At 65.6% G+C, this 82,120-nt stretch carries 56 protein-coding genes and 2 pseudogenes; 28 read left to right on the top strand and 30 right to left on the bottom strand.

Annotated elements, in window-relative coordinates:
- The 4 genes from GOOTI_RS07290 to GOOTI_RS07275 form a co-directional block, all read left to right on the top strand.
- Window positions 1–11,580 (top strand): non-ribosomal peptide synthetase (locus GOOTI_RS07290; RefSeq protein ID WP_138985204.1); only part of this gene is annotated, 11,580 nt, incomplete at its 5' end.
- Window positions 11,573–17,281 (top strand): non-ribosomal peptide synthetase, encoded by a 5,709-nt coding sequence (locus GOOTI_RS07285; protein WP_007237922.1) that lies wholly within the window; start codon window positions 11,573–11,575, stop codon window positions 17,279–17,281. The genes GOOTI_RS07290 and GOOTI_RS07285, both read left to right, overlap by 8 nt.
- Before the next feature lie 125 nt (window positions 17,282–17,406).
- The gene (locus GOOTI_RS07280; protein WP_007237921.1) at window positions 17,407–17,664 is read left to right on the top strand and encodes an MbtH family protein; all 258 of its coding nucleotides are present in this window, start codon (window positions 17,407–17,409) and stop codon (window positions 17,662–17,664) included.
- 286 nt (window positions 17,665–17,950) lie between these two features.
- A complete protein-coding gene (locus GOOTI_RS07275) occupies window positions 17,951–18,256 on the top strand; it encodes a hypothetical protein (RefSeq protein ID WP_007237920.1) in 306 nt (101 codons plus the stop codon).
- A gap of 46 nt (window positions 18,257–18,302) precedes the next feature.
- Here GOOTI_RS07275 and GOOTI_RS07270 read toward each other — a convergent pair whose 3' ends face one another.
- Together GOOTI_RS07270 and GOOTI_RS07265 are read right to left on the bottom strand one after the other, a co-directional pair.
- Window positions 18,303–18,887 carry a DUF4190 domain-containing protein gene (locus GOOTI_RS07270; protein ID WP_007237919.1) on the bottom strand — a complete coding sequence of 195 codons (585 nt, stop codon included), beginning with the start codon at window positions 18,885–18,887 and terminating at the stop codon, window positions 18,303–18,305.
- Window positions 18,888–19,069: 182 nt separating this feature from the next.
- Entirely contained in the window at window positions 19,070–19,576 is a 507-nt protein-coding gene (locus GOOTI_RS07265) for an MTB12 C-terminal domain-containing protein (RefSeq protein ID WP_007237918.1), read from the bottom strand.
- Window positions 19,577–19,767: 191 nt separating this feature from the next.
- Here GOOTI_RS07265 and GOOTI_RS07260 point away from each other — a divergent pair, with 191 nt between their 5' ends.
- Both GOOTI_RS07260 and GOOTI_RS07255 read left to right on the top strand, forming a co-directional pair.
- Window positions 19,768–20,883 (top strand): LLM class flavin-dependent oxidoreductase, encoded by a 1,116-nt coding sequence (locus tag GOOTI_RS07260; RefSeq protein WP_007237917.1) that lies wholly within the window; start codon window positions 19,768–19,770, stop codon window positions 20,881–20,883.
- Window positions 20,880–21,545, top strand: a complete 666-nt coding sequence (locus tag GOOTI_RS07255; RefSeq protein ID WP_007237916.1) for a CE1759 family FMN reductase — start codon at window positions 20,880–20,882, stop codon at window positions 21,543–21,545. The genes GOOTI_RS07260 and GOOTI_RS07255 overlap by 4 nt, the downstream gene beginning before the upstream one ends.
- Window positions 21,546–21,619: 74 nt before the next feature.
- Here the strand turns inward: GOOTI_RS07255 and GOOTI_RS07250 are convergent, their stop codons facing one another.
- Window positions 21,620–22,633: a pirin family protein gene (locus GOOTI_RS07250; RefSeq protein ID WP_007237915.1), complete on the bottom strand. Its 1,014-nt coding sequence runs from the start codon at window positions 22,631–22,633 to the stop codon at window positions 21,620–21,622.
- 77 nt (window positions 22,634–22,710) lie between these two features.
- Window positions 22,711–23,457, bottom strand: coding sequence for an acetoacetate decarboxylase family protein (locus GOOTI_RS07245; protein ID WP_007237914.1), 747 nt, complete (start codon window positions 23,455–23,457; stop codon window positions 22,711–22,713).
- 291 nt (window positions 23,458–23,748) lie between these two features.
- Between GOOTI_RS07245 and GOOTI_RS25035 the strand changes: the two are divergent.
- Window positions 23,749–24,085 (top strand): annotated as a pseudogene (locus GOOTI_RS25035) (helix-turn-helix transcriptional regulator).
- 51 nt (window positions 24,086–24,136) lie between these two features.
- Here the strand turns inward: GOOTI_RS25035 and GOOTI_RS07235 are convergent.
- The 7 genes and pseudogenes from GOOTI_RS07235 to GOOTI_RS07205 all read right to left on the bottom strand — a co-directional run bounded on the left by GOOTI_RS07235 (window position 24,137) and on the right by GOOTI_RS07205 (window position 42,627).
- Window positions 24,137–25,130: pseudogene (locus GOOTI_RS07235) on the bottom strand (alpha/beta hydrolase-fold protein).
- A 96-nt stretch (window positions 25,131–25,226) separates the two neighbouring features.
- Window positions 25,227–26,063 carry an anti-sigma factor gene (locus GOOTI_RS07230; protein ID WP_039993712.1) on the bottom strand — a complete coding sequence of 279 codons (837 nt, stop codon included), beginning with the start codon at window positions 26,061–26,063 and terminating at the stop codon, window positions 25,227–25,229.
- Window positions 26,056–26,718 carry a sigma-70 family RNA polymerase sigma factor gene (locus GOOTI_RS07225; RefSeq protein ID WP_007237910.1) on the bottom strand — a complete coding sequence of 221 codons (663 nt, stop codon included), beginning with the start codon at window positions 26,716–26,718 and terminating at the stop codon, window positions 26,056–26,058. The genes GOOTI_RS07230 and GOOTI_RS07225 overlap by 8 nt, the downstream gene beginning before the upstream one ends.
- A 47-nt stretch (window positions 26,719–26,765) precedes the next feature.
- Window positions 26,766–27,548: an ABC transporter permease gene (locus GOOTI_RS07220; protein ID WP_007237909.1), complete on the bottom strand. Its 783-nt coding sequence runs from the start codon at window positions 27,546–27,548 to the stop codon at window positions 26,766–26,768.
- Complete coding sequence (locus GOOTI_RS07215) at window positions 27,538–28,587, bottom strand: ABC transporter ATP-binding protein (RefSeq protein ID WP_007237908.1); 1,050 nt, start codon at window positions 28,585–28,587, stop codon at window positions 27,538–27,540. Before GOOTI_RS07215 ends, GOOTI_RS07220 begins: the two co-directional genes overlap by 11 nt.
- The gene (locus GOOTI_RS07210) at window positions 28,580–28,822 is read right to left on the bottom strand and encodes an MbtH family protein (protein WP_007237907.1); all 243 of its coding nucleotides are present in this window, start codon (window positions 28,820–28,822) and stop codon (window positions 28,580–28,582) included. Before GOOTI_RS07210 ends, GOOTI_RS07215 begins: the two co-directional genes overlap by 8 nt.
- Window positions 28,819–42,627 carry a non-ribosomal peptide synthetase gene (locus tag GOOTI_RS07205; protein ID WP_007237906.1) on the bottom strand — a complete coding sequence of 4,603 codons (13,809 nt, stop codon included), beginning with the start codon at window positions 42,625–42,627 and terminating at the stop codon, window positions 28,819–28,821. The genes GOOTI_RS07210 and GOOTI_RS07205 overlap by 4 nt, the downstream gene beginning before the upstream one ends.
- A 461-nt stretch (window positions 42,628–43,088) precedes the next feature.
- Between GOOTI_RS07205 and rplN the strand changes: the two genes are divergently transcribed.
- The 5 genes from rplN (at window position 43,089) to GOOTI_RS07175 (ending at window position 46,562) form a co-directional block, all read left to right on the top strand.
- Window positions 43,089–43,457: a 50S ribosomal protein L14 gene (rplN, locus tag GOOTI_RS07195; RefSeq protein WP_007237905.1), complete on the top strand. Its 369-nt coding sequence runs from the start codon at window positions 43,089–43,091 to the stop codon at window positions 43,455–43,457.
- 1 nt (window position 43,458) lies between these two features.
- Window positions 43,459–43,776 (top strand): 50S ribosomal protein L24, encoded by a 318-nt coding sequence (gene rplX, locus GOOTI_RS07190; RefSeq protein ID WP_005170381.1) that lies wholly within the window; start codon window positions 43,459–43,461, stop codon window positions 43,774–43,776.
- Window position 43,777: 1 nt separating this feature from the next.
- Window positions 43,778–44,380: a 50S ribosomal protein L5 gene (rplE, locus tag GOOTI_RS07185; RefSeq protein WP_007237904.1), complete on the top strand. Its 603-nt coding sequence runs from the start codon at window positions 43,778–43,780 to the stop codon at window positions 44,378–44,380.
- Entirely contained in the window at window positions 44,380–44,565 is a 186-nt protein-coding gene (locus tag GOOTI_RS07180) for a type Z 30S ribosomal protein S14 (protein ID WP_007237903.1), read from the top strand. The genes rplE and GOOTI_RS07180 overlap by 1 nt, the downstream gene beginning before the upstream one ends.
- A 314-nt stretch (window positions 44,566–44,879) precedes the next feature.
- Complete coding sequence (locus tag GOOTI_RS07175) at window positions 44,880–46,562, top strand: alpha-keto acid decarboxylase family protein (RefSeq protein ID WP_007237902.1); 1,683 nt, start codon at window positions 44,880–44,882, stop codon at window positions 46,560–46,562.
- A 100-nt stretch (window positions 46,563–46,662) separates the two neighbouring features.
- Here the strand turns inward: GOOTI_RS07175 and GOOTI_RS07170 are convergent, their stop codons facing one another.
- The 5 genes from GOOTI_RS07170 to GOOTI_RS07150 all read right to left on the bottom strand — a co-directional run bounded on the left by GOOTI_RS07170 (window position 46,663) and on the right by GOOTI_RS07150 (window position 54,891).
- Window positions 46,663–47,754, bottom strand: coding sequence for an esterase/lipase family protein (locus GOOTI_RS07170; protein ID WP_007237901.1), 1,092 nt, complete (start codon window positions 47,752–47,754; stop codon window positions 46,663–46,665).
- Window positions 47,755–47,964: 210 nt separating this feature from the next.
- Window positions 47,965–48,714, bottom strand: coding sequence for a respiratory nitrate reductase subunit gamma (gene narI, locus GOOTI_RS07165; RefSeq protein WP_039993710.1), 750 nt, complete (start codon window positions 48,712–48,714; stop codon window positions 47,965–47,967).
- A gap of 5 nt (window positions 48,715–48,719) precedes the next feature.
- Complete coding sequence (gene narJ / locus GOOTI_RS07160) at window positions 48,720–49,430, bottom strand: nitrate reductase molybdenum cofactor assembly chaperone (protein WP_007237899.1); 711 nt, start codon at window positions 49,428–49,430, stop codon at window positions 48,720–48,722.
- Window positions 49,427–51,166, bottom strand: coding sequence for a nitrate reductase subunit beta (gene narH, locus GOOTI_RS07155; protein ID WP_007237898.1), 1,740 nt, complete (start codon window positions 51,164–51,166; stop codon window positions 49,427–49,429). The genes narJ and narH overlap by 4 nt, the downstream gene beginning before the upstream one ends.
- Window positions 51,166–54,891, bottom strand: a complete 3,726-nt coding sequence (locus tag GOOTI_RS07150; protein ID WP_007237897.1) for a nitrate reductase subunit alpha — start codon at window positions 54,889–54,891, stop codon at window positions 51,166–51,168. The genes narH and GOOTI_RS07150 overlap by 1 nt, the downstream gene beginning before the upstream one ends.
- A 190-nt stretch (window positions 54,892–55,081) precedes the next feature.
- Between GOOTI_RS07150 and GOOTI_RS07145 the strand changes: the two genes are divergently transcribed.
- Window positions 55,082–56,218: a tellurite resistance/C4-dicarboxylate transporter family protein gene (locus GOOTI_RS07145; protein WP_233425441.1), complete on the top strand. Its 1,137-nt coding sequence runs from the start codon at window positions 55,082–55,084 to the stop codon at window positions 56,216–56,218.
- On the opposite strand, the gene GOOTI_RS07140 is transcribed toward GOOTI_RS07145, so the two are convergent.
- Complete coding sequence (locus GOOTI_RS07140) at window positions 56,199–56,528, bottom strand: cupin domain-containing protein (RefSeq protein WP_007237895.1); 330 nt, start codon at window positions 56,526–56,528, stop codon at window positions 56,199–56,201. The genes GOOTI_RS07145 and GOOTI_RS07140 overlap by 20 nt on opposite strands.
- A gap of 128 nt (window positions 56,529–56,656) precedes the next feature.
- Window positions 56,657–57,406, bottom strand: coding sequence for a DUF2127 domain-containing protein (locus tag GOOTI_RS07135; protein WP_007237894.1), 750 nt, complete (start codon window positions 57,404–57,406; stop codon window positions 56,657–56,659).
- A 169-nt stretch (window positions 57,407–57,575) separates the two neighbouring features.
- On the opposite strand from GOOTI_RS07135, the gene GOOTI_RS07130 reads away from it, so the two are divergent.
- The 14 genes from GOOTI_RS07130 to GOOTI_RS07065 all read left to right on the top strand — a co-directional run bounded on the left by GOOTI_RS07130 (window position 57,576) and on the right by GOOTI_RS07065 (window position 68,705).
- On the top strand, window positions 57,576–58,352 hold the full coding sequence (locus tag GOOTI_RS07130; RefSeq protein ID WP_007237893.1) for an MFS transporter: 777 nt from the start codon (window positions 57,576–57,578) through the stop codon (window positions 58,350–58,352).
- A gap of 226 nt (window positions 58,353–58,578) precedes the next feature.
- Window positions 58,579–58,977: a 30S ribosomal protein S8 gene (rpsH, locus tag GOOTI_RS07125; protein WP_007237892.1), complete on the top strand. Its 399-nt coding sequence runs from the start codon at window positions 58,579–58,581 to the stop codon at window positions 58,975–58,977.
- A gap of 15 nt (window positions 58,978–58,992) precedes the next feature.
- A complete protein-coding gene (gene rplF / locus GOOTI_RS07120; protein ID WP_005170413.1) occupies window positions 58,993–59,529 on the top strand; it encodes a 50S ribosomal protein L6 in 537 nt (178 codons plus the stop codon).
- A gap of 3 nt (window positions 59,530–59,532) precedes the next feature.
- Entirely contained in the window at window positions 59,533–59,937 is a 405-nt protein-coding gene (rplR, locus tag GOOTI_RS07115; RefSeq protein ID WP_005170415.1) for a 50S ribosomal protein L18, read from the top strand.
- A 49-nt stretch (window positions 59,938–59,986) separates the two neighbouring features.
- Complete coding sequence (rpsE, locus tag GOOTI_RS07110; RefSeq protein ID WP_007237891.1) at window positions 59,987–60,628, top strand: 30S ribosomal protein S5; 642 nt, start codon at window positions 59,987–59,989, stop codon at window positions 60,626–60,628.
- Between the two features lie 5 nt (window positions 60,629–60,633).
- The gene (gene rpmD, locus GOOTI_RS07105) at window positions 60,634–60,813 is read left to right on the top strand and encodes a 50S ribosomal protein L30 (protein ID WP_007237890.1); all 180 of its coding nucleotides are present in this window, start codon (window positions 60,634–60,636) and stop codon (window positions 60,811–60,813) included.
- A gap of 5 nt (window positions 60,814–60,818) precedes the next feature.
- Window positions 60,819–61,259, top strand: coding sequence for a 50S ribosomal protein L15 (gene rplO, locus GOOTI_RS07100; protein ID WP_007237889.1), 441 nt, complete (start codon window positions 60,819–60,821; stop codon window positions 61,257–61,259).
- A 316-nt stretch (window positions 61,260–61,575) separates the two neighbouring features.
- The gene (secY, locus tag GOOTI_RS07095; protein ID WP_007237888.1) at window positions 61,576–62,895 is read left to right on the top strand and encodes a preprotein translocase subunit SecY; all 1,320 of its coding nucleotides are present in this window, start codon (window positions 61,576–61,578) and stop codon (window positions 62,893–62,895) included.
- On the top strand, window positions 62,892–63,446 hold the full coding sequence (locus GOOTI_RS07090; protein ID WP_007237887.1) for an adenylate kinase: 555 nt from the start codon (window positions 62,892–62,894) through the stop codon (window positions 63,444–63,446). Before secY ends, GOOTI_RS07090 begins: the two co-directional genes overlap by 4 nt.
- A gap of 13 nt (window positions 63,447–63,459) precedes the next feature.
- Entirely contained in the window at window positions 63,460–64,254 is a 795-nt protein-coding gene (map, locus tag GOOTI_RS07085; RefSeq protein WP_007237886.1) for a type I methionyl aminopeptidase, read from the top strand.
- A gap of 121 nt (window positions 64,255–64,375) precedes the next feature.
- Window positions 64,376–65,290, top strand: coding sequence for a carbohydrate ABC transporter permease (locus GOOTI_RS07080; RefSeq protein WP_174299121.1), 915 nt, complete (start codon window positions 64,376–64,378; stop codon window positions 65,288–65,290).
- Window positions 65,287–66,207 carry a carbohydrate ABC transporter permease gene (locus GOOTI_RS07075; RefSeq protein WP_007237884.1) on the top strand — a complete coding sequence of 307 codons (921 nt, stop codon included), beginning with the start codon at window positions 65,287–65,289 and terminating at the stop codon, window positions 66,205–66,207. Before GOOTI_RS07080 ends, GOOTI_RS07075 begins: the two co-directional genes overlap by 4 nt.
- Before the next feature lie 79 nt (window positions 66,208–66,286).
- Window positions 66,287–67,600 (top strand): ABC transporter substrate-binding protein, encoded by a 1,314-nt coding sequence (locus GOOTI_RS07070; protein ID WP_007237883.1) that lies wholly within the window; start codon window positions 66,287–66,289, stop codon window positions 67,598–67,600.
- A gap of 37 nt (window positions 67,601–67,637) precedes the next feature.
- Window positions 67,638–68,705 carry an ABC transporter ATP-binding protein gene (locus tag GOOTI_RS07065; protein WP_007237882.1) on the top strand — a complete coding sequence of 356 codons (1,068 nt, stop codon included), beginning with the start codon at window positions 67,638–67,640 and terminating at the stop codon, window positions 68,703–68,705.
- Here the strand turns inward: GOOTI_RS07065 and GOOTI_RS07060 are convergent.
- The 6 genes from GOOTI_RS07060 to dtd form a co-directional block, all read right to left on the bottom strand.
- A complete protein-coding gene (locus GOOTI_RS07060) occupies window positions 68,623–70,101 on the bottom strand; it encodes an MFS transporter (RefSeq protein WP_007237881.1) in 1,479 nt (492 codons plus the stop codon). The genes GOOTI_RS07065 and GOOTI_RS07060 overlap by 83 nt on opposite strands.
- Window positions 70,098–70,667, bottom strand: a complete 570-nt coding sequence (locus GOOTI_RS07055; RefSeq protein WP_007237880.1) for a TetR/AcrR family transcriptional regulator — start codon at window positions 70,665–70,667, stop codon at window positions 70,098–70,100. The genes GOOTI_RS07060 and GOOTI_RS07055 overlap by 4 nt, the downstream gene beginning before the upstream one ends.
- Before the next feature lie 78 nt (window positions 70,668–70,745).
- Window positions 70,746–71,900: an EAL domain-containing protein gene (locus tag GOOTI_RS07050; RefSeq protein WP_007237879.1), complete on the bottom strand. Its 1,155-nt coding sequence runs from the start codon at window positions 71,898–71,900 to the stop codon at window positions 70,746–70,748.
- Window positions 71,897–72,076, bottom strand: a complete 180-nt coding sequence (locus GOOTI_RS07045; RefSeq protein ID WP_007237878.1) for a DUF1059 domain-containing protein — start codon at window positions 72,074–72,076, stop codon at window positions 71,897–71,899. The genes GOOTI_RS07050 and GOOTI_RS07045 overlap by 4 nt, the downstream gene beginning before the upstream one ends.
- The gene (gene fdhD / locus GOOTI_RS07040) at window positions 72,073–72,963 is read right to left on the bottom strand and encodes a formate dehydrogenase accessory sulfurtransferase FdhD (RefSeq protein ID WP_007237877.1); all 891 of its coding nucleotides are present in this window, start codon (window positions 72,961–72,963) and stop codon (window positions 72,073–72,075) included. The genes GOOTI_RS07045 and fdhD overlap by 4 nt, the downstream gene beginning before the upstream one ends.
- Window positions 72,964–73,014: 51 nt before the next feature.
- On the bottom strand, window positions 73,015–73,464 hold the full coding sequence (dtd, locus tag GOOTI_RS07035; protein ID WP_007237876.1) for a D-aminoacyl-tRNA deacylase: 450 nt from the start codon (window positions 73,462–73,464) through the stop codon (window positions 73,015–73,017).
- A 139-nt stretch (window positions 73,465–73,603) separates the two neighbouring features.
- Between dtd and GOOTI_RS07030 the strand changes: the two genes are divergently transcribed.
- Window positions 73,604–74,476, top strand: coding sequence for an LLM class F420-dependent oxidoreductase (locus tag GOOTI_RS07030; RefSeq protein WP_039993697.1), 873 nt, complete (start codon window positions 73,604–73,606; stop codon window positions 74,474–74,476).
- 15 nt (window positions 74,477–74,491) lie between these two features.
- Here the strand turns inward: GOOTI_RS07030 and GOOTI_RS07025 are convergent, their stop codons facing one another.
- From GOOTI_RS07025 to GOOTI_RS07000, 6 genes are all read right to left on the bottom strand, one after another.
- On the bottom strand, window positions 74,492–74,887 hold the full coding sequence (locus tag GOOTI_RS07025; protein WP_007237874.1) for a phage holin family protein: 396 nt from the start codon (window positions 74,885–74,887) through the stop codon (window positions 74,492–74,494).
- 88 nt (window positions 74,888–74,975) lie between these two features.
- Complete coding sequence (locus tag GOOTI_RS07020) at window positions 74,976–76,751, bottom strand: GMC family oxidoreductase N-terminal domain-containing protein (RefSeq protein WP_007237873.1); 1,776 nt, start codon at window positions 76,749–76,751, stop codon at window positions 74,976–74,978.
- The gene (locus tag GOOTI_RS07015) at window positions 76,752–77,621 is read right to left on the bottom strand and encodes a twin-arginine translocation signal domain-containing protein (protein ID WP_007237872.1); all 870 of its coding nucleotides are present in this window, start codon (window positions 77,619–77,621) and stop codon (window positions 76,752–76,754) included. It abuts the gene before it with no gap.
- A gap of 97 nt (window positions 77,622–77,718) precedes the next feature.
- Complete coding sequence (locus GOOTI_RS07010; protein WP_007237871.1) at window positions 77,719–78,360, bottom strand: TetR/AcrR family transcriptional regulator; 642 nt, start codon at window positions 78,358–78,360, stop codon at window positions 77,719–77,721.
- Entirely contained in the window at window positions 78,357–80,147 is a 1,791-nt protein-coding gene (locus tag GOOTI_RS07005) for an AMP-binding protein (protein WP_007237870.1), read from the bottom strand. The genes GOOTI_RS07010 and GOOTI_RS07005 overlap by 4 nt, the downstream gene beginning before the upstream one ends.
- A 42-nt stretch (window positions 80,148–80,189) precedes the next feature.
- Window positions 80,190–82,120 (bottom strand): carboxyl transferase domain-containing protein (locus GOOTI_RS07000; RefSeq protein ID WP_007237869.1); only part of this gene is annotated, 1,931 nt, incomplete at its 5' end.

Here is an 82,120-nt window from a genome sequence, read left to right as displayed (position 1 = left end):
CTGCTCCGCCGCGTGCGCGCTACCGACCTCGACGCCATGGCCCACTCCGACGTGCCGTTCGAATCTGTCGTGGACGCGGTGAGCCCGGTTCGGACCGAGTCCTTTGCCCCGCTTGCGCAGGTGATGCTCTCCGTCGACCCGGCAGGCTCTGTCGAACGATTGGAACTGCCCGCGACGGACCTCTCGTTCGAGCCGTTCACCGCAGACGAGCTTCCGGTCCAGGTCGACCTGACGTTCGTTGTCGTCCCACGGCCAACGGATTCCATCTCGGGGCAACAGGACGGGAGTGGCGGATGGGACGGAGCCGTCCGCTATGCGACGGCGCTGTTCGATCGTGAACTCGTCGCGCAGATGTGCCAGCGGTTCCTCGCCGTACTCGACGCCGTGGTGCGCGAACCCGGTATGGCGGTGGGGCTTGCGCGTGTGCTGACCGATGACGAGACACGCACCATCGATCGGTTCGCACACGGTCCGGCGAAGGAGATCGACTCGCAGGCCGTTCTTCCGAAATTGCTCACCGCCGCGGCAGCCTGCCGGACATCGTCGCCCGCGCTGGTCCATGGCGGGCATTCGCTCGACCATGGCGAGTTCTCGGCTCGGGTGCACCTGTTGGCCCGCGAACTCATCCGGCAGGGGATCGGCCCCGAGATCGGTGTGGCAGTCGTGATGGAGAGGTCGCCGGAGATGCTGATCGCCATTCACGCGATCGTCACCGCGGGCGGCCACTACGTACCTGTCGATCCGTCTGCGCCGCCCGAGCGGATCGAGTACATGCTGACGACCGCAGGAGTGCGTCTCGCGCTGGTACGTGCAGGTAGTACTCCCGACGCCTTGACATCTGTGCTGCCCGACGGAGTACTCGGAATCGACGCATCAGGCGAGATCGCCGCCGACGTAGCACCGGTTTCGGATGCCGACCGCCTGGCGCCCCTGCGCGGCGACCACCCCGCATACACCCTGTTCACCTCGGGTTCGACGGGACAACCCAAGGGGGTGACGGTCAGTCACCGCGCAATCGTCAATCGTCTGCTGTGGATGGCCGACGAGTACGCGATCGGTGCCGACGACCGCACCCTGCAGAAGACACCGATCACCTTCGACGTCTCCGTATGGGAACTGTTCCTGCCGTTCGTCACTGGCGGTGCGTTGGTTCTCGCGCGGCCAGACGGCCACCGGGACCCGGCTTATCTCGCCGATCTCATTGTCTCCGAACAGATCACAACGGTGCACTTCGTTCCGTCGATGTTGTCGGTATTCGGCGACGTGGTGGCCGATCGCCTGGCGGATCTCGCGACCGTGCGCCTGCTGTTCACCTCGGGCGAAGCCCTCCAGTCCTCGACCGCTCATGCCGTCCTCGGGTCGCTACCCGATGTCCGCATGCACAACCTCTATGGTCCGACGGAGGCGGCCGTCGACGTCACCGCCCATCACGTCGTGCCCGAGGAAGCCAGCATCCCCATCGGTGCTCCGGTGTGGAACACCTCGACATGGGTGCTCGACGGCCGGTTGACGCCGGTGCCGGTCGGCGTGGTCGGCGAGCTCTACCTGGGTGGTGTCCAACTCGCGCGCGGTTATGCCTCTCGCCCAGGACTGAGCGCCGAACGGTTCGTCGCCAATCCGTTCGACGGGCCGGGCTCCCGGCTGTATCGCACCGGTGACCTGGTCAGGTGGAACACCGACGGCGAGCTGGAATACCTGGGACGCACGGACTTTCAGGTGAAGCTTCACGGTCAGCGGCTGGAGCTCGGGGAGATCGAAGAGGTCGTCGCGGCAGTACCCGGTGTGGTCCATGTCGCCGCAGCGGTGGCTTCTGCGCCGAGTGGTCTCGATCATCTTGTCGGCTACGTCTCACCGTCGTCGGTCGATCTGGACCTCGTGGAGGAAGCGGTTGCCCAGCGCCTGCCGGAGTACATGCGGCCCTCGCTGTGGGTAACGGTTGACGATCTGAAGCTCAACTCCGCAGGCAAGATCGATCGCAGGGCACTGCCGTCGCCCTCGTTCCACGATGTCGATGAGACCTACGTCGCGCCTGCGTCTCCGGCCGAAGAATCGGTTGCCGGAATCGCCGCAACACTACTCGGACTCGAGCGGATCGGCGTCACCGAGTCGTTTTTCGCCGCAGGAGGCAACTCACTGCTCGCCATGCGGTTGATCGCACAGGTGGGCGTGACTCTCGACGTCGAGGTGTCGGTACGCGACGTCTTCGACAATCCGTCCGTCCGTGCCCTGTGCGCCGCACTCGACGGTCGCTCGCAGCGAGCAGGTTCACTTGTCGCGGCGCCGCGACCCGCGCGTATTCCCCTGTCCTCCGCGCAGGAGCGGATGTGGTTCATCAACCAGTTCGATACCTCGTCGGGCGCATACAACATCCCGATGGCGGTACGCCTGCGTGGGGACCTCGACGTCGACGTTTTGCGTCGGAGCTTCGACGACGTAGTCGAGCGTCACGAGGTATTGCGCACCGTCTATCCGGTCGAAGGTGCCGGTCCGGTACAGCGGATACTGGACCCCTCGGATGCCGACTCTCGACTCGATTGGGCGGTCGTGGAGTCGGACGACGAGATGTTCTCATCGGCCACAACGGGATTCGACCTCACCAAGACATTGCCCAGCAGAATTAGAGTGCGGCGTGTCGACAGCGCGACCGTCGACGTCGTCGTCACTGTCCATCACATCGCGTTCGACGGTGAATCCACCACGATCTTCCTGCGCGATCTGCTTGCTGCGTATGCGTACCGCAGCGGGTACTCAGACGCCACCCTGCCCGGGCTCGCAGTCCAGTACGCCGATTTCGCCATCTGGCAGCGTGAGCGGGTTGCGCGCGGGGCCGGTGCCGAAGGGGTCGGTGCTCAACGCGCGTACTGGCGCGCGCAGCTGGCGGATCTGCCGCAGGTCACCGACCTACCGATGGACCGGCCGCGCCCCGCGGTGATGGTCACCGACGCAGCCGTGCTGCGCGCCGATATCGATGACCGCCTCGCCTCAGGCGTCGAGACCTTTGCCCGTGACCGAGGACTCACCATGTTCATGGTGACGCATGCGGCGCTTGCGATCACGATCGCGCGCCTCGCCGCAACAGACGACGTTGTCGTCAGTTCGGCGATTGCCGGTCGGACCGACCCGGCCACCGATGACCTCGTCGGGATGTTCGTCAATACCCTGCTGTTGCGCACCCGGTTATCGGGTGGCGAGACCATCGCGAACTTCCTATCCGAGGTCCGCGCGACCGACGTCGACGCGTTTGCCAACTCAGACGTCCAGTTCGACGATCTCGTCGACGAGTTGGCTCCTGACAGGGCAACGGCGTACGCACCGCTCGCGCAGATCGGATTCACACATGTCGATGCGGCGCGCAGGGCCCCGGACGCGCAGGTGGCCGTGGGCGGTATCACCGTGCAACCACTGGCGGTCCATGAGGACGCGGCGAAGCTCGATCTGTTGATGGCGGTCGCCGACCGTACCGCAGACAGCCCGATGGCTGTCGAGATCACCTATGCCACAGCGCTGTTCGACGAGCGATCGATAGACGGCTTCGTGTCGGTGTGGCAGTCGGTGCTGTGGGCAATGGTCGAAGATTCACAGATCGCGGTCGGCGACATCGATGTGGTTGGTGAATCGGCAGCGTCGATTACCTCGGTAGGACGCAACTCCACTGGGGCGGTCGATCCCGCCGAGGACGGCGGGGTGAGCGGTCCGGCCACACTGGTCGACCTGCTCTCCCGACGTACGATCGACCCGGTACGTACGGCGCTCGTGAGTGCAGGAGAAGAGCTCTCCTACAACGACTTCGAGCGGTGGACCAATGCGATCGCGCGAGCGTTGATCGGCGAGGGCATCGGTGTCGAGGACGTTGTCGCAATCGGCATCGAACGGTCGATGCGTTCGGTGGCGGCTGCGTTCGGGGTGTTGAAGGCCGGAGCGGCCTTCGTGCCGATCGACCCGCGATACCCATCCGAGCGCATCGAGTACATGATCAGCGACTCGGGTGTGCGCATCGGATTGACCGACACAAGGTACCGCGACGACCTCGGCTCGACGTGCAGGTGGCTCGAACTCGAATCCCTCGTCGAAGGGATCGATGACGGCCCGATCGCGCCGACGGAACTACGTGGGGTTCCACGGATAGACAATCTGGCGTATCTCATTTACACGTCTGGCACGACCGGTCGTCCGAAAGCAGTCGCGGTGAGCCAGCGGGGAATTGCCAACCTGCTGGCAGCAGACGGGGAAATCGCAGACGGGGAAATCGCAGACGGGGAAATCGCAGACGGGGAAATCGCAGGTGGCGGCCAGCCGGCTGCGGACAGATCCGCGGGGCAGCGGCAGACGATCTCGCGTTCCCTGCATGTCGCATCACCGAGTTTCGACGCAGCGTTCTTCGAGATGCTCTACGCGTTGGGTCGCGGTCATACGCTGGTGATTGCACCCGCCTCGGACTATGCAGGCGACGCCCTCGGCCACGTTCTGGAGAGTGACCGGGTCACCGACATGGTCATCACCCCGACGGTACTGGCGACCGTCGACCCCGCACGGGCCCCGTTCGTCCGAAACCTCATGACGGTCGGTGAGGCGTGTCCGCCCGAACTCGTCGAACGGTGGGCGACTGACGGTCGTGAGGTGTTCAACCTGTATGGACCGTCTGAGGCGACGATCTGGTCGACCACGGCGCTGTCGTTGCCGGGCCGGCCGGTCACCATCGGACGCCCGATCCGAGGTGTCGCGGTCTACGTCCTCGACCAACGCCTCCATCCTGTGCCGACTGGCGTGGTCGGCGAATTGTATCTCGGTGCCCACGATTCGCTGGCGCGCGGCTACTTCCAACGGCCGGGGCTCACCGCGACTGCGTTTGTCGCGGACCCGTTCAGCGCCAACGCCGGTGATCGCATGTACGCAACGGGCGATCTTGCCCGAATCGACGTCAACGGCGACCTCGTTTTCGCCGGTCGAGCCGACGATCAGGTCAAGATCAACGGTCAGCGAGTCGAACTGGGCGAGATCGAGTCGGTCCTCGCAGCATCCCCCACAGTGGCAACCGCAGTGGTCGTCGGACGCAGCGATGCGTCGGAACGAACTCGCCTAGTGGCCTACGTCGTCCCGATACCAGGTGCCGCGATCGACGTCGACCACTTGACCGCGGACGCGGCGGCACGGCTGGCCGGACACATGGTTCCGCACCGGATCGTGGTGCTCGACGGACTGCCGCTGACACCCGGCGGAAAGTTGGACGTGCGCGCACTGCCACAACCGGATCCGGCCGCACTTGACGACTACGTCGGCCCTGAATCGGCGACAGAGGAAGTGTTGGCGGGGATCGTCTGCGGGCTTCTGGGGATCGAGCGCGTGAGCGTGAGGGAGTCGTTCTTCGCACTCGGTGGCGATTCCATCATGTCCATCCAGTTGGCTTCCGCTGCCCGCTCTGCGGGAATCGTGCTCACTCCGCGCGACATCTTCGAGCATCGCACCGTGCGGGCAATGGTCCGTGCCGCCGCAGCCGACCACCATCGCGCACCGCTGTTGACCGACGACGTCATTGACGACTCGTCGTCGATGTTGCCCATCGTTTCCTGGATGATCGAACATTCAACAGAACCAGGTGATTTCGCCGACTTCAACCAGGCAGCCGTCCTGTTTGCGTCTGATCGGATCACTGAGGAGGCGCTGGGTACGGTTCTCGGCGATCTCGTCGAGAACCATCCCTCTCTGAGTAGCCGGTTGAGTCGGGAGAGCGGGACGTGGACGCTTGATCGCGTCGGGTTTGATCCCACGAGCTCGGTGTCGACATTCGTCACCGAGGTGTCTGCGGACTCGTCCGATTTCGCCGACGTCCTGCGTACGGCACACGCCGAGGCTGCCGCTGACCTCGATCCGACCCGCGGTCGGCTCCTGCGTGCGGTACTGGTGTTCGGGCCCAAGGGGGTGTCACGACTTGTACTGGTTGTCCACCACCTCGCGGTGGACGCGGTCTCGTGGCCGGTCCTCATCGAGGACCTGGCGACGGCGTGGGCGCAGCGTGCCGGGGGCATCGACGTATCGCTGCGGCGAGAGGTGACCACCTCCCGTGCATGGGCTCATGCCTTGGCTGCGCAGGCGCCAGGACGCCAGGACGAAGTACCCTATTGGACGCGCAGGCTACCGGCTCCGGATGATGTACGCCTACTTCTGGACAGGAATGTCGACCGGATGTCCGGGGTGGCGTCGTCGACTCATACGGTGGCACCGGACGTGACCGAGGTACTTCTCACCCGTGTCCCGGAGGCGTTCGGAGGCAACGTCAACGATGTTCTGCTGGGTGCGCTGGCACGTGCGCTTTCCGGTTGGATGCGCAGTCGTGATGACCGTGAACAGCTGCCATTGCCGATCCAGGTGGAAGGCCACGGACGTTACGAAGCGGTCACCGAACGCGGCTCCCGGCCACGTCGATCCGACCTCTCGAGAACAGTTGGATGGTTCACCACCATCGCACCGTTGCTGATCGACCCGGGTCCCGACATCGTGCACGCGATCAAGTCGGCGAAGGAAGAGCGCGTCGCGCTGCCGGATAACGGTATCGGATTCGGTCTGCTCCGGCAGCCGGATTCGGCGCTTGCCGACCGTGCCCTCCCGGCCGTCGGGTTCAACTACCTCGGTGCGCGGGCTTCGTCGGAGAATGGCTTCAGCCCAACCGATCTCATGCCCGATCCCGCCGCACCCGCTCTGCCCGCGACGGTTTCCGGTTCGATGCTCGCGCAGAATGCCATCGCCATCAACGTCGGCGTGGTGCCAGGGACGGACGGCCGACACATGACGATCGATGTCGGATATGTGTCCCGTCTGGTCACCGAAAGCGATGTACGAGAGATCGTGCGCAGGTGGACTGCCGAGCTCGAGACCATCGTTGATCATGTGGCCGAACGTCGACACGTCGGTCTGTCACCCTCCGACGTGCCCGGGGTGGAACTGACTCAGACAGAACTCGACGAACTCGCCGAACGCTATCCCGGAGCAGATATCTGGCCGCTCACACCCCTTCAGTCGGGACTCTACTTCGAGGCCGATCGGGTGTCGTCCACGCAGGGTGACGTCGACGTGTATTCGACGCAGACAGTGCTTCATCTGCGGAGTGGGGTCGATCTCGATCGGTTACGTGAGGCCACCGAACGTGTTGTGGCGCATCATGCCGCGCTGCGTTCGTCGTTCGTCAGGACGCGCGGCGGTGCCATCGTCGCGGTGGTCGTCGACGAGGTCGATGTCCCGTGGCGTGAGATCGGAATCGATGCCTCCGCCGGCTCGACCGCCGAGGAAGTGTCGGCTATCGCAGCACGAGAGACGGCAATTCCCTTCGATTTCACTCGGCCACCGCTGATGCGAGTGGTTGCGGTGCATCACGCGTCTGGCATCAGCGTCGTGATCACCAACCACCACATCCTGTTCGACGGATGGTCGGGGCCCCTGGTATTGGCGGATCTGCTTTCGCTGTATGCGACGGGGGCCACGTACACGGCACAACTCGGCGATCGCGGCGACGGATTCGGCCGGTACACAAAGCGTCTGGCCCTGTCCGACCACGACGCGGGAATCAAGGCGTGGGGAGAGGTTCTCGCAGCGGTCACGGAGCCGACGCTCGTGGTGCCCGATGCCGTCGGTGGAGCAACCCGAACCCCTCGCGACCATCGGTTCGCGTTGGGTGCGGAATGCAGCCGCGAACTCGACGCGCTCGCACGAGAGCGCGGTGTCACCATGGCGACGGTACTCCAATTCGCCTGGGCCGTACTGCTGTCGCGACTGACCGGTAACCGGGTCGTCACGTTCGGTGAGACCGTGTCGGGTCGACCGGCCGATCTTGACGGAGTCGAGACGATGGTCGGGCTGTTCATCAACACTGTGCCGACGGTCGTCGACGTGAACCCGGCCGCGAGCATCGCAGACGTATTGTCGTCCATACAGGCCGACAAGGTCCGGGTCCTTGATCACCAGCATCTCGGACTCTCGGAACTGACGTCCCTGACATCGCACGCCGTGCTGTTCGACACCCTGAGCGCGTACGAGTCCTATCCAGTGAATTCCGAAGCGTTGACCGAGGTTGCCGAAGGCGCGTTGCCGGTAGTCGGGGTGGAGACCGCGGACTCCACGCACTACCCGTTGAATCTCACGGGTTCGCCGAGTCCCGATGGCATCGTCCTCACCCTCAAGTACCTGGAGGAGGCTTTCGACGGCGAGCAGATCGAGGTCTTCGAGAGCGTCCTGCGTCGCATCCTGGCCGCCGCAGTGGCACGTCCGGATGGACTGATCGGCGACATCTCGTTGGCCGCAGACGAATCCGGAGTCGTCGGCGGGGGAGCGGGCGCCGACGCCGTATTGCTGTCCGAGGTGTTCGGCCAGGCTGCTCGTGACTGGCCCGAACGTACCGCTGTTACCGATGCTGCTGGTCGTTGCCTTACCTATCGTGATCTCGACGCGGTGTCCAACCGATTGGCGCGTGAACTTTCCGAACGTGGAATCGGTGTTGGATCTCTTGTGGCGCTGGCTATTCCGAGATCCACCATGCTCCTGGCCGCGATCTGGGCCGTAGCCAAGACGGGCGCAGCGTATCTGCCCGTCGATCCCGATTACCCGGCGGACCGCGTCAGATTGATGCTCGACGACGCGCAGGCAGAACTAGGCCTCACCGTCGAACACGTGACCGGTCTCCCCGAGGCCACCACGTGGGTCACACTGGTCGAGGACACGGTGCTCGCTGTTGACGGCGGAGCCGACGAAGCCCCACTGAGTGCGCTTGCTGCCCGTCGTCGGCCATCGACTGCAGATGTGGCGTACGTGATCTACACGTCGGGGTCGACCGGACGACCCAAAGGGGTTGCAGTCACCCACGAGGGCCTGGTGAACTTCGCCAACGAGATCATCCGGGGCGGGGCAGCCGGGCCAGACTCTCGCGTACTGGGTTTTGCGTCACCGAGTTTCGACGCGTCGGTGCTCGAGTACCTGCTCGCCACGCGGTCAGGCGGAACGCTGGTCTACCGGCCGGCAGACGCCGTGGGTGGCACACTGCTCGAGGACTACATCCTCAACCACTCCGTGACGCACACGTTCCTGACCCCGACGGTTCTCGGCACAATCGATCCGACAAGGGTAGGGTCGCTACGCACGGTGTTCGCCGGTGGCGAGGCAATCAGTACAACGCTGAAAAACCTGTGGTCGCACTATCTTCCACTGAAGAATGTCTATGGGCCCACCGAGACCACCATTGGTGTGACCATCGGTGCCGCGATGTCGGCAACCGACCCGGTCCGCCTTGGCGGCCCGATCGCCGGGGTGGACTTCCTGGTTCTCGACGCCCGTATGCTGCCCGTTCCCTTCGGACTGCCGGGAGATCTCTACATCCGTGGACGGGCACTGGCACGCGGATACCTTCGTCGTCCGGATCTGACCGCGGCGTCCTTCGTGGCCGATCCGCTGGGCAAACCTGGCGAACGGATGTACCGGACCGGTGATGTCGTGCGGTGTCGCCGGGACTCCGAGGGGGCACCGGTGCTCGAGTACCTCGGGCGTGAAGACGGACAGGTGAAGCTGCGTGGCCTGCGCCTCGAACTCGGTGAGATCGAGGCGGTCCTCGGCGAGTTCCCGGGCGTGCGTTCGGTCGTCGTGGTCGGTGTGGGAGGAAGCGTCGCAACGTCGTTGGCCGCGTATCTGGTGGCCGAGCAGACCATCGACGTCGCAGACCTGAAGGCGTTCGCCTCGACCAGACTGCCATCTTTCATGGTGCCTGATGCGGTGATGGTGCTCGACCATCTCCCGCTCACGCCGGTGGGCAAGCTCGACCGCGGGGCACTTCCGGAACCGCTGGCTCCGCAGGCCGGCGAGTTCGTCGCGGCCGAGTCGGAGATCGAGCGCCGGATCGCCGACGCGTTCGCCGACGTCCTCGGTGTCGATCGGGTTTCGGTCACCACGAGTTTCTTCGACCTCGGGGGCAACTCGTTGTCGGCCATGCGAGTTGCTGCTCGCGTCGGCGAGATCCTTGGGGCCGACCTGTCGGTGCGGGACCTGTTCGACGCGCCGTCGGTACGCGAGCTCGCTTCCCCCGAGCGGGGCGGACGCCCTGCGCTCGGCGAGATCACTGCTCGTAGCCCGCGGCCAGACCGAATCCCGTTGTCGTTCGGGCAACAACGCATGTGGTTCATCAACCAGTTCGAGCCGAACGAGGCCACGTACAACATCCCCATCGTGGTGCGCTTGTCCGGCGACGTGGATGTCGATGTCCTGCGCACCGCCGTCTCCGACATCGTCGAACGCCATGAGATTCTGCGAACGGTCTTTCCGGGCGACAACGACGGTGCGCGGCAGGTGATCCTGTCGTCGGATGACCCTGCCGCTGCGCCCGATTGGGCCACTGTGGGCAGCGCCGCGCAGATCGCCGAGGCTGCCGGGACGGGTTTCGACAGCACAGTCGCACCCCCGTGGCGGATCAGGGTGTGCAGGCAGGGCGACGGGTCTTTGTTGTTCGCGGCCGTCCTGCACCACATCGTCGCCGACGGCGAGTCGATGGCACCGCTGATCGGAGATCTCGCCATTGCCTACGCGGCCCGACGAGCAGGCAACGAACCTCAATTCCCCCCGCTGGCTGTGCAGTTCGCCGATTTTGCGATCTGGCAGCACGAGGTGCTGGGGAGTCCGGATGACGACGCATCCGTGGCAGGGACGCAACTACGCTTCTGGGAGAAGCAGTTGAGCGATGTGCCGGATGTCCTACAGTTGCCTGCCGATCGCCCGCGCCCCGAGGTCGCAACCCATGTGGGGGCGCGTGTCGATTTCGACCTCCCCGCACCGATCGTTGCCCGAGTGACCGCTTTGGCAAGCGAGGCGGGCGCCACCCCGTTCATGGTGATCCATAGCGCGCTGACGGTGCTGCTCGCTCGACTCGGTGATACCGACGACGTCGTGGTGTCGACGCCGGTTGCGTGCCGCGGCCGTGCCGTGCTGGACCCGCTCGTCGGGATGTTCGTCAACACTCTCGTCCTCCGGACGCGCTTGTCGCTCGGCTTCTCGTTCCGTGACGTGTTGGCAGGGGTACGCGCGACCGACCTGGGTGCCTTCGCACATGCCGACGTTCCGTTCGAGTCCGTGGTGGAACGGGTCAACCCCACACGCTCTCAGTCGTTCGCGCCCCTCGCGCAGGTTATGCTGGCGTTCACCGAGCCCGCACCGGCGATTGCGGCCGACGACACCGGCGGTCTGGGCGTCGAGCCGATTGCTGTCGACTTCGTGCCCGCGCAGGTCGATGTCACGGTAGAGGTGCACGCCGCCGAGGACGGCGACTGGACCGGATCGTTGCTCTACGCGGTTGATCTGTTCGACGAGAAGCGGGTTCGCGACATGGCAGCCAAACTCGTCACGATGCTCGCAGCGCTGACCGCGGATCCCGATGCTCCGGTCGCACTGGCCCCGCTGATCGATGAACAGGAGCGGCAGCAGTTGGCGCAATGGTCGGACGGGGGACCGCCGGTCACGGACGGCACCCTCCGTCGCCTCACACGGGTGGACGGCTTGCCGAGGTCGCGTTCATCGGGAGGATCAGATGCGTCGACAGGAGAGCCTCACGATGACTGAGTTGTTGACGATCGCCGACGACGTCGAAACCACCGCCCTGGTATTCGCAGGCCGTCGCGTCTCGTACACGGAGTTCAGGACATGGGTGCGGGCGTATGCAGACCGGTTGAGGGATCGAGGCGTCGGCCCCGAAGTGGCGGTGGTGGTGGCCGTGGAGCGGTCGGTGGAATTGGTCGTTGCCGCGCATGCTGTGGTCGCCGCCGGCGGGTGCTATGTGCCTATGGATCCGAGCGCACCCGAGAACCGAATCCACGACACGGTGAGTGCGACCGGCGCACGCGTGGCGCTCGTGGGGCCGGGTTCGGGGGATGTGCGCGAGACACTCGGTGATCTCGTCGGCCTCGTCGAGATCGACTGCAGCGGAGCGCTTCCCCGGTCGAACGAGGCTCTCGAACCGCCACGATGCGAGACGCTGCACGCGGACAACCCCGCCTATACCCTGTTCACCTCCGGGTCCACGGGCGTACCCAAAGGCGTCACAGTTTCGCACAGGTCGGTCGTCAATCGCTTCGAGAGTGCCCGAGACGAACTCACGCTCAAGGAAACAGACGTGTTCGTTCAGAAGACGCCGATAACCTTCGACCCCTCGGTGACGGAACTGTTCATGCCGTTCGTCGTGGGTGGCACGCTCGTGGTCGCAGAGCCTGGAAGGCACGCTGACGCCAGGTATCTCGCCGATCTCTTGATACGCGAAGCGGTCACCGTCGTTCACTTCGTTCCGTCGGTGCTCGCGGCGTTCGTCGAAGAAGTCGGTATGCGACTTGCCGATTCCCACGCACTGCGCGTCGTCATGTCCGGAGGCGAGGCGTTGACGCCTGCCGTGGCGAAGGCCGCGCAGGAGACGTTCGTCGGGGCATCGATAGTCAACCTCTACGGACCGGCCGAAACCACGCTGGAGGTCGCGACCAGTGTGGTGCGTGTGGACGAGGGTTCGCACATCGTGCCGATCGGCCCTCCCGCGAGAGGCGTCCGGACCTATGTTCTCGATTCGTGGTTGCAGTGGGTGCCCGAGGGGGTGCCCGGCGAACTGTACATCGGCGGCGTGCAGGTGGCGCGCGGTTACGCCGGTCAATCAGATCTCACTGCGGCTCGATTCGTGGCGGATCCGTTCGGACCAGTCGGGAGTCGGCTGTATCGCACGGGAGATCGTGTGCGCTGGAACGCCCGGGGTGAGCTCGAATATCTGGGGCGCAACGATTTCCAGGTCAAACTCCGTGGGCAGCGCCTCGAACTAGGGGAGATCGAGGCGGTCCTGACGTCGTGTCCCGGCGTCGTCAATGCCGCCGCCGCGGTTCGCAACGCTGGCGCCGGTGAACAACTCGTCGGTTACGTGACACCTGCATCGGTGGACATGCGTCTCGTCGACGACGAACTCGCGCGTTCGTTGCCCGAATACATGCGGCCCACCGCGTGGGTTCTGCTCGACGAAATGCCGTTGAACAATTCCGGCAAGGTTGCGCGCCGACTGTTGCCCGAGCCGCAGATCGCTGCGGTCGATCACGTCGCCCCGACGGGCCCGGCCGAGGAAAGGCTCGCGGCGATCTTCGATGAAGTACTCGGCACCGATGGGGTCTCGGCGGACGCTTCGCTCTTCGACGTCGGAGGTAACTCGCTGTCGGCGATGCGTATCGCGGCGCGGGCGACCGACGCATTCGACGTGGACGTGACCATCCGCGACGTTTTCGAGGCGGGGACGGTGCGCACGCTCGCGTCCACCATCGGACGCGGCGGCACACTACCCGCCGTGGTCCGCGCGGAGTCACGGCCTGACGAGATACCGCTGTCACACGCACAGACCAGAATGTGGTTCATCAACCGGTTCGACCCCACGTCCGGTTCTTACAACATCCCGCTTGTCATGCGGCTGACCGGTGTGCTCGACGTTGATGCGCTGTGGGGAGCTGTTGCCGACGTCGTCGCGCGACACGAGGTGTTGCGCACCACCTTCCCCGCTTCTGCGGGTGTCCCATTCCAACGAGTCCATGACGTGTCACGCATTCCGTCAATGCTCGACGTTGCTGCGGCCACCACCGGCGACGACATCGAATGGGCGGCCACAGCGGGATTCGACCTCTCGACGGTGTGGCCGATCCGGGCACGTCTGCTCGACACCGGCGACGGTGGGTATGTCTTCGCGCTCGTGCTGCACCACATCGCTTCCGACGGCGAGTCGTTGCGCCCACTCGTCGGTGATCTCGTGACCGCCTATGCGCAGCGGGTGGCGGGTGATCCCGCTGGTCTGCCGGATCTCGACGTGCAGGTGGCCGACCACGCAATCTGGCAGCATGACGTGCTCGGAGATCCCGCCGACCCCGAGTCCATCATCGGCAGGCAACTGGCGTTCTGGCGCAATCAACTCACAGGACTGCCGGACGTGTTGGAGCTCCCGACCGATACCGTACGGCCGGCGATCGCGACGGGACGTGGTGCGCGAACCGACTTCGTGATCCCCGCCGATGTGGCTCGACGCGTCGAGGAGGTCGCACGAAGTCACCGGATGACGCCGTTCATGGTTCTCCATGCCGCGCTCGCCGTTCTACTCGCACGCTTGTCGGCAACCGACGACCTCGCGATCGGCACGCCGATCGCCGGGCGTGACCGACGTGAGCTCGAACCACTGATCGGTATGTTCGTCAACACTCTGGTGCTGAGGACAGCGGTCGTGCCCGAGCAGAGCTTCACGGATCTTCTCGATCGGGTGCGGCAGACGGACCTCGACGCCTTCGCGCACGGTGACGTGCCGTTCGAGACGGTGGTCGACGCAGTCGGCCCGGTTCGGTCGGAGGCGTTCGCGCCCCTGGCTCAGGTGTGGTTGACCGTTGACGGGGCTACCAGCGTCGAACTGGCCGGAACGGACCTGGACTCCACAACCGTCGGTGAGCTGACGATCAGCCCGATGCCCACGGAATCGGTTTCGGCGAAAGTCGACCTCCTGGTGGGTGTATCTCCTGCGCCGGAGGGCGATTGGGGGGGATCGGTGATCTATGCAACCGACTTGTTCCGCCCGGCGACCGTGGAACGATTCGCACGGCAACTCGTCCGGATTCTCGACGAGGTCACCGCGACACCGACGGTTGGGGTCGGCGGTGTGGCGCTGGCCGACGCGGTCGAGCCCGCGACGGTGACCGGAGGTTCCGCCACTCCCGCGGTACTTCTTCCCGACATTTTCGCCGAGGCGGCACGTCGGTGGCCGTCCCATGTCGCTGTCGTCGATTCCCACGACAGTCAGCTCACCTACGCCGAAATCGACAGGGAGTCGAACCGGTTGGCGCGTTGGCTCATCGCACGTGGCGCGGGCCCGGAGACGCTCGTAGCGTTGGCACTCAACCGATCGACCGAATTGCTGACCGCGATCTGGGCCGTCGCCAAGACGGGCGCGGGTTACGTTCCGATCGATCCGGGCTATCCGGCCGAGCGAGTCTCGGCGATGATCGCCGATTCCGGAGCCCACTTCGGACTCGCACATGTCGACGGCCTGCCTTCCTCGACCGAATTCATCTGGATCGCTACAGATTCGGAGGAAGTCCAGGCCGGGATCGGTTCGTTCGGTGACGGTCCTCTCTCCGACGCTGACCGCGCCGCTCCGATACGCGTCGACAACGTGGCCTACGTCATCTACACCTCGGGCTCCACTGGTCGTCCGAAGGGAGTCGCCGTCACGCACTCCGGACTGGCGAATTTCGGCACCGAGGAGATACGACGCGCTGATGCCGATCCCGCGGCCCGGGTGCTCGGTTTCGCCTCACCGAGCTTCGACGCGTCCGTCCTCGAATATCTGCTCGCCACGATGTCCGGCGGCACACTCGTGTACCGCCCGCAGAGCGCGGTCGGTGGAATCGAGTTGCAGGACTACATGATCAGGCACGGCATCACTCACACATTCCTGACGCCGTCGGTACTCTCGACGCTCATACCGTCTGCCCTGCCCACCCTCCACACGGTTTATGCGGGGGGCGAGGCGGTTCCGCAGTTGTTGGTGGACCGGTGGGCGCCGGTGCATCGTGTGCAGAACCTCTACGGGCCGACAGAGACGACTATTGGCGTGACGATCGGGCAGCCGATGGACGCGGGCGAACCGGTGCTGCTGGGAGGTCCACTGGCGGGTGTTGGCCTGGTCGTGGCGGATTCGCGACTGCAACCGGTGCCCGAGGGAGTCGTCGGGGAACTGTATGTCAGCGGCGGCGCATTGTCCCGGGGCTACCTGGATCGCCCTGGCCTGACCGCGGAACGATTCGTGGCCAACCCATTCGGGCGGCCTGGCGAGCGGATGTACAGAACGGGCGACCTGGTGCGATGGCGCAGGGTCGGCGACGAACTCGCTGTCGACTATCTCGGCCGCAGCGACACCCAGGTCAAACTGCGTGGCCTGCGCCTGGAACTGGGTGAGATCGAGTCCGTGATCGGTAGCTTCCCCGGCGTGCGGTCGGTAGTGGTCGTCGGCGTCGGCGGGATCGTGACGACCGCGCTGGCAGCGTATGTGGTCAGCGATCCCGGGTTGGACACCGATTCTCTGAAAGCGTTTACAGGACAAAGACTTCCGGGTTTTATGGTTCCGGACACGGTCACGGTACTCGATGAACTGCCACTCACGCCGGTGGGCAAGCTGGACCGCCGAGCGCTGCCGGAACCCGACGCGATTGTCGGCGATTACGTGGCCCCCGAGGGACAAACCGAGCTGGCGGTCGCCGAGATCATGGCGGAGATCCTCGAGGCACCGCACGTTTCGGCGACCACGAGCTTCTTCGAACTCGGAGGCAACTCGCTGTCCGCGACCCGGTTGGTGGCGCGCCTGCGCGAGACATGTGGTTTCGACATCGAGTTGGTATCGCTTTTCCGTGATCCGACAGTCCGTGGCATTGCGAGAGCAGTGGAGGCGGGGGATCGCTCTGTCGGCTCGGTCTTGTTGCCGCTGAGGACACAGGGTACGCGGCCACCGTTGTTCTGTATCCATCCCGCGGGTGGGCTCGCTTGGTTCTACGGCGGACTTGCACCGTATCTTACTGATCGGCCGATCTACGGCGTGCAGGATCCGTACGTCGTGACCGGCGAGGCGATCAACAGCGACGCGAAGGAGATCGCTCGACGCTATGTCGACGAGATCCGTCGGGTCAGGGCGACGGGTCCCTACCATCTCCTTGGCTGGTCGGTTGGCGGCGTGCTGGCCGATGCGGTGGCGACCACCCTGCAAGACGAGGGTGAACATGTGGCGTTTCTCGGCGTCATGGACGCCCGTCCCCTGGAATCGGACGAGCATTCGACGGAGACGGGCCACGCTGCAGAACCGGACGGAGAGCTCGTCGCCGACATCCTCGGCGGCTGGCGTGACTTGTTTGATCTCGGCGCCGACGTGACGGCGGCCACGCCCGATCAGGTCGCCGAGATCGTACGCGCGCAGTTGTCGGGGATGGGCCTGATCGAGGATGACCAGGTGGGTCGCATCATGGAGAGCTTCGCCGCGGCAGAAGTAGTCGTCGCGCGATTCCGTCCGTCGACGTTCGTGGGAGACATGCTCGTCTTCACCGCGACCGCGGACAAAGACGACCCAGCCATCGTCGCCGAGGCGTGGCGGCCGTATGTCACCGGGCAGATTCGCAACGTCGACATCGACACCCACCATTTAGGTCTCGCCGACGAGGCCGCGCTGGCTGTCATCGGCCCCGAACTCGAGACAGCATTGCGATGGGCGGACGGCAGTGAATGACGCGCTACACTTCTGAGCGTTTGCTTCCGGCCAGGGAAGCCGGAAGGGCGCAGGGAAAACCGGTCGGACCGGATCTCATTAGGCTGTACTAATAAGTGCTATCTGAATGCTAGAAAGGGCAACCCATGACCAACCCCTTCGACGACGAGAACGGTCGCTTCTTCGTGCTGGTCAACGACGAGAACCAGCACTCGCTCTGGCCGACATTCGCCGACATTCCTGCAGGCTGGACCAAGGTGTTCGGCGAAGACTCTCGCGCTGCGTGCCTGGAGTACGTCGAACAGAACTGGACCGACCTGCGACCCAAGAGTTTGATCGAGGCGATGGAGGCCGACAAGGCCGCTGCCCAGAACTCCGGAGGCGACGACACCGCAGGACAGTGATCAACGGTCTGCGTGCGCTGAGGGCGGCGACCATACCCAGTCTGTCAAGGTAACGCCGCAGTCTCACTTTCACTCCAGCATCAACAACCCCACCCGATAACGCCCGTCACTGAAGTTAACCTGTTCATATGTCGGCTGGTCAGACTACTGTAATCTGAGTCACATAATGACCTGCCTGGTTTTCAATTCGTTATGAGCGAGGGATGCTTGACAAATCGTTGAGCTGCCGCTCGGCAGGGAGACGGTGATCGAAATGCCAAGACAGTGTTCCGTGGGGGAGCGGTTGATGGACGATTTGCTGAGTGACATCCAGTCGCGGGCCAGAGTGACGCCGTGGCTGCCCGCCGTGCGCATTGCAGACGATGTGGTCACTTACGGAGGACTCGACGACGCGATCGCGTCCTACGCTCCCGTCGTCGAGAAGCACGGAATGTCGCGCGAGTCCGCGCTGTACGCAGCGATCATGCACACCATCCCCGCCGTCGCAGCACTCGAAAGCCCCGACGAGCAGGGGATGATCGTCGATCAGATCATCGAGTGGCTTGCGCGCCACCTGCCACCGTCAAGCGGACATCTACGCGTCGCCGGCTGATCGCCTGCGGTGGACGGTAAGAGCCCCTCGCACCGCTTGCCGAGCATCAGACGCCGGCCACCAGCAACACGAGTAACAAAATCGGCATGCCGATGAGGGTCGCAATCGTCCCGAACACGATGCCGGTGATCGCCCGCGCACTCCCGTGGTAGCGGCCCTGCTGACGGTTGATCTGGCGAACGCCCGCGGCTCCGAGCGCTATCGACAGCACACCCGCAACGCCGCCGATCCCGAGCACCGGGATGAGTGGCAATGCCGCCAGCGCGGTCACCAGCGACGCCGTCGCCAGGGGTGCGGGACGAGTGTTGTGCGGCAGTAGGCGGATCGGGGCGACCCGCGACGGGGTGAGTGCGACGGGGTCGTACCTGACGCGATCACCGTGCGCGACATCCCAGTAGTCGCCGACCTCGGGGATCGGAGCATCTCTGCTCGTGTCGCGCAGTCCGGTGACCGGCACACGATGGGCACGGCTTCGGGTACGTGGTGTGGTGCGGGCCGTGTCGTCCGGCTCCGTGCCGGCCCCGGGGGGACAGGGCAGAGACATCGAGTCGAGATCGTTCGACGACGGCCACCGCTGGTAGCGATCTGTGAGCGTCGGTTCGATCGGTGCGGTCGGGTGTTCGGTACGCATCGGCCCTCCTCGCGACGAGTCTACCGACCTGTGTGTCGTGACCTCCGCGGCGAGAACCGCGCTGACGTCGGTCAGTCGCTCCCCCACCCTCCACGCAGATGCCGACTGCGCCGCCCCGCTGTACGTGGGACGGCGCAGTCGCGTTGCATTGGGGCGATTGGATCTTGCCCGACGAGCGGGACTCAGCCCCCGTGCTGGCCCATCATCGAGCTCAGCTGCGTGACGGCGTCGCCCGAGAGCTTCCAGTCGCCGTCGACCTTCACGTACGAGAGCGTGATGTTGGCCGGGTTCGAGGAGTGCGGGCTCTTCACCTCGACGCTCGCGTCGGCCTTGTCGTCGCCGGTCTTCTTGACCTCGGTCACCGTGTAGACGTCGGGTCCGTAGCCGGCGGCCGAGGCGCCCTTGGCGTAGGCCTGGATCGCGGTCTTGGTGACAGGGTTGCTGGTGTCCACGACCTTCTCGAGATCGTCGGACGAGGTGTTCGAGTCCACTGCCTTGCGCAGGATGTCCTGGGCGTCGGAGTTGGTCAGTCCCGCGATCGCTGCGGCTGCCTGGCTGGTCGCCTCGGTGACCTTGCTGGTGGCACTGGCCACGGTGTCGCTGGCGCTGTCCGAATCCGAACAGCCCGCAACCGCGACAAGGGCGGCGCCCGCGATCATGGCGGCCGCGAGAGACTTCCGAAGCTTCATTGCTACTCCTGACGACGTGAGTGGTCGACGCCGCGATTGATTGACGACGCGATTGTAAGGACACACTAACCCACGGTGTCCGGCCTGCCTCGGGAGGATTCCTGCGGTACCGTCGGCGGGGAATTAAGCGGACTCTGGTCCGGTTATGGCCAGTGAAAGGTTTCGTATCCGTCATTCCAGGAGGCATGACAATGCAGTTCGGACTGTTTTCCGTCAGCGACATCACGGCCGACCCGACGACGGGAGTCGAGCCGACAGAGCACGAGCGCATCAAGGCATCGGTGGCGATCGCCAAGAAGGCCGAGGACATCGGCCTCGACGTCTATGCCCTCGGTGAGCATCACAATCCGCCCTTCTTCTCGTCGTCGCCGACGACGACGCTGGCCTACATCGCAGCGCAGACCAGCACGCTGCAGCTGTCCACCGCGACGACCCTGATCACCACCAACGACCCGGTCAAGATCGCGGAGGACTTCGCGATGCTGCAGCACCTCGCCGACGGTCGCGTCGACCTGATGCTCGGTCGCGGTAACACCGGGCCGGTGTACCCGTGGTTCGGCAAGGACATCCGTCAGGGAATCCCGCTGGCCATCGAGAACTACCACCTCCTGCATCGCTTGTGGACCGAGGACGTCGTCAACTGGGAGGGCAAGTTCCGGACCCCGCTGCAGTCGTTCACGTCCACGCCGCGCCCGCTCGACGACGTCGCGCCGTTCGTGTGGCACGGGTCGATCCGGAGCCCGGAGATCGCAGAACAGGCCGCCTACTACGGCGACGGCTTCTTCGCCAACCACATCTTCTGGCCTGCCGAGCATTCCAAGCGGCTGATCGACTTCTACCGCGAGCGCTACGAGCACTACGGCCACGGCAAGGCCCACCAGGCCATCGTCGGTCTCGGTGGTCAGTTCTTCATCCGGAAGAACTCGCAGGATGCGGTCAGGGAGTTCCGGCCCTACTTCGACAACGCGCCGGTCTACGGGCACGGGCCGTCGCTCGAGGACTTCACCCGCGAGACACCGCTCACGGTCGGCAGCCCGCAGGAGTTCGTCGACCGCACGCTCTCCTTCCGCGAGACGTTCGGTGACTACCAGCGCCAGCTGTTCCTCGTCGACCACGCCGGCCTGCCGCTGAAGACCGTCCTCGAACAGCTCGATGAACTCGGCGAGGTGCTCCCCGAACTCCGCAAGGGATTCGCGGAGGGTCGCCCCGCAGACGTTCCGGACGCTCCGACGCATCAGTCGCTCGTCGCGGCCCGCGACGCGCAGAGCCTGGCCGAGGCGGAGCAGGAAGCACAGGTGAACGCATGAACTCGGTGACCCTGGTTGCGGTGAACGCCGGACTCAGCGAGCCGTCGTCGACGAGGATGCTCGTCGACCGGCTCACCGACGACGCCGTCGCCGTACTGCAGTCTCATGGTCTGTCGGTCGACGTGCGGGTCATCGATCTGCGCGATCTGGCCGTTGACGTAGGCCGTTCGCTGGCAACGGGTTTTGCCGGCGGGGCAGCCGGAGACGCCGTTCGTGCCGTGCAGGACGCCGACGCATTGATCGTCGCCACTCCGGTGTTCAACGCCTCGTACTCAGGACTGTTCAAGTCGTTCTTCGACCTCGTGGATGTCGACACGATGGCAGGCAAGCCGGTGCTGATCGCGGCGACCGGCGGCAGCCCACGTCATTCGATGGTCCTCGACCACGCGCTGCGCCCGTTGTTCAGCTATCTGCGCACCGTGGTCGTACCGACCGGGGTCTACGCGGCATCGGAGGACTGGGCTGGTACATCGGGTGACACCGCGACTCTGACAGACAGAATCCACCGCGCCGCAACACAATTGGCGGCATTGCTGACGGTCGGATCGAGCGCACGGGCTGCCACGCCGCAGACATCCGAGCCCGATCACGCGGAGCAGCGCGCGCACGCGGGCGAAGAAGCGGGCATCGCCAACTTCGCGCGCCTACTGGCGGGCGACTGACCGCTCGGCGTGTCGGATCCGCCGAAGCCGGGGATCGACACAAGCGGGATCGACAGACGGCGGAAACCGAAAGACTATGCGCGCCCGGGAGTGTTCTCCCGGGCGCGTAGTCGTGTCCCGGGCAGTGTGGGGGCGGGCAGATGCTGTATTTCACCGGTGTAGCCCTGTACCTGGCCGAAGCGGTCACTGTGGGCCATCCACTCCTCGCGCGCTGCCACGATCTCCTCGTGCGTGCGGCCGACGAAGTTCCACCACATGATGATGTCGTCGTCGAACGGCGCGCCGCCCAACACGATGACTCGTGCTCGATCGTCACCGCGATTGGCAAGCGTGACTGTCTCGGCGCCGGTTCCGAGGTACCCCAGCTCCGTCCGTTCGAGTGGGCCCGCCGACGAGTCGACGATGGTGACCCGGCCGGAATCGACGAGGAATCCGTGTTCGAAGGCAGGGTCGATGTCGATGGTGATCTCCGCTCCCGAGGGGATTCGCAGTTCGGCGCCCACCAGCGGTGTGAAGGTCTCGACCGGGGAGGTATCGCCGAGGAGGGTGCCGAGGAAGACCAGCGCGCTCACCTCACCGACGGTGACGGTGGGCGGTACGTAGTGGGCGAAATCGCGCCCGGTGTTCGCGGCATCCGCGGGGAGCGCGACCCACAACTGCACACCGTGCAGCACCGTGGTGTCCGGTGTCGACACCTCGGTGTGGGCGATTCCATGTCCCGAGGTCATCAGATTCAGCTCGCCGGGACGTACCATCGCGACATTTCCCATGGTGTCGCGGTGCTCGATCTCGCCGGTGAAAAGCCAACTGACCGTTTGTAGTCCGATGTGCGGGTGGGGTGGGACGTCCATTCCGCCGGTCACCGAGACGTCGTCCGGCCCGTAGTGGTCGGCGAAACACCAGGCGCCGATCAGCGAACGCTCGCGTTGCGGAAGCGTGCGGTGCACGGTCATCGCCCGCGGGCCTCCCAGTGGCACATCACGCGCGGTCAGGACCTCGACACGGAGCGTTCCGTCGTGATCGGGATCGGCGTTCTCGACGTCGGTCCGGCAGTCGATCTCTGTGGGGTGCGTTTCCAGGTTGCTCATGGTGTGTGCGTCTCCGACCGTCGGGGCTGATGACGCCAGTCTATGAACCAACGGGCAGATGACCGGCCCGCGCCCGGTCAGAGGTCTGTGGCGTCGCCGAACGTCATGGCAAGGTGGTCCACCGACATCGTCATCAGTGCGTGCCTGCTCAGCCGGAGACCGCGCAATTCGTCGGCGATCGGATGTCCGCCGAGGATCAGTCCGGCGCCGCCGACACGGGCGCGAACTCCACGCAGGGAGCCGAGGCGCCAGGGAATCGACCTGAGTTGGCCGTCGAGGCAGGAATACGCCGTGAGATCGGTGGCGCCCGACGCCGCGGGCACCGGAATACCGGGGGCGGTCTCGAGTGACGCGATCAGCCTGCCGTCCTCCGCGACGCTGGCACGCTTGCGCGAACCGTCGTGATCGACGTCGAAGTCGGCGAGGAATTTGGGAAAGCCCCAGATCCCGCGCCCCGCTTCGCGTGTGAACTCGCCGTCGACGGGCAGTCGGTGGATGAGGGCGTGCGCGTCACCGCGCGCTATCGATCCGAGCGCGCGCAGGGGTGATGCGGGCGTCGCGGGATCCTCGACGAGCAGACACACGCCGAATTCGTTGTACGGCCCGAGGTCTCCGTCGACATAGTCGACGAAGACCAGCATCACGACACCACGGCCCGGACGTAGCCGAAGCGGACGCAGTCCGTCGGCGCCGGACGTGTTGATGATGCTCGCCATCGCATCGGCATCGGCGGTGAAGCCCGCTGCGACGCACCGCGCGTCCCTGATCTCGACGGGCATCGTCACCGTCGTGCCGAGAACGGAGTGGGTCGATGGGGAGGGCATGGGCCGCCTTTCGCAGAACCGGAACGTTCAGCATCTCGAGCCGATGAGAACGTGTTCCAGTTTTGCATATCGCCTGATGAGCGGGGGCGAGAACGTGGCATCGAGGACCTTCTCAGGGGGCGGTGGTTGCACATGCAACAAAGACCCCATTTAAGGGACTACCGATATGTCAGAGTCGATCCTTATCATTTGCTGAGTGTCGGGGATCGGTGTCGTGAAGACATTATGTAGAAGGACGTACTCGTGACCGTAGTTCCTGAGGCCAGTGTGCCCCGTGGGGGAGTAGCACCTGTGCCTGCGCACACCATCTCGTCTGATCGGGGCGGGGTGTCGCGTGCAGTCGTCCCCACTCAGATCGCCAGGATGGACGATTACCGCCACGGCCACGAGGCGGATGCGTCGCGCAGGCCCGTGCTGTCGCGTCGCGAGGTGGAGGTGCTGTTGACCTGGCTGCGTGCCGAGTCGAAAGAGGACGCCGCCGCCGAACTGTTCATCTCGGCGTCGACGGTGAGCACCCATCTCGCGCGAATCCGCACCAAGTACACAGCGGCCGGCCGGCCCGCACCGACCAAGACCCACCTGCTCGCCCGCGCTCCAGGACGGTTACACCAGTCTCGACCTCTGGTGACGTATCGGTGCCCCCGACGTCGTGGGCGCCGAGCCTGTCACCCTCTGCGTCTCACGCCCCGATATCGCGAGCGATCGACGGCCAGGTCTGGTGTAGGTCGTCCTGCCAGTAGCCCCACGAGTGGGTGCCGACGGGACGCAGATTGACCTGTGCAGGAATGCCGAGTTGGGCGAGACGGGTCGCCATCTGGCGTGTGCACTGGTCGATGCCGAATTCGATCGCGCCGCCGAGCAGCACCTGGTTGCCCAGGGCGAATTGGTCACCGTCGATTCCAGGGTCCGAGAGTTGTTCGTGCTTACCGGGAAGTCCTGTGCCCGCGGTCATGTAGACCTTGGTGCCGCGAAGCTTCGCCGCATTGAGGTAGGGGGTCGTTTGCGCGCCAACCCGGGCCGTTGAGCGGGCCCCACATATTGGTCATGTTGCCGCCGCCGCGGTTCTCGACAACGAAGCGGATGTACTGCTGGCCGACGGGGTCGCTTGTACGTGCGCAGCCGCTGAATGCGGCGATCGAGCGATACATCCCCGGCGCAGCGAGGGCGAGATTGAACACCGTGGTGCCGGCCATCGAGATCCCTGCGACCGCCACTTTTCCGGTGGTCGGGAAACGCTTGTCGATCAACGGTGGCAGTTCTCTTGTGAGGAAGGTCTGCCATTTGTTGCGGCCGAGGACAGGGTCGTCGCGTTGCCAGTCGGTGTAGTACGAGAAGGCGCCGCCGATCGGGGTCACGACGTAGACGTTCTTGTCGGCGAAGAACTTCTTGTAGTCGGTGCGGGCGTTCCAGGTGGCCGAATCCTCCCCGCCGCCTGCGCCGTTGAGCAGATAGAGAGCGGGAGCCGGTCGCGTGCGATTCTTCGGGGTCAACACCGTGACCGGGATGGTGCGGTCCATCGACGCACTGTGCACCATGAGGGTGACCTGCTGGGGGGAGTCATCGGTTGAGCTCACGATGCTCGACGTCGGCGCTGCCTGCGCCGGCGTCGTCGTTCCCAGGAACGCGGCGAGCGTGAGTCCCAGGATCAGCCAGATCAAGTGCTGTCGACGCATCATTCTCCTGCGATCGGTATCGGCGGTCCGGGGTCGCAGTCAACGGCGAACCCGACGTCTCTGAGTACCGTATGACGCGCCACCCGTGCGCCGACGTTACAACGGAACCTGGGTCAGAATAGCGCTCGTCGGCTGCGGGGATCCGCCTTGTGGCTCGATGGTCACCGCCAGAACCCGCGAAGCGTCGAGCGCGTCGATGACCACCGGCGCTCCCGCTCCCGCGCCGTCCGCGAGACCTGCCGACACCGGTTTGTCGGACTTGCCGATCAGCCAGAGTTGGAATGTCTGGTCTGCCGCGAGACGATTGCGCTGGTCACGCAGCAGCGCAACTGCGCGGTTGGCCGACTTCGAGCTCACGACGGTCACTGTGCCCCGGTCGTCGGCCAGCGGCGAGACCGTCGACCGTGCGTCGGGAGCGGCGAGGATGTCGGACACCTGCTGGGCGGTCGTCGTCGACGGCGTCGACTCCGGCGCTGTGGACCGTCCGATCAGTACACCCGCGCCGAGCGCGACCGCCACCGTGACCGCTGCGGCTCCGACTGCGAGTGAGACGCGTCGGCGGCGGTTTCTGGCGTGGTCGAGCGCGACGACGGTCGACGTCCCGTCGGCGCCGGGGCCGGAGTCGTCACCGGGGCCGGAGTCGCTGTCGGGGTCCCGGTCGGTGCCGATCTCGGCTGCGTGGTCGGGGGCGCTGTCGGCGGTGAACACCCGATCGAGAACCGTCTCGCGCAGCTCTGTCGGTGCGGCCAGCGCGAATCCGCTCGCCAGGTCGGTGACCGCAGACCGGACGTCGGTGATGCGGGCGCGGTAGATCCGTAGCTCGACGGGGCTGAGATCGTCGAGTTCCCGGCGCACACGTTCGTTCTCGGCGGGCGGGAGCGCGTCGATCGCGTACAACTCGATGTGGTCGTCGAGCCACTCGGTGTCAGCCATCGCCATCACCGTGCAAACACTTCTTGAGACGACGGAGACCGTCGCGGATGCGCGACTTGATCGTCGGCAGCGGCGTGGAGGTGATCGCCGCGACCTCGGGATAGGTCATGCCGTTGAAGTACGACATCTCGATGCTGGCGCGCTGGAGTTCTGTCAGTCGGTCGAGGCACGTACGCAGCTCGCGGGTCTCCTCGCGGTCGACGACCACCTCGAGCGGAATCGGGTGCGGGGTGCTCACGTTGCCCGCGCCGTACTCTGCGGCCTTGCGCTGTTGCAGTTCCTCGGTGCGCACCCGGTCGACGGCCCGGCGATGAGCGATCGTCATCATCCACGTGATCACCGAACCGCGCGACGGCTGATACTCGCCTGCCTTCTGCCAGTACTGGAGGTAGGACTCCTGCACGACCTCTTCCGCGTAGTGGACGTCGCGGATCACGCGCAATGCCAGTCCGTATATCCGCGCGCTGGTCAGGTCGTAGAGCCGACCGAATGCTGCCCGATCACCGCCGGCCGATGCCGACAACAGTTCGCGCAGTGCGCCCGCTTCCGACGTGGCGCCCGCGGGACGATCGTCGCCGTCTCCCGTCGAGGCGTGGCCGGATGTCACCCCACCACGGTAGCCACGCCGCGTTGTCTGTGTGGCGATTCGGCCCATACGGTGTCGTGCCGTGTCAGGTACGGCTCGGTCGCTTCGGGCCGGGTTCATCTGCTCGCCGCGCGACGGTAGAGCATCAGCGACAACGGCATGCACACGGCGAGGATGGCGGTGCTCCAGCCGATCGAATAGCCGAGGGCGTGCTCGGCGACCCAGCCCGACGGGGGCACGAAGTCTCGTGGTGCGCCGTTGCCGAGATGTTCACGGCTCGTGGTTGCCACGGCTGTGACCGGATTCCACTCCGCCACAGTCCGTAACGGCCCCGGCAGACTGGCCGCGGAGATGAACGCCGACGACAAGAACGTCACGGGAAACATCCACAGGAATCCGATGCTCTGTGCCACTTCGACATTCGGCGCCGTCAGTCCGGTGACCGCTCCCACCCATGCCATCGCGAGCGCGAACAACACGATCACCCCGAACGCTATCGCCGCATCGGTCATCGAACCGTGTATCCGCCAGCCTATGACGAGACCACTGACGACCATGACCGCGAGACCGACGAGGCCGAGGAGCATGTCCGATCCGACCCGACCGGCGATGACTGCGAGCCGCGACATCGGCAGCGAACGGAGTCGATCGATGATCCCGTCCGACATGTCGTTCGCGAGCCCGACCGTGGTGAACGCGGCGTTGAACACGACTGTCTGCGTGAAGATCCCGGCCATGAGGTATTCGCGGTAGGAGTGTCCACCGAACGTGGCACCGAACACGTAGGCGAAGAGGAACACGAACATCAGTGGCTGGATCGTCGCGCTGACGAGCAGCGTGGGAATCCGTCGAACCGTGAGCAGATTGCGCTCGACTATGACGGCGGTGTCAGTGAACATCAGCGGTCTCCCGTACGTCGTCGGTCGGTCTGGCCACGCTGTCGGTGCCGACTGCGTGGTCGGTCAGCTGCAGGAAGACGTCGTCGAGCGTCGGCCCGGCCACCGAGACACTGCGTACCGGTGTGCCGACCGCATCGAGTGCGCGGACAACGTCGGGGATGTCGTGCGCGCCCTCGGCAACGGGCACCGACCACTGGTCGGGGGCCGACCGGTTCGGCGATCCGACCCCGATCGCGGCGAGCGTTCTCGAAACGAGAACCGCTTGCGCGCCGGTGGGTTCGGCGTCGAACTCGACGGTCAGGATCTCCGGTGTGATCGAGTTCTTGAGTTGCTCGGCGCTGCCCTGTGCACGAATCCGACCGTGGTCTATCACGGTGATCTCGTCGGCAAGCGTGTCGGCCTCCTCGAGGTATTGCGTCGTCAGCAGCACGGTGGTACCCGCGCGCACCTGTGACGCGATCAGATCCCAGATCTGTCGACGACCGCGCGGGTCGAGTCCCGTCGTCGGCTCGTCCAGGATGACCAGACGCGGACGATTGACGAGCGCTCCCGCGAGGTCGAGCCGCCGCCGCATGCCACCCGAATAGGTGCGCATCGGACGATCGGCGGCGTCGTCGAGTCCGAGGTCGGTGATCATGTCCCGCGCCAGTTCGGCCGCTTCGCGTCGTCGGTGGCCGTAGAGCTGCGCGACCATGCGTAGGTTCTCGAAACCGGTGAGGGTTCCGTCCACTGCGGCGTATTGTCCTGAGACGCCGATGATCTCGCGTGCACGGTCGGGTTCGCGCAGCGCGTCGATCCCGTCGACGGTCACCGTGCCCGCATCGGGACGCAGCAGCGTCGCCACCATGCGGACGGTGGTGGTCTTACCGGCCCCGTTCGGGCCGAGGAGGGCGTGGACGGTGCCGGCGGGGATCGTCAGGTCGAGGCGGTCCACGGCCGTGACGATGCGTCGGCGCCGCCCGAGGCCGGAGGTGAACACCTTTCGTACACCCCGCAATTCCAGCGCGTTGGTGGTCGGGGTGTCGATGGGATCAGTCATCCTGTGTCGCCCGGTCGGCATGACTGCTCCCTTCCATCGCTTCGATGAGGCTCGCGGGCCGCAGATCGGTCCAGTTCTTTTCGACGTAGGCCAGACATTCGTCGTGGCCGGATGGCCCGAACACGCTGCGCCAACCGGCGGGGACCGGAGCGAACCGAGGCCACAGCGAATGCTGGTTCTCGTGGTTCACCAGGACCAGGAACACGCCGTTGACGTCGTCGAACGGGTTGGTCATGAGTCATTCCTCTCGATGTGGTGCCGCGCCGTTCGACGCGGTCGTGGGGACAAGACGTCGGCAAAGGAGATCACATTCTCCGGCAACAGCATTCGTGCGTGTGAGCAGTCGACGTCGATGTTGTGGATCGTTCCGTCGATGTAGGGGTGCCACCCCGCGACCGCCGGTGCGCCGGGCTGTGCGGCCCTGGTCGCGGACACGAAGGTGACGTCTCCGTGGAACACCCGCGGACGCCACGGATGTGCCAGCGCACCCGCATTCTCGAACACGCGGTGCACCGCACCGAACTCCGCTCTCGAGAGCCCACCGAGAAGACCACCCGCGTGTCGTACCGCATGCCAGGCGGCGTCGACGTCGGACGTGTCGGTGAGATCGGTGGTGGTGATACCGAATTCGCTCATCAGCTCTGCAACCGACGATTCGGTGGCGAGATCGGGACGGTCGGAGAGCACGTAGGAATCGAGAATCGTCAGATCGGCCACGTGCTCGCCACTCTCGGCGAGAATGACCGCGATCTCCTGCGCGATCAGGCCGCCGAGCGACCAGCCGAGCAGATGGTAGGGCCCGGTGGGCTGTACCGACTGGATCTGCTCGGCGTAGTACGCGGCCAGCTCGCCCAGTGACGACGGTGCCCGCCGGCCGGACAGTTCGGGATTCTGCAGTCCGTAGACGGCACGTCCGGGCTCGAGGTGGGGCAGCAACGACGCGAACGCCCAGGACAGCCCGATCGCCGGGTGTACCGCGAACAGCGGTGTGCTGACCGGGGTGGAGTGCTCGGGCGTCGTGCGCAGTGGTATCAGTACCTGCCACGCAGCGCGGGAGTCGGTGGCCGCAGTCGGCTCCGACCCACCCGTCGCCTGGTCGAGACCGGCAGCCAGTTCGGCGGCTGTTGGCGCAGCGAACACATGGTGGGCGCGTATCTCGATGCCGAGCACCGACGTCAGTCGATCGGTGAGAGTCGTTGCCTGCAAGGAGTTCCCGCCGAGATCGAAGAAGCTGGCATCCGCGGCGACCTCGTCGACGGGCAGCTCGAGGACTTCGGCGAACACCTCGCAGATCGTCGATTCGGTCCCGGGTCGCGGAACTCGGCCACGCCGCACGATCACCGGTGCGGGCAGGGCGGCACGGTCGAGTTTGCCGACAGGGGTCAACGGGATCTCGTCGAGAATCGTCACCGTCGCAGGAACCATGTGGCGCGGAAGGCGTTGTGCCACAGCACGTCGTAGCTCGTCGTCGGTGATACCTGAATTTCCGGCATCGCCGACGAGGGTCACGTAACTGTCCAGTCGAGCGCCATTGCCTGTCGCTGCGTGGTCGGACGGGGGCTCGACGCCGCCGACGACGGTCACCGCGAAGTCGACGCGGGGGTCCGCGGCGAGCGCGTCGTCGATCTCGCCGAGTTCGATCCGGAAGCCGCGCACCTGCACCTGGCTGTCGCTGCGCGTCACGTAGGACAGTCTCCCGTCGACCGTCCACCGCACCAGATCGCCGGTGCGGTACATGCGACGGCCGGCGAACTCGTCTCCGGCGACCATCGGGACCGGTACGTACCGCGACGCCGTGAGCCCCGGTCGACGGTGATAGCCGCGGGTCACCTGCGAACCGATCAGGTACAGCTCGCCGATGACACCGACCGGAACGGGGTGGAGCCTGGCGTCGAGGACGAGTGCGCTCACGCCGTTGTTCGGTGTGCCCATGGTCAATTCGTCGTGTGCGCGCAGCGGGTCGCTTGCCGTGGTGATCACCGTGGTCTCGGTGGGACCGTAGACGTTGATGACCCGGCGGCTCTGCGATCCGCGCTGACGTCCCGATCCCCGGTGGCCCGCGCCCCACCGCCGGGCGAGATCGGCGCCGAAGGCTTCTCCACCGATCGCCAGGCAGTGCAGCGTCGAGACGTCGGTCGGCGACATGCTCGCGATGGCAGCAGGTGTGATGAACGCGTGCGTCACACGGTTGTCGGTGAGGAACCGCGCGAGCGGTTCGCCCCCGTACAGGTCGGGCGGTGCGATGACCAGACATGCGGAGCCCGCAGCTGCCAGCAAGAACTCCAGAACCGACGCGTCGAAACTCGGCGACGCGAAGTGCAGCACTCGTGAACGCGAGTCGGGAGACATACGGGTGCGCAACTCGTCTCGCACCGCGCGCAAACCGGAGTGCGGCACGAGCACACCCTTCGGACGTCCCGTCGAGCCGGAGGTGTAGATGATGTACGCCAACTGGTCCGGGCGAGCGGGGATGGCCTCGGCGCTTGTGAGCGGCGCCGACGACTGGCGCGCCAGACGGGCGAGAACGGCGTCGTCGTCGACGGCTATCACCGGTGCGGTCGACGGCAACCGGTCACGGGTCGCGGTGTCGGTGACGACGAGCTGCGCGCCACTGTCGGCGAGCATGTGCGCAATCCGCTCGGGCGGATACGTCGGATCGACCGGTACGTACGCCGCGCCGGATCGCACGATCGCCCAGATCGCCACCAGCGCCTCGATGGACCGGGGGATGGCCATGGCCACCACCGGTTCCGGATCGGAACCCGGTCGTGCGCCGCCGCCGATGCCACGGCCGAGGAGTAGGCGTGCCAGTCGGTGCGCGCGGGCGTCGAGTTCGCGGTAGGTGATGTCGACGACGCCGTCGGTCGCGGCGATGTGGTCCTGGCCGCGGGTCACGGCTGCGTCCAGGATTTCGCCGAAGGTCATCGGCTCGCCGGGACGTGGGCCGCTGGCCGGTGCGACGTCGGCCACCTCGAGCGGATCGGTGACGCGGATGTCACCCACGGCTCGCTCGGTGTCGGTGGTGATCGCGCGCACCACTCGCAGGAACCTGACGGCGAGATCGTGTGCCTCGCAGTGACGATAGCGGTTCGTCGCGTACGTCACCTCCAGGGCCGCGTGGGATGACTGCAGGCCCGCGAGAGTGAACTGCAGAGCGAACTTCGCCTGCGCTGCACCCACTTCGCCGACCTCACCGACGAGTCCGTCGACGAGCTGGATGCGGCCGTGCGCGATGTCTGCGCCGAAATCGTGGACGGACAGCGCGACGTCGAAGAGCGGGTGGCCCCCGGCCGACCGGTCGGGATTGACTGCGGCGACGACATCGTCGAACGGAACGTCCCCGTGATCGAGCGCGGCGAGGTCGTCGTCGCGCAGCCGACCGAGCAGTTCGCCGACGGGTTCGGAGCCGTCGATCCGCGTCCGCAGAGCCACCGTGTTCACGAACATGCCGACCACTCGGGCGAAATCGGTATCCGGCGCCTCATGCAGTACTCGGTTCGCGACCGGTGTGCCGATCACCACGTCCGAGCCGACCCCGAGGCGGTACAGCAGAGTGGACAACGCGGTGTGGAGGACGGTGAACGGTGTCGTCGAATGCGCGCGGGCACACTCCGTCACGGCACGTCGGAGCTCGTCGTCGAGCGGTACCGACACAGAGTCGGCGGCCGGCACGGCATCGGCCGACATGGAGGCGGCGGTGGAGACGGAGCCGTCCGGTGTGCCGGGGGTGCTCGACCGGACGGGCCGCATCGGTGTGGGTGCGGTGTCGGCCGGTGCCCCTGCCAACGCCGTCGTCCAGTAGGCCAGTCGGTCCCCGCCGGACGAGTGACGTGCAGACGTCGCGGCCAGCGCCGCGTAGTCGCGATAGTCGAAAGACGCCGCCTGCCAGCCGGTCCGGCGCCCCCGACGTCGCTCTGCGTATGCCGTCGACAGGTCGTCGACCAGCACCGGCAGCGACGCGCCGTCGGCGGCGACATGGTGCACGACGAGAACCAGGATGTGCTCGACGGTGGTGTCGTCGGAGATCCGGGTCAGCACGTGCACGCGCAGGGGAGGCTGCGTCGAGATGTCGATGGGTATGGCACACAGGTGCGTGATCAGCGCGGTCGCATCATCGTCACTGCGGTAGCCGAGCGGCTGCATGTGCCCGATGGTCCGTTCCGCCCCGATGAGCAGGCCACCGGCCGAGGCGGGCGGGTAGATGGTGCGCAGACCGGCGTGCCGCGACGCGAGATCGACCAGCGCGTCACGCAGCGCTCGGCGGTCGAGGGGGCCGGTCAGGCGCAGCGTGAAGGGCATCAGGTAGTCGGTCGACGCGGAGTTTGCGCGTGCGAGCGACAACAGTCGACGCTGCATCGGCGCGATCGGAATGACACTGCCACGCGGGGGGATCACCGGTGTCTTCGTCGCCGTGGCTGTCGGCTCGGTCTCACCGACGAGCGTGGCGAGAGCGCGCACCGTCGGGTTGTCGAAGATCTCGCGAACGCGCAGTCGGTGACCGTCGCCGGTGCCGAGCCTGGCAGCGAGAGTGGTCGCCTGCAGCGAGGTACCCCCGGACTCGAAGAAGTCGGTGTCGGGACCGAGGCTGTCAGCGCGCACACCGAGCACGGCCGCCATCGCCGTGGCGACACGACGCTCGGCAGCGGTCGTCAGATCTGTTGTGGCGCTCCTCGTTGCGGTCAGGGCTGTCGTGGGTGTGTCGGGTACGGGCAGTGACCGACGATCGATCTTCCCGTTGGGCGTCAGTGGCAACCGATCGAGCACGACGACGTTCGACGGCACCATCTGTCGCGGGAGGGTACGTGCGACGTGGGCGATGAGTGCGCTGTCGCTGAGTGTGTCGGCCGCTCTCGACGACACGTACGCGATCAAGCGGGCGTCGGCGCCCTCGCCGTGGACGACGGTGATCGCGGTGTCGACGTCGGGATGTGTTGCCAGAGCGCTGCTGACCTCGTCCAGTTCGATACGGAATCCACGCACCTTGACCTGGTTGTCGCTGCGACCGTCGAACACCAGTGAACCGGAGGTGGTGCGGTGGACGACGTCGCCCGTGCGGTACATGAGCGCTCCCGACACACGGGGGTCGGCGACGAATCGACCTGCGGTGAGGCTGGGACGGCCAAGATATCCGCGAGCGATTCCCGGACCTGCCAGATACAGTTCGCCGGGCACCTGGTCGCGGACAGGAGCCAACCTGTGGTCGAGAACCAGTGCCGTGCAGCCGTTCACCGGCTCGCCGATCGTGATGTCATCGCCTGGCTGCAACGGCTGCGACATGGTGGCGACGATCGTCGTCTCCGTCGGTCCGTAACAGTTGACGTAGCGTCTGCCCGGAGCCCAGGCCGCGACGAGCTCGGGTGGCGACGCCTCACCGCCGACACCGAGGGTCCGCAGTTGTGGAAGCGGTCGAGGGGTGGCGGCCATGAGCGCGGCCGGCGTGATGAACGCGTGCGTGACGGCGGTGTCGTCGAGGAAGTCGACGAGTTCGTCGCCGCCGTAGATCGTCGGTGGCGCGATGACCATCGTGGCGCCGGCGTCGAAGGCGAGGAGGAACTCGAGGAATGTCGCGTCGAAGCCGGGCGACGCGAAATGCAGTGTGCGGTCGCCGGAGTGGACGTCGTAGCGATCACGCTGGCTCTGACTGAACGCCCCGATTCCCCGGTGGGTCACCGCGACGCCCTTGGGCGTACCCGTCGAGCCGGACGTGTAGATCACGTAGGCGGCGGCATCCACTCGGCGGGGAGCGGGGGCGGTGGTCGAACCCCCCGGTTGTCCCAGTATCTCGGGGGTCAGCCAGCGCACGTCGGATGTGGAGTGTTCTGCGATGGCGGTGTCCGGATCGGTGATCCCCACGTGTGTGTCGCAGTCGCGGATCATGTGCGCGATGCGCTCGGCGGGATATCGCGGATCGATGGGCAGGACCACGCCACCTGCGCGAAGTACCGCCCACAGTGCCGCGACGAAACGCCACGACCTCGGAAGTGCCACTGCAACGATGTGTTCTGGCCCCACGCCCTCGTTGCGCAATCCGGCCGCCCACTGTGCGGACAGTTCGTCGAGTTCGGCATAGGTCAGGGTCATGTCGCCGTCCACGACAGCGACGAGATCGCGGTGCCGTGTGGCTGTGAGATCGAGCAGATCGGCGAGATGTACCGGGTCCGGGGAGAACGCGGTGGCCGTCGACGGGGCGTCGACGAGATGCTCGTCGATGCGTTTGCGCGGGTGTGTCACGAGCTGGCGCGCGAGTTCCACGAAATCGTCCGCCAACTTCTCGACGCGGGAGCGGGTGAAGACGTCGGTGGCGAACGTCATGCGCAGGGTGTCGCCGCGCGACTGCACCTCGAGGTCGAACCTGACTGCGCCGGTGTCGACTTCCTCGACCGCGGTGCGGAGGTCACCGAGTGCGATGTCGGAAGTCGTGAGCGGATCGTCGTCGACGGTCAGTGAGATGGCGAACAGCGGGTGGCGGCCTGTTCGGGGTGGGCGCACGGCAGCGACCACAGCGTCGAACGGCATGTCGGCGTGCGACAGGGCATCGAGATCGGCCCGACGTACTTCGTCGAAGAGTTCGGCGGCCGACCACCCGCCGTCGACACGGGTCCGCAACACGACGGAGTTGACGAACATCCCGACCAGGCCCGCGAGGCGCGGATCGGCACGGCCGGCGACGGGGGTTCCGATGACGATGTCGGCGTCGGCGCCGACGGTGTGGACGTCGGGGTCGGCGCAATGCCTGCGCAGCAGTGCTGCGAGTACCGCGTGGATGGCCATGAACTCGGTGGTCGTCGCACCGCCCAGTTCGGTGAGGCGTTCGCGTAGCCCGCGGTCGAGGGCTACTTCGACGACGTCGGCGCCCTGTTCGACATCTACATCGTGAGCGTCGGGGGCATCGGGAAGCAGGACCGGTGCGGAGTCGACGCCGTCGAGCGCGGTGCGCCACCATCCGGTGAGCGCGGGAAGACGGGTATCGAGCGACTCGCGCTGCCAGCGGAGGAAGTCGCGGTAGACGAGGGGGAGCGGATCTGCCGATGGTGATCGACCATCGGACAGATCCGCGTAGGCGCCCGCGAGGTCATGCGCGAGTGGCGCCATCGACGCGCCGTCGGCGGCTATGTGATGCACGACGACGGTCAGTTTGTGGTGGTGGGGTTCGTCGGTCAGCCGGTGTAGTCGGACTCGGATCGGTAGGTCGCGGGTGAGGTCGAACGGACACTGCGCCAATGCCTCAGCGGCACGAGCCCACTGGTCCACCGACACATCTGCATCGACGTGGAGCACCACGCTGTCACCGGAGCAGACCGACAGCTCGGGGCGGCCGTCGCTTTCGGGGTAGACCGTTCGCAGTGGCTCGTGCCTGTCGATCACCCAGTTCAGAGCACCCTCGAGCGCGTCCACGTCGAGCGGGCCGCGAATGTCGAGTGCGAAGGCGATCGAATAGGAGGCGGGCGGAAGGTCGTCGTCAGCGGTGTCGTTCCCGAGCGTGTTGAGGAACCAGAGCTGTTCCTGGGCGGGCCCCGGTGCCACCGGCGAGGTCGGATCATGCTGCAGGAGTGCGTGTTCGGTTTGGGATTCACCGTGTGCTCCCGCGAGCAGGTCGCCGGCGGGTCCCGCCCACTGCAGGGCGAGTTCAGCAACGGTCGGATGGTCGAAGATCTCGCGAACGGGCACTCGGGTACCGGTGCGCTGTCCGACGGAGTCGGCCAGCTGTGTCGCGAGTAGCGAGTTTCCACCGAGGTCGAAGAAGTCGTCGTCGACACCGACGTCGTCGGCCGGTCGGCCGAGCACCTCGGCGAACAGGGACATGATCGTGCGTTCGGCCTCGGTGCGTGGAGCCGTCACGTCGGCGTCGCGTGTGGCTGCGGCGTCGGGCGTTGGTAGGGCGCGCATGTCGATCTTGCCCGCGGGAGTGGTCGGGATCTCCGGGACGACGACGATGGCCGTCGGGATCATGTGTCGCGGCAGACGGTCTCGCAGCCTGGATTGGATCTCGGCGTGCGCACGAGAGCTGATCTGCTCCGATCGGGTGCGGTCGAGGGCGACGAATGAGACCAGGCGTGCGTTGGCACCGTCACCGTCGACGACACTGACCGATGCCACCACCTCGTCGAGTGCGGTGAGTGCGGCGTCGACCTCGCCGAGCTCGATGCGATGTCCACGTACCTTGGCCTGGTGGTCGGCGCGCCCTCGGAACTCGAGGCGATGATCACGCGTCCACCGGACCAGGTCACCCGTGCGATACATCCGATCTCCGGGGTCGCCGAACGGATTGGCGACGAACCGCTTCGAGGTGAGCCCGTGGACCCCGTGATAGCCACGCGCGAGATGGGTTCCCGCGACGTAGAGTTCACCCGTCGTACCGGGGGCGACCGGCTGCAGACGTTCGTCGAGCACGACCGTCGACACCCCGCGGATCGGCCTGCCGATGGTGACTCGTGGGGAGTAGTCGCTCGTCGCGGTGTCGACGATCGGGTCGGACACCGTTGCCACGACCGTGGTTTCGGTGGGGCCGTAGGCGTTGAAGATGGTTGTCGTCTCCGACCACCGACGCACTGCCTCGGGATTGGGATGCTCGCCGCCGATCACCAGAACGTCCAACTCCGGTACCGCGGTGGGATCCATGGTGGTGAGCAGCGACGGTGTGAGAAACGCGTGGGTCACACCTGCCGAACGCATCAGGTCGGTCAGCTCCGCGCCCGCGGCGGGGTCGGGTCCGACGATCCGCATGGTCGATGCCGCGGAGAACGCCATGAGCAATTCGAGGACCGAGGCGTCGAAGCTCGGTGACGCCATGTGCATCGTGCGACTGTCGGCGCGGAGTCCGAACTGCGACACCTGTTGCGCAGCGAAGTCGGCGAGCCCTCGGTGGCTGACGACGACACCCTTGGGTGTGCCCGTCGTCCCGGAGGTGTAGATCATGTACGCGGGTTGGTCGACGGAGAGGTCGGCCGTGCGGGCAGTGGATCGACCATCGGAAGGTTTCAGGTCATCGAGCGTGAGCGTCGAGATGTGTTGCGCTGCCGTGCCGAGTGTGGCGAGCGACCCGGTGTCGTTCACCAGCAGGCAGGCGCCGGAATCCGTGAGCATGAAGTCGATGCGTGCGGGTGGATAGGTGGGATCGATCGGCACCCATGCGGCGCCGCACCGCGTCACCGCCCAAACCGTACGCACCCAGTCGATTCCCCGCGGCAGGGCGACTGCGACGAAGTCCTCGGGACCGATTCCTTCGCTGCGTAACCGCTCGGCGAGAAGCTCGGCACCGGCGTCGAGTTCACGATAGGTCAGCGACGTGATGCCGTCGGTCACCGCGATCCGATCGGGCTCGGTGGCCACCGCTGCCGCGATGATCGACGAGAAGTGTTCGACGGGACGGGTTCCCGCGCCGACGGCCGGGACGAGCCCGAGTCGCTCGCCGAGGTCGAGCATGCCGATGTCGCCGACCGGTCGCGTCGGATCGTCGGTGATCGCGGCGATGATCTTCGCGAGTCGGCTGCCGAGGCCCGAGACGGTGGCGGCGTCGAACAGTTCTGTGGCGTAGCTGATCTCGACGTCCATACCGGCCGGGCTGCCGTTGTCGTCGGTGTACTCGACGAAGGTGAACGAGAGGTCGAACTTGGTGCGTCCGATCTCGACGGGTGTCGCGGTGGCCGTCAGTCCCGGCAGGTCGATCGTGATGTCGTCGCGGTTGTCGACCGACACCGACACCTGGAAGAACGGATGCACCTGCGCCGACCGCTGCGGGTTCAGTTCGTTGACCAGGTGGTCGAACGGCAGGTCGGCGTGGTCGAACGCATCGAGGTCGGCGGCACGGACGGCGCGGAGAATCTCGCTGAACGAGGCGTTCTTGTCGATGCGCGTCGGCAGGGCGAGGGTGTTGACGAACATGCCCACCAGGGTGTCGACGTCGGCGTCACCCCGACCCGACACCGGTGTCCCGAGCACGATCTCGTCGTTCTGGGCGAAACCACGGAGCAGCGTGGCGACCGCGGCGTGGATGGCCATGAACAGCGTGGCGTCGTTGTCGGTGGCCACACCGGCCAGTGCGCCGTGTCGACCCGCCGGCAGGCGAACGGAGACGACGTCACCGGTCGTGGCGGCGCGATGGGTACGCGGACGGTCGTGCGGCAGTTCGGTTTCGGTGGGAGCGTCGGTCAGGCGTGCACGCCAGAAGTCGAGGTCGGCGGAGGCGTCACCGAGAAGTGCTTCCTGCTGCCCGACGGCGACGTCGGAGTAGGTGACGGGTAATGGCTTCCACCCGGGTGCTACTCCGGTGAGACGCGCACGGTAGGCGGTCGCAAGGTCGGCCGCGAACGGAGCCAACGACCATCCGTCCGCCGCGAGGTGGTGGATCACCACGACGAGCGTGTGGTCGTCGGGCGCGGCGCGCAGCAACCGGGCGCGGATCGGGATGTCGCGGGTGAGGTCGAATTCCTCGGCGGCGACGTCTGCGGTGCGTCGTGCCACCTCGTTCTCGACGCCGTCGACCTCGTCGGTGCGGGCAAGATCGTCGACGGGCAAGGCAACCGACATGGCGCCTGGCGCATGGATGTTGAGGTATGCCTGGCCGTCGCGCTCCGACACCGTGCTGCGGAGCGGCTCATGTCGTGTCACGACGTCGTCGAGGGCGGCCTGTAGCGACTCGACATCGAGTGTCCCGACGAGTCGGATCGAGAATGGGATGTGGTATGCCGCTGCGGAATCCGGGTCGAGACGTGCGGTCAACCACAGTCGGTGCTGCGCGGGTGACAGCGGGATGCGCTCACCGCGTGTCGCGCGGGCATGCGGAGAACTCGTGGCAGGCCGTACGTCGTCGTGGACACCCGCGCTGGACAGGGCCGCGGCGAGCGCTGCGAGATCGGGCGCGTCGAACACGGTGCGCAGCGGCAGCCGGTGCCCTGTCACACGTGCGAGGCGCGCGCTCACCCTGGTTGCCGACAGCGAGTTTCCGCCGAGCGAGAAGAGGTTGCCGGACATCGAGACCGGCACGGCTGATCCCAGGACGGCGGCCACGGTGTCGGCCACGGCGCGTTCGAGTGCCGTGCGCGGTTCCACTCGCCCTGTGGCCGGGGCAGGCCGTGTCGGGGCGGGAAGCGCAGAGCGGTCGAGCTTGCCGTTGGTGGTCGTCGGAAGAGCGGGCAACACACAGATGGTCGACGGAACCATGTGCGCCGGAACGTGTTCAGCGAGTTCGCCACGGAGGTCCCTGGAGTCGAGCTCGTCAGAGCCGGAGACGTACCCGACGAGCACGGTGCCTCCGACCTCGGCATCGTCGAGAGCGACGACCGCAGCCGCGTGAACGCCGGGCAGCGTCGAGAGCGCCGATTCGACCTCCCCTGGCTCGACCCGCTGTCCGCGGATCTTGACCTGCGAGTCGGCACGTCCGAGGTAGTCGATCTCGCCGCTCGCGCGTCGGCGCACGAGGTCGCCGGTGCGGTAGAGCCTCGCGCCGTCACGGCGTGGATCGGCGACGAACCGCGCTGCCGTCAGGTCGGGGCGGTTCGCGTAGCCGCGCGCAAGTTGAACGCCGCCGAGGTAGAGCTCCCCGACCGCCCCGATCGGCTGCGGCATCAGGTGATGGTCGAGCACGTGGGCACTGGTGTTGTCGACGGGCACACCGATCGGCACATCACCAGCGTCGCTGCGACATGCATCGTGAAAGGTCACGTCGATGGCGGCTTCTGTCGGACCGTAGAGGTTGTGGACCGGCGCCGACGTCAGTGCTCGGATCGCGCCCACAGTCGCGGGAGCGAGCGCCTCACCGCTGGTGAAGATCTGTCGCAGCGAGCCGAGCGAGTCACGTGACGACGCCGCCTCGTCCATGTGGGCCTCCGCGAACGCCGACAGCATCGACGGCACGAAATGCACTGTGGTGATGCCATGTTCGGCGATCACGTCGCGTAGATACCACGGGTCGCGGTGTCCGTCGGGGCGGGCCACGACGAGCGTGGCGCCCGCGATGAAGGGCCAGAAGAACTCCCAGACAGAGACGTCGAATGTCGCCGGGGTCTTCTGCAGCACCCGGTCATCGGCGGTCAGGTGGTAGTGGTCCTGCATCCAGCGGAGCCGGTTGACGATGGCTCGGTGGTCGATCACGACACCCTTTGGACGCCCGGTCGATCCCGAGGTGAAGAGCACGTACGCGGGATGGTCGGGGCGGGGTGCACGCGGATGTGCCGACGCGACGTGCACGGCCGAGTCGGGCGCTGCTGTCAACTCGTCCAGCGACAGCAGCGTCGTCGCGATGTCGTCGGGTGTGTCCGACGAGCCGGTCTGCGGAGACCACTCCGGCGCTGCGATGACGGCAGCAGGTCTGGCGGTCTCGAGGATGTGTGCGAGTCGGTGCGGCGGCTCGGCCGGATCGATCGGCAGAAACGCTGCGCCGGACCTGATCACCGCATGGAGCGCGAGCACCTGGTCGGCGCTGCGTGGAAGAGCAACCCCGACAACCGATTCGGGTCCGATGCCGCGTGACGAGAGTGATGCTGCAGCGGCGCGTGCACGTGCGGTGAACGTTGCGATGTCGAGTTGGGCGACGTCGGGTTCGATGACCGCAACGTGAGTTGCGATGCTGTCGGCGAACCCTTCGTCGAGCAGAGACAGCAGCGTCGACCCGTCGTCGACGACGCTGCGGCCGTGCGCGGCGTCGTCGATGGCTTCCATCTCCGCCGAGGTCGCGGGCACGACGTCGACGACCGGTGTGTGTGCCGGGGCGGTGGCGAAGCGTCGGAGGAAGTCGACGATTCGGCTGTGGTGCCGAGTGATGTCCGCGGCGGAGTAGAGGTTCGGGTTGGCCTCGAGGTCGAGTCTCATGCCGCCGGTGAATCCGTCGTAGACATTGATCGACGCGTCTTCGACGGGACCGGTGGACAGCACGTTCAGCGCACCGCGCAGCGAGCCGAAGTCGATGTGCTCGAAGAAGAGCATCACGTTGACCATGGGGCCGAAGAACCCGCGTGTGCCGTCGGTTCGGCCCAGGATGTCGGCGCTGATCTCCTCGTGGCGAAAACGCTGATGCCGCACCGCGTGCTTGATGTCGGAGTTCGTGATGCGCAGTGCATCGGCAATCGTGGTGGTGGCGTCGAAGCCCATACCCACCGGCACGACGTTCGACGTGAGTCCTGCGGAGGTACGCAACAGGTCGGTGTCGCGGCACGCGACAGGCAGACTCAGCATGGCGTCGTCACGGTCGTTGAGCCGGGCCAGATAGAGGGCCACTGCCGCGGTGATCACCGAGGCCGTCCGCACACCGTGCTCGGCGGCGCGAGCCCGGATGGTCTCGACGAGGTCGGCGTCGAGTTCGACGCTCTCGACCGCGGCGACGGGCGCCGCGGGCGCGCTTGCCGTCGACAACGAGGTGGGTGGCGGAGCGTCGGCACCCCCGGGGCGTAGGCGCTGCTCCCAGAATTTGCGGGCTTCGACGAACGCGGCGGATGCGCGGTAGTCGTGGTCGATGTCGGCGATCTGCGACATCGACGCACTCGTCGACGGGGGAACTGCGGTGCCTGTCGTCATCGCGGTGTAGTGCGCGGCGACCCGGACCATCATGAACATGGCGGCGTATCCGTCGAAGGCCACGTGATGGCCCCAGCAGTACCAGAGCACGTGGTGGGGGCCGAGGCGCAGCAGATATGTCTCGAGGAGCGGATCGGAGTAGACGTCGACGCGTCGTGACCGGTGCTCGTCGATCCACGCCAGCGCGCGCCCACGAGGATCCTCGGCATCGGAGAAGTCGAGGAGCCCGAGCTCGATCGTCCTGGCACGGTCGACGACGATGCGTGGCTCGCCGTCCTCGTCGTCGACAACGCGCAGCAGGCCCGACTCGGTGTCGTGCGCCGTCGACCGTACGGCCCGGTCCATGACGTCGGCGTCCACATCGTCGAAGAACTCGGCAAACGCCGCGACCGACATCGGGATGTCCGGGTCGAGCTGCTGGGCGAAGAAGATGCCACGCTGCGCAGCGGTCAGAGGCAACGCGTGCCCTTCCGCGTGCCCGGCCCCGACCTGGCTTCCGGTGACGTGAGTCGTGCTCACCTCGGTGCTCACTGTGCCTCCTCGTGGTGTGACCGACGGCGGCCGTGCCGGGCCGATCGGTCGGTGCTGGTGGTGGCCCCTGTGACCTTGGATCTGCTCGTGCTTCGCGTGACGAACCGGTGCAGATGGGTGCGGATCGCAGAAAAGATCGCGCTCGCATCGAGCCCCGGGGGAGAATGGGCAGTGCGGCAGGCGACGACGTTCGGGCGGCGTCCTCCGACACCGATTTGGCCCGGACCTGCGGTTTCGCCTACACTTGTGGGGTTGCCTGCGGCGCCGAGCGCGTCGCGAATCGGCTCGCGAACCCACCAGGTGGTTGCGCCGGATCGCAAGATCTCGGCAAAACCCCAGGCAGGCGTGTGTCCGGTGGTGACAGACCGTGTGCGTCGGGTCGGAAATCCGGCGCACAGATGCGGTGGTCCATTCACGTGGATCCGCCGTGTCGACGACATCCAGGTCAAGGAGACTAACGAGTGATTCAGCAGGAATCTCGCCTGCGGGTCGCCGACAACACCGGTGCCAAGGAGATCTTGTGCATCCGCGTGCTGGGCGGCTCGTCTCGGCGCTATGCCGGCATTGGTGACGTCATCGTCGCCACTGTCAAGGACGCCATCCCCGGCGGCAACGTCAAGCGGGGAGAGGTCGTCAAGGCGGTCATCGTGCGCACCACCAAGGAGCGCCGTCGTGCGGACGGAAGCTACATCCGTTTCGACGAGAACGCCGCCGTCATCCTCAAGGGTGAGAGCGACCCCCGCGGTACCCGCATCTTCGGCCCGGTCGGCCGCGAGCTGCGTGAGAAGAAGTTCATGAAGATCGTGTCGCTGGCACCGGAGGTGATCTGACATGAAGGTGCACAAGGGTGACACTGTGATCGTCATCTCGGGCAAGGACAAGGGCGCCAAGGGCAAGGTCATCCAGGCCTTCCCGAAGGAAGAGCGTGTTCTGGTCGAGGGCGTCAACCGCATCAAGAAGCACACCGCTGCGTCGGCCAACGAGCGTGGCGCGGCGTCGGGCGGCATCGTGACCCAGGAGGCTCCGATCCACGTGTCGAACGTGATGGTCGTCGACTCCGAGGGCAATCCCACCCGCGTCGGCTACCGCGTCGACGAGGAGACCGGCAAGAAGGTCCGGATTTCCCGCAAGACCGGGAAGGACATCTGATATGACCACCACAGAAAAGACCGAGAACCAGGCCGCCTCCGGTAACGGGCCGCGTCTCAAGCAGCGCTACCGCGCCGAGATCAAGGACGCGCTCAACACCGAGTTCGACTACGCCAACGTGATGCAGATCCCGGGCGTCGTCAAGGTCGTCGTCAACATGGGCGTCGGCGACGCCGCCCGTGACTCGAAGCTGATCAACGGTGCGGTCACCGACCTCGCCCTGATCACCGGTCAGAAGCCGGAGATCCGTCGCGCACGCAAGTCGATCGCACAGTTCAAGCTGCGCGAGGGCATGCCGATCGGCGCTCGCGTCACACTGCGTGGCGACCGTATGTGGGAGTTCCTGGACCGCCTCGTGTCCATCGCGCTTCCCCGTATCCGCGACTTCCGCGGACTCTCGGACCGCCAGTTCGACGGCAACGGTAACTACACCTTCGGCCTGAACGAGCAGTCGATGTTCCACGAGATCAACATCGACAACATCGACCGGCCGCGCGGTATGGACATCACCGTCGTCACCTCGGCCACCACCGACGAGGAAGGCCGCGCGCTGCTGCGCCACCTGGGCTTCCCGTTCAAAGACAACTCCGTGAAGGACAACTGATGGCAAAGAAGGCTCTGGTCAACAAGGCCAACAAGAAGCCCAAGTTCGCCGTGCGGGCCTACACCCGGTGCAACCGCTGCGGTCGTCCGCACTCGGTGTACCGCAAGTTCGGCCTGTGCCGTGTGTGCCTGCGCGAGATGGCACACGCCGGCGAGCTGCCGGGCGTGCAGAAGTCGAGCTGGTGACCCAGCTGCGCTGACTCAACTCGCCGGCCGGCCGGCCCGCGTTGCGGCCGCCGGTTGAGTTTGTCGAAACCACGACCCCGTCTCCCCCTGTGGGAGGCGGGGTCGTCGTCGTTGCTCCGTATGACAGGAGGGCCCGTCTTCCGAGGCGGTATGTCATACGGATCGCGCGTCCGCCGATAGGGGGATGCAACGGTCACCCGGTGTATCGCCTGATCGTGCGATCCTCGGGCCGGCCCGGTGAGCGAAGACTCATCGTCAGCCCCTCACGGCGAGCCCAACCGGGGTGACCGGGGCCGAAGACGGAGGACACGACCATGAACTACACCGACTCGCACACAACTCGGTACACCGTTGCCGACTATCTGCTCGATCGACTCGCGGAGCTCGACGTCGACACGGTCTTCGGAGTACCCGGCGACTTCACCCTCGGGTTCCTCGATCACGTCGACGAGCGCAGCGACATGAGGTGGGTGGGCACCGCCAATGAGCTGGGCGCAGGCTACGCGGCCGACGGTTATGCACGGATGCGTGGGTTCGGGGTGGTCTCGACGACCTTCGGTGTCGGCGAGCTCAGTGCCGTGAACGCGATCGCGGGGTCGTACGCCGAGTTCGTGCCGGTGCTCCACATCGTCGGCTCGCCGACGGAGTTCGTGCAGTCTTCAGGCCGCCCGACACATCACTCCCTCGGCGACGGCGACTTCGACCATATGGTCCGGATGTCGGCCGAAGTCACCGTGGCGCAGGCCGTCCTCACTCCCGACACGGCAGCGGCCGAGATCGACCGGGTGCTGTCGGAGATGATCGTGACCAGCAGGCCGGGCTACCTCTCGTTGCCCGCGGACGTGGCCGAGGCGATCTGCGTCCGGCCGTCGGGATCGCTCGCCGTGCGGTCGATGTGCACCGATCCGAATGCTCTGCGACCCTTCGCCGCCGCGGCGCGCCGACTGCTCGACGATCACTCCCCAGTAGTGCTCGCCGACATCTTCGTGCACCGGTCGGGCGCGCAGGAAGCCCTCGACAGACTGATCAAAGTCGGTGGGCTCCAGTACTCTTCGTTGCTGTGGGGGCGACGGGTCGTCGACGAGTCGGCTCCCGGCTACCTCGGCATCTACGTCGGGGAGGCGAGCCGACCGGAGGTTCGCCGAGCCGTGGAGAACGCGCCGGTGCTGATCACCGCAGGCGTCTCGTTCACGGATCTGGTGTCGGGGTACTTCAGTCAACATCTCGATGCGAACGCGAGGATCGATCTGCAACCGCACACCGCAGTTGTCGCCGGAGAAGTGTTCGACCGCGTCGAGATGCACGATGCGCTCGAAACCCTGGCGGAACTCGTCGTCGCGGCCGAGCCTGTCGGAGGGCAGTCGATGTGCGCGCATCGCCGGATCCGTGACCAGTCAAAGGGAGGGGCACTGACGCAGGAGGCGTTGTGGCACGGTGTCGCGGCGGCGGTGACGTCGTCGGACATCGTCCTCGCCGAACAGGGCACGAGCTTCTACGGTCTGGCCTCGGAACGACTTCCGCACGGTGCGGTGTTCATGGGTCAACCGCTCTGGGCCTCGATCGGCTATACGCTGCCCGCGCTGCTCGGTGCCGCCCTGGCCGCGCCCGAACGTCGACCGGTCCTCCTCATCGGCGACGGCGCGGCGCAGATGACCGCCGCAGAGTTGGGCACAGTGATCCGCAACGCCGTGCCCGCGGTCATCGTTGTCGTCAACAACAACGGATACACGGTGGAGCGGGCGATCCACGGACCGACCAAGCGCTACAACGACATCGCGCAGTGGGTGTGGACGCAACTTCCTTACGTGCTCGGCGGGACCAGTGGTCTCGTCACCACCGAGTTCGTCACGACACGGGCTGAACTCGACGCCGCCCTGGCCCGGGCCGCCGGGAATCCCGATCGCCTCACCCTCATCGAGGCCGTCACCGCCGAACTCGACGTCCCACCCACACTGACGGCCATTGCGTCGGCCGCGGTTACCGCGAACGTCGGCTGACCGGACGCCCTGAACAGTCCCGCGGCCACGCCGGCCGCGGGACTGTCTGGTTGCGCGTGTGACCTCGAGAACCGACGACATCGTCGGACAGCGGCTGGGGTCAGCCGATCGCCCAGGCGTTGGGGGCACACACGATCTTCGACGACGGATCGAGTGCGTTCTTGATGATAGACACCGCGCGCGGCGAGTAGCTCATCGAGACGTGGTCGGAGGCATCCTGTTCACAGCCGTTCTGCAGCACGATATTTCGGGTGTTCTTGGTTCCACGCGGGAAGAACGTCGAATCGAAGGGTGTCGTCACCTCGTCGTAGCGGGTGCCGAGGATGGTGTACTGCACGTCGCCGATCGCGTATTTGCCGCCTGCGTTGAGATGCTTGATGAACTCGGAGTCGTAGACCTGCTGAATGCCTGACGATCCGACGAGTAGCGCGACGGGCCCGAGGACGTCGATACCGAGGTTGTTGATGGTTCTACCGAGCGCGCCGATGCCGATCAGGGTGGTGCCGTTGTTGGTCGCACCCAGGGTCACCAGGTGGTCGACCTTCGACGCGCCATTGTTGTAGCGGATGAACTGACGTGCGACGACGCCGCCTTGCGAGTGACCCACCATGTTGACCTTCTCCGAACCCGTTGCCGCACGGACCTTGTCGACGAATCCGCCGATCTGTGCGGCCGACTTCGTGATGTCACCGGTGCCGAAGCGGCCGGGCAGGACAGGGCCGACGCCGCCGCCCGCCAGTGGCGCTGCGATTCCGTAGTTCATGGCATAGACGCAGTAGCCGGCTTTCTTGAGTTCGGGGGAGATCATCGCCCAGTTGTCATAGGAGTTCTCCCAGGTGCCGTGAACCAGTACCACGGGCTCCTTGCCCTCGGTGGGCTTGCAGTTCCAGTCGTTTGCGCCCGGTGGAGCGGTATTCGGGGAGAACACCCCGTAGCCGAATGCGGCGAGAAAGCTCTGTTGAGCGGGCCCGTTGCCGGTGGGGATCGACGACGAGCTCGCGCCCTTGTAGATATTCGCCGCGACGACAGGCTTCTTCGCGCCCGCGGCGATCTCGTCGGCGAGTTGTTGCTGCTGATCGGCAGCAGCGGCAGGACCGGCCAGAGCGGCAGTGAGGCCGACGCCGAGTGCGGCTGCTGCGGCGCTGACGGCCAGCCGACGGGCCCATCCGCGTCGAATCGCGGGCGTCTTCACTGATGTGGTCGTAGACAAGTGCAGTCCCCTCAAACTGTGAGATCACCGTGGCTCGAGATTATGAGTGATTCACGCCACGGTCTTCGGGAACCGTAACTTACCGTTAGGCAGGGGTACAAGTGTTCACTGGAGGGGTGAGACGAAATCGGTGAAGCGTCCAACGCTGATCGGTGACGATCCTCGGTGCCCACGCTCTGCGCGGCGCGTCGCCTATCGGTCGCGGTCTTTGACGCCGACCGGTTGCCACCCGCGTCGCGTCGGTCGGTCGCCCGGTGCGGGCAGCCGGTCGCGGCTGCGGTAGACGATGTAGGGCCGGAACAGATAGTGCACGGGTGCGGTGAACATGTGGACGAGGCGCGTGAACGGCACGAGCGCGAACAACGTCAAGCCGATGAGCACGTGGACGTGGAATCGCAGCGGTGCCGCGTCCATCGCGCGAATGTCCGGTTGCAGTATGAAGATCGAGCGGAACCACGGTGAGACGGTCTGCCGGTAGTTCACGCCGGGACCGCGCGGATCGACCGCTCCGACGACGGTGATGTAGGTGCCCGCGATCAACGCGCACACAAGCACCAGGTACATCAGCTTGTCGTTGCGGGTCGTCGCCATGTACACCGGCCCCGTGGTGCGGCGGCGGTAGATGAGCAGGCCGACGCCGAGTAGTGTCGCCGCCGCAGCGAGGACCCCGAAAAAGCCTGCGCCCCAGTGGTACATCGTTTCCGAGACGCCCAGCGCATCGGTCCATGACTGCGGGATCGCCAGTCCGATGGCGTGCCCGATGATCACCACCAGGATCCCGTAGTGGAACATCGGCGACGCGATGCGTAGCAGGCGTGACTCGTAGAGCTCCGACGAGCGCGTCGTCCAGCCGAACTTGTCGTAGCGGTAGCGCCAGATCGTGCCGCCGATGAGTATGAGCAGCACGAGATAGGGCAGTACGCCCCACAGGAAGATGTCCATCTCCATCACCTCATCTCGGGGGTCTGACGCATCGGGATCGAGGGCATCGGGGACTGTGGCATCGGGGTCTGGGCCGTCGTCGACAGGGGGAGCAGGCGCGGATCGAACGGCTCGAGGCCGACGCTCTCGACGCCCAGCGCCGGGGTGAGAGCGCGCGCGGCGCGTTGATCGGCGGGTGACTCACCCGGCAGCGTCGAACAGATGGCGGCAAGGACATCGGTGTACGGGGAACGGCGGTCCTGCAGTGCGAATCGGATCAACTCGAGGGCGGGCCGGTACTTCTCGAGTACCCGCGCTCCCGCGGCGGGGTCGACGCGCGCGGCGAACTCCAGCACGATCGGCAGGTGATCGGGCAACTCACCATGCAGGTCGACGAGGTGGCCGCTGTCGCGATACAGCGTCTTGAACTCGCCGAGCGCGCTGCCGCGGCGTCGGGTGTCGCCATCGGTCCAGTACGACAGGTAGAGAGTTTGTTTTCGGGAGAGATCGAAGGTGTCGACGTAGTCGTCGATCAGTTCGCCCAGTGTCGATGATCCGAGATGGTCGAGGAAGCGCAGGAGTCCTCGGATCGATGGGTGATCGGTTTGTTCGTCGAGTGCACTGCCTACCAGTGGGATTCGGCCGAGAAGCGTCTCGTCGGGGTACTCGAGACACCACGATGCCGTCAACCATGCGACTCGATGATCTGCCGACGTCGAGCGGCGCGGCCACTTCACGACGACGCCTGCGGGTCGGGCGACGTGGGTGCTGCCGTCGGATGGCTTGTCTGCGTGCGTTGTGCCTGCGTGGAGTCCGGTGTCGCCCGCTCCGGGAACAACCCGACCGGTGATCCGTTGCCGTCCCAGTTGAGCAGGTTCGTCCGGTTGGCCAGTCGGTGCGAGTTGGCCGCGGTATCGCTGGTCTGGCGTTGTTTGAGCGCGTGGAAGGTTTCGACCGAGACCGGCGTGGGTGTTCCGCTCGCTTCGCCGAAGGCACCGGACTCGTACATGCCCGGCCCGTCCTCGTAGTCGAGGGAGCACGCCATCTCGTCGAGTTGGGCAGCCTGTTCGACATGAGCCGTCGGAATGACGTACCGCTCATCATATTTCGCGAGCGCCATGAGCCGATACATCTCGTAGACCTGCTCCTCGGTCATTCCGACGGAGGCGGGGATGTCGGCGTTCGGTTCCCGGCCGAGCGTGACGTCGCGCATGTAGGAACGCATCGCGGCGAGTTTGCGGAGCACCGAGTCGATGACCGCTGTGTCGCCCGCACTGAACAACTCGGCGAGGTACTCCACCGGAATGCGTAAGGCGTCGATCGCACCGAAGAGTGTGCCGGCGTCTTCAGCATCGTGACCCTGCCCGCTGAGCAGGTCGACGATGGGCGACAGTGGCGGGACGTACCAGACCATCGGCATCGTCCGATACTCCGGGTGCAGGGGAAGTGCCACCCGAAACTCCTTGGCCAGCGCGTAGATCGGAGAACGACGTGCAGCGTCGAGCCAGTCCTCGGGGATGCCCTCCGCCCGCGCTCCGGCGATCACCTCGGGATCGTTCGGGTCGAGCAGGAGATCGAGTTGCGCTTCGTAGAGGTCGGTGTCGTCCGGTGTGGAGGCTGCCGCGGTGACCGCGTCGACGTCGTAGAGGAACAGTCCCAGGTAGCGCAGCCGTCCGACGCATGTCTCCGAGCACACGGTCGGTTGACCGACCTCGATCCGCGGATAGCAGAGTGTGCACTTCTCTGCCTTGCCGGTGCGGTGGTTGAAGTAGATCTTCTTGTACGGACAACCCGTGACGCATTGACGCCAGCCGCGACAGCGATCCTGGTCGACGAGGACGATCCCGTCCTCGCTGCGCTTGTAGATCGCCCCGGACGGACACGACGCCATGCAGGAGGGGTTGAGGCAGTGTTCGCAGATCCGGGGCAGATAGAACATGAAGGTCTGCTCGAAGCTGAAGGTGACCGCATCCTCGGCCTCGCGGCGTAGCTTCTCGACGATAGGGTCGAGTTCGCCGAGTTCCGGTGCACCGCCGAGGTCGTCGTCCCAGTTCGCCGACCAGGTGACCTTCGTGTCGTCTCCGGTCAGCAGCGATTTCGGGCGTGCGACGGGGAAGTCGTCGCCGAGCGGGGCGTCGATGAGCATCTGGTAGTCGTAGGTCCAGGGCTCGTAGTAGTCGTAGATGGTCGGCTGAACGGGACTCGCGAAGAGCGTCAACAACTTCTGCATCCGGCCGCCCGTGCGCAGCCGCAGCTTTCCCTTGTTGTTCAGATGCCACCCGCCGCGCCACTTCTCCTGATCCTCGTAGCGTCGCGGATAGCCTTGTCCCGGACGCGTTTCGACGTTGTTGAACCAGACGTACTCGGTGCCGGCCCGATTGGTCCACGCCTGTTTGCACGTGACCGAACAGGTGTGGCAGCCGATACACTTGTCGAGGTTCATCACCATGCCGACCTGTGCCATGACCCGCATCAGTACGTCACCTCCTGGCTGCGCTTGCGTATCGTCGACACCATGTCACGCTGATTTCCCGCGGGGCCGAAATAGTTGAATGCGTAAGACAATTGGGCGTAGCCGCCGATCAGATGAGTGGGTTTGACCAGAAGTCGGGTGGCGGAGTTGTGCATTCCGCCGCGACGGCCCGTCGCCTCCGATTTCGGGACGTCGATCGTGCGCTCCTGCGCATGGTGGACGTAGACGACACCGGCGGGCATCCGATGGCTGACGATCGCCCTGCACACCACGACGCCGTTGGCGTTCACACATTCGATCCACTCGTTGTCGTGAACATCGATGGCCGCGGCATCCGACGGGCTCAGCCACGCTGTGGGGCCACCCCGCGACAGCGAGAGCATCAGGAGGTTGTCCTGGTACTCGGAGTGGATGGACCACTTCGAGTGTGGCGTCAGGTATCTCACGGTGATCTGCTGCGACCCGTCTGGTCCGAGCCTGGGCTCACCGAACAATCGGTGCATGTCCAACGGCGGGCGGTACACGGGTAGCGACTCACCGAGGTCGATCATCCAGTCGTGGTCGAGATAGAAGTGCATACGTCCGGTCAATGTGTGAAACGGCTTGAGCCGCTCGATGTTCACCGTGAACGGGGCGTAGCGTCTGCCGCCCGTCTCGGAGCCGGACCATTCCGACGAGGTGAACACCGGGACCGGTGCCTGCTGGGTGTCGGCGAAGGTGATCTGCTTGTCGGCGTTGCCCGCGGCGAGGTCGACGAGCGTCGTGCCGACTCGCTTCTGGAGCTTCTCGAAGCCGTTGACGGCCAGAGCCCCGTTGGTGGTGCCCGAGAACATCAGGATCGCGTCGGCCATCTTGGCATCCGTGTCGATCGCGGGCCTGCCGTCGCCGGCGCCCCCGAGCATGACCCCGTTGCGATCCGCGAGGCGCCGTGACTGCTCTGCGATGTCGAAGGTGACGCCCTTGTTGGCGAAGCCGAGTGTGTCGGCCAGTGGCCCGACGGAGGCGAGTTTCTCGGCGATCGCGGTGTAGTCGCGTTCGACCACCGTGAACGACGGCATGTTGACTCCCGGTCGTCCGGGCGACGTCGACGTCGCCCAGTCGTCGACGGTGCCCTTGGGTTGTGCGGTTTCTCCCGGGGTGTCGTGCTGCATCGGAGTGGCGACGAGATCGTGGCGCACACCGAGGTGGGTCTTCGCCTGCTCGGACAGTTCGACCGCGAGCAGGTGGAAGAGATCGAAATCGGTCTTGGCCTCCCACGGCGGGTCGATGGCGGGAGAGAACGCATGGACGAAGGGATGCATGTCTGTCGACGACAGGTCGTTCTTCTCGTACCACGTAGCCGCGGGTAGGACGATGTCGGAGAGAAGGGTCGTCGACGTCATCCGGAAATCTGCCGACAGGAGGAGATCGAGTTTGCCCTCCGGCGCATTCTCGTGCCACCGAACATCGTTGGGGCGTGGGATATCCGGTGATTCGGTTCCCATCACGTTGTTGTGGGTGCCGAGGAGGTTTCGCAGGAAGTACTCATTGCCCTTCGCCGACGACCCCATGAGGTTCGACCGCCACAGGATGAGCGTGCGTGGCCAGTTCTCCGGTGCGTCGACATCGCTGATCGACGGTGTCAGGGAACCGTCGGAAAGGTGCTGCGCCACATAGTTCGACGCGGATTCCGCGTCGCCACGCTGGACCGCGTCGCGGGCGTCTTCGGCGACGTCGAGCGGATTGCGGTCGAACTGCGGATAGAACGGCATCCACCCGAGTCGGGCCGACTGGGCGATGGCGTCCGCGGTGTGTTGGTGATCGAGTGTCCCGCGGGAGAGTGGGGATGCCAGTGACGCAGCAGAATAGCCGTCGTTACGCCACTGGTCGGTATGCATGTACCAGTACGACGTCCCGGTCATGGTGCGCGGTGGGCGGCTCCAGTCGAGGCCGTTGGCCAGCGACATCCAGCCGGTGATGGGCCGGCACTTCTCCTGCCCCACATAGTGGGCCCAGCCGCCGCCGTTGCGGCCCATGCAACCGGTCAGGATCAGTAGTGACAGGATGGCGCGGTAGGTCGCGTCGCCGTGGAACCACTGACAGATACCGGCGCCCATGATGATCATCGACCGGCCACCCGAATCGACGGAATTGGTGGCGAATTCCCGTGCGATCCGGATCGCGGCCTCGGCGGGCACGCTGGTGATCTCAGCCTGCCAGGCAGGTGTGTAGGGCGTTATCGCATCGTCGTACCCGGACGGCCACTCGCCGGGCATGCCATCGCGGCGTACTCCGTATTGGGCGAGCATCAGGTCGTAGACGGTGGTGACGAGGTGGCCGTCGACGACAGCGGTCGGTACCCCGCGACGCAGTACCGAACCGCTCCCGTCCGGGCTGTCGAATGCGGGTAGAGCGATCTCGGCGAGCCCCGCTTCCGGGCGTCCGTAGAGGCTGAGTGCGGGCGCTATCCCGTCGAGCTCGAGATTCCACCTGCCCTCGCCCGTGGTCGAGCGCCGGAAGCCCAGGGACCCGTTCGGGACCGCCGGGCGACCGGTGTGTTCGTCGAGAACGACGGTCTTCCAGACAGCATCGGGATCGGGTTCGACGTCGCTCGCGGTCGGTTCGACCGGGGTCAGTTCGTCTGCGGTGAGGAACTTGCCGGGAACGAGGCCGTGTTCGTGTTCGTCGAGATGGATCAGGAATGGCAGGTCTGTGTAGGAGCGCACGTACTTCTCGAAGAACGGGGTGGATCGGGCGACGAAGAACTCCGACAGAATCACGTGGCCCATCGCCATGGCCAGCGCGGCGTCGGTACCGGCCTGCGCGGGCAGCCACTCGTCGGCGAACTTGGTGTTGTCGGCGTAGTCGGGACTGACCGCCACCACTTTCGTCCCGCGATATCGGACTTCCGCCATCCAGTGGGCGTCTGGGGTTCGGGTGACCGGGACGTTCGAACCCCACATCATCAGATACGACGCATCCCACCAGTCGCCCGACTCCGGGACGTCGGTCTGATCGCCGAACACCTGCGGACTGGCGACGGGCAGGTCGGCGTACCAGTCGTAGAACGAGGTCATCACCCCGCCGATCAACTGGATGAAGCGGGTGCCGACGCAGTGCGAGACCATCGACATCGCGGGAATCGGCGAAAAGCCCGAACACCGGTCCGGCCCGTAGGTCTTGATGGTGTGCACGTGTGCGGCGGCGGCCATCTCGATGGCCTCCTCCCAGCTCACCCGCACCAGGCCGCCCTTGCCACGTGCCTGTTGGTAGGACTTGCGCCGCAACGGATCTCCGACGATGTCGGCCCACGCCAGCACCGGGTCGCCGGTCTTGGCCTTCGCCTCGCGGAACATCTCGACGAGCACCCCGCGGGCGTACGGGTATCGCACCCGGGTGGGCGAGTAGGTGTACCACGAGAAGGCAGCGCCCCTGGGACAACCGCGCGGTTCGTACTCCGGTCGGTCTGGGCCGACAGTTGGGTAGTCGGTTTCCTGGGTTTCCCAGGTGATGATGCCGTCCTTGACGTACACCTTCCATGAGCACGACCCGGTGCAGTTGACCCCGTGGGTTGATCGCACGATCTTGTCGTGGTTCCACCGATCACGGTAGAAGATGTCTCCGGCACGGCCGCCCTCGCGGAAAACGACTCTCCCGTCGGAGGTTTCGTCCCAGCGGGTGAAGAATTTGCCGATGTTCAGCAGGGCCGTGGCCGCCTCGCCCTGAACTGCAGTGGATCGGGCCATGGATTCACCATACGGTCAAAGTGGAGAAGGTGTGGGGTTTCATCGTGCGGATTCATCGAGCATTAACGAAGTTTGGGTGCCCTAATTTCCTGATGCCGACTCGTGTTTCGACCACCAGCGTATTTCGATTGCGTATAGACCCGCGTCAATACGCGTAATGACGATGCGCGGTGTGAAACAGTCGGTGACTGTGAGCGATTCGAGTGCTGTGCCCGGCGCTCAGCCCCGACATCGATCGCGGGTGCCGCGCGCGAGGCTCGGGCAGTTCACCTTCGTCATGGCAACCGGGATCATCTCGACTGCGATGCACAACGCGGCGACGCTTGGCTCAGGTACTTACTCCACTGTGGCCCAGGTGATTTCGGCACTTCTCTTCGTTCTGGCGGTGGTCGGATACATCGCACTGACGGTGTTCACCATCGCGGGGTGGTTCACGGGAGCGGGCATCTCCGCCGAGTTGATGGGCGAGGTGCGCGCCGACGGCTTCACGGTGCTGGCGTTCACCGCTGGGAGCGGGGTGCTCGCCGCTCGTTCGCTCGCGGGTGGATTCGACTGGGCTGCGCTGAGCTTTGCCTACATCACGCTCGGTTCGTGGGTGATTCTGGGCTACGTGGCGGTGATAGCGGCATTCTTCAGCGCCACGCATTCGCGCGCGCAATCCCCGTCCGCCACGACCCCGCTTCCGTGGACACACGTCAACGGGACCTGGTTTCTGATGGTGGTCGGGACTCAAGCGGTCGCGGTGGCGTTCGGTGCCCTGGCCGCGGCCAAGCACGTCAACTGGTACGCCCAGGTCGCTGCGTTGTGGTGGGGGATAGGCGTGCTGATCCTGATCGTGATGGCGGTACTGGTCGTCGCACGGCTGATCATCATCGGACTCTCACACGACGACGAGGTGGCGCCTTACTGGGTGCTCATGGGCGCCGGAGCCATCTCCGTACTGGCAGGCGCCGAGTTGATGACAACGGGTTCGGCCCAACGACTCGTCACGCACGACGTGGTCGGGACGCTGTGTCTGATGGCCTGGATCTTCGGCACGTGGCTGATCCCCCTGTTGATCGTGCTGATGATCTGGCATGCACGTCGGCCGGGCACCAATTCGGGCTTCCGCACCGCGCTCTGGTCGCTGGTGTTCCCGATCGGCATGTACGGAGTGGCCAGTCGGCAATTGGGGATCGCGTGGCACGTGCCGTGGCTGAAGGATCTCGGCACCTGGGAGGCGTGGGTTGCGCTCGCGGTCTGGGTTGTCGTCTTCGCCGGGATGGCGCGGTGGTGGTGGCGTTGGGTGCAGGTGAGACGGTCAGCGGTCAGTGCGCCAGCACGGTGAGAAGCACTGCCGAGTCGTCGTTCGCCCTCAGGTTGTGTCGGGCGTCGGGAATGGTGACGAGGTCACCAGCCGTCCCGTGCCAGTCGTCGGTACCCGCGGTGAGGGTGACGTCGCCACGAAGTACCTGCAGGGTTGCCTCACCGGGACTCTCGTGTTCGCCGAGTTCGGTGGCGGCTGCGAGGGCAATCACTGTCTGACGCAGGTGACGCGACGAATTGCCGTGCAGGGTGTGACCGGCTCTGCGACTGTGAGCGGTGCGCGCTGTGGCGATGAGTTCGTCGACGAGGGCTGGGAGTCGGGTGGAGTCCATGTCTCACGATGGCACGTCATGCGCGACGGCCGCGCGGCATTCGCGGGTTCGTGCCGTCTCGAGTCGACCTGCCGCACTGCATGACGTTGACCGACGAAATTCGCGACCCGGCCGCGGTGCGGCACCCGTCACCCCGCCGCGCGCTCGACGGTGAGCAGACTCTCGGCGCTGTGCTCGGCGTGGAACGCGGCCTCGCCGCCGCGTACTCCGAACAGCCTTTTGCTCCAGATCAACCACACGACCGCCGCGATGTTCACAGCGAGCAGAAGTGCCTTGAACACCGTTGCCTTCTCGACGAGTTCGTAGACCTCGAGGGGGATGAAGATGCTCGTGACGATCACGGCGAAGTACTCACCCCAGCGTTTGGCGAACCACAGCCCGTACGCCTCGACGAACTGGCTGAGTCCATAGGCCACCAGTGCGCAGCCGACGAGAACGATGGTCGTCGTGGACAGTGTTGTGGCCTTCTCGATCCACTGCACGACCTTCGAGTCGTCGATGTTCCAGCCGATCTGGTCGGCGATCGGTTTCAGTAGCGGCATCTCGGCGTCGAACTTCTCGTGCAGCGTCTGCTGGCTGTTGCGCAGCTCGATCACGAACGACCCGGCGATCACCAGGAAGATGCCGCGGACCAGACGCTCGATTGCGAGTAGCCGCATGATGATCAGGTCGCGCAACAGGCGACCGCGGGGGACCTCGGGCGCGTGATCGGCCGGCCCGCTGCTCCGCGGGTCGCCGACGACGAAGTCTCCGCATCGCAGACACCGCCACGCGTCACCGACGGCGGTGTCGGAGCGGAGGTGCTCGGCGAGATCCGATTCGTCGGGGCGGTAGGTTTCGTGGCCGCGCAGACCGCAGGAGACCAGTTCCCAGTTCACCGCAGCAGCGTAGCTCTGCGGACGGTGGAAGCGTCAGGACGCCGCTGGTATATCACCCCGGCGAACACCCCCGAGCTCCGGTGCGCCGACATCGCCGGTCACCCCGGTGCTGGTGGCATACAACAGATCCCGGAAGTCGCCGATCGCCTGACGCTCCGTCGCCCACACCATGCGGATCCTCATCGCTGCGGGAGGGTGGCGCTGGATCTTCTTGATCAATCTGCCGGTAGGACTCATCGCACTGGCCTGGAGTCGGTTCTTTCCGTCCGATCCGAATGTGCGCGACTCCGGTGGACGACTCGATGTCCGCGGGCAGGCGCTCGCTGTGGCGTTCTTCGCGCTTGTCGTCGTCATCGTCGAGGCGGGGGAGCGGTCGTCGGTCGCTGCGTGGGCACTGATCCGGATGACCTGCGCGGTCGTCGCGCTCTATTGGTCGGATCGACGCAGTGCAGCCCCGCGATCCCTATCGGGTCGCGTCGTCGCAGCGCGTGGCCCGCAGTTGCCCGCAGTTCTCGGGCAGATCGCGGCGGTCGCGGGTTCGGCAGCCATCGCCGCTGCGATCTTCGTCGACGCATCCCTGTGGGTGCTGATCTGCGCGATGCTGCTCGCGGGAATGGCGTTGCCGATGGTGATCGTCCCGATGACCGGTCTCGTCGTGTCCGGCGCACCCGCCGGAGCGGCAGGCGTCTCGGGTGGCTTGTTCAGCGCGTCCCGACAGCTCGGTGGCGCGTTCGGGGTTGCCGCGCTCGGCGCGGTGCTGGCCTCGGTGGGTGGTGCCGACGGTGCGGCCTGGGCGATGCTCGCGGCCGCTGTGATCGCGGGGGATCGCTCTCGTCGCGATGACGTGTCGTCCGCACCGCGCGGAGCGAGTTCGGTGCGAATGCGGCCGACCATGGCGGCGTCGACGGCATCGATTTGGGTCTGGCCAGCAGACTCTCTACACTAGAACGGTTGCCTGTGCGCCTTGGTGTGCCCGCAGTCGCAAGAATGCGTGCACACGCGGGGTTCACGGCCACAACTGAATAGTCGCCGGTGCCGGCGAAAAACCAAGGGCATCGGCGGCGAGAACCTTAACAACTATCCACTTCGTGGAAGGCCCACCGCAGGTCACGGGAGAAATCCCGCGAAAGGCGCTGTATGGGAACCGCTACGAGAAAGGTTGACGGTCAACCATGACCATGACTGACCCGATCGCAGACTTCTTGACACGTCTGCGTAACGCCAATTCGGCGTTCCACGACGAGGTGACCCTCCCGTCGTCGAAGCTCAAGGTGAACATCGCCGAGATCTTGAAGCGCGAGGGCTACATCACCGATTACCGCACCGAAGATGCGGAGATCGGCAAGAACCTCGTCGTTTCCCTCAAGTACGGCCCCTCCCGTGAGCGCAGCATCGCCGGCCTTCGCCGCGTGTCCAAGCCGGGCCTGCGGGTGTACGCAAAGTCCACCAACCTGCCCAAGGTCCTGGGCGGCCTCGGCGTGGCCATCATCTCCACGTCGTCCGGTCTGCTCACCGATCGCCAGGCAGCCAACCAGGGCGTGGGCGGCGAAGTCCTCGCCTACGTCTGGTAAGGGGAGGTACACACAATGTCGCGTATCGGTAAGAACCCGATCGAGATCCCCGCGGGCGTCACCGTCTCCATCGACGGCCAGACCGTGTCCGTGAAGGGCCCCAAGGGCGAGCTGAGCCACGTTGTCACCAGCCCCATCGAGGTGGCGCAGGAAGACAACACCATCGTGGTGACCCGCCCCAACGACGAGCGTCGTAACCGTGCACTGCACGGCCTGAACCGCTCGCTGGTCGCCAACCTGGTCACCGGTGTCACGCAGGGCTACACCACGAAGATGGAGATCTTCGGTGTCGGCTACCGCGTCGCCGCCAAGGGTCGCGATCTCGAGTTCGCGCTCGGCTACAGCCACCCCGTGCCGATCGAGGCTCCCGAGGGCATCACCTTTGCCGTCGAGTCGCCCACCAAGTTCTCGGTGTCGGGTATCGACAAGCAGCAAGTCGGCCAGATCTCGGCGAACATCCGCCGCCTGCGTCGTCCTGACCCGTACAAGGGCAAGGGCATTCGCTACGAGGGTGAGCAGATCCGTCGCAAGGTCGGAAAGACGGGTAAGTAAGCCATGAGTGATACAGCAACCAAAACTGTCCGCAAGCCCCTCGGCAAGGACGTCTCGACCCGTCGGCGCACCGCGACCGGCAATCGTCACTTCCGCCTGCGCAAGAAGGTCAACGGCACGCCTGAGCGTCCGCGTCTGGCTGTCAAGCGCAGCAGCCGTCACATCCACGTGCAGCTGATCGACGACCTGGCGGGCAAGACCCTCGCCGCTGCGTCGACCATCGAGGCAGACGTGCGTGCATCCGGCGGAGACAAGTCGGCACAGGCTCGTCGCGTCGGCGAACTGATCGCCGCTCGCGCCAAGGCCGCCGGTGTCGAGGCCGTCGTGTTCGACCGTGGTGGCAAGGACTACCACGGCCGGATCGCCGCGCTCGCCGACGCCGCGCGCGAGGGAGGCCTGCAGTTCTGATGATGACCAGCAACAACAGCACGACCAACATGACCGGAGGGAACCTCTGATGCCCGGACGTCAGCGTGACGGCGGAAACGGACCCGCCGGAAACGACAACAACAACAACCTGGGCGGCAACGACCGCCGCGGTGGCCGCGATCGTCGTAACGACCGCGGACGCGATCGCGACCAGGAGCGCAACCAGCTCGAGCGCGTCGTCACCATCAACCGCGTCTCCAAGGTGGTCAAGGGTGGACGTCGGTTCTCCTTCACCGCTCTCGTGGTCGTCGGCGACGGCCAGGGCATGGTCGGTGTCGGCTACGGCAAGGCCAAGGAAGTTCCGGCCGCGATCCAGAAGGGCGTCGAAGAGGCTCGCAAGAACTTCTTCCGCGTTCCGCTGATCGCAGGCACCGTGACCCACCCGGTCCAGGGTGAGGCCGCAGCCGGCGTCGTGATGCTGCGCCCGGCCAGCCCCGGTACCGGTGTGATCGCCGGTGGCGCGGTGCGTGCCGTGCTCGAGTGCGCAGGCGTGCACGACGTGCTCGCGAAGAGCCTCGGCTCCGACAACGCGATCAACGTGGTCCACGCGACCGTCGCCGCACTGAAGATGCTGCAGCGTCCCGAAGAGGTCGCCGCACGCCGCGGTCTGCCGATCGAAGACGTGGCGCCGGCCGGCATGCTCCGGGCGCGCGCGGGACAGGGAGTCTGATAGCCATGGCCGAACTGAAGATCACCCAGGTCAAGGGCACGATCGGTACCAAGAAGAACCAGCGTGACAGCCTGCGGACCCTCGGACTCAGGGGCATCCGCCAGACCGTCACCCGCGAGGACACCCCGATCAACCGCGGTTTGATCAACGTGGTTGCACACCTCGTGACAGTCGAAGAGGTTTAAGAGCAATGACCATCAAACTCCATCACCTTCGCCCCGCTCCGGGCGCGAAGACCGAGAAGACCCGCGTGGGTCGCGGTGAGGGGTCCAAGGGTAAGACCGCCGGTCGCGGCACCAAGGGCACCAAGGCACGCAAGAACGTGCCTGCCGGCTTCGAGGGCGGCCAGATGCCGATCCACATGCGGCTCCCGAAGCTCAAGGGCTTCACCAACCCCAACCGGGTCGAGTACCAGGTCGTCAACGTGGGCGACATCGCCAAGCTGTTCCCGCAGGGCGGCACGATCGGCGTCGACGAGCTCGTCGCTGCCGGTGCGGTCCGTAAGAACCAGCTGGTCAAGGTCCTCGGCGACGGCGAGCTGAGCGTCGCGGTCAACGTGACCGCGAACAAGTTCACGGCGTCGGCCAAGGAAAAGATCGCCGCTGCAGGTGGCAGCACCACCGAACTGTAAGAGTTCGTTTTCTGACCACAGCGGACGGCAGCACGGCTCTGCCGTCCGCTGTGGTGCCATCTCGGCCGTGTGCTGGTTCACGGGAGTACGTGCACGTCGATGCACCCGCCCGGTACCACGCGCGGCCGCGACAACTCGAGGTGGTGCGGTCCCGCAGAAGGGCCGGTCATGGCAGCCGGTAGAGTTTCTGACGTTGCCGCGCAACCGGAACTATCGCAGCCGCAACCACCGATCAACGTCGATTGCCGAGCACGTGGGGGTGGGGTCCGTCCGGACCCCCGAACAACCCGAGCGTGGTCGTTCCTAGGAGGAGTTAGTGCTTTCCCCCCTCGTCGCGGCCTTTCGGACGCCCGATCTGAGGAAGAAGATCCTCTTCGTCATCGGCATCATCGTGCTGTATCGCCTGGGTGCGACGGTTCCGTCGCCGGGCGTCGACTACAAGACCGTGCACGCGTGCATCGATCGGATCAACAGTGGTGGCGGCAATCAGGTCTACTCGCTGATCAACCTGTTCTCCGGTGGAGCGCTTCTCCAGCTCTCGGTGTTCGCGATCGGCATCATGCCCTACATCACGGCGAGCATCATCGTGCAGCTCCTCACGGTGGTCATCCCCCGGTTCGAGCAACTCCGCAAGGAGGGCCAGTCCGGTCAGGCCAAGATGACGCAGTACACGCGCTACCTCACCGTCGCGCTCGCGCTGCTCCAGTCGACCGGCATCGTCGCACTCGCCGACCGCGGCACCCTGCTTCCGCAGGAGTGCGGCAACGTTCTCACCGACCAGTCGATCTTCGGACTGTCGATCATCGTTCTGGTCATGACAGCGGGCGCCTGCCTCGTCATGTGGTTCGGTGAGCTGATCACCGAACGCGGCATCGGCAACGGCATGTCGCTGTTGATCTTCTCGGGGATCGCCGCCCGTATCCCGGCCGAAGGACGTGCGATCCTCACCAGCCGTGGTGGTCTGGTCTTCGGTCTGGTGTGTCTCGCAGCGTTGATCATCATCGCCGGCGTGGTCTTCATCGAGCAGGGGCAGCGTCGAATCCCGGTGCAGTACGCCAAACGCATGGTCGGCCGGAAGATGTACGGCGGGTCGTCGACCTATCTGCCACTGAAGGTCAACCAGGCCGGCGTCATCCCTGTCATCTTCGCGTCGTCGCTGCTGTATCTGCCCCAGTTGATCGTGCAGCTCACCAAGAGCGCCGACGGCACGGAGTCGGGGTGGCAATCGTGGGTCTCACGGTATCTCGCCGACCCGAGTAGCTGGGTGTACATCCTCGTCTACTTCCTGATGATCATCTTCTTCACCTACTTCTACGTCGCGGTGACCTTCAACCCAGAAGAGCGTGCCGACGATATGAAGAAGTACGGAGGGTTCATCCCGGGTATCCGTCCGGGACAGCCGACAGCTGATTACCTCGGCTACGTACTGAGCCGCATCACACTCCCGGGTTCGATCTATCTGGGTATCATCGCTGTACTGCCCAACCTCTTCCTCGAGATCGGAAACAGCGGGGGAGTGCAGAACCTGCCATTTGGGGGCACGGCCGTGTTGATCATGGTCGGCGTGGGTCTGGACACGGTGAAGCAGGTCAACAGTCAATTGATGCAACGTAAGTACGAAGGATTCTTGAAGTGAGACTTGTTTTTCTCGGCCCCCCCGGTGCTGGCAAGGGAACCCAGGCAGAGCTGTTGTCGGAGACTCTCGGCATCCCACACATCTCGACCGGTGACCTGTTCCGCGCGAACATCTCGCAGGGCACTGCCATCGGCATCGAAGCCAAGAAGTACCTCGACGCAGGCGATCTGGTGCCGCCGGAGATCACGGTCGACATGGTTCGTGCGCGGCTGAACGAACCCGACGCGTCGAAAGGTTTCATCCTCGACGGCTTTCCCCGCTCGATCGAGCAGGCCGAGGCCCTCAACTCGATCCTCGCCGACCTCGACACGCGACTCGACGCCGTAGTCTCCTTCGTCGTCGATCCCGACGTCGTCGTCGAGCGCATGCTCGCACGTGGTCGCGCCGACGACACCGAGGACGTGATCCGTAATCGCATGGCGGTCTACGAGAAGGAGACCGCACCGCTTCTCGAGTACTACGGCGACCAGGTCAAGACCGTCGACGCCGTTGGCGAGGTCGACGAGGTCCATCAGCGCGTGTTGAACGCGCTGGGCGTCAAAGTCTCCTGAACTCCGATCGTCGATGAGGCTCCGTAAGACCAAGCAGGTCCCGTTCCGCAGTCCTGGCGAGCTCGACGCCATGGCTGCGGCGGGAGCCATCGTGGGAAGCGCTCTCGTCGCGGTCCGCGACGCTGCGAAGGTCGGTGTGAGCACTCTCGATCTCGACGCAGTCGCAGAGTCGGTGATCCGCGATGCGGGTGCGGTGCCGTCGTTCAAGGGCTATCACGGATTCCCCGGGTCGATCTGCAGCTCGGTCAACGACGTTGTGGTGCACGGTATCCCGTCGAGCAGTGTGGTGCTCGCCGAAGGTGATCTCGTGTCGATCGACTGCGGCGCCATCCTCGACGGATGGCATGGCGACTCCGCCTGGACATTCGGTGTCGGGGAGTTGTCGCCAGCCGACCACGATCTGTCGGAAGCCACCCGCCTGTCGATGGAAGCAGGAATCGCCGCCATGGTCGACGGTGCGCGGCTGACCGATATCTCGCACGCCATCGAAACCGGAACGCGCAAGGCGGAGCAGACCTTCGGGCGCAGCTTCGGGATCGTCGACGGTTACGGCGGCCACGGAATCGGCCGCGAGATGCATCTCGATCCGTTCCTGCCCAACGAGGGCGACCCAGGCCACGGCCCGCTCCTGGTGATCGGTTCGACGCTCGCGATCGAGCCCATGCTCACGCTGGGTACCACCGACACCACGGAGCTTCCCGACCACTGGACCGTCGTCACCGACGACGGCTCGCGTGCAGCGCATTGGGAACACACGGTGGCAGTCACCGCCGATGGACCCCGAATCCTGACGCAGCGTCCTTCCTGAGCCTGAGCCTGAGACGCGTTCACGCGCCATTCATGTGGCGTCGTCCATGTGACACCTTCCGGTCGTCGGTGATCCACCAGCTCGTTCGCCATCCGTAAGTTCGGGCCTGAATACTGCCCGAGTGTTTTCAGCCAACGAGCGGGTGCTTCCGTCGTCGCGCGCCCGGTCGTGGCGCAGCTACGCACTCTTCATCGTGCTCGTCGCGCCGAACCTCGTGCTACTCGGTGTCTTCACGTACCGGCCGCTCATCGAGAACATCCGAATGTCGTTCTACGACTGGAACATCTCGTCGCCCGGGGCCGACTTCATCGGGATCTCCAACTACCGCGAATGGTTCACGCGCTCCGACACGGCAACCATCGTCGCGAACACGGTTATCTTCACGGTGGTGGCCGTCGCGGGCAGCATGGCCCTCGGTCTCGCGTTGGCGTTGCTCCTCGATCGCAGACTACGCGGTCGAAATCTTGTGCGGTCCATCGTGTTTGCACCGTTCGTGCTATCCGGTGCGGCGGTCGGCATCGCATTTCAGTTCGTGTTCGACCCGAACTTCGGTCTGATCAACGATCTGATGCATCGACTGCACCTCGGATCGGCGCCGGACTTCTATCAGCAACCGCACTGGGCACTGTTCATGATCACGGTGACGTACGTGTGGAAGAACCTCGGTTATGCGTTCGTCATCTATCTCGCTGCGCTGCAGGGTAAGCGTGTCGACCTCGACGAGGCTGCGGCGATCGACGGAGCCGGCCGGTGGACCTATTTCCGCAGAGTTCTGCTCCCACAGTTGCGGCCGACCACGTTCTTCCTGTCGATCACCGTGTTGCTCAACTCATTACAGGTGTTCGACATCATCAACGTCATGACCCGCGGCGGGCCCCTAGGCAACGGCACCACGACGATGGTCTACCAGGTCTACGAGGAGACGTTCCGCAACTTTCGCGCCGGCTACGGTGCAACGGTCGCGACGATCATGTTCGTGGTCCTGCTCGTTGTGACGGTCGCCCAGGTCCGGGTGATGGATCGGGCCGAGAGATGAGTGACCTGGCGGTGAAAGACACCGCGACACCCGACGACACCGCTGGCGGACACAGGACCGACGGCCACGGGCGGGCGGCAGCAGCGGTGGCGCGCAGACAACGTCTGGCCACCGTATTCGGCTACCTGGCGATGATCGTCGTGGTGCTCCTCGTGGCGCTGCCACTCGTATGGATTCTGTTGGCGTCCTTCAAGGATCGCTCCGAGATCTACGTTCAACCGGCGGTCTGGTGGCCGTCACAGTGGCATCCGGAGAACTATCGTGAGGCGACCACGTCGGTCCCGTTCTGGGACTTCATGCGCAACTCGTTGATCGTGACGTCGATCCTGGGCATCGTGAAGTTCGGGCTCGGCGTGCTGAGTGCGTACGGCCTTGTCTTTCTTCGGTTTCCGTTCAAGAACGTCGTGTTCATCGTGATCATCGCCGCACTCATGGTGCCGAACCAGATCACGTCGATCACGAACTACGCCTTCATCGCACAACTGGGGCTACGGAACACCTTCACCGGCATCATCCTGCCACTGGCCGGCGTCGCATTCGGAACATTCCTGATGCGCAACCACTTTCTGTCCATACCGCCGGAGATCATCGAAGCCGCGCGCATGGACGGGGCCGGTCACATCAGGTTGCTGACACGCGTGGTGTTGCCGTTGTCGATCCCGACGATGGTGGCCTTCGCACTCATCACCCTGGTCAACGAGTGGAACGAATACCTCTGGCCGTTCCTGATGGCCGACGACTACTCGGTCGCGACACTGCCCGTCGGATTGACACAGCTGCAGAACAACGACGGATTGACCAACTGGGGACCTGTGATGGCCGCGACGGTGCTGGCGATGCTGCCCATGCTGATCGTCTTCCTCGCGCTGCAGCGACACATGATCAAGGGCCTGACGTCCGGGGCGGTGAAGGGGTGACCGCGCCTGTCGGCAACGGCATCGACAACATCCGACCAAGAAATGGGAACGAGCAACAGTGGGGAACAGGAGTGAACGTATGACCGAGTTGTCGCGCCGCGGATTTCTCGCGGCAGGTGTGACGTTGGCGGCGGGGCTCGCCGTGTCGGCCTGTGCGGGTTCCGGCAGTTCCGAGGGGTCCGACGGAGGTGATGCGAACAACCTGACCTTCTGGTCGAATCACCCGGGCAAGTCCGGGGATGTCGAGCGCGAGTTGATCTCTCGTTTCGAGAAGGCCAACCCGGGCATCAAGGTCCAGCTCGTCGACGCCGGGAAGAACTACGAGGAGGCCGCGCAGAAGTTCAACGCCGCACTCTCGGGTGGCTCGCTGCCCGACATCATGATCCTGTCCGACGTCTGGTGGTTCAACTTCGCGCTGATCGGTGCGATCGCACCGCTCGACGACCTGTTCGGCAAGGCGGGCGTCGACACCTTCGACTACGTGGATTCGCTTGTCGGCGACTACAAGTGGAACAACAAGACATGGGCGTTGCCGTATGCGAGGTCGACGCCGTTGTTCTACTACAACGCAGACGTATGGAAGCAGGCCGGACTACCCGCACGGGGTCCCGAGAGCTGGCAGGAGTTCGACGACTGGGGTCCACGCATCCAGGGTGTCGTCGGTGGCGGCAAGCAGGCACACGGGTGGGGTAACGCCGTCGACTACCTCGGGTGGACGTTCCAGGGTCCCACGTGGACCTTCGGCGGTGCGTACTCCGACGAGTGGGATCTGAAGTTCACCGATCCGAAAACCGTCGAGGCCGCGAACTATCTGAGCCAGTCGATCAACACCAAGCGGTACGCGAAGATCTCCAACGACATCGCAGGTGATTTCAGTGCCGGGATCATCGCATCGACCGTCGCGTCGACCGGTGACCTGTCGGGGATCACGAAGAACGCAAAATTCGGTTTCGGCACGGCGTTCCTACCTGCGCCGAACGGTACAGTCGGCTGTCCGACGGGTGGTGCGGGACTTGCCATCCCGGCGCGTATCTCCGATGCCCGCAAGGTCAACGCACTGAAGTTCATCAACTTCATCACCGACACCGCCAATACCGCGTACTTCTCGCAGAACGTCGGATACATGCCCGTGCGCAAGTCGGCGCTGAGCGACCCGTCGATGGTCGCCTTCCTCGAGAAGAACCCGAACTTCAAGACCGCGATCGATCAGTTGGCGCACACCAAACCCCAGAACTACGCCCGCGTCTTCGTCCCAGGCGGTGACAAGATCATCGGCACCGGCTACGAGAAGATCGGTCTGCAGAACGCGGACGTCAACGCCACGATGGCCGACATGGACAAGCAGATCCAGCAGATCTACGACACGCAGATCAAGCCGAAGTTGCCGAAATGATGAACGCGATCGAGATCGTCTCTGGTGAGGTCGTGCTGTGGCGGCGGTGACCTTCTACGGCGCGACGCGTCGGTTCAGCGACGACGCGCCGCCCGCCGTCGACCACCTCGACCTCGACGTCGCCGACGGTGAGTTCATGGTTCTCGTCGGGCCGTCGGGATGCGGGAAGTCGACGACGCTGCGGATGTTGGCCGGACTCGACTCGGTGGAGTCGGGGTCCATCAGTATCGACGGGCGAGACGTCGTCGGCCTCGAGCCCAAATCCCGTGATGTGGCGATGGTGTTCCAGAACTATGCGCTCTACCCGAACATGACCGTCGGGCAGAACATGGGATTCGCGTTGCGCAACGCGGGAATGAGCAAGGCAGACACCGCACGTCGTGTCGGTGAGGTGGCCGCGATGCTCGAACTCGACGAGTTGCTCGACCGCAAGCCGTCGAAGCTGTCGGGTGGACAGCGGCAACGGGTGGCGATGGGACGCGCGATCGTTCGGCGGCCCAAGGTGTTCTGCATGGACGAGCCGTTGTCGAATCTCGACGCCAAACTCCGTGTGAGCACACGCGCACAGATCGCCGCACTCCAACGCGACCTCGGCGTCACCACGCTGTACGTCACCCACGACCAGGTCGAGGCGATGACGATGGGCGACCGCGTGGCCGTCATGCGGAAAGGTGTCCTCCAACAGGTGGGCAGTCCGCGTGAGATCTACGCGCGGCCGGTCAACACGTTCGTCGCCGGATTCATGGGCTCGCCGCAGATGTGCCTGATCGACGTCGACGTCGACACCGGGCGCGCACTTCTCGGCGACGCCGAGATCGCGGCTCCGCGTCCGGCACCCCCGCGGGTGGTCGTCGGGTTGCGTGCCGAGTCGTGGCAGATCACCGGGCCCGGCTCGCTCGGGGCACTGACGGCTCGGGTCGAGCTCGTCGAGGAACTCGGTTCGGAGCAATTCGTGTACTGCTCGGCCGATGTGGCGGTGCGGGACGGGCGGATCGTCGTACGGGCCGATCATCGCAACGAGTTCAGGGTCGGGGAGTCGCTCGGTCTGATCCCGGATCCGGACGAGCTGCACTGGTTCGACGCCGAAACGGGTAATCGGCTCTGAGCCGAGAGCGCGTGCCGGCGGCGCCGATGACCACCGCTGCGAGCCCGAGCGGCAGCAGCGACCACCACGCAGCGGTCACGAAACCCTGCTGGGTTGGCAGCACTGCGCCAGCAGGTGTGGCGGTGGCCAGCAGTACGCCCGCGAGTGCGCTTCCGACGGCGAACCCGATGCTGCGGACGACCTGGTTGATCGTCAGGACGCTCGCGGTCTCGGAGTGCGGCACGCCTGCCAATACGAGTGCGGGCATTGCGGCCGAGATCCCTCCGACTCCGTACCCGAGCACCGCCATGGCGATCAGTACTGCAGCCAATGATCCACTGGCGGTGGCGAAGACGACTGCGGCGGCCATGGCGGTCACGGATGCGCCGACGTACACAGACCTTGCTGTGGAGCGTGCGATGAGGCTCGGTGATGCCTTGCCTGCGAGGAAACCCAGCACGGAGAACGGGATGAGCGCGGCGCCCGCGGCGGCACCGGGAAGCGCGAATCCGTATGCGGCGTCGGCGGGCGTCTGAACGTAGCGGGTGAATACGCTGAACAACAGATAGAGTCCGACGCCCGCCACCGCCATCGCGATGTTGGCGCGCAGTACCGACGGCGCACTGAGTAACCGAACGTCGACCAGTGGTGTGGCGGTGCGCAGTTCGACAAAGACCCATGCGAGCAGTGATGCACCCGCGACGGCCGGGATGGCTACGGCGGTCGCGGGTGAGCGCCACACGGCGGGCTCGGCAACGAGGAGTAACAGCCCCAGTGTTGCCAGGGCGAGCAGGAGGCCACCGAGCCAGTCGATGCGCGGTAGTGGGCCGGGACGTTCCGTAGGCAGCGCGATCCACGCGACGAGCAACGCGGCCAGTGAGAGTGCAAGCCCGCATCCGTAGGCTGCGCGCAGGCCTGCGATCTGATCGAGGAACCCCATCAGTGGGTAACCCACTCCGATGCCCACGGTCGAGGCCACCGACAGTGCGGAAATCGTCGATGCCGCACGACGATCCGACAGGTGACCACGTGCCACGCTCATCAGCAGCGGAACTCCGCCGAGGCCGATACCTTGCAGCGTACGACCGAGGAGCAGGAGCGGGAACGACACCGCGATCGTCGTGAGAATGCCGCCGACCACGACGATCATCAGACACCACAGGATCACGCGACGACGCAGTGGACCGCTGCCCAGGCGGCTCAGCACGGGTCCTGCGATGGCGCCGGCGAACAGCGTGACGGTGAGCGTCCACTGCGCGGCATCGAGCGAGACGTGAAGTCCGTTCGCAACCGGGGTGATCAGGGGTGCGCCCAGGCTGCCGATGACGGCGACGACCAGGCCGACACCCACGAGAGCAGCGCCCAGTCCGGTGGCGCGCTGTCCGGTCAGCTGAGCCTCGGGTGCTGCTCCGGTCATCGGTTGGTCTCGCTCGTGATGTGGTGGAACAACCCGGGTTCGATGAGTGTCCGCACACCGTGTGCCCACGGCTCGTCGACATCGCCGACGTCGAGCGCGGCACCCGCGTTGAGCAGCATGCCGAACGCGAGGAACGACTTGATCGTCACCGGGTCGAGGCCGGTGGCATCGGCGACCGCGTCCCACATGCGTGCGAACCGTTCGCGCACAGCATCGCGCACCTCGACGTCGCCCGCGGCGGCGAAACCCTGCAACTGCAACAGGAGATTGGTTGTGTCGGTGAGGAGTTCGTAGTACTGCTGCCCCATCAGGGCAAGGGCGTCGAGTCCGCTTCGTCCTGCTGCGGCGTCGAGCATCGCGTCGGTGACGCGGTCGAAGGACGTCTCGACCAGTTCGAGAAACAGTGCCTTCTTGGTCCCGAACATCCGGAATATGTAGGGCTGCGTGATTCCTGCGTTGCGCGCGATCGTCTCGGTGGACGCGCCGTGTAGCCCATGCGCCGCAAATTCCTCGGCGGCGACCGAGAGTACCTGGGCGCGTCGGTCTGCCGCTGTCATCCGTGCCATACACGTAGATTACTAGTTACTAACTACTTACTTCAACGGGGACGGCGATGTGCCGTACGACGTTCGGGGGCACTCGCCTCAGTCGGCTGCTAGGGCGCCGATCAGGCGGTCGATCGGGATGAGTCCGGTGTAGCTTCCTGCTTCGTCGCAGCACACGAGCGGGTCGAACCGTCGCTTCAGGGGACGAGTCATCGCACGCCGGAGGACTTCGTGGTGTCCAGATGAACTGAGAACGCACATGGCGTGGTCTCTGCGGACCCCTCGGCTGCCGTCGCGCAACGCCAGCCGGACAGGTCGTGAGTAGCAGTCGAGCAGGGTTATCGCGGGGGTGTCGGAGTCGGAGTCCAGGGTGGCGCGCAACTCGGCGTCGCTGGTGTCGAAACCTGCGGTATGACCGACGTCGACGAATGCCGCGACGGTCTCGGTCGGTGCCGCGAGCGCGGTGGGGGCCGCATCGACGGTCTCGGGTGCAAGAGCCTGCATCGACTCGGACGGCCGACCCAACAGATATCCCTGGCCCAGCGGCACGCCCAGTTGACGCAGCCGATGAAGGTCGCGTTGTCCCTCGATTCCCTCGGCGACGAGCCACGCGTCGATGCGGCTCGCGAACTCGCCGAACATCTCCACCAACGCCGACTTGGCCTGGTCACGGTGAAGGTCCTGCACCAGCGAGCTGTCGAGCTTCACGAAGTCGGGTCGCAACGCGAGAATGTGACGCAGACTGGCGTAGCCGGCCCCTGCGTCGTCGACTGCCACGAACCCTGCGAGACTGCGAATGTTGGCTATTGCGGAAGCGACGGTGTGGTAATCGTTGACGACGCTGTGTTCGGTCAGCTCGAAGACGATGCGGTCCAGTGGACCGGATCCGAGTAGCCGCTCGACCTGGTCCGAGAGCAACGCCTCGGGCGAGATATTGATGGACAGAAAGCATCTCGGCGGAAGCTGCGACCTCGACGACAATGCCTTGGTCAAGACGAGAGCGCTCAGTTCGGCTTCGCGCCCGATGCGCTGAGCCGCGGCGAACCATCGGTCCGGTCCGGCACCGGGGTGGCAGGAGAAACGGCTCAGGACTTCGTATCCGGCGACATTCATCTGTGGGAGGTGCGCGATCGGCTGGAACATCAGCGACGGGGCGCCACCGCGGTCGATCAGCGCGTCGACAGCGCACTCGAGGTCGGCGTCCGTGGGCCGCGTGTGCTGGCCGACGAGTGGTGGCCGATGGTCGGTACTCACTCGGCCGTGTCGGTGATCGATTTTCTGACCAGAGCGAGAGTGTCCGCGGACAGCGCCTCGACGTCGTGCTCGGCGGCTGCGTGCTGAGCAATGCTCTCGAGCAGGACCTCCTCGGAGTCGGCCGTGAAACGCATGTCGCAGTCGGGAATCACAGCACCGCACCAGAAGCTCTTCATCGTATGCCCTCCTGCTCGCTCGCAACTGTTCGTTCGCCCTCGGAGCCGGGACCGTTACCGCAGATGATGCGGTCTTCTCTGGCGTAGAGCACCATCGACTGGCCACGGACGAACCCTGCCAGTGTCAGCCCGTGCTCCTCGGCGAGCTCGACGGCCAACGACGACGGTGCCGACACCGCCGACAGTACCGGGATGCCCGCCATCACAGCCTTCTGTACGAGCTCGAAGCTGGCCCGACCCGACACCTGCAGGATCTGCCCGCGCAGTGGCAGAAGATCGCGGGCGAGCGCCCACCCCACGACCTTGTCGACAGCGTTGTGGCGACCGACATCCTCACGGACTACGCGCAGTTCACCGGTCGACGCGTCGAACAGCGCCGCCGCATGTAGTCCACCGGTCTTCGCGAACACCTTCTGGTGGCCACGCAGTCGTTCGGGCAGATCGAGCACCGTATCGGCGTCGACACTCACCGGATCGTCGGACACGTCGAATCGTGAACGCGTACTGACCGATTCGATGCTGTCCTTGCCGCACACACCGCACGCGCTGGAGATCGTGAAGTCTCGCGAGAGGGAAGGGTCGGGACCGATCACGCCGGGCGCGAGTGCCAGATCGAGCACGTTGTAGGTGTTCAGTCCGTCGTCGTCGGTTCCCGCGCAATAGCGGGCGGTCGTCAGTTCGTCGTGACGGGTCAGCACACCCTCGGACACGAGGAAACCCGACGCGAGTTCGACGTCGTGGCCGGGCGTGCGCATCGTGACCGCGAGGCGCGTGCCGTTGACGCGCATCTCCAACGGCTCCTCGACGGCCAGCACGTCGACGCGTGTCGTCGGCTGCGCACCGCGTCGGACGCGGGTGACCCGCCGTCGAGCGGTGATACGTCCCATCTCGCCACAGTAACCTCCCCGAAAACGCTCATGCCGCGCGAGAACGTGGTTTCACACGTCGACGACGAGCGTCACCGGGCCGTCGTTGACCAGCGACACCTCCATGTGCGCTCCGAATCGTCCGGTGGCGACCGTGGCTCCCGCTGCGCGCAGTTCTGCGACCACGGCGTCGACGAGGGGCTCGGCGACCGGCCCGGGTGCGGCGGCGTTCCAGGAGGGCCTTCTGCCCTTGGCGACGTTGGCGTAGAGGGTGAACTGACTGATGACGAGGATCGGGGCGTCGAGATCTGCCGCGGAATCCTCACGCCCGTCCGAGCCGTCGAGGATGCGTAGTCGCCAGATCTTGTCGGCGAGCTTCGCCGCATGCGCAGGGGTGTCGTCGTGGGTGACCCCTACCAGGACGACGAGACCCTGGGCGCCTGCAGCGATGTGGAGTTCGCCGACGGTCTCACCGTCGACACGCACCGAACCGCTGGACACTCGCTGGATCACCGCACGCATTCGACCAGCATCACAGATCGAGAACCGGTGCGACTCGGCGGTGGTACGACCCGGAGTGTCGCCACGACCAAGATGAAGATCTGGTGACGACTTCGACGCCTCGGAATACGAGCGAGCGACGATGAGGTTCGCTGTGAACATGACCGCTTCATCCAACGCAGGGCAATCGAAGGCCGGGCAGTCCAAGGCAGAGCACATCGCGAGGTTCGGCACCTACGGCGCGTGGGGTTGGTTCAAACAGTTCTCGCCCGACGAGGCGCGACAGATCGAGGAACTCGGATACGGGACGATCTGGCTCGGCGGATCACCGGAGAACCTGCACCCCATCCGCACGATCCTCGAGGCGACCGAGAACATCACGGTCGCGACGGGCATCGTCAACATCTGGAACTCAATCCCCTACGTGATCGCCGGGGAGTTCCACGCACTCGAGCGTGACTTCCCCGGACGGTTCTACCTCGGTATCGGCGCGGGACACCCCGAGGCCACGTCGGAGTACACGACCCCGTTCAAGGCCGTCGGCCGCTACCTCGACGCACTCGACGGCAAGCAGGTTCCGCCCAACCGTCGACTGCTCGCGGCACTCGGACCGCGCATGCTGCGTATGTCGGCGGAACGGTCACTGGGTGCGCATCCCTATCTGACGACGCCCGAGCACACCGCGCAGGCGCGCGAGATACTCGGCCCCGACGCCCTGCTCGCACCTGAGCACAAAGTGGTCCTGACCGAAGACGCGCAGGAGGCACGCGCCGTGGGGCGGCCGCCGGTCGACAAGCCCTATCTGCACCTGCGCAACTACACCAACAATCTCAAGCGACTCGGCTACACCGACGAGGACATCGCCGACGGAGGCAGCGACGCGTTGATCGACGACCTCGTCGCGCACGGAACCGCTGCCCAGGTGAAGGCGCGGCTCGACGAGCATCTCGCCGCGGGTGCGAATCACGTGGCGATCCAGGTACTCGGATCGAAGACGCCTGTCGAGCAACTCGCCGCGATCATCACCGCCTGACGCCGCGCTGCGGCACTAGCGAACCGGTTCCTTCAGCACCATCGAGATCAACCAGCTGACGATCGAGATCACCAGTGCGCCGAAGATCGCGGCCCAGAAGAAGCTGTCGACCTGAAGTCCCCAGTGCGTGGTGTTGTGGGTGATCCACGACGTGATCTCGAGCATGAACGCGTTGATGACGATGTGGATGAGGCCGAGGGTCAGGATGTAGAGCGGAATGGAGAACAGCTGCACGATCGGCTTGATGAAGGCGTTCACCACACCGAAGATCAGCGCAACGAGCACGACGATCCCGAACTTCTCCCATCCCGACGCGGAGTCGGGGAACTGGAAACTCAGGCCCGGCACGATCAAGGTCGCGATCCACAGCGCGACGCCCGAAAGCGCCGACTGGAGCAGAAATGCACGCATGTCCAAGATCTTGCCAAAGACCGCCGAGCTGTGGTGGCGGCCCGGCGGATTGTCCCGTGGGCAACCCCGGGTGCTCGTGGTCGGGGTGTCAGAGTCCCAACTCGACCATGCGTCGCGTGATCCGGTCGTCGGTGGTGACGACGGGCGCGGAAGTGCGTACCCATGGATCACCGCCGAAGTACCTCGCCATGATCTTCTCGGCGCACCGGGTCGCCACTGCTTGGGTCGTGAGAGTCGGATTGGGGCCACCGAGCGAATTCGCGAGAACAGAGTTGTCGGCGATGTAGAGGCGGTCGACGAACCGGGCTTCGCAGGTGTCGCGAGCCACGGAATTCCGTGCAGAGATCCCCATCCTCATCGATGAGTGCACGTGCAGCAGCAGTGGCGCCCAATCCATGCGGTAGATCGTGTGGGCACCGGCCTTGCGTAGCAGGCGGGCCGCTGTTGCGGCGACGTGTTCGCGATTGCGCCGCGTCGGCGCCGACCGCTTCCGGATGTCGATGTCGATCTTGGCTACCGCGCCGTTGGAGTCGGCAGGGAAAGCCGAAGGGACGATGCGACATTCGGGTTCCACATGATCGTCGGTGATGCACAGGACGTTCAGCATGCGGTCGATCCCGTGCGCCATGAATTCCCGGAGTTCGTCACCGGCCAGACGGCCGGTCGGACCGTCCCATGGACCGCGCATCCCGCGCCCGTTGGTGTACTTCCCGCGAATACCGCTGTTGGACAGACTCATCGTGAACGCCTGGATACCAGGTGTCACCCCGGAGTTCTCCAAACACCCGTAGCCGGGGAGTTCGACGCGCGCGCAGGAGTTCCCGCCACGCGTGTTGCCCGTGTCCTCGTCGAACAACCCCACCACCCAGTCGAACCAGTGATCGGTGTGCCCTCTGCCCACCCAGTCGTTCGGATTGGGCAACCCGCTGTTGAACCAGAGTCGGGGCGTCTCGGTGGCTCCGGCCGCCAACACGACCACGCGTGCGTCCTCACGGAACCGCTCTCCCGAATTGTTGTCGCGCCACGAAACACCAGAGGCCCGTACTCCGTTCCCCGATCGCGCGGTGTGTACCTGAGTCACGAACGAATCCGCGCGCAGTTCCACCGCGCGGCCGCCCGTGCGCACACGGTCGGCTGCCAGTCCCAGCGGCACATAGCTGTTGTCCGTCGAGCGTCTGGCCAACTGGTTGCGCGGCGCGTGCAACGGGAGGTAGCAGCCCTGGAAGCAGTGCCCACAGAACGTGCATCCCGTTGCGTGCGGGTACGTGAGCAACGATTTCTCCGACGTCCTGCCGGCATTGCCGCCGGGGTGCAGAATGCAGTTGGGCTGCGGTCGATAGGCGGCGCCGGTGGTGTCCCTACCACGCTGAAGGGGCAGACCCAGCCCTTCGCAGCCGCGGAAGAACAACGCTTCCTTGGTGCCCATCGGTGCGGGTTTCACCGGGAGGGTCTCCTCCACCCACTCGAGATAGGGCACCAGTTCCGAATAGGTGAACGGGAAGCGATGTGCGGTGTCGTACTCAGAACGATCTGGTCCGTCATACCCGCTGAACACGCCCTTGTAGGGACGCGGTGAATTGCCGAAGAAGTGCTGCGTGGTACCGCCGACCCCGGCCAGTTCCCAGACGAAGCTGTTCTGCGCCCACTCACGAAACCAGCCGGGCTTGCGACGGTCTCCCGGCCCGAAACGGAGGAATCCCGCAGTCGGGTCGTTCGCGTCGAACTCGAGATGCGACCACTGTGTGGCCGGATTCCCCTGGCGGGGACCGCCTTCGAGGAGCAACACATCAAGGCCCTGCATCGCGAGTTCTGCGGCGACAACAGGGCCGCCACCTCCGGCTCCGACGACGATGACATCACGCACTCAGAATTCCTCCATACCACGGTAGTAGCCGCGAAACTCGTCGTGGTTGTCGACGATTCCATGAGGCCGGTAATCAGTGATGTCCCAGGCTGCCGGCCGCCGTCGTAGGCGCCGTGTCGCCACGTCGTAGAGTCGGTGTTCGCTCCAGACCGTGAATGCCGCGCCGTCGAGCAGAATCCCGCCCACGAATCGCAGAAGCCCCGATCCGGAACCTCGGAGTGGTTGGGGCAGAGCGGAATCGAACACTGCCAGCAGATCGGCGGCGGGTTGCTCGATCAGCTCGAACGCTCGACACTTGGTGTCGAAATCCGCGTTGGCGAAGGGGGAGGCGAAGGGGCCGGCGCCGAACCGGCTTCCTGCCAACACCGCCGACACGTTCAGTACGAGGCCGGCGGCCAGCGACAGCGGGAACGTGCGGTCGTTGTCGCCGACGCCGAGGGCGCGGTCGATCGCCCGCGCTGTCGCGGGTTCGGGTAACTGTGCCGCCGGAACCGAGAGATCGGCCAGGGTGGTCGACAACGCGACCGCGATCGGGCGCACGAGGGCGTCGCTCTGCGGCAGGAAGCGGTCGATGAGAGCGATGAATTGGACTGCGCCGTCGTCGGATACGGCCCCGGGACCACGTGCGGTGACGCGTTGGGCGCGGGAGTAGGCGTCGTCGCCAGGCATGACCATCGCCGCGACGCCGGTGAGCGCCTCGTGCGAAGCGCGCCGTACGGAGTCGAAGATCTGCTGCACCGGCGACGGCAACGGCGGGTAGCCGCCGAGCGGCTCCGCATGCGCCGGATCGGCCTGCGCGATCGCGGCGACGATCGCGGCGAGTCCCGTCGCGTGAAGGAATCCCCGACGAGTGACAGTGGCTGGGGTCACAGTGGCGACGGTACGTGACGGAGACCAGCGTGCATGGAACCATCAAGTCCCCCGGGCGTGTTGTGTCGGTGATCCTGTGGGGACGGCGTGCCGCCGACTACCTGCCGTCGGTCGGCTCGGGTTGTTCGATTCCCAGCAGCCGTAGGTACATCGCGTTCAATGACGTCACGGCACTCTCGAACTCGTCGGGATCGGTGATCCGTCGTCGAGCGAATCGCTCGAACATGCCGAGAACGGCTTCCGCGATCGACTCCGCATCGGCGGCGGGATGTGCGTCGCCCTGCTCGGCGAGGCGACGCACATAGCGGATCACCCGTCGTCGTGGACGTTCCTGGATCTCGCGCCAGATCTCGGCGATCGTCTCGTCGGCGAGCGCCTGGTGTTCGATGACCGTCATGAGGTCGAGGTGCCGCGCGTACGCGGTCAGGAACGCGGCCGACGACGCACGACCGAGTTCCACCGGGTCGCTCTCGTCGACGTCGGGGATTTCGTGCGCCGCCAGGAAGTCATCGCGGACACTGCCCGCGACGGAGACGAAGACGTCGGATCTCGAGGTGAAGTACAGGTAGAACGACGCTCGCGACACACCCGCGGCGTCCGTAATGTCGGCGATCGTCGTGTGCGCGTACCCGCGAGAGGCGAAAACGTCTGCGGCACTTGACAACAGGTCGGTTCTGGTCGAGTGCTCCCGGCCCTCGCGGTCGCTGCGTGCCCGCGCCCACGCGGCCTGCCCGGTCACGGCGAGACCGTCGGACGCTGACCGGTCCGGCCGTCCGTGGCGGCGGACGACTCGGCGACGATCTGCGCGCGCAGTCGGTACTTCTCGATCTTGTTCGTCGCCGTGCGGGGCAGATCGTCCACGATGCGAACGATACGCGGCCGCATGTACTTGGGCATCACCTCGTCGGCGTAGGCATGCACGTCCTCGACGCCGATGCCCGAGCCGTCGGCCGGGACCACGAATACCACGACGTCGTCCTCGTCTCCATTGGCGGCGGGTACGGCGAAGGCGGCACACAAGGCAACGGCGGGATGCTGATTGAGGAGGTCCTCCACCTGATAGGACGAGAGGTTCTCACCCCTGACCCGGATTCTGTCGCCGAGGCGGTCGACGAAGTACAGGTTACCGTCGGCTCCGCGAACCGCGGCGTCGCCGGTGTGGAGCCACAGATTACGCCACGCGTCGACGGTCGCTTCGGGCTTGCCGTGATATTCGCGCATCACCAGCCCGGGCAGACGTGGGCGCAGCGCGAGCTGCCCCGGTTCCTCGATCCCACAGTCGGCGTCGTGCTCGTCGAGAATGGTGACCTCGCAGAACGGGCCGGGGGTGCCGATGAATCCCTTGCGCGTGACGTCTTTACCGGGGAGGAGTCGGATGCCCAGTTCCTCAGCGCGTTTCGTGATGCCGGCATGGTCGAGGCCACGGTAGAGCTCGTCGGGTGTGCCCGCACCTGGTTCGGTCTCCATGATGAAAGCGCTGACCGGCGCGCCTGATTCGGTCTGTCCGAAGCCCGCCATGACGACGTCGAATCCGAAGCGCGTCGCGATGTCGGAGTGGTGGCTGGGCAGCGGCTGGAGGTACACCTTGTTCAGCGTGTTGGCGCGGTCGTCGGAGCGCGGTTCGGCGTTCATCAGCCACGGGATCATCACGTCGAGGAGAATCGCGGTCGTCGCACCGGAGGTGTCGATCCGACGCCAGAAGTCGCTGGGGCTGAACCTGTCCCAGACGGCGACCGCGCATCCGACCCAGGCCGCACGGGCGACATTGGCGATGGCACCACCGACGTGATACATGGGAAGGTCGTTGTAGACGACGTCGTCGGGGGTCAGGAGTGCCCGCAGGCCGTAGGTGTACTGAGCCATCCATCGGTACGGTTGGACAACCCCTTTCGCAGGACCTGTCGTCCCGGACGTGTACACGATGTTGGCCGGGTCGTCGAAGGAGACGGTGACGTCGGGTCGCGCTGCCGGCGCGATGAGCTCGGCCCAGCCGAGACGGCCGAAACGCGGGTGCACGTCGACGATCTCGGGCACGTGATCATGTGCTCCCGGCGGGGGAGAGTAGACGACGACCCGAGGGACCGTGTCCAGGGAGTCGGCGATGTCGTTGACCACCGACACGTGTGCTGCGTCGGTGACCAGCAATGCCGGTGCCGTGTCGTCGAGTTGGTAGGCCAGCAGTCTGCCCACGTAGGAGAAGTTGATCGGACAGTAGACGGCGCCTGCCTTCCAGATCGAGAACATCAACACCGTCGCCAGATAGGAGTTGGTGGTGAGCACGCTGACGCGCGCACCTTCACCGACGCCTGCGCGCGCGAGGTTTCCGGCCACGGTGTCGGTCAGGGAGCCGAACTCGCGGTAGGTCAGCGAGACCGAATCCTCTCCGTAGTAGAGGAAACGCGCGTCGGGACGCGCTGCGGCCCAGTGGTCGAGTCGTTCGGTGATCAATTCGCCGTCGGCGGTGAGGAGCCGGAGCAGCGCTGCTGCGTCGAATGCTGTGTGGGTAGCGGATTCCGGGATCGACATGGGGTCTCCAGGTGGGTGTGCGGTGAATGAGTTTCGAAGTGGTCAGGGTCGGGTGCCGAAGCACGGGCGACCGAGCAGGGTCGGAACAATCCGATAGGCGTCGTGAACCCAGTCGCACAGCAGGCTTCTGGTGTCGCGCGGATCGATGATGTCGGCGACGCCGAACCGCTCAGCCGTCCGGAAGGGTGACGTCAACGCCGAGAACGTCTCACGGATGCGTTCGGCTTCGGCGGCGGGATCGTCGGCGGCCTCGATCTGCGCGCCGAAGGCGGCCTCGACGCCGCCCTGCATCGGCAACGAGCCCCAGTCGCCCGACGGCCAGGCCCATGTGCGTTGTGCCCGATGGCGATTCACTATCCCGGCACCGCCGACGCCGTAGACGCGTCGGAGGATCATCTCGGCCTGCGGTACCCGTGCCTGGTAGATCGCGCTGATCGCGCGTGCGCCATGTCGGATCGTCGCCCTGCGTTCCGCGGCCGTCCCGATCGTCATGCCCGCCTGGTCGGTGAGGCTGACGACGGGCAGATGGAAGGTCTCGCAGAGGTCGACGAGGCGGGTGATGGCCAGTGCGCCGGATGCCGACATCGTGGCGCCCATGGCGGGGTCGGCAGCGACGACGCCGACGGGGTGGCCGTCGAGTCGGGCGAGCGCGGTGAGCGTGCCACCTCCGTAGTCGGCGTAGCGGAACACCGATCCGGTGTCGAAGACCGCGTCGGGAATCGGCGAGATCTCATACGGGCGGCGCTGATTTCGGGGGATCGCGTTCAGTAGAGACTCGTCGCGGCGGCCGATCGGATCGTCGCAGTCGATGATCGGAGGGACCTCGAAGACGCTGGTCGGCAGGTAGGACAGGAACGACCGGATCACCTCGAAGGCTTCGGCCTCGCTCGCGACGATACGTTCGACCGAACCGTTGTCGCGGTGGATCTCCGGGCCGCCCAGCTCATCCTTGGTGAGGTCTTCGCCGGTCGCGCTGCGTACGACGGGTGGACCGGCTGTGAACAGTTGCCCGACACCGTCGACAAGCACCGACAGATGCGACATCACCAGTCGCGCAGCGCCGAGGCCGACGGTGGGGCCGAGTGCCGCCGCGGCGACCGGGACCAGGGACATGTTGTCCACCACGGCATCCCAGCCCGGATTGATGGGGACGTAGGTGTAACCGGCGTCGAGCACCATCTTGATGCTTCCGCCGCCACTCTGCCCGTCGAGCAGGCGGACCATCGGTAGTCGCATCTCGTTCGCGTACCGCTCGAGAAAGATCTGCTTCTCGTGGATCGCCGCGTCGCCGGCACCTCCGCGGACGGTGAAGTCGTCGACGCCGAGTGCGACCTTGCGACCGTCGACCCGCGTCGTCCCCGCCAAGAAGTTGGTGGGCGAGACGGACACGGTCTGCTGATGGGCGTCGAGTGTCGGAAAGCCCGACAGCGCGCCGATCTCGACGAACGAACCGCTGTCGCCGAATGCTTCGATGCGCTCACGCGCGGTGAGTCGTCCGGAATCATGCTGGCGTTCGATCTTCGTCGGTCCGCCCATGGCAAGTGCGAACTGCCTGCGTCGTTCGATCTCCGCGACCTCTGGCGACCAATCGGACTCCTCGTTCCGATCCGCGGCCGGTGTCGCCACCGGCGCGGTCGCGGGCTCGACGACGAGCAGCGGCGCCTCCGCTTCGACGACGGTGCCGGGGGAGACGAGGACATTCGTGACGTGGACGTCGGCGTCGACGCGGACCACATGTTCCATCTTCATGGCCTCGATGACGACGACACCGGTCGCGCCGGGTATCTCGGCACCGACGTCCACCGACGTCGAGACGACCACTCCCGCCATCGGCGCGCGGACGACCAGCGCGCCCTCGGGGATGTCGAGATCTGCTGCCGGCGAGGAGGATTCAGGACGTGCGACCACGGTGCCCGAGGGCTCTGGGGCCCGATGGCGCGCGAAGTCGTCGAGACGGGTGGGTAGGAACGAGG

Origin of the sequence: Gordonia otitidis NBRC 100426 (assembly GCF_000248075.1) — a bacterium.
GTDB classification, from domain to species: Bacteria; Actinomycetota; Actinomycetes; order Mycobacteriales; family Mycobacteriaceae; genus Gordonia; species Gordonia otitidis.
Note: the sequence above shows the minus strand (reverse complement) of the source record. Positions and strands in the feature narration are given on the sequence as shown.

Bases quoted from the DNA above. Each gene is read 5' to 3' on its own strand.
- GOOTI_RS07285 (WP_007237922.1), top strand. From the start codon at position 11,573: ATGACTGAGTTGTTGACGATCGCCGACGACGTCGAAACCACCGCCCTG.
- GOOTI_RS07280 (WP_007237921.1), top strand. From the start codon at position 17,407: ATGACCAACCCCTTCGACGACGAGAACGGTCGCTTCTTCGTGCTGGTC.
- GOOTI_RS07275 (WP_007237920.1), top strand. From the start codon at position 17,951: ATGGACGATTTGCTGAGTGACATCCAGTCGCGGGCCAGAGTGACGCCG.
- GOOTI_RS07270 (WP_007237919.1), bottom strand. From the start codon at position 18,887: ATGCGTACCGAACACCCGACCGCACCGATCGAACCGACGCTCACAGAT.
- GOOTI_RS07265 (WP_007237918.1), bottom strand. From the start codon at position 19,576: ATGAAGCTTCGGAAGTCTCTCGCGGCCGCCATGATCGCGGGCGCCGCC.
- GOOTI_RS07260 (WP_007237917.1), top strand. From the start codon at position 19,768: ATGCAGTTCGGACTGTTTTCCGTCAGCGACATCACGGCCGACCCGACG.
- GOOTI_RS07255 (WP_007237916.1), top strand. From the start codon at position 20,880: ATGAACTCGGTGACCCTGGTTGCGGTGAACGCCGGACTCAGCGAGCCG.
- GOOTI_RS07250 (WP_007237915.1), bottom strand. From the start codon at position 22,633: ATGAGCAACCTGGAAACGCACCCCACAGAGATCGACTGCCGGACCGAC.
- GOOTI_RS07245 (WP_007237914.1), bottom strand. From the start codon at position 23,457: ATGCCCTCCCCATCGACCCACTCCGTTCTCGGCACGACGGTGACGATG.
- GOOTI_RS07230 (WP_039993712.1), bottom strand. From the start codon at position 26,063: ATGGCTGACACCGAGTGGCTCGACGACCACATCGAGTTGTACGCGATC.
- GOOTI_RS07225 (WP_007237910.1), bottom strand. From the start codon at position 26,718: ATGGGCCGAATCGCCACACAGACAACGCGGCGTGGCTACCGTGGTGGG.
- GOOTI_RS07220 (WP_007237909.1), bottom strand. From the start codon at position 27,548: ATGTTCACTGACACCGCCGTCATAGTCGAGCGCAATCTGCTCACGGTT.
- GOOTI_RS07215 (WP_007237908.1), bottom strand. From the start codon at position 28,587: ATGACTGATCCCATCGACACCCCGACCACCAACGCGCTGGAATTGCGG.
- GOOTI_RS07210 (WP_007237907.1), bottom strand. From the start codon at position 28,822: ATGACCAACCCGTTCGACGACGTCAACGGCGTGTTCCTGGTCCTGGTG.
- rplX (WP_005170381.1), top strand. From the start codon at position 43,459: ATGAAGGTGCACAAGGGTGACACTGTGATCGTCATCTCGGGCAAGGAC.
- rplE (WP_007237904.1), top strand. From the start codon at position 43,778: ATGACCACCACAGAAAAGACCGAGAACCAGGCCGCCTCCGGTAACGGG.
- GOOTI_RS07180 (WP_007237903.1), top strand. From the start codon at position 44,380: ATGGCAAAGAAGGCTCTGGTCAACAAGGCCAACAAGAAGCCCAAGTTC.
- GOOTI_RS07175 (WP_007237902.1), top strand. From the start codon at position 44,880: ATGAACTACACCGACTCGCACACAACTCGGTACACCGTTGCCGACTAT.
- narI (WP_039993710.1), bottom strand. From the start codon at position 48,714: ATGGACATCTTCCTGTGGGGCGTACTGCCCTATCTCGTGCTGCTCATA.
- narH (WP_007237898.1), bottom strand. From the start codon at position 51,166: ATGCGGGTCATGGCACAGGTCGGCATGGTGATGAACCTCGACAAGTGT.
- GOOTI_RS07150 (WP_007237897.1), bottom strand. From the start codon at position 54,891: ATGGCCCGATCCACTGCAGTTCAGGGCGAGGCGGCCACGGCCCTGCTG.
- GOOTI_RS07140 (WP_007237895.1), bottom strand. From the start codon at position 56,528: ATGGACTCCACCCGACTCCCAGCCCTCGTCGACGAACTCATCGCCACA.
- GOOTI_RS07130 (WP_007237893.1), top strand. From the start codon at position 57,576: ATGCGGATCCTCATCGCTGCGGGAGGGTGGCGCTGGATCTTCTTGATC.
- rpsH (WP_007237892.1), top strand. From the start codon at position 58,579: ATGACCATGACTGACCCGATCGCAGACTTCTTGACACGTCTGCGTAAC.
- rplF (WP_005170413.1), top strand. From the start codon at position 58,993: ATGTCGCGTATCGGTAAGAACCCGATCGAGATCCCCGCGGGCGTCACC.
- rplR (WP_005170415.1), top strand. From the start codon at position 59,533: ATGAGTGATACAGCAACCAAAACTGTCCGCAAGCCCCTCGGCAAGGAC.
- rpsE (WP_007237891.1), top strand. From the start codon at position 59,987: ATGCCCGGACGTCAGCGTGACGGCGGAAACGGACCCGCCGGAAACGAC.
- rpmD (WP_007237890.1), top strand. From the start codon at position 60,634: ATGGCCGAACTGAAGATCACCCAGGTCAAGGGCACGATCGGTACCAAG.
- rplO (WP_007237889.1), top strand. From the start codon at position 60,819: ATGACCATCAAACTCCATCACCTTCGCCCCGCTCCGGGCGCGAAGACC.
- map (WP_007237886.1), top strand. From the start codon at position 63,460: ATGAGGCTCCGTAAGACCAAGCAGGTCCCGTTCCGCAGTCCTGGCGAG.
- GOOTI_RS07075 (WP_007237884.1), top strand. From the start codon at position 65,287: ATGAGTGACCTGGCGGTGAAAGACACCGCGACACCCGACGACACCGCT.
- GOOTI_RS07070 (WP_007237883.1), top strand. From the start codon at position 66,287: ATGACCGAGTTGTCGCGCCGCGGATTTCTCGCGGCAGGTGTGACGTTG.
- GOOTI_RS07060 (WP_007237881.1), bottom strand. From the start codon at position 70,101: ATGACCGGAGCAGCACCCGAGGCTCAGCTGACCGGACAGCGCGCCACC.
- GOOTI_RS07055 (WP_007237880.1), bottom strand. From the start codon at position 70,667: ATGGCACGGATGACAGCGGCAGACCGACGCGCCCAGGTACTCTCGGTC.
- GOOTI_RS07045 (WP_007237878.1), bottom strand. From the start codon at position 72,076: ATGAAGAGCTTCTGGTGCGGTGCTGTGATTCCCGACTGCGACATGCGT.
- fdhD (WP_007237877.1), bottom strand. From the start codon at position 72,963: ATGGGACGTATCACCGCTCGACGGCGGGTCACCCGCGTCCGACGCGGT.
- dtd (WP_007237876.1), bottom strand. From the start codon at position 73,464: ATGCGTGCGGTGATCCAGCGAGTGTCCAGCGGTTCGGTGCGTGTCGAC.
- GOOTI_RS07030 (WP_039993697.1), top strand. From the start codon at position 73,604: ATGACCGCTTCATCCAACGCAGGGCAATCGAAGGCCGGGCAGTCCAAG.
- GOOTI_RS07025 (WP_007237874.1), bottom strand. From the start codon at position 74,887: ATGCGTGCATTTCTGCTCCAGTCGGCGCTTTCGGGCGTCGCGCTGTGG.
- GOOTI_RS07005 (WP_007237870.1), bottom strand. From the start codon at position 80,147: ATGTCGATCCCGGAATCCGCTACCCACACAGCATTCGACGCAGCAGCG.